The organism is Roseateles sp. 22389 (assembly GCF_052044995.1).
Classification (GTDB): domain Bacteria; phylum Pseudomonadota; class Gammaproteobacteria; order Burkholderiales; family Burkholderiaceae_C; genus Roseateles.
In genome coordinates this window covers 605,834-695,300 of sequence record NZ_JBQEOF010000001.1, presented here as the reverse complement: position 1 = coordinate 695,300, position 89,467 = coordinate 605,834, and the positions used below count along the sequence as shown (strand labels likewise).

Annotated in this window: 79 protein-coding genes and 1 riboswitch (1 of these 80 only partly in view); of the genes, 38 read left to right on the top strand and 41 right to left on the bottom strand. The window is 71.5% G+C overall.

Annotation, left to right across the window (positions count from 1 at the left end):
* The first annotated feature begins 197 nt into the window (after positions 1–197).
* A complete protein-coding gene (locus tag ACTJKJ_RS03070; protein ID WP_440819474.1) occupies positions 198–1,178 on the top strand; it encodes an IS110 family transposase in 981 nt (326 codons plus the stop codon).
* A gap of 131 nt (positions 1,179–1,309) precedes the next feature.
* On the opposite strand, the gene ACTJKJ_RS03065 is transcribed toward ACTJKJ_RS03070, so the two are convergent.
* The 3 genes from ACTJKJ_RS03065 to ACTJKJ_RS03055 are packed head-to-tail and all read right to left on the bottom strand — an operon-like array spanning position 1,310 to position 4,152.
* Positions 1,310–2,386 carry a homocysteine S-methyltransferase family protein gene (locus ACTJKJ_RS03065; protein WP_297380206.1) on the bottom strand — a complete coding sequence of 359 codons (1,077 nt, stop codon included), beginning with the start codon at positions 2,384–2,386 and terminating at the stop codon, positions 1,310–1,312.
* Positions 2,387–2,426: 40 nt separating this feature from the next.
* On the bottom strand, positions 2,427–3,104 hold the full coding sequence (locus ACTJKJ_RS03060) for a DUF4197 domain-containing protein (RefSeq protein WP_147243052.1): 678 nt from the start codon (positions 3,102–3,104) through the stop codon (positions 2,427–2,429).
* Entirely contained in the window at positions 3,085–4,152 is a 1,068-nt protein-coding gene (locus ACTJKJ_RS03055) for a fumarylacetoacetate hydrolase family protein (RefSeq protein ID WP_147243053.1), read from the bottom strand. Before ACTJKJ_RS03055 ends, ACTJKJ_RS03060 begins: the two co-directional genes overlap by 20 nt.
* Positions 4,153–4,441: 289 nt before the next feature.
* Here ACTJKJ_RS03055 and ACTJKJ_RS03050 point away from each other — a divergent pair, with 289 nt between their 5' ends.
* From ACTJKJ_RS03050 to ACTJKJ_RS02965, 18 genes are all read left to right on the top strand, one after another.
* Positions 4,442–5,140 carry a hypothetical protein gene (locus tag ACTJKJ_RS03050; protein ID WP_440819551.1) on the top strand — a complete coding sequence of 233 codons (699 nt, stop codon included), beginning with the start codon at positions 4,442–4,444 and terminating at the stop codon, positions 5,138–5,140.
* 219 nt (positions 5,141–5,359) lie between these two features.
* The gene (locus ACTJKJ_RS03045; RefSeq protein WP_091728741.1) at positions 5,360–5,665 is read left to right on the top strand and encodes a BTH_I0359 family protein; all 306 of its coding nucleotides are present in this window, start codon (positions 5,360–5,362) and stop codon (positions 5,663–5,665) included.
* Positions 5,666–5,791: 126 nt separating this feature from the next.
* Entirely contained in the window at positions 5,792–8,098 is a 2,307-nt protein-coding gene (locus tag ACTJKJ_RS03040; protein WP_440819550.1) for an ATP-binding protein, read from the top strand.
* 211 nt (positions 8,099–8,309) lie between these two features.
* Complete coding sequence (locus ACTJKJ_RS03035) at positions 8,310–9,416, top strand: TraB/GumN family protein (RefSeq protein WP_440819549.1); 1,107 nt, start codon at positions 8,310–8,312, stop codon at positions 9,414–9,416.
* A gap of 85 nt (positions 9,417–9,501) precedes the next feature.
* Positions 9,502–10,173 (top strand): MarC family protein, encoded by a 672-nt coding sequence (locus ACTJKJ_RS03030; RefSeq protein WP_254783480.1) that lies wholly within the window; start codon positions 9,502–9,504, stop codon positions 10,171–10,173.
* 105 nt (positions 10,174–10,278) lie between these two features.
* Positions 10,279–11,055, top strand: coding sequence for a PhaM family polyhydroxyalkanoate granule multifunctional regulatory protein (locus ACTJKJ_RS03025; protein WP_440819548.1), 777 nt, complete (start codon positions 10,279–10,281; stop codon positions 11,053–11,055).
* A gap of 29 nt (positions 11,056–11,084) precedes the next feature.
* A complete protein-coding gene (locus ACTJKJ_RS03020; protein ID WP_183483272.1) occupies positions 11,085–12,224 on the top strand; it encodes an FIST signal transduction protein in 1,140 nt (379 codons plus the stop codon).
* Positions 12,224–13,168 carry a substrate-binding periplasmic protein gene (locus tag ACTJKJ_RS03015; RefSeq protein ID WP_440819547.1) on the top strand — a complete coding sequence of 315 codons (945 nt, stop codon included), beginning with the start codon at positions 12,224–12,226 and terminating at the stop codon, positions 13,166–13,168. The genes ACTJKJ_RS03020 and ACTJKJ_RS03015 overlap by 1 nt, the downstream gene beginning before the upstream one ends.
* A gap of 88 nt (positions 13,169–13,256) precedes the next feature.
* Positions 13,257–14,783 (top strand): FAD-linked oxidase C-terminal domain-containing protein, encoded by a 1,527-nt coding sequence (locus tag ACTJKJ_RS03010; protein WP_183493134.1) that lies wholly within the window; start codon positions 13,257–13,259, stop codon positions 14,781–14,783.
* Positions 14,783–15,961: a glycolate oxidase subunit GlcE gene (glcE, locus tag ACTJKJ_RS03005; RefSeq protein ID WP_440819546.1), complete on the top strand. Its 1,179-nt coding sequence runs from the start codon at positions 14,783–14,785 to the stop codon at positions 15,959–15,961. The genes ACTJKJ_RS03010 and glcE overlap by 1 nt, the downstream gene beginning before the upstream one ends.
* 44 nt (positions 15,962–16,005) lie before the next feature.
* Positions 16,006–17,256, top strand: coding sequence for a glycolate oxidase subunit GlcF (gene glcF / locus ACTJKJ_RS03000; RefSeq protein ID WP_440819545.1), 1,251 nt, complete (start codon positions 16,006–16,008; stop codon positions 17,254–17,256).
* A 423-nt stretch (positions 17,257–17,679) separates the two neighbouring features.
* Positions 17,680–19,380 carry an alkaline phosphatase family protein gene (locus tag ACTJKJ_RS02995; RefSeq protein ID WP_440819544.1) on the top strand — a complete coding sequence of 567 codons (1,701 nt, stop codon included), beginning with the start codon at positions 17,680–17,682 and terminating at the stop codon, positions 19,378–19,380.
* 128 nt (positions 19,381–19,508) lie between these two features.
* Entirely contained in the window at positions 19,509–21,437 is a 1,929-nt protein-coding gene (locus ACTJKJ_RS02990; protein ID WP_440819543.1) for an ABC transporter ATP-binding protein, read from the top strand.
* Positions 21,438–21,743: 306 nt separating this feature from the next.
* Positions 21,744–22,418, top strand: a complete 675-nt coding sequence (locus tag ACTJKJ_RS02985; RefSeq protein ID WP_440819542.1) for a hypothetical protein — start codon at positions 21,744–21,746, stop codon at positions 22,416–22,418.
* Positions 22,418–22,735 (top strand): HPr-rel-A system PqqD family peptide chaperone, encoded by a 318-nt coding sequence (locus ACTJKJ_RS02980; protein ID WP_440819541.1) that lies wholly within the window; start codon positions 22,418–22,420, stop codon positions 22,733–22,735. Before ACTJKJ_RS02985 ends, ACTJKJ_RS02980 begins: the two co-directional genes overlap by 1 nt.
* Positions 22,732–23,646, top strand: coding sequence for an HprK-related kinase A (locus ACTJKJ_RS02975; protein WP_440819540.1), 915 nt, complete (start codon positions 22,732–22,734; stop codon positions 23,644–23,646). Before ACTJKJ_RS02980 ends, ACTJKJ_RS02975 begins: the two co-directional genes overlap by 4 nt.
* A complete protein-coding gene (locus tag ACTJKJ_RS02970; RefSeq protein ID WP_440819539.1) occupies positions 23,643–24,764 on the top strand; it encodes a nucleotidyltransferase domain-containing protein in 1,122 nt (373 codons plus the stop codon). The genes ACTJKJ_RS02975 and ACTJKJ_RS02970 overlap by 4 nt, the downstream gene beginning before the upstream one ends.
* A gap of 122 nt (positions 24,765–24,886) precedes the next feature.
* Positions 24,887–25,504 carry a CDP-alcohol phosphatidyltransferase family protein gene (locus ACTJKJ_RS02965; protein ID WP_091728796.1) on the top strand — a complete coding sequence of 206 codons (618 nt, stop codon included), beginning with the start codon at positions 24,887–24,889 and terminating at the stop codon, positions 25,502–25,504.
* 195 nt (positions 25,505–25,699) lie between these two features.
* Here the strand turns inward: ACTJKJ_RS02965 and ACTJKJ_RS02960 are convergent, their stop codons facing one another.
* Both ACTJKJ_RS02960 and ACTJKJ_RS02955 read right to left on the bottom strand, forming a co-directional pair.
* Positions 25,700–27,346, bottom strand: coding sequence for a S41 family peptidase (locus ACTJKJ_RS02960; RefSeq protein ID WP_440819538.1), 1,647 nt, complete (start codon positions 27,344–27,346; stop codon positions 25,700–25,702).
* A gap of 119 nt (positions 27,347–27,465) precedes the next feature.
* Positions 27,466–27,789: a DUF2917 domain-containing protein gene (locus ACTJKJ_RS02955; RefSeq protein WP_183483290.1), complete on the bottom strand. Its 324-nt coding sequence runs from the start codon at positions 27,787–27,789 to the stop codon at positions 27,466–27,468.
* Positions 27,790–27,941: 152 nt separating this feature from the next.
* Between ACTJKJ_RS02955 and ACTJKJ_RS02950 the strand changes: the two genes are divergently transcribed.
* A complete protein-coding gene (locus ACTJKJ_RS02950) occupies positions 27,942–29,393 on the top strand; it encodes an aminotransferase-like domain-containing protein (RefSeq protein WP_297380130.1) in 1,452 nt (483 codons plus the stop codon).
* Positions 29,394–29,420: 27 nt separating this feature from the next.
* Here ACTJKJ_RS02950 and ACTJKJ_RS02945 read toward each other — a convergent pair whose 3' ends face one another.
* The 5 genes from ACTJKJ_RS02945 to ACTJKJ_RS02925 all read right to left on the bottom strand — a co-directional run bounded on the left by ACTJKJ_RS02945 (position 29,421) and on the right by ACTJKJ_RS02925 (position 34,516).
* Positions 29,421–30,620 carry an alpha/beta hydrolase family protein gene (locus tag ACTJKJ_RS02945; protein WP_440819537.1) on the bottom strand — a complete coding sequence of 400 codons (1,200 nt, stop codon included), beginning with the start codon at positions 30,618–30,620 and terminating at the stop codon, positions 29,421–29,423.
* Positions 30,621–30,696: 76 nt separating this feature from the next.
* Positions 30,697–31,680, bottom strand: coding sequence for a DMT family transporter (locus ACTJKJ_RS02940; protein WP_440819536.1), 984 nt, complete (start codon positions 31,678–31,680; stop codon positions 30,697–30,699).
* A 21-nt stretch (positions 31,681–31,701) separates the two neighbouring features.
* A complete protein-coding gene (locus tag ACTJKJ_RS02935; RefSeq protein ID WP_440819535.1) occupies positions 31,702–32,529 on the bottom strand; it encodes an AraC family ligand binding domain-containing protein in 828 nt (275 codons plus the stop codon).
* Between the two features lie 29 nt (positions 32,530–32,558).
* Entirely contained in the window at positions 32,559–33,623 is a 1,065-nt protein-coding gene (locus ACTJKJ_RS02930; protein ID WP_440819534.1) for an AraC family transcriptional regulator ligand-binding domain-containing protein, read from the bottom strand.
* The gene (locus ACTJKJ_RS02925) at positions 33,620–34,516 is read right to left on the bottom strand and encodes a GGDEF domain-containing protein (protein ID WP_440819533.1); all 897 of its coding nucleotides are present in this window, start codon (positions 34,514–34,516) and stop codon (positions 33,620–33,622) included. The genes ACTJKJ_RS02930 and ACTJKJ_RS02925 overlap by 4 nt, the downstream gene beginning before the upstream one ends.
* A 188-nt stretch (positions 34,517–34,704) precedes the next feature.
* Between ACTJKJ_RS02925 and ACTJKJ_RS02920 the strand changes: the two genes are divergently transcribed.
* The 3 genes from ACTJKJ_RS02920 to ACTJKJ_RS02910 are packed head-to-tail and all read left to right on the top strand — an operon-like array spanning position 34,705 to position 39,630.
* Complete coding sequence (locus ACTJKJ_RS02920) at positions 34,705–37,311, top strand: TonB-dependent receptor (RefSeq protein ID WP_440819532.1); 2,607 nt, start codon at positions 34,705–34,707, stop codon at positions 37,309–37,311.
* 14 nt (positions 37,312–37,325) lie between these two features.
* Positions 37,326–39,122 carry a phytase gene (locus tag ACTJKJ_RS02915; protein ID WP_440819531.1) on the top strand — a complete coding sequence of 599 codons (1,797 nt, stop codon included), beginning with the start codon at positions 37,326–37,328 and terminating at the stop codon, positions 39,120–39,122.
* Between the two features lie 46 nt (positions 39,123–39,168).
* Positions 39,169–39,630 (top strand): N-acetyltransferase family protein, encoded by a 462-nt coding sequence (locus ACTJKJ_RS02910; protein WP_440819530.1) that lies wholly within the window; start codon positions 39,169–39,171, stop codon positions 39,628–39,630.
* Positions 39,631–39,710: 80 nt separating this feature from the next.
* On the opposite strand, the gene ACTJKJ_RS02905 is transcribed toward ACTJKJ_RS02910, so the two are convergent.
* Complete coding sequence (locus ACTJKJ_RS02905) at positions 39,711–40,316, bottom strand: diguanylate cyclase domain-containing protein (protein WP_440819529.1); 606 nt, start codon at positions 40,314–40,316, stop codon at positions 39,711–39,713.
* A 309-nt stretch (positions 40,317–40,625) separates the two neighbouring features.
* Between ACTJKJ_RS02905 and ACTJKJ_RS02900 the strand changes: the two genes are divergently transcribed.
* The 3 genes from ACTJKJ_RS02900 to ACTJKJ_RS02890 all read left to right on the top strand — a co-directional run bounded on the left by ACTJKJ_RS02900 (position 40,626) and on the right by ACTJKJ_RS02890 (position 44,406).
* On the top strand, positions 40,626–41,180 hold the full coding sequence (locus ACTJKJ_RS02900) for an ECF-type sigma factor (RefSeq protein ID WP_091728837.1): 555 nt from the start codon (positions 40,626–40,628) through the stop codon (positions 41,178–41,180).
* A gap of 78 nt (positions 41,181–41,258) precedes the next feature.
* On the top strand, positions 41,259–43,982 hold the full coding sequence (locus ACTJKJ_RS02895; RefSeq protein WP_440819528.1) for a serine/threonine protein kinase: 2,724 nt from the start codon (positions 41,259–41,261) through the stop codon (positions 43,980–43,982).
* Between the two features lie 31 nt (positions 43,983–44,013).
* Complete coding sequence (locus tag ACTJKJ_RS02890) at positions 44,014–44,406, top strand: hypothetical protein (protein WP_297380093.1); 393 nt, start codon at positions 44,014–44,016, stop codon at positions 44,404–44,406.
* 48 nt (positions 44,407–44,454) lie between these two features.
* On the opposite strand, the gene ACTJKJ_RS02885 is transcribed toward ACTJKJ_RS02890, so the two are convergent.
* Complete coding sequence (locus tag ACTJKJ_RS02885) at positions 44,455–45,063, bottom strand: hypothetical protein (protein WP_440819527.1); 609 nt, start codon at positions 45,061–45,063, stop codon at positions 44,455–44,457.
* Positions 45,064–45,126: 63 nt separating this feature from the next.
* Here ACTJKJ_RS02885 and ACTJKJ_RS02880 point away from each other — a divergent pair, with 63 nt between their 5' ends.
* Both ACTJKJ_RS02880 and ACTJKJ_RS02875 read left to right on the top strand, forming a co-directional pair.
* Positions 45,127–45,651, top strand: a complete 525-nt coding sequence (locus ACTJKJ_RS02880; RefSeq protein WP_440819526.1) for a hypothetical protein — start codon at positions 45,127–45,129, stop codon at positions 45,649–45,651.
* A 147-nt stretch (positions 45,652–45,798) separates the two neighbouring features.
* Positions 45,799–47,775, top strand: a complete 1,977-nt coding sequence (locus ACTJKJ_RS02875) for an RDD family protein (protein WP_440819525.1) — start codon at positions 45,799–45,801, stop codon at positions 47,773–47,775.
* A 126-nt stretch (positions 47,776–47,901) separates the two neighbouring features.
* Here the strand turns inward: ACTJKJ_RS02875 and ACTJKJ_RS02870 are convergent, their stop codons facing one another.
* The 10 genes from ACTJKJ_RS02870 to glpD all read right to left on the bottom strand — a co-directional run bounded on the left by ACTJKJ_RS02870 (position 47,902) and on the right by glpD (position 58,273).
* Complete coding sequence (locus ACTJKJ_RS02870; protein ID WP_440819524.1) at positions 47,902–48,378, bottom strand: TerB family tellurite resistance protein; 477 nt, start codon at positions 48,376–48,378, stop codon at positions 47,902–47,904.
* 58 nt (positions 48,379–48,436) lie between these two features.
* Entirely contained in the window at positions 48,437–49,042 is a 606-nt protein-coding gene (locus tag ACTJKJ_RS02865) for a DUF4276 family protein (RefSeq protein WP_183483330.1), read from the bottom strand.
* Complete coding sequence (locus tag ACTJKJ_RS02860; RefSeq protein ID WP_440819523.1) at positions 49,039–50,244, bottom strand: AAA family ATPase; 1,206 nt, start codon at positions 50,242–50,244, stop codon at positions 49,039–49,041. The genes ACTJKJ_RS02865 and ACTJKJ_RS02860 overlap by 4 nt, the downstream gene beginning before the upstream one ends.
* A gap of 144 nt (positions 50,245–50,388) precedes the next feature.
* Positions 50,389–52,125, bottom strand: coding sequence for an ABC transporter substrate-binding protein (locus ACTJKJ_RS02855; protein ID WP_091728865.1), 1,737 nt, complete (start codon positions 52,123–52,125; stop codon positions 50,389–50,391).
* Between the two features lie 96 nt (positions 52,126–52,221).
* Positions 52,222–52,530, bottom strand: a complete 309-nt coding sequence (locus ACTJKJ_RS02850; RefSeq protein ID WP_147242130.1) for a DUF2160 domain-containing protein — start codon at positions 52,528–52,530, stop codon at positions 52,222–52,224.
* A gap of 12 nt (positions 52,531–52,542) precedes the next feature.
* Complete coding sequence (locus ACTJKJ_RS02845) at positions 52,543–53,355, bottom strand: carbohydrate ABC transporter permease (RefSeq protein WP_091728872.1); 813 nt, start codon at positions 53,353–53,355, stop codon at positions 52,543–52,545.
* A complete protein-coding gene (locus tag ACTJKJ_RS02840) occupies positions 53,348–54,232 on the bottom strand; it encodes a carbohydrate ABC transporter permease (protein WP_091728875.1) in 885 nt (294 codons plus the stop codon). Before ACTJKJ_RS02840 ends, ACTJKJ_RS02845 begins: the two co-directional genes overlap by 8 nt.
* Entirely contained in the window at positions 54,229–55,380 is a 1,152-nt protein-coding gene (locus tag ACTJKJ_RS02835; protein ID WP_147242131.1) for an ABC transporter ATP-binding protein, read from the bottom strand. The genes ACTJKJ_RS02840 and ACTJKJ_RS02835 overlap by 4 nt, the downstream gene beginning before the upstream one ends.
* Complete coding sequence (locus tag ACTJKJ_RS02830; RefSeq protein ID WP_297380066.1) at positions 55,380–56,459, bottom strand: ABC transporter ATP-binding protein; 1,080 nt, start codon at positions 56,457–56,459, stop codon at positions 55,380–55,382. Before ACTJKJ_RS02830 ends, ACTJKJ_RS02835 begins: the two co-directional genes overlap by 1 nt.
* Before the next feature lie 179 nt (positions 56,460–56,638).
* Positions 56,639–58,273, bottom strand: coding sequence for a glycerol-3-phosphate dehydrogenase (gene glpD, locus ACTJKJ_RS02825; RefSeq protein ID WP_297380587.1), 1,635 nt, complete (start codon positions 58,271–58,273; stop codon positions 56,639–56,641).
* A 174-nt stretch (positions 58,274–58,447) separates the two neighbouring features.
* Between glpD and ACTJKJ_RS02820 the strand changes: the two genes are divergently transcribed.
* The 4 genes from ACTJKJ_RS02820 (at position 58,448) to ACTJKJ_RS02805 (ending at position 61,687) form a co-directional block, all read left to right on the top strand.
* The gene (locus tag ACTJKJ_RS02820; protein ID WP_091728890.1) at positions 58,448–59,212 is read left to right on the top strand and encodes a DeoR/GlpR family DNA-binding transcription regulator; all 765 of its coding nucleotides are present in this window, start codon (positions 58,448–58,450) and stop codon (positions 59,210–59,212) included.
* 57 nt (positions 59,213–59,269) lie between these two features.
* Entirely contained in the window at positions 59,270–60,763 is a 1,494-nt protein-coding gene (glpK, locus tag ACTJKJ_RS02815; protein ID WP_297380061.1) for a glycerol kinase GlpK, read from the top strand.
* Positions 60,764–60,905: 142 nt separating this feature from the next.
* Entirely contained in the window at positions 60,906–61,205 is a 300-nt protein-coding gene (locus ACTJKJ_RS02810) for an AbrB/MazE/SpoVT family DNA-binding domain-containing protein (protein ID WP_091728898.1), read from the top strand.
* Positions 61,205–61,687 carry a PIN domain-containing protein gene (locus ACTJKJ_RS02805; RefSeq protein ID WP_440819522.1) on the top strand — a complete coding sequence of 161 codons (483 nt, stop codon included), beginning with the start codon at positions 61,205–61,207 and terminating at the stop codon, positions 61,685–61,687. Before ACTJKJ_RS02810 ends, ACTJKJ_RS02805 begins: the two co-directional genes overlap by 1 nt.
* Here the strand turns inward: ACTJKJ_RS02805 and ACTJKJ_RS02800 are convergent.
* The 3 genes from ACTJKJ_RS02800 to ACTJKJ_RS02790 form a co-directional block, all read right to left on the bottom strand.
* A complete protein-coding gene (locus ACTJKJ_RS02800) occupies positions 61,609–62,187 on the bottom strand; it encodes a TMEM165/GDT1 family protein (RefSeq protein ID WP_440819521.1) in 579 nt (192 codons plus the stop codon). The two genes, ACTJKJ_RS02805 and ACTJKJ_RS02800, sit on opposite strands and share 79 nt — an antisense overlap.
* Positions 62,188–62,264: 77 nt before the next feature.
* Positions 62,265–62,398, bottom strand: a riboswitch (yybP-ykoY riboswitch).
* Positions 62,378–63,787 (bottom strand): M16 family metallopeptidase, encoded by a 1,410-nt coding sequence (locus ACTJKJ_RS02795; RefSeq protein WP_297380048.1) that lies wholly within the window; start codon positions 63,785–63,787, stop codon positions 62,378–62,380. It overlaps the preceding riboswitch by 21 nt.
* The gene (locus ACTJKJ_RS02790; protein ID WP_297380045.1) at positions 63,784–65,199 is read right to left on the bottom strand and encodes a M16 family metallopeptidase; all 1,416 of its coding nucleotides are present in this window, start codon (positions 65,197–65,199) and stop codon (positions 63,784–63,786) included. Before ACTJKJ_RS02790 ends, ACTJKJ_RS02795 begins: the two co-directional genes overlap by 4 nt.
* A gap of 196 nt (positions 65,200–65,395) precedes the next feature.
* Between ACTJKJ_RS02790 and ACTJKJ_RS02785 the strand changes: the two genes are divergently transcribed.
* Complete coding sequence (locus ACTJKJ_RS02785; RefSeq protein ID WP_091731721.1) at positions 65,396–65,779, top strand: VOC family protein; 384 nt, start codon at positions 65,396–65,398, stop codon at positions 65,777–65,779.
* A gap of 7 nt (positions 65,780–65,786) precedes the next feature.
* Here ACTJKJ_RS02785 and ACTJKJ_RS02780 read toward each other — a convergent pair whose 3' ends face one another.
* Positions 65,787–67,094 (bottom strand): NAD(P)/FAD-dependent oxidoreductase, encoded by a 1,308-nt coding sequence (locus tag ACTJKJ_RS02780; RefSeq protein WP_297380042.1) that lies wholly within the window; start codon positions 67,092–67,094, stop codon positions 65,787–65,789.
* A 62-nt stretch (positions 67,095–67,156) separates the two neighbouring features.
* Between ACTJKJ_RS02780 and ACTJKJ_RS02775 the strand changes: the two genes are divergently transcribed.
* On the top strand, positions 67,157–67,849 hold the full coding sequence (locus tag ACTJKJ_RS02775) for a helix-turn-helix transcriptional regulator (protein ID WP_091728927.1): 693 nt from the start codon (positions 67,157–67,159) through the stop codon (positions 67,847–67,849).
* Between the two features lie 40 nt (positions 67,850–67,889).
* Here ACTJKJ_RS02775 and ACTJKJ_RS02770 read toward each other — a convergent pair whose 3' ends face one another.
* Positions 67,890–68,984: an acyltransferase family protein gene (locus ACTJKJ_RS02770; protein ID WP_297380037.1), complete on the bottom strand. Its 1,095-nt coding sequence runs from the start codon at positions 68,982–68,984 to the stop codon at positions 67,890–67,892.
* Positions 68,985–69,233: 249 nt separating this feature from the next.
* On the bottom strand, positions 69,234–69,803 hold the full coding sequence (locus ACTJKJ_RS02765) for a CoxG family protein (protein ID WP_440819520.1): 570 nt from the start codon (positions 69,801–69,803) through the stop codon (positions 69,234–69,236).
* 66 nt (positions 69,804–69,869) lie between these two features.
* Here ACTJKJ_RS02765 and ACTJKJ_RS02760 point away from each other — a divergent pair, with 66 nt between their 5' ends.
* Entirely contained in the window at positions 69,870–70,877 is a 1,008-nt protein-coding gene (locus ACTJKJ_RS02760) for an XdhC family protein (RefSeq protein WP_091728939.1), read from the top strand.
* Positions 70,878–70,910: 33 nt separating this feature from the next.
* Here the strand turns inward: ACTJKJ_RS02760 and ACTJKJ_RS02755 are convergent, their stop codons facing one another.
* Entirely contained in the window at positions 70,911–71,525 is a 615-nt protein-coding gene (locus ACTJKJ_RS02755) for a DUF6515 family protein (protein ID WP_297380026.1), read from the bottom strand.
* Positions 71,526–71,855: 330 nt separating this feature from the next.
* On the opposite strand from ACTJKJ_RS02755, the gene ACTJKJ_RS02750 reads away from it, so the two are divergent.
* A complete protein-coding gene (locus ACTJKJ_RS02750) occupies positions 71,856–72,512 on the top strand; it encodes a glutathione S-transferase family protein (protein WP_297380022.1) in 657 nt (218 codons plus the stop codon).
* Positions 72,513–72,520: 8 nt separating this feature from the next.
* On the opposite strand, the gene ACTJKJ_RS02745 is transcribed toward ACTJKJ_RS02750, so the two are convergent.
* The 8 genes from ACTJKJ_RS02745 to ACTJKJ_RS02710 all read right to left on the bottom strand — a co-directional run bounded on the left by ACTJKJ_RS02745 (position 72,521) and on the right by ACTJKJ_RS02710 (position 81,718).
* Positions 72,521–73,417: a hypothetical protein gene (locus tag ACTJKJ_RS02745; protein ID WP_440819519.1), complete on the bottom strand. Its 897-nt coding sequence runs from the start codon at positions 73,415–73,417 to the stop codon at positions 72,521–72,523.
* Positions 73,414–75,825, bottom strand: a complete 2,412-nt coding sequence (locus tag ACTJKJ_RS02740; protein WP_440819518.1) for a penicillin acylase family protein — start codon at positions 75,823–75,825, stop codon at positions 73,414–73,416. The genes ACTJKJ_RS02745 and ACTJKJ_RS02740 overlap by 4 nt, the downstream gene beginning before the upstream one ends.
* A complete protein-coding gene (locus ACTJKJ_RS02735) occupies positions 75,822–76,433 on the bottom strand; it encodes a response regulator (protein WP_297380014.1) in 612 nt (203 codons plus the stop codon). The genes ACTJKJ_RS02740 and ACTJKJ_RS02735 overlap by 4 nt, the downstream gene beginning before the upstream one ends.
* Before the next feature lie 188 nt (positions 76,434–76,621).
* Positions 76,622–78,133, bottom strand: a complete 1,512-nt coding sequence (locus tag ACTJKJ_RS02730) for an ABC transporter substrate-binding protein (RefSeq protein WP_297380011.1) — start codon at positions 78,131–78,133, stop codon at positions 76,622–76,624.
* 9 nt (positions 78,134–78,142) lie between these two features.
* A complete protein-coding gene (locus ACTJKJ_RS02725) occupies positions 78,143–78,931 on the bottom strand; it encodes an ABC transporter ATP-binding protein (protein WP_297380009.1) in 789 nt (262 codons plus the stop codon).
* Positions 78,928–79,881, bottom strand: coding sequence for an ABC transporter ATP-binding protein (locus ACTJKJ_RS02720; RefSeq protein WP_297380007.1), 954 nt, complete (start codon positions 79,879–79,881; stop codon positions 78,928–78,930). Before ACTJKJ_RS02720 ends, ACTJKJ_RS02725 begins: the two co-directional genes overlap by 4 nt.
* Positions 79,878–80,735: an ABC transporter permease gene (locus ACTJKJ_RS02715; protein ID WP_440819517.1), complete on the bottom strand. Its 858-nt coding sequence runs from the start codon at positions 80,733–80,735 to the stop codon at positions 79,878–79,880. Before ACTJKJ_RS02715 ends, ACTJKJ_RS02720 begins: the two co-directional genes overlap by 4 nt.
* Entirely contained in the window at positions 80,732–81,718 is a 987-nt protein-coding gene (locus ACTJKJ_RS02710) for an ABC transporter permease (RefSeq protein ID WP_321170155.1), read from the bottom strand. The genes ACTJKJ_RS02715 and ACTJKJ_RS02710 overlap by 4 nt, the downstream gene beginning before the upstream one ends.
* A gap of 231 nt (positions 81,719–81,949) precedes the next feature.
* Between ACTJKJ_RS02710 and ACTJKJ_RS02705 the strand changes: the two genes are divergently transcribed.
* Entirely contained in the window at positions 81,950–82,666 is a 717-nt protein-coding gene (locus ACTJKJ_RS02705; RefSeq protein ID WP_440819516.1) for a cistern family PEP-CTERM protein, read from the top strand.
* 173 nt (positions 82,667–82,839) lie between these two features.
* On the opposite strand, the gene ACTJKJ_RS02700 is transcribed toward ACTJKJ_RS02705, so the two are convergent.
* From ACTJKJ_RS02700 to ACTJKJ_RS02685, 4 genes are all read right to left on the bottom strand, one after another.
* On the bottom strand, positions 82,840–85,011 hold the full coding sequence (locus ACTJKJ_RS02700; RefSeq protein WP_440819515.1) for a S8 family serine peptidase: 2,172 nt from the start codon (positions 85,009–85,011) through the stop codon (positions 82,840–82,842).
* A gap of 267 nt (positions 85,012–85,278) precedes the next feature.
* Entirely contained in the window at positions 85,279–86,640 is a 1,362-nt protein-coding gene (locus ACTJKJ_RS02695) for an MATE family efflux transporter (RefSeq protein ID WP_440819514.1), read from the bottom strand.
* A 203-nt stretch (positions 86,641–86,843) separates the two neighbouring features.
* Positions 86,844–87,107, bottom strand: a complete 264-nt coding sequence (locus ACTJKJ_RS02690) for a hypothetical protein (RefSeq protein ID WP_183483374.1) — start codon at positions 87,105–87,107, stop codon at positions 86,844–86,846.
* Between the two features lie 154 nt (positions 87,108–87,261).
* Positions 87,262–88,458 carry a phospholipase A gene (locus ACTJKJ_RS02685; protein ID WP_183483376.1) on the bottom strand — a complete coding sequence of 399 codons (1,197 nt, stop codon included), beginning with the start codon at positions 88,456–88,458 and terminating at the stop codon, positions 87,262–87,264.
* A 110-nt stretch (positions 88,459–88,568) separates the two neighbouring features.
* On the opposite strand from ACTJKJ_RS02685, the gene ACTJKJ_RS02680 reads away from it, so the two are divergent.
* On the top strand, positions 88,569–89,467 hold the 5' portion of the coding sequence (locus ACTJKJ_RS02680; protein ID WP_440819513.1) for a hypothetical protein. 556 nt of this gene lie beyond the right edge of the window; only the first 899 of its 1,455 coding nucleotides appear in the window; it begins with the start codon at positions 88,569–88,571; its stop codon lies off the right edge, out of view.

The window sequence follows — 89,467 nt, the reverse complement described above, 5'->3', positions numbered from 1 at the left end:
CCCTTGTATCTTTCGTTTTGAGAGTACACACAGGTTTGTTTTGGCAGTTGTCCACAGCCCGTCTGCCCTCTGGGATACCTAGCCCGTGGGAGAGCATTTGGCGTGGACGACTGGCCGTCTGTTGAGCAAGCCCGAACAGTTGCTGGACGGCCGACATGCACTGGCGTGCTCGGACCTCGAATTTGCAAGGATGGGAAATGGCAGGCGCACCTGAACTGATTTTTGTTGGTATCGATGTTTCCAAAGCCACGCTTGAGGTGGCCTTGAATGACAGGGACAAGACGCAGACCTTCAGCAACGATGAGCCCGGTTTGAAGTCGCTGTTGGCGATGCTCACTGAGATGCGCGAGCGCGTGGGAGTCGTTCTGCTGGAAGCCACCGGTGGGCTGGAGCAGCCGGCGGCGGCGATGCTGTGCGCGCATGGTTTGGCCGTCATGGTGATCAATCCGCGCCAGGCGCATGACTTCGCCAAAGCGATGGGCTACCTGGCCAAGACGGACCGCACGGACGCGAAGATGCTGTCGCAGTTTGCGCGCACGCTGCATGCCAGCGACCGGCGCGAGCGACTGCTCTACAAACTGCCCACGGACGCGCAGGAGACACTGCTAGCCATGGTGACGCGGCGCAGTCAGCTCGTGGCCATGCGGGTGGCTGAGCACAACCGATTGGCGAGCATGCACGCGTCGCAGCGCAAGAGCATTCGCACCATTCTGAAGATGCTGGACCACCAAATCGGAAAGATCGATGACGATGCGGGCGGCTTCCTGAAGGAGCACTTCAAGGACAAGCTGGAGTTGCTCAAAGGGCTCAAGGGAGTGGGGCCAGGCACACAAGCGATGCTGATGGCTGCGCTGCCCGAACTCGGCCAACTCAAGCGACGCGAGATCGCCAAACTCGTGGGTGTGGCGCCGTTGAACAACGACAGCGGCACATTCAAGGGTCGGCGCTCCACCTGGGGTGGACGGGCCAATGTCCGTTCGGCGCTGTACATGGCTTCGCTCAGCGCTGTGCGTTATGACCCTGTCCTCAGGAGCTTCTACGAACGACTGGTGCAAGCGGGCAAGCCTAAGAAGGTGGCGCTGACCGCCTGCATGCACAAGCTGCTCACCATCATCAACGCCGTCATCAAGTCCGGCACCGCTTGGCAGCCCTCTTATCCACAGCCCGCGCTAGCCTGATTAGCGCTTGACTTGGAACACAGTTGCTCTCCCGCTTGCGGGAGAGGGAGGGGTGAGGGCCAGCGGCGGTGGCAGTGCGGGAGCGCTGGACACGGTTGCCCTCCCGCAAGCGGGCGAGGGAGTGGGAAGGATCAGACGTCTTCCGTGATCAGGCCGCTGAACAGCTTGCTGCCCCACGGCCGCGGCCGGTAGGCGGCGACCTTCTGCGCGATCGCGCGGATGTGGTCGGGCGTCGTGCCGCAGCAGCCGCCGGCGATGTTCAGGAAGCCTGCCGCGGCGAACTCGCCCACCAGCCGGCCGGTGACGTCCGGCGTCTCGTCGAAGCCGGTGTCGCTCATCGGGTTGGGCAGGCCGGCATTCGGGTAGCAGGAGATCGGCGTGTCGCCGGCCGCCTTGGACAGCTCCTCGATGTAGGGCCGCATCAGCGCCGCGCCGAGCGCGCAGTTCAGGCCGATCGCCAGCGGCCGCGCGTGGCGCACCGAGTGCCAGAACGCCGTCACCGTCTGCCCCGACAGGATGCGGCCCGACGCGTCGGTCACCGTGCCGGAGATGATCACCGGCAGGCGCTCGCCGGTGTCCTCCATCAGCTCGTCCACCGCGAAGATCGCGGCCTTGGCATTGAGCGTGTCGAAGATGGTCTCGATCAGGAACAGGTCGACGCCGCCCTCGAGCAAGCCCTTGGCCTGCTCGTAGTAGGCGGCGCGCAGCGTGTCGAAGTCGACGTTGCGGGCGCCCGGGTCGTTCACGTCGGGACTGATGGACGCCGTGCGCGGCGTCGGGCCGAGCGCGCCCGCCGCGAAGCGCGGCTTGTCCGGCGTGCTGAACGCGTCGCAGGCCTCGCGCGCCAGGCGCGCCGCGGCGACGTTCATCTCGTAGGCGAAGGCCTCCAGCCCGTAGTCCTCCTGCGCGACGGTGGTCGTGCCGAAGGTGTTGGTCTCGATGATGTCGGCGCCGGCGTCCAGGTACTGGCGGTGGATCTCGCTGATGACCTCGGGCTTGGTCAGCACCAGCAGGTCGTTGTTGCCCTTGAGGTCCTTGGGATGGTCCGCGAAGCGCGCGCCGCGGAAGTCCGCCTCGGTCAGCTTGTAGCGCTGGATCATCGTGCCCATCGCGCCATCCAGGACGGCGATGCGCTGCGCCAGGAGGGCGGGCAAGGCGGCGCCGCGGGTGTAGGCGGCGGTGGGACGGGCGGCGGTCGGGGCGTTCATGGGGCGCGATTGTAAAAAACCGCGCCCGGCCCCAGCCTTCTCATCCGCCAAAGACCTTCTTCAGGATGGCGCTGCCGGTGCCCACCGGGTCCTGGCGGATCTTCTTCTCCTCCTGGCCGATCATGAAATACAGCCCGTCCAGCGCCTTGTCGGTGACGTAGGACTGCAGGTTGGCGTCCTCCTTGCGGATCAGGCCGAAGCCCAGGGCCTTGCCGGCGACGGCGTTGTACTTCTCGCTCAGCGACTGGCGCTCGGTCGCCTTCGTCACGATCGGCAGGAAGCGGTCGGTCAGCGGCGAGCGCGTCTTGTCCTCGAAGAAGCGCGTCACCGCGTTGTCGCCGCCGCGCACGATCCGCACCGCGTCCTCGACGCTGATATTGCGCACGGTGCTGACCAGCAGCTGGCGCGCCTCGGGCATCGCCTGCTCGGCGGCGCGGTTCATCGAGGTCACCAGCTCATCGATGCGCCGGCCCTGGCCGGTGGTGCGCAGCAGCCGGGCCGCGTCCTTGAGCGCGCCCGGCAGCTCGATGCGCACCTGCGGATTGCCCAGGAAGCCGTCCGTGCGGCCCAGGTTCGCGATCGCCGCCTGCGCGCCGCGCTCCAGGGCCGCGCGCACGCCGGAGGCGGCGTCGCCCTCGCTCAGGTTCAAGGCCATCGCCCAGGGCGAGGCGCAGCCCGCGCCCAGCAGCGCGATCAGGTCACGGCGAAGCAGGTTCATCGATGTCTCCTTCGGGGGTATCGGCCGCCGTGGTGGCGGCGGGCTCGGCGGGGTCGTCGCCCTCGGCCGGCGGCGTCGCGTCGGCATCGGCATCCGCGGCATCGATATCGGCGTCGGCATCGGCATCGGCCGCCAGGGACGAAGCCTGCTCCGATTCCGCGAGGTCCATGTCGATGGCGCCGAACGGGCCGGGTCCGTCACCGAGCTTGAACTCGATGCGCAGGCTGTCGCCGGCCTCGAGCACGACCGGCTTGCCCAGCACCGGCATGCCGGCGCCGACCAGCGTGCCGGCGCGCAGCGGCCGGTTGCGGGTGGCCTCGGCGAGCAGGTCGCCGAAGGACCACTGCATGCCGGCCTTCGCGTCGACGACGGCCTGCTTGCGCCCGTTGCGCATGATCTGCAGCTGCAGCGCCGCGCGACCGAGGTACCAGGCGCCGGGCAGTTCATCGGGCGTGAGGGCGACCGGCGCGAACTGCAGCGCCGGGCGGCTGTGCAGCGCCGGCCAGCCGTTGGCCAGTTCCTCCTGCTGGGCCGGCCGCAGCACCCAGTCGCTGACCAGCATCAGCAGCCGGACCGATTCCAGCGCCTGCGACGGCACCGCGCCCTGCGCCAGATCGCCGGTGAGGACCGCGAGTTGCGCCTCGGGCTCCAGGCCCGGCGCGCGCAGGTCCAGCGGATCGGCGGGCCCGAGCAGCGCCTCGGCGCCGCCGGCGCGCAGCAGCGGTGCGCTCAAGCGCTCCGGCCAGGCCAGGCCGCGCTCGCGCAGTGCCTGGCCCTGTCCGGGATAGGCCTCGCCGGCGATCCAGCCGGCCAGGCGCGGCAGCGGCGCCATGCACTGCCGGGGATCGAAGGCGAACGCATGCCGCGCGCGCCCCTGGTTCAGCGACAGCGACAGCGTCTCCAGCTGCGGCGCCATGAAGTTCCAGTCGTCGAGCACCTGCTGCAGGCGCGTGGCGATGCCGTTGGCATAGCATGCCTGGCTCAGGTCGCGCGACACGACCACCAGTTGGCCGTCGCGAGATCCATCGCGGTAGGTTGCGAGTTTCATTGTTGTGGTCGGACAGTCATTCGTCGGGCGAGCGTTGGCGGCATTTTCACCTCAGGATCGGAAGGCGCTCGGCGTCGCGCTCGCGGCTGCCGTGTTGCTGCATGCGGCCGTGATGAATGCGCTGTCGCGACGGCCCGCGCCCCGCGCGGTCGACGCGAGCGCGATGGCGACCCGCCTCATCGACGCGCCCCCGCGGCCCGAGTCCTTGGCGGCGCCCATCGCGCCGTCCGTCACACCGCCGGTTGCGTCGACCGTTACGTCGCCTGCTGCGCCACTCATCGCGCCGCCCGTGACCACGCCGGAGCTCGCGCCCGGCGCGGTGCCCGCCATCGCGGCCACGGCCCCGCGGCTCGCCGACGCCCGTCCCGCCCCCGCGCTGCTCGCCCTGCCGCTGCGCGGTGAAGGATCGCTCGCCTATGCCTTCGTCATCGACGGCCAGCCCGGTGAGGCTTCGCTGAATTTCCGGATCGAGGACGGACGCTACGACATGACCCTGGAGCGCCGCGCCGGCGACCGCGAACTGCCGCTCTGGCGCAGCGAAGGGCGCGTCGGTCCGCAAGGTTTGCAGCCGGAACGTCATCGCGTGCGCCGTCAAGGCCGCGAGCGCGAGCTGCTTGTCTTCGACCAGGATGCCGTCCCGCCGCGTCTGCTTGTCGGCGCACGCGCCTACATGCTGTCGGCGGGCACGCAGGACCGCCTGTCGTGGTGGCTGCAGCTGGCGGCGCTGATGGCGGCCGAGCCCGCGCCGCATGTCGGCCTGCGTCTGCGCGTGCCGGTGGCCGGCGCGACCGGCGTGCACGACTGGGACTTCGAGGTGGTCGCGCGCGACGGCGACCGCTGGTTGCTGCAGCGCGCGCTGCGACGCGGCCCCGGCCGGCCCGCGCTGCAATGGTCGGCCTGGCTGGACGGACAGCGCGGTTTCCTGCCCGTGGACCTGCGTTTCAGCCTCGACGACGACGAGCAGTGGGCGCTCCGATTGCTGGATTGACCCTGCCGGTGTCGCGCGTGCCGGCACGACGGCCATGGCACGCGAACACGTTACGTTCCGTGAATCCGTGAAACCCTGTGCGGTTGGCACCACAAATGCTTGGGACCGGATGAATCCGTGCCGGCAAGTTCTGCCACCATGGGGTCATGGCCTGGTTGGGAGCGATGGGGCTTGAATCCATCGCGTCAGGCCATAACTCCTGTCACAAAGGAGTCCTTCATGCACATGCTCTACGACTCGCCGAGCTACATCGTCGTGCAGTTCGATGTCCCGGTCGACCCGTCCCCCGGTGACGCGGCGCATGCCGCGCAGGCGGACCACACCCACCTGCCCTCGCTGCAGCGCGATGGTTTCGAGATCGTCGACAAGTTCACCCGCAAGGAAATCTTCATCGAGGGCGCCCTGGCCCAGACCTTCCAGGAAGGCGTGGAGGCGCTGATCGAGCAAGGCCCGGACGTCGACGACCTCGACGCCTTCATCGCCACCTACGCCAACCTGGGCCAGCAGCCCGTCGTCATGCATTGACCCCCGGCCGGCCCCGGCGCCCTCCACCTGCGGGGGAGCGGGGCTTGTCGCGCGGCACCCGCTGCGCCAAGATCGTGCGGCCATGCACCGCCCCAGGCGGTGAGGCCCTCCCCCTCCGCACGAATCATGGGCAAGCGCGCGCAGCCTCCGCTGGTGTCCCCGGGCCTGTCCGAGAGCCCGGTCCTGGATCGCATGTGCTCGCACTTCGTGCTGACGCTCACGGTCCGCCACGCCAACCGCTTCAACCCTCGCCGCGACCTCAGCGGCCTGCTCGCGCTGACCGCGCGGCACCTGGTCTGGCCCTCGCCGGTGCTGGCCCGCGTGCGGGGCTACCTCGCGCGCCGCTGCCAGGGGCATTCGCTCTGGGCCGGCCATGAGCGGCTGGGCGACGCCGCCTTCCTCGCGCGCCACGGCGTCTGGCGCGGCCCGTTCGCCGAGGCGACGCTGTTCTTCTACCTCGACGAATACATCAAGGACGCGCCCAAGGACCTGCTCGCGCTGCTGTCCTGCACCTGCGACGCGCTCGACGCGCAGCTGCGCAGCCAGTCCACGCTGGTGGAGCAGAACATCGACGTGCTGGGTCGCCTGCTGCAGCTCAACGCGGCCGAGCGCGCCCTGCTGCTCTACGGCACCCTCGCCCGCTACCAGCGCGAGCTGCGCGGCGCGCTGGTCGAGTTCAAGGTCAACACCGCGCAGGAGGCCTTCGCCGCGATCGCGGAGGTGGCGGGCGTCGATCCGCACGAGGTCGCGGAGGCCTTGCGCGCCGGCTCGCGGCTGGAGCGGGTCGGCATGATCGAGAACCTGATCGCCGAGCACAACATCACCGACCTCTCCGACCTGATGAAGGTCAGCGAGCAGCTGCCGCCGGTGCTGATGCGCGCCTACGACGGCCCGCAGGACCTGATGGCGGTGTTCACGCGCCCGGTCGCGCCCAGTCCGCTGCAGCGCGCCGACTTCGACTTCATCGCCGAGGACGTGGGCATCCTCGCCACCCTGCTGCGCCATGCGGTGACGCAGGGCCAGCCCGGCGTGAACGTGCTGATCTACGGCCCGCCGGGCACGGGCAAGACGGAGCTGGCCAAGGTCGCCGCGCGCGAGGCCGGGCTGACGCTCTACGAGGTCGAGTACGCCGACCGCGACGGCAATGCGCTGACCGGCCGCGACCGCTACCGCTCGCTGCAGATCAGCCAGGTCTTCCTGAAGGCCAGCCGCGAGGTGGCCCTGCTGTTCGACGAGGTCGAGGACGTGTTCCCGCACCTGAGCGGCGACGCGGCCCACCTGATGGCGCGGCTGGACGCGGCGCTGGAGGTGCCGGCGCCGATGGCCGTCAACGGCAAGGCCTGGGTCAACCAGATCCTGGAGAGCAACCCGGTCCCGGTGCTCTGGATCACCAACCGCATCGAGCACATCGACCCCGCCTTCCGGCGCCGCTTCCAGTACCACCTGGAGCTGACCTCGCCGCCGCCGGGCGCGCGACTGGGCCTGGTGCGCAAGGCACTGGAGGAACTGCCGGTGCCCGACGGTTTCGCCGAGCGCCTCGCCGAGCGCCGCGGGCTGACGCCGGCGCAGGTGCGCACCGCGGTGCGCTTCGCCCGCCTGGCCGGGGGCGAGGCGGCCGCGGACGCCGTCGCCAACGAGCGGCTGGTCAGCCGGCAGCTGCTGCATGCCGACAAGGCGCTCGGCCTGGTCGACGTCTCGCCGCAGGCGCGGCCGGCGACGACGCGTTATTCGCTCGACCTGATCCACTGCGAATGCCGCTTCGCGCTGCCGCGCCTGATCGAGGCGCTGCGCCGTCGCGGCCTGGGCACGCTGTGCTTCCACGGACCACCGGGCAGCGGCAAGACCGCGCTGGCCGAGCACATCGCCGCGGAACTGCAGCGGCCGCTGATGGTGCGGCTGGCCAGCGACCTGATGTCCAAATACGTCGGCGAGACCGAGCAGAACATGGCCCGCATGTTCGAGGCCGCCGCCGCCGAGGGCGCGGTGCTGCTGCTCGACGAGGCCGACAGCTTCCTGCGCAGCCGCCGCATGGCCGAGCGGCATTACGAGGTCAGCGAGGTCAACGAGATGCTGGCGGGCATGGAGCGCCACGCCGGCCTCTTCATCTGCACCACCAATGCCTTCGACGACCTCGACGAGGCGGCGCTGCGCCGCTTCAGCTTCAAGATCCGCTTCAAGCCGCTGCGGCCGGACCAGCGGCTGACGATGTTCGAGCGCGAACTGGGCCTGCCGCCCGACGAGTCGCAGGCAGACCGGCTGCGGGCGCTGGACGCGCTGACGCTGGGCGACTTCGCCGCGGTGCGGCAGCAGGCCGAGATCCTGGGCGAGGCGCTGTCGCCGGATGAATTCCTGACGCTGCTCGAGTCCGAGCACCGCGTGAAGCCGGACGTCCGCCAGCGCCGCCCGATGGGTTTCCGCCGGGGCGAGGCCTGACCCCGTCCCATCCCCTCCCAGGGGCGAAAGCGTTCATTCCCGCAGCGCTCCCCCTTCTTGCCCCCTCTCCCCAGCGGGGAGAGGGAGGGGTGAGGGGGCTCGTGCCACAGCGCTGCTGCCCTTCGAAGCACCCCCTCACCCCTGCCCTCTCCCCCCTCGCGGGGGGAGAGGGAGTTCTTGCCGGCAACGGTGAAAGTGGGCCGTCTCCTTCTTGCCCCTCGCCCACGCCATGTTCTATGGCATCGTGCCGGGCATGCTGCTCTCGTTCCTCTTCCGCTGCCTCGCGCGACCGGTGTTCCGCTGCCTCGCGCGACTGGGACTGGGCCAGGTAGCGCGCCGGGCGCTGCTCCCGCCGCTGACGCTCGTGCTGCTGCTCGGCACCGCCGCGCAAGCCGCACAAGCCGCTCCTGCCGCGCAAGCCGCGCCAGCTGCTTCCGCCCCGCCGCCCAAGGCCAACTGCCCCGCCGAACCCGCGCCGCTGCCCGCCGCGCGTCTGGCCGCGCTGGCCAAGGATCGCGGCGTGATGTGGACGCTGAGCCGCGACGGCCGCACCTCCTACCTCTATGCCAGCCTGCATGTCGGCCGTCCCGCCTGGGCCGCGCCCGGACCGCGCCTGCTCGCCGCCCTGGCGCAGGTCGACGCGGTGGCGCTCGAACTCGATCCGCTGGACCGCGATGCCTGGCAGATGCCGCCGATGCCCGAGCTGCCGCTGGACGCCTCGCTGCGCCGCCGGCTGGACGCCCAGGCCGCCGCGGTCTGCCTGCCGCCGGGCGCGCTCGCGGCGATGCATCCGCTGCTGCAGACCAGCACCTACATGCTGCTGCGCGCCCGCGCGCTGGGGCTGGACGTGCGGTACGGCCAGGAGATGCTGCTGAGCCAGTGGGCCCGCGAGCGCGGCCTGCCGGTGCTGGCGCTGGAGACGCTGCAGGGCCAGCTCGAGGCGCTGCTGCCCGCCGACGTCGACGCCGCCCGGCACGAGCTGCGCGCCAACCTGCGCCAGCTGGAGCGGCCGGCCGCGCTGCTGCGCACGCTGGACACGATGGTCGCCGTCTACGACCGCGGCGACCTGGCGCGGCTGAACCGCTACGCCGAGTGGTGCGATTGCGTCACCGACGCCGCGGACCGCACGGCGCTGAGACGCATCAACGACGGTCGCAACCCGGCGCTCGCCGAGCGGATCGCCGAGCTGCACCAGCGCGGCCAGTCGCTGCTGGTGGCCGTCGGCGCGATGCACATGACCGGCCCGCGGGCGCTGCCGGCGCTGCTGCGGGAGCACGGCTTCGAGGTAACCCTGATGCCGCCCTCCGGATCGCGATGACCGAGTTGCGGCACACTGGGCCGCCTTCGCGCCCGGCCCCGCCGCGGCGCCTTCCGCCTGACCCTTCCCTTCGGAGTCCCGCATCTTGGACCCCCTGCCGTCCTTCCTCCAATCGCTGTTCCTGGTGCCGCTGACGCTGCTGCCCATCATCAATCCGGTGGGCGTGGCCCCGATCGTCATCGGCGCGGCCGGCGGCGACGACAAGGTCCTCAAGCGGCTGTCGCGTCAGGTCGCGATCAACGGCTGGGTGGTGATCATGGTGTCGCTGCTGGTGGGCACCTACGTGCTGGACCTGTTCGGCATCTCGCTGCCGGTGGTGCGCGTCGGCGGCGGCCTGCTGGTGGCCTACAGCGCCTGGGTGATGCTGACCCGCAACGAGACCGACGACGTCCAGACCGCCGTGGTGCATTCGTCGCCCGGCGACATCAGCGAGGCCGAGATCGTGCGGCGCAGCTTCTTCCCGATCACCTTCCCGCTGACCACCGGCCCGGGCAGCATCGCCGCGGCGATCGCGCTGGGCGCGCAGATCCCGCGCTCGCCCATCCCCTACGTGATGCAGGCCGGCATCGCCGCGATCGGCGCGGCCATCACGGCGGCCGTCGTCTACCTGGTCTACCGCAACGGCGGCCGGCTGCTGATGCGCATGGGCGAGGTCGGCACCCTGGTCATGATGCGGCTGATGGCCTTCGTGCTGCTGTGCATCGGCATCCAGATCCTGTGGTCCGGCTGGGCCGACCTGAACCACATCCCGACCTGAGGCGACCCTCGCCCCTCCTGCGCGGAGGCCTCCCGCCGCGGCGTAGGATCGACGCTCACGGCCGCGCCCAGGCAGGCGTCGCCGCAAGCCCACCGAGGAGACAGCATGGCGGACACCGACTTCAGCAAATTCGTTCCTGGCTTCGACTTCCTGCAGGGGCTGATGAAGAACGCCGGCGCCGCGATCCCCGGCTTCAACCAGTGGGTGGCCCCCACGCTGGACCCGCAGGAGCTGGACAAGCGCATCGACGAGCTGCGCACCGTGCAGTTCTGGCTCGAGAACAACGCCCGCATGCTGACCGCGACCATCCAGGCGCTCGAGGTGCAGCGGATGACGCTGTCCACGCTGCACGCGATGAACGTGCCGATGGCCGACCTCAAGGACGCGCTGAAGACCCCCGTGCCAACGCCCTTCTCGGGAGCGCCTTCCGCTCCGTCGCCGTCGTCCGCGCCGGCCCCGGCCTCGAAGGCCGCGACGGCCGCGCCGTCCTCATCGCCTGCCGCCGAGCCCGCATCGAAGGCCGAGCCGGCCGAGGACGCCGCCGAGCCGGCCAAGGCGCCCGCGGCGCCCGGCGCCAAACCTGCCGGCGCCGACCCGATGCAGTGGTGGAACGCCCTCACCCAGCAATTCACGCAGGTCGCGGCCAACGCGATGAAGAGCGCGCAGACCGCGGCCTCGGTCGCCACGGCGGCGTCCACGGCCGCCGCCTCGCCGGCCACGCCGTCGGGTCGGCCCGCGGCGACGCGCCCCTCCGCCGCGAAGGGCACGGCCAAGGCATCGACGAATCGCGCGCCCAGAGCGGCGGCCAAGTCGGCGGCCAAGCCGGCCGCCAAGGCCGCGCCGGCCCGCAAGACGACCGCTTCCAAACGCAAGACTCCCTGAGCCTCCCGCAGTTCCCCCGAGGGCCGTCCATGCCTCGCTTCCTCCAGGCTCACGCCACCCATCCCGACCCCCACATGGCGCTGGCCCTGGCCGGCGCGCAGCTGGAGGGCCAGCGCGCCGGCATGACGCCGACGCTGGGCTTCCTCTACCTGACCCACCCCTACGTGCCGCAGGCCCAGGCGCTGCTGGACGAGGTCCGCCAGCGCTGGCCCGGCTGCGGCTGGGTCGGCGCGTCGGCGCTGGCGGTGAGCGCCAGCGGCGTCGAGTATTTCGACGAGCCGGCGCTGGTCGTCATGCTCTGCGACCTGCCGCCGGACCAGTGGCGCATCTTTTCCGGCCGCCAGCCGCTACCGCCCGAGGGCGAGGCGCGCAGCCTGCTGCTGCACGCCGACGGCGGCACGCCCGACCTGCAGGAGCTGATCGGCGAGCTGGCCCAGCGCTGCAGCAGCGGCTACCTGTTCGGCGGCCTGGTGAGCGGCGGCGACGACGCGGTGCAGATCGCCGACGGTGTCTTCGCGGGCGGCCTGTCGGGCCTGGCGCTCGGACCGGAGGTGCGCTGGATCTCGCGCGTCAGCCAGGGCTGCCAGCCGCTGGGTCGCGAGCGCCGCGTCACCGCCTGCGACGGCCCGCTGGTCACGGAGCTCGACGGCCTGCCCGCGCTCGACGCCCTGCTCGAGGACCTGAAGCTGCCCGCGTACACCGGCGAGTCCGGCTCGCTGCGCCAGGCGATGCCGCTGTTCCGGCGCACGCTGGTGGGATTGAACGACGAGCCCGGCGCCCGCCGCGAATACGGCCCCGAGGTCCGCGTCCGCCACCTGGTCGGCCTGGATCCGGGCCGCCGCGGCATCGCCGTCGCCGAGCAGCTGCGAACCGGCGAGCTGCTGAGTTTCTGCGAACGCCATCCCGACGCGGCGCGCCGCGACCTGGTGCGCATCTGCACCGAGATCCGCGCCGAGGCCGAGGAGCGCGGCGCCCACATGGCCGGCGCCCTCTACGTCAGTTGCACCGGTCGCGGCGGACCGCACTTCGGGGCGCCCTCGGCCGAACTGCAGTGGGTGCAGCACGCGCTCGGCGAGGTGCCGCTGGCCGGCTTCTTCGCCAACGGTGAGATCGCCCACGCGCGGCTGCATGGCTACACCGGCGTGCTGACCGTCTTCCTGGATCGCTGATGCCGGCACGTCGCCACCTGCTCCAGGTCGCCGCGGCCTCGGCGCTGGGCACCGCGCTGCCGCTGCGGGCCGCCCGCGACATCGCCGCCCGACCCGGCGCGACGCCGCCCGATCCGCAGGCGTCCGGCGCCCCGGCGGCTGAGCCCGCCACCGTTGTTTATCCGCGCCACCTCCCCCAGCAGGATCGGCAGGTCGACTACTTCATCAGCCTGCTGCATGCCGCGCTGCAGCGCAGCGGCGCGCGCTACACGCTGATCCCGACGCAGTCGGAGATGGTCCAGAGCCGCGCGTTGCTGGAGATGGCCAGCGACGATCCCGGCATCGACGTCTTCTGGACCATGACCGACCCGCAGCGCGAGCAGACGCTGCTGCCCGTGCGCATCCCGCTGGACCGCGGCCTGATCGGCTGGCGCCTGTGCCTGACCCGCGCCGACGACCGCGACCGCCTGCGCCAGGTCCGGGACCTGCGCGACCTGGCGCGCCTGACCGCCGGACAGATGCACGACTGGCCCGACACCGCGGTGCTGCGCGCCAACGGCCTGCCGGTGCAGGTGAGCACGCATTACCAGGGGCTGTTCCAGATGCTGTCGCAGGGGCGCTTCGACTACTTCCCGCGCTCGATCTTCGAGATCGACGCGGAACTGGCCAGCTTCCCCGAACAGCGCCTGGCCATCGACAGCGCGCTGCTGCTGCACTACCCGGCGGCGCTCTACATGTTCGTGCGGCCGGGCCGGCCACGGTTGGCGGCGGACCTGACGCGCGGCATGGAGGCGCTGGTCGCCGACGGCAGCTTCGAGCGGCTGTCACGACAGCTGTTCGGCGAGCTCGTGCGGCGCCACCGCGTCGACCAGCGCCGCGTGCTGCGCCTGCGCAATCCGCTGCTGCCGCCGCGCACGCCGCTGGACCGCCGGGCGCTGTGGTGGCCGCTGCCCGGCGGGCGCTGAATCTCCCCCCGATGAGCGGTCGCGCTGCCCCCATCGCCGGCGCGCCGGTTCAGGCCCGGGTCAGCGCGCGCGGCTACAGTTCGACGCCATGACCGCCGTCCTCCCCTCGACCCACGAGCCGCCCGGCCAGCAGGCCGCGGCGCTGGCCGCGTTCCGCGCCGGGCGACGCGCGGCGCTGGTCCAGGCCCTGGGCGCGGTGGTGCCGCCGCACGCGCTGCTGTGGCAGGACGAGCAGACCCGCCCCTATGAATGCGACGGCCTGACCGCCTACCGGGAGCGCCCGCTGGCGGTCGCGCTGCCGGAGACCGAAGCGCAGGTCGCCGGCGTGCTCAAGGCCTGCCACGCGCTGGGCGTGCCGGTGGTCGCGCGCGGCGCCGGCACCGGGCTGTCCGGCGGCGCGATGCCGCATGCCGAGGGCCTGACGCTGGCGCTGGCCAAGTTCAACCGCATCCTCGGGATCGACCCGCTGGCGCGGACCGCGCGCGTGCAATGCGGCGTGCGCAACCTGGCGATCTCCGAGGCCGCGGCGGCGCATGGCCTCTACTACGCGCCGGACCCGAGCAGCCAGATCGCCTGCACCATCGGCGGCAACGTCGCGGAGAACTCCGGCGGCGTGCATTGCCTCAAGTACGGCCTGACGTTGCACAACGTGCTGAAGGTGCGTGGCTTCACCGTGGAGGGCGAGCCGGTCGAGTTCGGCTCCGAGGCGCTGGACGCCGCCGGGCTGGACCTGCTCAGCGTGGTCGTCGGCAGCGAAGGCATGCTGGCGGTGGTGACCGAGGTCGTCGTCAAGCTGACGCCCAAGCCGCAGCGCGCGCGCTGCATCATGGCCAGCTTCGGCGACCTGCGCCGGGCGGGCGACGCGGTGGCCGCGATCATCGCGGCCGGCATCATCCCGGCCGGCCTGGAGATGATGGACAAGCCGATGACCGCCGCGGTCGAGGACTTCGTCCACGCCGGCTACGACCTCGACGCCGAGGCCATCCTGCTGTGCGAGAGCGACGGCACGCCGGAGGAGGTCGAGGAGGAGATCGGCCGCATGAGCGAGGTGCTGCGCGCCAGCGGCGCGACGCGGCTGGAGGTCAGCGCGGACGAGGCGCAGCGGCTGCGCTTCTGGAGCGGCCGCAAGAACGCGTTCCCGGCCTCGGGGCGGATCAGCCCGGACTACATGTGCATGGACTCGACCATCCCGCGCAAGCGCCTGGCCGACATCCTGCTGGCGATCCAGGAGATGGAGCGCAAGTACGGGCTGCGCTGCGCCAACGTCTTCCACGCCGGCGACGGCAACCTGCATCCGCTGATCCTGTTCGACGCCAACGATGCCGACCAGCTGCACCGCTGCGAGCGCTTCGGCGCCGAGATCCTGGAGACCAGCGTCGCGATGGGCGGCACGGTGACCGGCGAGCATGGCGTCGGCGTGGAGAAGCTCAACAGCATGTGCGTCCAGTTCTCGCCGCAGGAGCGCGAACGGATGCTGGCCCTGAAGCGGGCCTTCGACCCGCAAGGGCTGCTCAACCCCGGCAAGGTGATCCCGACGCTGCAGCGCTGCGCCGAGTACGGCCGCATGCACGTCAAGCGCGGCGCGCTCGCCTTCCCCGACCTGGAGCGATTCTGATGACGGTGCAAGCAGAGGATTTCGAGCGCGGGCCGGCGCCCGTCGCGACGCCGCCCGAGCCGGCGGAGTTCGTCCGCGCGACGCAGCTGATCGACGCGCTGGAGGCGATGGCCGAGCGTTTCCGCGAGGGTCGCCCGGTGCGCTTCACCGGCCACGGCAGCAAGGATTTCTACGGCGCCCCGCTCGGCGATGCGGCGCCGCTGTCGACGCAGGCGCTCAACGGCGTGATGGCCTATGAGCCGAGCGAGCTGTACGTGACCGCCGCCGCCGGCACGCCGGTGGCCGAGGTCGAGGCGCTGCTGGCGCGCCACGGCCAGCACCTGGCCTTCGAGCCGCCGCGCTTCGTCGGCGCGGCCTCGGGCGGCACCGGCACCGTCGGCGGCATGGTCGCGACCGGCCTGTCGGGCCCGGCGCGCGCCAGCGCCGGCGCGGTGCGCGATCACGTGCTCGGGCTGACGCTGCTCGATGCCAAGGGCGAGCTACTGCACTTCGGCGGCACGGTGATGAAAAACGTCGCCGGTTATGACGTCTCGCGCCTGATGGCCGGCTCGATGGGCGTGCTGGGGCTGATCGCGCAGGTCACGCTGAAGGTGCTGCCGATGCCGGTGGCCACGGTGACGCTGCGCTTCGAGTTCGGCCAGGAGGAGGCGCTGCTGCAGATGAACCGCTGGGGCGCGCAGCCGCTGCCGCTGTCCGCCACGGCCTGGTGGGACGGCGCGCTGGTGGCGCGGCTGTCCGGCGCCGAAGCCGCCGTCGCCGCGGCGGTGCGCAAGCTGGGCGGCGACGTCATCCCGGAGGCGATGGCCGCGCCGTTCTGGCAGGGCCTGCGCGACCAGAGCGACGAGTTCTTCCTCGGCGCGCGCCGGGCCGTCCAGGGCGGCGCGACGCTGTGGCGGATCGCGGTGCCGTCGACGACGCTGGCGATGCCGCTGCACGGCGAGCAGCTGATCGAATGGGGCGGCGCGCAGCGCTGGGTGGTCACGCCGATGGCGCCGGCGCAGCTGCGCGAACTGGTCGCCGCGGCCGGCGGCCACGCGACGATGTTCTATGCGAACGACAAGTCGGCGGGCACCTTCTCGCCACTCGGGCCGCAGCTGACGCGCATCCACAAGGAGCTGAAGCGGCAGTTCGATCCGGCGGGGATCTTCAATCCCGGCCGGCTCTATCCGGACCTCTGACCGCCGTTCGCCACGCCCCGAGCCCGCCGACCGCAAGCCCACCGATGCAGACCCACCTGGCCCCCGAGTTCCAAGGCACCCCGGAAGGCAGCGCGGCCGAGGCCATCCTGCGGCGCTGCGTGCACTGCGGCTTCTGCACGGCGACCTGCCCGACCTACCAGCTGCTCGGCGACGAGCTGGACGGACCGCGCGGCCGCATCTACCTGATCAAGCAGGTGCTGGAGGGCGAAACGCCGACGGCGGCCACGCAGCAGCACCTGGACCGCTGCCTGACCTGCCGCAACTGCGAGAGCACCTGCCCGTCCGGCGTCCAGTACGGCCAGCTCGTGGAAATCGGCCGGCAGGTCGTCGAGGCCAAGGTCGAGCGCCCGCGCGAGGAGCGCCTCAAGCGCTGGCTGCTCAAGGAAGGGCTGACCTCGCCGCTGTTCAAGCCGGCGCTGCGGCTCGGCCAGGCGCTGCGGCCGCTGGTGCCGGGCGCGCTGAAGGACAAGGTGCCGCCGGCGGCCGGGCCGCGAGCGCACCAGTGGCCGCGGCGTGCGCATCCCCGCAAGGTGCTGATGCTGATGGGCTGCGTGCAGCCGGCCATGATGCCCAACATCAACGCGGCGACGGCCCGCGTGCTGGACGCCGCCGGCGTGCAAACCCTGGTGGCCGACGAGGCCGGCTGCTGCGGGGCGATCCGGGCTCATCTGAACGACCACCCTGGCGGCCTGGACGACGCGCGCCGCAACATCGACGCCTGGTGGCCGATGGTCGACGGCCACGGCGGCGAGGTCGAGGCGATCGTCATGAACGCCTCCGGCTGCGGCGTCCAGGTCAAGGACTACGGCCGCCTGCTGGCGCATGACCCGCACTACGCCGCGAAGGCCGCGCGCGTATCGGCGCTGACGCGCGACCTCAGCGAGTACCTGCCCGCGCTGGTCCCGGCGTTGCGCTCGCGGCTGGGGCAGGACCGCCCGATCGCCCGCCCGCGCCTGGCCTACCACCCGCCCTGCACGCTGCAGCACGGCCAGCAGCTGCGCGGCGGTGTCGAGGGACTGATGCGGGAACTCGGCTTCGAGATCGCGACCGCGCCCTCGGAGAGCCATCTGTGCTGCGGTTCGGCCGGCACGTATTCCGTGCTGCAACCGGTGCTGTCCAAGCAGCTGCGCGAGCGCAAGCTCGCCGCGCTGGCACCGCTGGCCGCCGATGCGATCGTCTCCGCCAACATCGGCTGCATCCAGCACCTGCAGTCGGGCACCGGCACGCCGGTGCGCCATTGGATCGAAGTCCTGGACGACGCGCTGTCCGCCTGAGCCGGGTCATCTCGTCACCGTCTTATCACCGCGATCGCGCGTCGCGCTGCGGATGGACCTGCGGAACGTCGCATCGGCGCATCACTCGCCGCGCAAACCCCGCCCACTTGAGGAGGAGTTCTCACATCTGAGGCCCAGCCCCGGGCAAACCCGGGCATGCGCATTGCCTGCGGCCCGCAGAATCGCCTCCCATAACAGGAGGGGAGCGCGTCAAGCGATCCAACCAGAAAGTGAAGAAGGCCGGTCACCATGTGGGGACCGGCCTTTTTTCCGTCCAGGCTTCGGTGCGAGGCGCCCAGGTTCAGGGTTTTCCCGTTGCGCAGGATGAGCACGGAAGCTGTCAGACGCCCGCCATGTGGCGGCTGGACGCGGATACTCCGCAGTCCTCCCTGCTTCAGCGGCTCCGCGGAGCCCCGACCCGCCATGACCCTGACCCGTCGCACCTGGCTGCTGGTGCCCGTCCTGGCCGCGCTGACCGCCTGCGCCAACGCGCCATCCCCCTCCGCCAACAGCCCGGTCGCGGCAAGCCCTGACCCCGCCACCTCCCCCTTCACGGCGAAGAAGCCGCCCCGGCTGGTGGTCTTCATGGTGATTGACGGCCTGCCCATCCGGCAGGTGCTGGGCTACCGCGACCAATTGCAGCCCGACGGCTTCAAGCGCTTCCTGGACCGCGGCGCCTGGTTCGCCAACGCGTATTACGGCCATGGCTACACGGTCACCGCGGCCGGTCACTCGATCATGCTCAGCGGCGCCTATCCGCAGCGCAGCGGCATCATCGGCAACGAGTGGCGCGATCCGATGACCGGCACGCCGCAGTACAACACCGCCGATCCGCGCTACCAGTACATCGGCAACAACACCGAGCCACTGGCCGGCACCAGCCCGGAGAACTACAAGGTCGAGACCGTCGGCGACGTGCTGCGCACGCTGCAGCCCGCCGCCAAGGTAATTGGCATCTCCGGCAAGGACCGCGGCGCCATCCTGCCCGCCGGCCACAAGGGCACGGCCTACATGTACATGGGCGGCACCGGCCAATTCGCGTCGTCCACCTATTACATGGACCGGCATCCGGCCTGGGTCGACGCCTTCAACGCCGCCAAGCCGGCCGACCAGTTCTTCGGCAAGACCTGGGCGCCGATGCTGCCCGAGGCCGCCTACGCGCGCAGCGTGCCGGACGGCCAGCCCTGGCAGGCCAACAGCGGCAACGGCAACCGGCTGCCCGCCGTCCTGGGCGCCGGCATGGACGGCCCCGGTCCGCGCTTCTACGGCAACATCCTGCCCTCCCCGTTCGGCGACGAACTGACGCTGGCCTTCGCCCGTGCCGCCGTCGAGGGCGAGCGGCTCGGCGCCGACGACCAGACCGACCTCCTGTCGGTGAGCCTGTCCAGCCACGACTACATCAACCACGCCTTCGGCCCCGAGTCGCGGCTGTCGCACGACCACTTCCTCCATCTGGATGCCCACCTGCAGTCGTGGTTCCATTACCTGGACGCGAAGGTCGGCCGCGACAACTACGTCGCCGTGCTGACCGCCGACCACGGCTTCACCGACACACCCGAATGGGCGAAGTCGCAAGGTCGCGACGCCGGCCGGATCAACCCGGCACAGGCCGTGGGTTTCGTCAACGCGGGACTGGCGAAACAGTTCGGCGAAGGCCGCTGGGTGGTCGGCCTGTCCGGCACCGGCCTGATCTTCGACGAGGCCGCCATCCAGGCGAAGGGCCTGAAGCAGGACGAGGTCTATGCGGCGGCGCAGGCGCTGGTGCAGCAGGTCGAGGGCGTGCAGGTCGCGTTCACGCGGGCGCAGCTCGCCGGCACCGACACCGCGACGCCCTACCTCGAGCAGATGCGCCGGTCCTGGTATCCGGGCATCGCGGCGCCGCTGCAGGTGGTGCCCAAGCCGGGCTGGATCTTCGGTTCGCGCCTGATGGGCACGACCCACGGCAGCCCCTACGAGGACGACACGCACGTGCCGCTGCTGACCTGGGGCCCGGCCTGGGTCGGGCAGGGCCGCATCGAGCAGCGCGTGGAGATCGTCGACCTCGCACCGACGCTGTCGGCCCTGCTCCACATTCCCGCGCCGCGGCAGGCGCAAGGCCGCTTGCTGCCCCTGCCGGCGCGCTGATCGCCCCCGCCGGGCCGGCGAATCCCCCCATTCGCCGCACCCACCCGCCACCGAAGCGGGGGTGGGATGCGTCCGCCACGCGGCTCCTGTAGGCTGCTCGGTCTCGCAGAAGTGACAGGGAGACCGCCGTGTTTGGCTGGTTCGAAAAACTCGTCGATCCGTTTCCGCAGACCCCGGCGCCGCAACCGCCCAAGGGGTTCTTCGCCTTCGTCTGGGCGGGCTCGCACGGGATGCGCCGGCTGATCCTGGTGCTGACCGCCCTGACCGCCGCCATCGGCGCCTTCGAGGCGCTGCTGTTCTCGATGCTGGGCTCGGTCGTCGACTGGCTCAGCGAGGTCCCGCCCGCGCAGTGGTGGTCGACCCAGCAGGACAAGCTGCTGCTGCTGGGCGGCATCCTGCTGGCCAGCCCGCTGCTGATCGCGCTGCAGGCGCTGAGCAAGTACCAGGGGCTGTCCAGCAACTTCCCGATGCGGCTGCGCTGGAACTTCCACCGCCACCTGCTCGCCCAGAGCATGAGCTTCTACCAGGACGAGTTCGCCGGTCGCGTCTCGGCCAAGCTGATGCAGACGGCGCTGGCGGTGCGCGAGTGCTGGCTGATCGTCACCGACATCCTGGTCTTCATCACGATCTACTTCGTGACGATGCTGGGCGTGGTCGGCAGCTTCGACGCCACGCTGCTGCTGCCCTTCCTGGGCTGGCTGGCCTGCTACATCGTGGCGCTGACCTACTTCGTGCCCCGGCTGGGCAAGGCCGCCTCCGCGCAGGCCGACGCGCGCAGCCTGATGACCGGCCGCATCACCGACGCCTACACCAACATCAGCACCGTCAAGCTGTTCTCCCATTCCAACCGCGAGGCCGGCTTCGCCCGCGGCGCGATGCAGGACTTCCTGGGCACCGCCTACCGGCAGATGCGGCTGATCAGCGGCTTCGAGATCGTCAACCATGCGCTGTCGATGGGCCTGATCGCCTCCACCGCCGGCATGACGGTCTGGCTGTGGACGCAGGGCCAGGTGGGCATCGGCGCGGTCGCGGCGGCCACGGCGATGGCGCTGCGGCTGAACGGCATCTCGCACTGGATCATGTGGGAGATGGCCAGCCTGTTCGAGCACATCGGCACCGTGCAGGACGGCATCACCACGCTGTCGCGCCCGGTCGCGATCCAGGACGCCGCCGGCGCGACCACGCTCGCGGTGACCCGGGGCGAGGTCCGCTTCGACCACGTCGACTTCAGCTACGGCGGCCGCAAGACCGTGCTGCACGACCTGACGCTGACGATCCGCCCGGGCGAGAAGATCGGCGTGGTCGGCCGCTCGGGCGCCGGCAAGTCGACCCTGGTCAACTTGCTGCTGCGCTTCTACGACGTGGACAAGGGCCGGGTGCTGATCGACGGCCAGGACATCGCCACGGTCACGCAGGACAGTCTCAGACGCCAGGTCGGCATGGTGACCCAGGACACCAGCCTGCTGCACCGCTCGGTGCGCGACAACCTGATGTACGGCCGGCCGGACGCGACCGAGGACGAGATGCGCGCCGCCGCCGAACGCGCCGAGGCGGTGGACTTCATCGACGGACTGACCGACCCCAAGGGTCGCCAGGGCTACGACGCGCATGTCGGCGAACGCGGGGTGAAGCTGTCCGGCGGCCAGCGCCAGCGGATCGCGATCGCGCGGGTGATGCTGAAGGACGCGCCGATCCTGCTGCTCGACGAGGCGACCAGCGCGCTGGACTCGGAGGTCGAATCGGCGATCCAGCGCAGCCTGTACCGGCTGATGGAAGGCAAGACGGTGGTGGCGATCGCGCACCGGCTGTCGACCATCGCGGCCATGGACCGGCTGATCGTGATGGACCAGGGCCGCATCGTCGAGCAGGGCGACCATGCCTCGCTGCTGGCCCAGGGCGGCCTGTACGCCAAGCTGTGGGCGCATCAGAGCGGCGGCTTCCTCGTCGAGGACGGCCTGGACGAGGACGGCCAGGGCGACGCGAAGCGCCGGCCCGCTGGCGGCCAGGCGCGCGAGGACGCCGACGACCGCGACGTCGTGCATGACGAGGCGGAATGACGACGGGCGCCGGCAGCGGGCGCTGTCGCTCGAACAGGGCGGGCGGCATGGCGCGTTCGGCTCAAGGCGCGCAGGCGCTTGCGCACCACGCCGGCGATGAGTCGTTTGGCCTCAAAGGATTCGCCGAAAGCCTGCGCTAACTTATCCATCGTCGGAGGGACGCCGCACGCCACCCGTTCAAGGGGTTGGTCGGGGTTTCCGGTCGATGCCTTGTATGAAACACTGCGGTCGCAGGTCGGACGGGAGCGCCGATCCGCTTGAGCGTCCGCCCCTTCCTGGGGCCCGTGCACCACGAAAGCTGAGCTTATGGACAACAGCAGCGACACCCACCAGCAGCCCTCGGCCACCCCGGCACCCGCCGCGGACACCGTCGTCTCGCAGCGCCGCCGTCGTTTCATCCAGGCGGGCGTGGTGCCAGTGGGCCTGACGCTGGCCAGCCGGCCGGCGATGGCCTGGCACTGCAACACCACCTCGGCCTGGGGCTCGGCGATCCTGCGCAACGGCGGCGCCAGCGTGCAGGCCCGCGCCGATGCCGCGGTGATCAACAACACCGAGTGCTGGTACATCGCCAACTGGAAGGACAACACCGGCCGGTCCCTGGTGCGCGGCGGCAACGCCCCCTGGAACTACGTGATCGCCCAGTGGTATTCCGGCAAGTCACTCACCTACGCGCGCAACAACCTGACCGTGTCCAAGCTGTTCCCGGCCGGGTTGAAGAACGTCAGCGGCACCGCCAATGTCTACACCCTGCTGAAGAACGACACGGCGGGCTACGGCACGATGATGATCGTCGCGCGTCTGAACACCCTGTTCGCCGGCAACAAGGTCAACCAGTGCGTGCTCTCGGCCACCGGCCAGGACATGCTGCTGCAGATGGCCGCGCAAGGCCCGAACATCTTCAAGCCGGCCAACTCCACCGGCGCGGCCTGGACGCAGGCCGACTTCAAGAACTACCTGTACAGCAACTGGCTCGTGGCCTGATGGCCGGAGCCGCCTGGCACTGCAGGCCCTCGCTCAACGACGTGCTGCTCGCCTGGGAGGGCGAACAGCACGCGGTCTATTTCGACCCTGACACCGGGGACACCCACCTGATCGCCGCGCTCGGCGCGCAGCTGGCCGAATGGTTGGCCGCCGGGCCGCTGGACCGCGACCAGCTGCTGCAACGCCTGGCCCGCGAGATCGACTGGGACGAGCCGCCCATGCCCGAGGCGCTGGCCGAGCTGCTGGACCTGCACCTGCGCCGGCTGGCCGAGATCCACCTGCTGGCCGAAGGCCCGGTGGAGGAGCCGGCCGCTTGAGACTGCAGGACGTCGGCACCGCCGGGCTGCGGGCCCGGATGCGCGACGGCGGCGTGACGCTGCGGCTGTCGCCGTTCACCGTGCGCGTGCGCTCCGACATCCCGCACCTGGCCGCCGACGTGGCGACCATGTACCGCGACTTCGAAGTCGCCGGCGATGACGAATTCGTCGACTTCCACGTCGCCGTGCTGCGCAGTCCCCACTGGCTAAGTCGGCTGCAGGGGCGGGCCGAGTTCTGGTTCGACGGCCAGCGCTCCTTCACGCCGCTGCCCGCCGCGCAGGCGCTGGCGATGCTGGAGTGGGGCATCAACTGGTGCATCGCCGCCCATGCCCACCAGTACCTGCTGATCCATGCGGCGGTGCTGGAGCGCGGCGGCCGCGCGCTGCTGATGCCGGCGCCACCGGGTTCCGGCAAGAGCACCCTGTGCGCGGCGCTGGCGCATCGCGGCTGGCGGCTGCTGTCGGACGAACTGGGGCTGCTGGACATGAGCACCGGCCTGGTCCACGGCATGGCGCGGCCGATCAACCTGAAGAACGCCTCGATCCCGCTGATCCGCGCCTTCGCGCCGGAGGCGGTGTTCAGCGCCTCCATGCCCAACACCGCCAAGGGCACGGTCGCGCTGGTGCGGGCGCCGCAGGACGCGATCGACGCGCGGCTCGCGCCGGCCCGCCCGGCCTGGGTCGTGCTGCCCGCGTGGCGCGCCGACGCGGCCGCGCAGCTCGTCCCGGTGGAGCGCGCCCGCGCCTTCATGGACCTGGCGGAGCAGTCCTTCAACTACGACGTCCACGGCCTGGCCGGCTTCCAGGCGCTGGGGCGGCTGGTCGACCGCTGCGGCTGCCATCGCTTCGAGTACAGCCGGCTCGACGAGGCCCTGGCCTGCTTCGACGCGCTCGAGGAGTCCGCGCCATGAGCGCCCGGCGCGACGATCGCCGCCGCCCGCTGCTCATCCGCGTGCTGCTGCAGCCCGCGGTCGCGGCCGGCTTGAGCCTGACCGAGTGGGACCTGCTGCTGCGACAGGCGCGGCGGTCCAACCTGGCCGGCCGGCTGGCCGAGCAGATGGAAACCGGCGGCTGGCTGGACACGCTGCCGCCGCCCGTGCAGCCTCACCTGCGCTCGGCGCTGCTGCTGTCGCGGCGCCAGGTGCAGATGCTGCGGCGCGAGGTCGAGCTGCTGCGGCAGACGCTGGCCGAGCTGCCTGGCCCGCTGATCCTGCTCAAGGGCGCCGCCTATGCGCTGGGCGGGCATGCGCCGGCACCGGGCCGGCTGTTCAGCGACATCGACCTGCTGATCCCGCCCGAGCAGCTGCCGCGCTGCGAGACGACGCTGCTGGTGCACGGCTGGGATTTCGACGACGGCCTGGACGCCTACGACCAGCGCTACTACCGCGAGTGGATGCACGAGCTGCCGCCGCTGCACCACAAGCGCCGCGGCACCTCGCTGGACGTGCACCACACGCTGCTGCCGCCGACCGCGCGCACGCCGCTGGACAGCCGCGCGCTGTTCGACGCGCCGCGCCCGCTGCCCGGCCTCGCGGGCGTCTTCGTGCTGCCGCCCGAGGACATGCTGCTGCACAGCGCCGCGCACCTGTTCCACGAGGGCGAACTGCCCAACGGGCTGCGCGACCTGTTCGACCTCGACGCGCTGCTGCGCGAGTTCGGCGCGATCGAGGGTTTCTGGCCGCGGCTGGCGTCGCGCGCGCGGCGCATCGGCCTGACGCGGCCGCTGTGGCTGGCGCTGCGCTACACGCGGCAGCTGCTGGACACGCCTTACCCGGACACGCTGCTGGATGAACTGGAGCCGCCGCCGGGACCGATGGCGCTGCGGTTGCTGGATGCCTGTTACCGGCGCCTGCTGCGGCCGGGCCATGACAGCTGCCGCCTGCCGGGCCATGCGATGGCGGAGGTCGCGTTGTATGTGCGCTCGCACTGGCTGCGCATGCCGGCCGGGCTGTTGGCGCGGCATCTGGCGCGCAAGGCATGGTCGCGGATGACAACTGCCCCCGAAGTGCCCAAGGTCGAGACGCCTTAGGCCTTCGAAGAGCCCCCTCACCCCTCCCTCTCCCCCTGAAGGGGGCGAGGGGGAACATGCCGCCCGAGGGCGGGCGCGGCCTTTGCCGCGAGGCCAAGGGCCTTCGCTTATGCTCGCTCCCCATGAACCGACCCAAGCCTTTCTCCATGATCCGCGAGTTCCATCTGGCGGACTGGTTCACCCTGGGCAACGCCTTCTGCGGCGTGGGCGCCCTGTTCTCGGTGATGACCTTCCTGCAGACCGGGCTGACGCAGCACCTGTACTACGCCTGCGCATTGATTCCGGCCGCGCTGGTCTTCGACGTGCTGGACGGCCGCATCGCGCGCTGGCGCCAGAAGAGCTCCGCGATGGGGCGTGAACTGGACTCGCTGGCCGACGTGATCTCCTTCGGCGTCGCCCCGGCCGTGATCGCCTATGGCTGCGGCATGCAGGGCCTGTGGGACCGCATCGTGCTGGGCTTCTTCGTGGCCAGCGGCGTGTCGCGCCTGGCGCGCTACAACATCACCGCCGAAAGCCTGTCCGCGGGCAGCGACAAGGTCGCCTACTTCGAGGGCACGCCCATCCCCACGTCGTTGCTGCTGGTGATCGTGCTGTGGATTGCCGCCTGGCAGGGCGCGATCGGCGACGCGTTGTGGTTCGGCGCCATCAAGCTGGGCGGCTTCACCCTGCATCCGCTGGTGCTGCTGTTCGCGGTCTCCGGCTCGCTGATGATCAGCCGCATCCGCATCCCGAAGCTGTGAGCTGACGCTGAGCGCCGACGCGCTTGGACGTGTGTCCAGCGCTGTGCCCGATGACGACAAAGGCCGCCCGAGGGCGGCCTTTGTCATAGCGCTCGCGCGTGGGGCATCGACGGCGGGTCAGGACGGGCCCGGCGGCACGCCGAATCGGAATGGGCACCCCTGCGCGGCGCCCCAACGCGCCGCCTCAGGGCCTCCTCAGGGCCGCCCGCCCAGGATGCGGTTGCTGCGCGCGGCCAGCTTCTTGAACTGCAGCGCCACGGCATCGTCGCCGCCGGCGCGCGTCGCCGTCGCACGTGCCAGGCCCGTGCCGGAGGCGCTCGCCGCCGGGCAGCTGCCGTTGGCGCGGTATTGCAGCGCCGCGGCCAGCATCGCCTCGCTGGCGTCACCCAGCGCGTGCTCGAAATCGTCCGCCACCGCGCAGCCCTTCACGCCCGTGGCGCCGCTGCCCGCGGGCACGAAGCCGTCCGCGTAGTCGCCGAAGCCCTTGTTGTTGACGCCGACGAATTCGATCGGGAAGTAGCTGTAGCCGCAGTTGTCCTTGGCCGTGAAGCCATAGGGCTTGCCGCAGGTGGTGCCGCCCACCAGCACCACCTCCACGTCGACGCCGCGCAGGCTGTTGATCAGCGCCTCGCTGGCCGAGCAGGTGCCCGACTGCGCCAGCACGAACACGCGCCGCAGGTTCAGCGCCGGCAGCGGCTGCCGCGAGCTGCAACGGCCGTCCGCCGTCATCAGGCAGGACTGGTCGTAGAACGGCGTCTTCGAACCCTCGCTGTTGGTCTCCGCGCTGCGGCGGCTGTTGTAGCGCAGGTGCTCGAAGGTCTTGCCGGAGGTCGCCGCGCTGCCCGCGATCATGTAGGCCAGCTCGCTGGCGATGAACAGGTAGCCGCCGCCGTTGTAGCGGAGGTCGACGATCAGGTCGGACACCCCCTGGCCGCGGAAGTCCTGCATCGCGGCGATCAGCTGCGCTTCCGCCGGAAGGATGTGGTCGTTGAAGACCAGGTAGCCGACCTTGCCGCCATCGGTCGCGGTCAGCACCTGCCGGGTCGGCACCGGCGTCTTGGTGACGTTGCCGGCGACCAGCGTGAGGTCGCGGCTCGCGCCGGAATTGGCGGTCAGCACGAAGCGGTGGCTCGCGCCGGCGGTGTCGGGGAACAGCGCGCCGTTGAGGGTCTTGACGCCCGCCGCGTCGTTGACATCGGCCGCCGCGCCGTCGGCGCTCACCAGCGTGTCGCCGCGGCGCACGCCGGCGCGGTCGGCGGCGCTGCCCGGTTCGACAAACGCGACGCGCAGGCCGCGCGGTGGCGTCGCGGACTTCATCCGCCATTCGATCCCGTAGCCGAGCTCGACGCCGCCCTGCGACAGCGCGTTCCACTCGCGGGTGCTCATCATGAAGCTGAACTGGTCCTTGCGTTTGCCGCTGGCGGTGGTCGCCGGCGAGCGCAGGTCGTCGAAGTAGTTGTCCAGCGCGGTCTCGACATCGCTGCCGCTGTAGCGCGGGGCCGAGGCATCAATCGACGGCACGTCCTCGCGCCACAGGTAGGCCTCGTCGAAGTAGGCGCGGATCCAGTTCTTTTCGGTCGCCAGCGAGCCGCTGCGCTGGCTGGCCTCCGGGTTGCCCGGCGCGCATTGCTGGGCATAGCTGGCGCTGGGCTGGAGCACCGCGCCGGTGTTGCCGCCGTTGCCCGTGCCGCCGCCACCGACCGTGCCGCCACCGGTCTCGCCGCTGCCCACCACCGGCGTGCCGCTGCTTCCCCCTCCGCCGCCGCATGCGCTCAGCAGCATCGCCCCGACGGCGCCAGCCACGGCCAGGCGCGTCACCCGCCACATCGCGGATCGATTCATGTCAACTCCCTCGCGGGACGGTGTCCCGTTGTTGTCGGTATCGCGGGCGCCCCCTTTTGGAAGGCGTCCGCCAGCGTCGAGGGCGGAGTTATAGCGGGAAACCGGCGGCGTACAGCCGCTCAAATGGGCGGTTCTGCTCTCAAAGTGACCAAAGACGCACCCTCGCCACTGGCGAAGATCCGCCACCCGAACCAAGTCGGCGGCGCAGGCAGCTCGAAGACCTGGCCGGGCTCGAGCCAGTGGTCGTCGGCGCAGCCGGCGCGGGTGATCCAGGCGCGGCCGCCGAAGACCCGCAGGCGCACCGGCCGGCGCAGGCGCAGCGTGACGGGCCGGCCGTCGGTCGGCAGCACGATCGCCTCCAGGCCGGGCGCGGGTGGAACAAAGGCCGGCGCGGGCGAGAGCCGGGGCCGGAACAGCGGAGGGAGGAGGCGCAGCGGTTGCATGGCCCAACGATAGGAAGCGGCTGTGCGGCGCTCCATCCACAGCGGTCGACCGATGCGGCGCATACAGCGCGCGCACGGCCGTGACCTGTGCTGGCCGGCTTGCCGCTGATCTGTATTGGTCATTGCCAACCCGGAACACACAGAATCGACGCATGGACGCGCCGCTGCTACCGCTGTATATGCAACTCGCCGACCGCATGGCCCGGTCGATCCGGGCGGGCACGCTGAAACGCGGCGAGCGGCTGCCCTCGGTGCGGGAGCTGGCCGGCCAGCACGGCGTGTCGCTGTCGACGGCGGTGCAGGCCTATCGCTGGCTCGAGGATGCCCGGCTGATCGAGGCCCGGCCGCGCTCCGGCTACTTCGTCGCCGCGCGGCCGCCGCGCCTGCCGGAGCCGCGGGTCTCCCGGCCCGACACCGCCTCGCGCATGGTGCAGCTGGACCAGCTCGGCGCGCAGGTGATGGCGCTGTCGCAGGATCCGGCCTTCATCTCCTTCGGCGCCGCCTGCCCGGGTCCGGAACTCTTCGACCAGGACCGCGTGCGCCGCGCGATGGCCCGCGCCGTGATGCGCCATCGCGAGCTGCTGTGCACCTACCCGATCGGCCCCGGCATGGAGGAGGCCCGACGCGCGGTCGCCCGCCATGCGCTCGGGCTGGGCTGCGTGCTGGACCCGGACGAGGTGGTCATCACCAACAGCTGCATCGAGGCGATCAGCCTGTGCCTGCGCGCCGTCTGCAAGCCCGGCGACGTGGTGGCGCTGGAATCGCCGACCTATTACGGCTTCCTGGAGATCCTGCAGAGCCTGCACCTGCGCGCGCTGGAGATCCCGACGCATCCGCGTCACGGCATGTCGCTGGACGCGCTGCAGCTGGCCTTCGAGACGCAGCAGGTCAAGGCCGTGCTGACGGTGCCGACGCTGTCCAACCCGCTGGGCGCCTGCCTGCCGGTGCCCGAGCGGCGGCGCCTGGCCGCGATGCTGGCGCGGCACGACGTCGCGCTGATCGAGGACGTGCTCTACAACGACCTGTCCGAGCAGGAGGACAAGCGCCGCGCGGTGAAGTCCTTCGACACGACCGGGCACGTGATGATCTGCGGCTCCTTCTCGAAGACGATCGCGCCGGGGCTGCGGCTGGGCTGGGTCGAGGCCGGCCGCTGGGGCCGGGTGTTGCGGCAGACCAAGGCGGTGCAGTCGGGCGCGCAGACCAGCGTGCTGGAGCTGGCGCTGGCCGACCTGCTGACGCAGGCCGGCAGCGGCGCGGCGCTGCGGCATCTGCGCGCGACCATCGCCGCGCGCGTCGACGAGGCGCGCCAGCTGATCGCCGAGAGCTTCCCCAAGGGCACGCGGGTGTCGGATCCCGCGGGCGGCTTCATCCTGTGGGTGGAACTGCCGGAGGCGCTCGACTCGGCGCAGCTCTATGAAGCGTGCCTGGCCGAGCACATCGTCATCGCGCCGGGGATGATGTTCTCGGCGAGCCCGCGCTTCCGGAACTGCGTGCGGCTGGGCGTCGGCGGCAAGTGGGGCCCCGAGCATCCGCGCGCGCTGCGCCGCATCGGCGCGCTGGCCAAGCAGCTGCTGATGAGCCCGCCGGGCGAGCTGGCCGCGTAGGCCGCGCACCGACGGCGCTCCGCGCGCTCAGCCCTGCAGCCACTCGTCGTCCGCGTCCAGGCCCTTGGGCGCCTTGAGCCGCGTCATCGCGGCCTCGTCGTCGAGCAGGCGCCAGCGCCACCAGTCGGTGCTGATCGACTTGACCAGCGCCGCGTGATGCGCGGCCAGCCGCTCCGGCGCGCGTTCACGCGGGCGTCCGAGCAGCCGCTGCCCGAAGCCGGCGCCGCGCTCGCCGGCGCCGCCCAGGCTCATGTGATCGGCGCCCTCCAGCCACAGCTGGGCCTTGGCGCCGGCCGGCAGCGCGTCGTAGACGGCGCGGCGGTAGCGACCGTCGCGCTCCGGGCCAAGCGGGTTGCCGTCGAGGCTGCCGGTCAGGCACAGCATCGGGCGGGTGATGCCCTTGATGCCGCCGGCACCGTGCCCCACCGAGGGGCTGAACGCCGCGAAGGCCTTGAAGTGCGATTCCGACAGGTCCGGCGCGCCGCGCACCTGGTAGTCGCGACCGGCGACCGCCAGCGTGGTCTGCGCGCCGAAGGAATGCCCGGCCATGCCCAGCGCCTCCGGCCGCACCCGCGACCAGGGGCCGTTGCGGTCCTGCCGCAGCTTGAGCAGCTGCTCGACGGCGAACTGCACGTCATGGGCACGCTCGACCAGCTGCTCGGCGCTGGCGGCGGCCTTGACCGCGGGTAGCCCGCCGCGCCAGATCGCGCGGTCGCTGCCGGCATGCTGCAGATGCAGCGTCGCGACGCCGGCCTCGGCCCAGGCCTGCGCCCACTCGGTACCGCCGTCGAGGCTGCCGCCCAGTCCGTGCGAGAACACCACCAGCGCGACCGCACCGTCGCCCTCGGGCAGGCGCAGGCGCCAGGGAATGTCGCGCAGGCGGGACCGGTCGTGCCAGCGGCCTTCGGTCACGGCGGCCTCGGCTTCCGCCTTCGCCTCGCCCTCGGATGCGGCCCGGGCCGGCCAGGCGCCGAGCGCCGCGGAGGTCGCGCCCAGGGTCAGCGCCGAAGCGCGCCGCAGCAGCGCGCGCCGGGTCGGATCGGCATCAGGAAGGGAATGGGGGGACGGCCAGGTCAGCAACCGCGCCAGCGGCTGGGTGAACGTCTCGTCGCGCGACCGGGTGAGCGTGTCGTCGGGCGGCTGGATGTCCAGTTCGTTGAGCGGCTCGTTGAGCGGCTCGTTGAGCGATTGGACCTGACAGCGGGCGTGAGATGGGGCGATGGGCATCCGTCGATTCTGCAGAGGCCGGCGCCGATGGCACCGACTTTTACCGGCCTCGGGGACGACGGCACGGGAGCCGCCGTCATGCGGACGAGGCGGGCAGATGCCGTTCCCGGGCCGGTGGCACCGGCTTGAGGCGCAGCGCCCAGCAGACGCCGCCGACCAGCAGCACCACGCCGGCGACGCCCATCAGCGGCGGCCACGCGCCGCGGTGCACCTGGGCGTAGACCAGCGCGGCCAGCGTCTCGAAGACGATGAGCTGGCCCACCAGCGTCGTGGGCAGGCGCTGGCTGGCCTCGTTCCAGCACAGCGTGCCGAGCCAGGACGCGAACAGCCCGACCGCCATCATCAGTCCGACATAGGGCCACAGGCGCGGCCCGCCGGGGAAGTCGAAGCCGGCCGGCAGCAGCGGCAGTCCGGCGCCGTCGGCGACCGCTAGCACCAGAAAGGCCAGCGCCGCCATCGGCAGCGTCACCAACCCCTGGGCGGTGGCCCAGGCGCGGGGGCTGCGGTCAGCATGGGCGCGCAGCCAGTCGGCATTGCGGATCGGGTACCAGGTCCAGCAGGCCAGCGCGATCAGCGCCAGCCCGGCGCCCTGCAGGTAGCGGCCCAGCGCCTGCGGGGCCAGCGCCGCCTGCTCGACCTGGTTGACGCAGCCGATGCCCAGCGCGATCAGCAGCAGCGCCGGCGCCAGGTCGCGCCAGCGGTAATGGCCGTCGCGCGCCGCGTTGCGGTGGTTGGAGCAGACCGCGATCACCACCGGCAGCGTGCCGATGATCATCGTGGGCAGCGGCCCGCCGGCGCGCTGAATCGCGGCGGCCAGCGTCAGGTAGTAGAGGAAGTTGCCGATCGCGCTGAGCTTGACCGCGTCCGTCCAGTCGGCCCGCGTCAGCCGGCGCAGCTCGCGCCAGTCGATCAAGGCCAGCGGCAGCGCCAGCAGGCCGAAGGCCAGGTAGCGGCCGGCCATCAGCATGGCGGCGGGGTAGTCGGGCAGCAACAGCGGCGTGACGAAGACCAGGCCCCACATGAGGCCGGCGGCGAGCGCGAACAGGAATCCGGACAGCATGCGGCGCAGTGTCGCGCCGCGTCAGGCCCGGCGTCTTGTACCGAGTTGCTGCTGGTAGCGCGCCGGGGTGACGCCGTAACGGCGCGCGAAGCTGCGCGTCAGGTGCGCCTGGTCGGTCAGCCCGACGGCGGCCGCGATCTGCGCCGGCGCATGGCCGGCGGCGAGCTGGCGTTTGGCTTCGTTGAGCCGCAGCGCCATCAGCGCCTGCTGCGGCGTCGCATGGTGCTGCGCCTTGAAGCTGCGCAGGAAATGGAAGGGGCTGAGCCCGGCGACGGCGGCCAGCCGGGCGGTGTCCAGCGACTCGTCCAGGTGGGCCCGCATGTGCTCGATCACCGGCGCGAACCGCGGCGCGGCGCCCTCGGGCCGCACCGGCGCGCGATGGGCGTGGCGGCTCAGGCCCTGGACCAGCTCGAGCAGCGCGCTGTCGAAGGCCAGCGGCTCGCGGGCGCGCCACAGCGCGGCGATCAGCGCCGCAGCCTGCGTCGCGGCCGCCGCGTCGTGCGCCACCGCGGCGTCGAAGCGCCAGGCGGGACCGCCGTACAGCTCGGAGAGCAGCTGCTCGTCGAGGTAGACCATGCGGTAGCCCCAGGCATCGGCGGTGGCGGCCTCGCCGGTGTGGATGTCCTCGGGATTCATCAGCATCAGCGTGGCGCGCGGCGCGAGGTGCTCGCCGCCGCGCCAGCGGAAGCGGCCCACGCCGTCCGTGATCGCGCCCAGGCCGTAGGCCTCGTGCGTGTGCGGCTCGAAGCTGTGCCGCAGGATGTGGGCGTGGTACAGCTCCACGCCCGCGCGGTGCGCGGGGCGACGGTACTGGGCCTGATCCTCGGGATGCTCGAACGCCGTGGGCATGGGCGGGAGTCTATGCCCGGCCCGCCGGTTCAGAGCAACCCGGGCGTCATGCCGGTCCAGCGCTTGAACGAGCGCCGGAAGTTGCTCTTGTCGTGGAAGCCCAGCGTGCGCGCCACCGCCTCGCCGCGCTGACCGCGCAGCAGCATCAGGTAGAGCGCCGCGTGCGCGCGGACCTGGTCGAGTTGCGCCTGGTGATGGGTGCCGAGCTGGGCCAGTTGCCGCTTCAGCGTGGCGGGGCTGACGCCGAAGCGCTGCGCGCTGCGCTCCAGCGACGGATCGCCGCCGACCTCGCCCAGCAGGTGGTCGTAGAGCACGGCGAGCTGCCCGCGCCAGGCGGCCTGCGGATCGGCGCCCTGCCCCAGCGCGCCGAGCGCCATCGCCGCGCGGCCGGCCGTCGCCGCCGACCAGGGCTCGACGGCCGCCGACAGTGGCAGCCGCATCGCGTCGACCTGGCAGCCGAAGTGCAGCGCCGGGCCGAGGTAGGCCGCGTGCCGCGACAGCTCGCGCGGCCGCGTGCGATTGAAGCTGAAGCGCCAGGGCAGCGCCCGGCCGCCGCCCAGCCACTGCGCCATCGCGACGACCGCGCTCATCTGCATGTCCACCAGCAGCGGCTGCAGGCTGGGCGGCGCGCCGCAGGCCTCGGTCCAGACCAGCAGCAACTCGTCGGCACTCTCCACCAGCCGCGGCGTCAGCAGCGGCGACAGCCGCGCGGGCCAGGCGCACAGCACGCGCAGCGCCTGGCGCAGGTCGCCGGCCTGCTGCAGCGCCTGGCTGGCCAGGCCGTAATGGCCCGGGAGGCTCAACTGGCCGACGACGAAACCCACGTCGCCCGCCAGCGGCTGCAAGGCCGCCAGCATCGACAGCAGCTGGCGCGCGGACAGCGCCTGGCCCGGCATCACGCCGCAGCGGCCCAGCCATTCGGCCGGATCGATGCCGCGGCTGCGGGCGAACTCGGCCAGTAGCGCGCCCTGATAGGCCCAGGGGATGAAGGCGTGGTCGGCGCCATAGGCGGTCGCCGCGCCCGCCGGCAGCGCCTGGCGCAGCGCGGAAAGCGCGTCGTCGGGCTCGGGCGCCGCGCGGGTGGGCGCGCTCACCGCAGCCGCTCCAGCAGGCGCAGCAGTTGCGCCTCGCCGTCCTCGTCGGGATCCAGCGTCGCGCTGGCCATGCGGGCGCCCAGCCGCGCCCGGGTGCGCCCGTCCGCGCAGGGATGCACATGCGCGGACAGCGCCGCCAGCAGGTCGCCCGGCAGCGCCGAGTCCGCATTCGGCAGCAGCGCGACGAAACGGTCCGCCGCGTAACGGCACAGCAGGTCGCCCTCGCGCAGTTGCAGCAGCAGCAAGGGCCCGGTGGCCTGCAGCAGCCGCTCCGACTCCGCCAGCCCATGCTGGCGCGCCAGCGCGGGCAGGTCCTGCCAGCCCAGCATCACCAGCGTCGTCGGCGCGGCGGGCGCGCGCCGCAGGCGCTCGATCTGCGCGAGCAGGTAGGCGCCGTCGCCCAGCTGCGTCAGCCCGTCGATCTGCGCGTGTTCCCGGTAGCCGCGCTCGCGGCCGGCACGCAGCGCGTTCAGCGCCAGCTGTTCCTGCCGCCACAGGTGCAAGCCGAAGGTCAGCCCGGTCATGCCGACGACGTGGCAGGTGGATTCCATCCCCATCAGCAGCGTGAACGCGCGCGGGAACTTCCAGAACTCGTCCATCAGGTCCGCCCAGCCACCCAGCAGCATCCCCGCCAGCCCCAGGCACAGCCAGGTGGTGACGCGGCCGGCGGGCCGGCTCGCGCGCAGCTGCACCAGCCAGAGCGCCAGCATCGCCACGATCAGCGATTCGCTGAGGATGTCGACCCAGCGCCACTGCGCCAGCGGCTTGGCGACGGCCCAGTAGCCGAAGGACCAGGTGACGGCAGCCATCGCCAGCAGCAGCCCATGGCCGAAATGGCGCGAGCCCGCGACCGGCGCGAGCACCAGCGGCGGACGCGGCAGCACGACTTTCATGGCGCGCGATGCTAGGCAGCGTTTGTGACAGTCGCCGTCACACGCGGCGCCGGGGGTCGGATCGGCTCACGCGCCGGGCCTGGCGGAGCCGTCCGGGCCGCGACGCGTCGAGAATCCCACGCTGTCACGGACCCGCCATCCCGGCTTCCTAACGTGCGCCGCCATCCGTGACTCACCCACCTCCTCCCATGCGCACGCCGCCCCGCCCGACGCTCCTCGCCCTGTGCCTGTCCAGCCTCTTCGCCGCCGCGCCCGGTTGGGCGCAGCAGGCTGCCGACACCCGTCCCGATACGCGTCCTGACACGCGCCCTGAGGCCGCCGCCGACCTCCGCAAGGACGCCCGCGCGGACGCGCCCGCCGCCAAGGACGCGAAGGCCGACGCCCGCAAGCTCGACACCGTCGTGACGGTGGGCCAGGCGGCGGCGCTGCGCTCCGCGCTGGACAAGCAGTCCGCGGCGCCCGGCATCGTCAACATCGTGCATGCCGACGGCATCGGCCAGCTGCCCGACAACAACGCCGCCGAAGCGCTGGCCCGCATGCCGGGCGTGTCGGTGGAGCGCGACCAGGGCGAAGGCCGCTTCATCCGGGTCCGCGGCCTGGGGCCGGACTACAACGCGGTCAACATCAACGGCGCGCTCACGCCCGCCTCCGAGTCCGACCGCCGCGCCCCCGGCCTGGACCTGGTGCCCGCGGGCCTGATCCGCTCGCTGGAGGTGCAGAAGACGCTGACGCCGGACCAGGACGCCAACTCGCTGGGCGGCACGGTGACGGTGCGCACGCTCAGCGCCTTCGACCAGCCGGGCCGGCTGTTCACGATGGAACTCGGCGCCAACCACGACGCCAATGCCGGCAGGACCCGGCCGCGCGGCTCGGTCGCCTTCGCCGACCGCTTCGCCGGCGGCACGCTGGGCGTGGCGCTGGCGCTGTCGGCCGACCAGCGCCGCTTCGCCAGCGACAACGTCGAGACCGGCGGCGACTGGGACGGCGACAAGCTGGCCAGCTTCGAGCTGCGCCGCTACACCATCACCCGCGAGCGCGTCGGCGCGGCGCTGAACCTGGACTTCAAGCCGGACGAGGCCTCGCTGGTCTACCTGCGCAGCTTCAGCAGCCGCTTCACCGACCAGGAGCAGCGCCAGTCGATCGCGATCGAGTTCGACGAGCCGCTGGCGCCCGGCGAGACCGGCGACGGCACCGTCAGCCGCGGCCTGAAGGCGCGGCGCGAGATCAACAAGTCCAGCGCCGTGGTGCTGGGCAGCGAGCTCAGCCGCGGCGACTGGAAGTTCTGGGCCGAGGCCGGTGCCGGCCGCGCCAGCGAGGACAAGCCCGACACGCTGGCCTCGTCCTCCTTCACCGCGGACTTCTCCGGCCTGGGCTACACCGACACCGTCCGGCCGATGCCCACGGCGGTGGCCGGGCTGGGCGACGCCTCGCGATACGCCTTCAACAAGGCCAAGGTGGAGCAGAGCAGCGCCACCGACCGGGTGCGCCACCTGAAGGCCGACGTGCAGCGCGAGTTCGACCTGGGCGGCTGGGACCTCGACCTCAAGACCGGCCTGAAGGCGATGCGCCGCGACAAGGACAACGCGCAGGAGACCTACGCGCCCAGCGCCAAGGTGCTGAAGAAGGCGCCGTACAACGTCCCCTCGGCGCAGCTGGGGCTGGGCCAGTTCGTCGGCGGCGGCGAGGTCGACTACCCGTGGACCGCGTTCGGGCCCGGCATCGACGCCGGCAAGCTGCGCGGCCTGTACGGCGCCTATGACCTGAACGCGTTCCGCGACGCGGTCGACTCGTCGGTCAACGACTACACGATGAAGGAGCGCACCGACGCCGGTTACCTGCAGGCGACGCTGGAGTGCGGCGGCACGCAGTGGCTGGTCGGCGTGCGCCACGAGCGCGTGCGCTTCACCGCCGACGGCACCGCCTGGAAGGACGGCGTGCTGAGCGCGGTGCACCAGGACACGCGCTCGCGCCACTGGCTGCCGGCGGTGCTGCTGCGCCAGAAGCTCAATGAAGGCCTGGTGCTGCGCGCGGCGCTGACGCACGCGGTGGTGCGGCCGGCCTTTGGCCAACTGAGCCCGGGCGTGACCGTCGACGGCGACGAGGCCACCATCGGCAACCCGCTGCTCAAGCCGCTGCGCGCGCGCAACCTGGACCTCGGCCTGGAGCAGAGACTGGGACGGGACGGGGTGCTGTCGGCCGCGCTGTTCCACAAGAAGATCCGCGACTTCGCCTTCCAGACCGACCTGGCCGGCACGCCGGGCTGGGAGGACTTCAGCCATGTCGAGTCCTTCGCCAACGGCGGCGACGCGACGGTGCGTGGGCTGGAGCTCTCCTGGAGCCAGGCGCTGAGCACGCTGCCGGCGCCGTGGAACGGCTTGGTCGTCGGGGCCAACGGCAGCTTCGTGAAGTCGCGCGCGACCATCGGCGGCTATGACGAGGGCCGCTTCGTCAGCCGGCGCATCGCGCTGCCGAGCCAGTCCGACCGCAGCATCAACCTCAGCCTGGGCTGGGAGTCGCCGGCCTTCGGCGCGCGCATCGCGCTGAACCACAAGTCGCCCTACCTGCTCGAGGTCGGCGACGTGCTGGACGCGGCGCAGGACCGCAAGGTCGACACGCAGAACCAGATCGACGCGTCGATGCGCATCCAGCTCACGAAGCAGCTGCAACTGCAGTTCGAGGCGCTCAACTTGAGCAACGAACGCTATTACGTCTACCAGGGCAGCAAGGCCTTCAACACCCAGTACGAGCAGTACGGGCGGGCCTACAAGCTCAGCCTGAAGCTGGCGATGTTCTGAAGGAGCGGCAGGTCATGACGATGAAGACGATGAGGACTCCCCGCGCCGCTGGGGTGACGATCCGGGCGCTCCTGGCGACGGCTGTTGCGGCTGCGGGCGCGTTCGTCCCGATCGCTCAGGCGGCTTCTGGACCGGGAACGACAACGGGCACGGCAGCAACGTCGACCGCGCCGGTGCTCGAGCTGGGCAAGAACGGCCTGCGACTGCTCGACGCCGTGGGCCAGCCGGTGGACGAGTTCAGCGTCCGCGCGAAGCGCTGGGATCGACGCCGGCTCGCCGACGGCACGACCGTCGCGCTGCTGCAGGACGCCGACACCGGCGTCCTTCGCCTGATCGAGGTGCGGGGCCAGCGCCTGCGCGAGCGCGGCCAGTGGGCGGCGCCGGCCATCGACGTCGAGGCGATCTGTCTCTACCTCGAGCCGCGCCAGCAGACGCTCCAGGCCTTCCTGCTCGGCAGCGATGGCTTGTCGGAGCAATGGCTGCTGACCCCGCCGCCCGTCGACCCGGCCAAGCGTCGCTCGAGCAGCACGAGCAGCACGAGCGGCTCGACGGGCACGAGCGGTCGCCTGGTCGCGCGCTCGCCGATGCCGGCCCAGGTGCTGCGCCAGCTGGCGACGATCCCGGACGCCAAGGGCTGCGCGGTGCGCGACGACGAGGCGACGCTGTACATCGCCGAGGCCGACGTGGGCCTGTGGGCCTTCGAGGCCGACGCCGAGCGCTCGGGCCGCGCGCTGGTCGCGCCGGGGCTGGCGCCCAAGGACCTGGCGCTCTGGCTCGAGGCCCGCGCGGCGCGTCCCCGCCCGGTGATCCCGGTCGCGGTCCCCTCGGCGCAGACCGAGCCGGTGCGGGGCGGCGGCGACGCCGCGGACGATCCCGCCATCTGGGTCCATCCGACGCAGCCCACGCGCAGCCGCATCCTGGGCACCGACAAGAAGCGCGGCCTGGCGGTCTACGACCTGCAGGGGCGCGAGAGGCAGTTCCTGCCGGTCGGCCGCGTCAACAACGTCGACCTGCGGCAGCGCCTGCGCCACGACGGCCGCGACTGGGACCTGGCCGTCGCCACGCAGCGCGACCGTCACAGCGTGCTGCTGTTCGGCATCGACGGCGGCGGCCGCGTGAGCACCCTGGCCGAGTTGCCGACCGGGCTGGACGAGGTCTACGGCGTCTGCGCCGGACGCAACCCCGCGGGCGGTCTCGACGTGTTCGTCAACGACAAGGACGGGCGCCTGCTGCAGCTGCGGGTGGCGCGCAGCGCCGGCGCCTGGTCGGCCACGACGGTCGCCACGATGCGGCTGGCCTCGCAGCCGGAAGGCTGCGTGGTCGACGAGCCGGGCCGGCAGCTCTTCGTCGGCGAGGAGAAGCGCGGGCTGTGGCGCGTCGCGCTGGACGCGGATGGCCGGCTGGGCGACGCCGCGCTGATCCTGCCGGTCGGGGAGACGCTGCATGCCGATGTCGAGGGCATGGCGGTGCATCGCAGCGCCCAGGGCGCGTGGCTGGTCGTGTCCTCCCAGGGCGACGACAGCTATGTGCTGCTCGACGCGGACGCGCCCCATGCGGTCCGGGGACGCTTCCGCGTCGGCCTGAACCCGGCCCGCGGCATCGACGCGGCATCGGAGACCGACGGACTGGACGTCAGCGCGGCCGCGCTCGGCGGCGAGTACGGCCAGGGACTGCTCGTCGTCCAGGACGGCCACAAGCGCTGGCCGATGGGACGGCAGAACTTCAAGCTGGTGCCGTGGCAGGCGGTGATGCGCGCGGTTGAGCCCCCGGCGTCATGCGATGGTTGCCCGGCCTCGCGCGAAGCCCGATGATCGCGACCCTTTCAATCGGGCCCCGGCCCACGCCTCGACCTCGCGCATGTCCTCTGAAATCGTCGTCCGCCCGATCGCCCCGTCCGACCTCGCCGCCTGGCGTCCGCTCTGGGACGGCTACAACGCCTTCTATGGCCGCGCCGGCGAGACCGCCCTGCCCGAGGCGGTGACGGCCTCGACCTGGGCACGCTTCTTCGAAGAACGCGAGCCGGTACACGCCTTCGTCGCCGAGCTCGACGGGCGGCTGGTCGGCCTGACGCATTACCTCTTCCACCGCAGCACGACCCGCATCGAGGACACCTGCTACCTGCAGGACCTGTTCACCGCCGAGGATGTCCGCGGCCGCGGCGTCGGCCGCGCGCTGATCGCGGCGGTCACCGCGGCGGTGCAGGCGCGCGGCGGGCATCGCCTCTACTGGCAGACGCACACGACCAACGCGGCCGGGCGCGCGCTGTACGACCGCGTCGCGGAGCACAAGGGCTTCCTGATCTACGGCCAGGATTTCTGAGCGGGGCTTCAGAGCGGGGCTTCTGAACGAGCCCGATGGCGGGCAGCGGCCCGCCGGACGGGTCGAGAGCAGGCGCGCGCTCAGCAGCGGCGCCGGCGCAGGTCCTGGCGGGCGCTCTCGGCCAGGTCGGCGCCGCGCAGGCCGCCCTCCGGGAAGGAGGCCGTGCCCATCTGCAGGCGCACCTGCAGCAACCGCGTGTCCACGCCGTACGGGCTGTTCAGCGCCGGGGCCAGGCGCTGCTGCACCAGGTGGGCCTCGCGCAGGCCGGCGTCCAGCAGCAGCACGGCGAAACTGGTCTCGCCCACCTGCAGGACCATGTCGGTCCCGCGCACCCGGCTGCGCAGGCGGCGACCCACCGCCGTCATCAGCTGCGACCGGGCCTCGAGCGCCGCGACACGTTCCGCGCCGGCCTCGCCCTCATCGGCAGCTGGCGGCTCGCCCGACGCCGGGGGGGCCAGGGTCGCGTCGTCCTCGGCATCGGCCGGCGCCGCCTCCAGCCAGAGCACCGACAGGTGACCGCCATAGCGGCGGCACTGCGTCAGCTGGCGCGAGATCATGAGGCCGAACTCGGCCAGCGAATCGACGCGGGGCAGCCACAGCGCCGGCGTCTGTCGCGCCGGCTTGGCAGGCACCGCCTGGCCCTCCTCCATGGCGGCGGACGCGACGATGGCGGTGGACAGGCTCATGCGCGACAGCTCCAGGTCGAGGACGGATCCACGCCCGCGTGCGGCACCAGGCCGACCCGCGGGGAACGAATGAATGGGGTTGAGGACACGACCTGCTGAAGCAGCCCGATCCATGCCGGCCTCCCTTGCCACACTGACCAGCCGTGCCCTCACCTATCTAAAACGGATTCCTCACCGCCGTCCCGACATCCGCTCACAAAAATCTGCTGGGTAGAAACCCTTAAATTGATGTCGAGACCCACCGGTTTGCGTCATCCGTCGCCCAGTCTCCTGTAACAAGGTCATACGCCCCCGCTAGAGTTCCGCCTCATGAAGGACATCACCCAACTGCTGCACGAGGCCGGCCAAGGCGACCGGTCCGCCGCCGACCAAGTGGTGGCGCAGCTGTACGGCGACCTTCAGCGCCTGGCGCGGCAACGCATCCGGCAGGCCGGCGAGATGACGCTGCTGGACACCACCGCGCTGGTGCACGAGGCCTGGCTGCGCCTGGCGGGCGCGCAGGGCCAGACCTTCCCCGACCGGCGCCACTTCCTGGCCTACGCGGCGCGGACCATGCGGCACGTCGTCATCGACCTGGTGCGGGCGCGCCAGGCCGAGCGCCGCGGCGGCGATCAGCCCGACCTGACGCTCAACACGGCGGTGGTGGAGGGCGCGCCGCAATCCGACGACCACATCCTGCGCGTGCACGAGGCGCTGGAGGAGCTCGCGACCATCGACGCGCGGCTGGCGCAGGTGGTGGAGATGCGGTATTTCGGCGGCTTGCTGGAGCAGGAGATCGCGGAGGCGCTGGGCGTCACCGAACGGACCATCCAGCGCGACTGGCAGAAGGCGAGAATCCTGCTCTCGATGAGCCTCAAGGACTGACCCCCGGGTCGGCACCGCGCGGTCCGTCGATACCGCCCAAGATGCCCACGACGCCCAAGAATCCCAAGACGCCCGACGATGGACGCACTCGATAAACAGCGCTGGATCGCGCTGAGTCCGCTGCTCGACGAACTGCTCGACCTGGAGGAGCCCGCCCGGGGCCGCCGCCTCGCGGAGATCCGCGCCGGCGACGTCGCGATGGCCGAGCACCTGGAGGCGCTGCTGGCGCGCGATGCCGCGCTCGACGACGACCGCTTCCTCGAGCAGCCGGCCGCCGAGGTGCTGCAGGGGCCGGTGCCGTCGGCGGTGCCGCCGCTGGACTTCCGCGGCGAGACGCTCGGGCCCTATGAGCTCGAGCGCGAGCTCGGCCAGGGCGGCATGGGCGCGGTCTGGCTGGCGAGCCGGGCCGACGGCCGCTTCGAGGGCCAGGTGGCGGTCAAGTTCCTGAAGTCGGGGCTGTTCGGCAAGGGCGACAGCGGCCGCTTCGAGCGCGAGGGGCAGATCCTGGCGCGGCTGTCGCATCCGAACATCGCGCGGCTGCTGGACGCGGGCGTGCATCACGGGCACCAGCCCTACCTGGTGCTGGAGTATGTGGACGGCCTGCCGATCGACCGCCACTGCCAGGTCAACGGGCTGGACGTGGAGTCGCGGATCAAGCTGTTCCTGGACGTGCTGGCGGCGGTGGCGCATGCGCACCAGCGGCTGATCCTGCATCGCGACCTCAAGCCCAGCAACATCCTGGTCACGCATGACGGGCAGGTGAAGCTGCTGGACTTCGGCATCGCCAAGCTGCTGGACGACGCGACGCACTCGGGCGTGGCCACCGAGCTGACGCAGCGGGCCGGCAGCGCGTTCACGCCGCAGTACGCGGCGCCGGAGCAGGTGCAGCAGGCCGACGTCACGACGGCCACCGACGTGTACGCGCTGGGCGTGCTGCTGTACCAGATGCTGGGCGGCCGCCATCCGACGGCGGACGACACGCAGACTCACCTGGACCGGCTGCGGGCGGTGGTGGAGCTGGTGCCCAAGCGGCTGTCGGACGTGGCGAGCGACCAGCTCGACCCGGTGATCGCGCGGCAGGCCAAGCTGCTGCGGGGCGACCTGGACACGATCGTCGGCAAGGCGCTGAAGAAGAAGCCGTCGGAGCGGTATGCCAACGCGGAGTCGATGGCGGTGGACCTGCGGCACTGGCTGGCGCACGAGCCGATCACGGCGCGGCCGGACACGCGGCTGTACGTGCTGGGCCGCTTCGTACGGCGGCACCGCTGGAGCGTCGCGGCGAGCAGCGTGGCGGTGCTGGCGCTGGTGTCGCTGACGGGGCTGAGCGTGCTGCAGGCGCGGCGGGCGGAACGGGCGGAGCACCAGGCGCAGGAGCGACGGCAGCAGGCGGAGGACCTGCTGAGCTACATGCTGGGGGAGTTCGCCGACAAGCTGCGGCCGGTGGGGCGGCTGGAGTTGCTCGACAGCGTGGGGAGCAAGGCGCTGACGTATCTGGCGCAGGATCAGAACGCCACGCCGATGGAGCGGCTGCAACGCGCCAAGGCCTTGACGGTGATCGGTGAGGTCCGTGTCTCCAAGCGGAATCTGAAGGAGGCGCTGGAGCCGCTGCAGGCGGCACGCAAGCTGCTCGAGGGCGCCCCGCCCTCGCCCGACCTGACGGGCGAATGGCGCAAGGCGCAGGGCGCGGCGGCGTTCTGGGTCGGCCATGTCCATTACTACGCGCGCGAGCTCGACCGGGCGACTGAGGCCTGGCTCGCCTACCGGGACGCGGAACAGGCCTGGCTGGACGCGCAGCCTCGCAACCGCGAGGCGCTGATCGAGCTCTCCTACGCCTACAACAGCCTGGGCACCGCCAAGCTGGAGTTGGCGGACCTGCGCTCGGCGACGGCCTTCTTCCGCAAGTCCATCGAGCTCAAGAAACAGGGGCTGCAGGCACCCGCGGACGCCGGCAATGCCGCTGCGCGGATGGACCTGGCGGACAGCTTGAGCTGGCTCGGGACGACGCTGCTCTGGCAGGGGCTGGACCAGGCCGCCGCCCACACCTTCGCGGAAGGCGCGTCGCTGATCGTCGAAGTCCGACGCGACGCGCCGCAGGACGGCTGGGCCTATCGCGAGGCGATCATGCGTCGCTGGAAAGCGGAGGCGCTGGTCAACACCGGCCAGCGCGGCGCCGCCATCCAGGACGCCTCCACCGCCCGGAGCATCCTCGAGACGCTGGCCGCCAAAGATCCGTCCAATGTCCAATGGCAGATCAACCGGATCCGGATGCAGCTGCTGGACGTGGACGTCCACGGCAGCCTGATGCCGCCGCAGGAGCGCAAGGCCCGCCTCCAGACCGTCCGGCAGGCCCTGGACCTGCTCACGAAGGACGCCGAGCGCATCGACGGCCGGGTGCTCGACGCCTGGATGGTCTGGTCCACCCAGCAGGCACGGTCGCTCAGCCAGGACGGCGACATTGCCGCCGCACAAGCGGTGCTCGCGAACGCGGTGCAGCTGGTGCAGCCGACCCTCGACAAGCGGCCCCGCGAGGTGCGGATCCTGAGCGGGCTGCTACTCGTCCGGCAGCTGCAGATCGAATTGCTGAAGGGACGCACCAGCCCGGAGCAGGCACGCGAGCGACAGGCGGTATGCCAGGACGTTGTCGACAGGATCGAGAAGATGGCCGGCCTGATTCGGGTTCATCAGCAGATCACTCGCGCATGGGTTGATGCCCAATCCTGCTTGGGACAGGGAGGACGCGGAGACGTCAGGCAATCTGCCGAGTGGCTCGCGCGGGATCGATCAGGCATCGCTCCGACCTGACCATTACCAAAACTGCTCAAGGAGTGATTCGATGACCAACACGTTCTATGTCGCTGCCCAGGTCAGCGCCGATGGCAACTTCGCGGACTGCACGTACTACGCCGACCAGGCGGGCACCGAGCCCATCGAAGGTTCCACGCTCCACATTCCCCGCGACGCGGGCTCCTGCAACTTCGCTCAGGCCGACAACACCAGCCTGCTGCTGATCGGCGCCACCTTCAAGACGATCGGCTCCACGCCTGGCATGAACGGCAGCAATTTCTCGCCGGCCGATGACGAGAACGTCGTCACCTTCCCGATGCCGACGAACGGCTCGATCATCACCAAGGGCGTCATCCTGCTCTTCTCCACGCCGGGCCAGGTCGAGAACCTCTACCCGAGCAGCGATCCCCAGGTCCTGAACGACGGCCCGCTGACCTGCTGATCCCGTCGTCCGCGTCGATACGCAAAGGGCCGCATCGCGGCCCTTTGCTCATTCACGGGGCCCGACCAGCGCGGCCGCGGCCTCCTCCCCCATCACCCGTCCCAACCGGGACGGGTTCACCCGATCCATCACCCGCGCATCGAGCGTGAATTCCTTCTGCTGCGTATAGGCCACCGCGCCGATCCTCGGCTGGCTGCCGGCCGCCTGCGGGCCCAGCAGTCCCAGCACCGGGTACACCCGCAGCCGCGCGATCAGCAGCCCTTGCGCGACGTCGGCGAACAGCGCCGTCTCCAGCACCCGCGTGCAGCCGCGGCGCTGCACCTCGGCGAGCAGCCCTTGCAGGTTGCGCGGCAGGTCGGTCGCCGAAACCGGCAGCACCAGGTTGATCACCGGCAGCCCCGCCGCCGCCACCGGCTCGCGCACGGCGAGGTTGAAGGCGCCGTTGGCCTCGTCCCAGCGGCGATTGGCCGCCGGCTGCTCGGGATCGAAGTTGCGCCCCTGGCCGAACAGCAGCACGCACGGCGCGCCCGGCGCGGCGCTCGACGCGGACCCCGCGCCGGCCACGGCGGGCGCTTGCGCCATCGCGGGCGCGCCCGTCAGGAGCAGGACGGTCAGGGCGGCGATCTGAAACGCCTGTCGGAAGTGCGGTCTCGGCATGGGGCGGATTGTGCGTCGCCGGGCTCGCCGCACAATGGCCGCTTCGTCTGGCAGGAGAGAACGATGCGCGAGTGGACGAGCCTGGGCCCGCTGGGCACGGCAGCGGTGGCGGTAGTCGCGACAGTGGCGCTGGGCGGCTGCACGACGCTGCTCAAGGACCAGCGCCTGCAGCCCGGCGTCACGACCGGCGCCCAGGTGCAGCAGCTCTACGGCCCGCCGAGCCAGGTCTGGCCCGAGGCCGACGGCGGCCACACGCTGGAGTACGCCACCCAGCCCTTCGGCCGCACCTGCTACATGGTGCGGCTCGATGCGCAGGACCGCTTCGTGAGCGCGGTCGACGGCCTCTCGCCGGCGAGCCGCAACCGCATCGTGCCGGGCATGACGCCCGAGCAGGTGAACCGCATCCTCGGCCGCGAGCGCACCCGCGTGTTCTTCAAGCTCAGCGGCGAGGACGTCTGGGACTGGAACATCGAGCCCGAGATGAACGGCTACCTGCTGCGCTTCAACGTGCACTTCAAGAACGGCGTGGTGTTCCGCACCTCGCAGAGCGTGGTCTATCCGGACCGGCGGTTCTTCTGGGACGACTGAGCCGTCGGCGCTCGCGGTCTCCTCCCAAAGAGGGAACTCCACCCCGTCGCCTGTGACGGATTCAATACAGCCCCGGTCCAGCCACAGAACTGACAAGCGCCGCGGCGCACCCGCTCACTACACTCCCCGCCCTGGAGGGAGAGAAGGATGTCGAACCAATCCGTCGGCTTGGCGCCTCGCGCGCTGGCCATGGTCATCGACGGCGCGCTGATGCTCGCCGCGAGCACGCTGCTGATGTGGGCCGTCTATGGCGACCCGGTGTCCAAGTGGACCGACCTGCGTCCCGGCACGCTCGCCATCAACTGGCTGCTGCCGCTGATCGTCTGCGTGGTGTTCTGGAGCTGGCAGGGCGCCACGCCCGGCAAGCTGGTCGCCGGCATCAAGGTCGTCGACGCCCGCAGCGGCAAGCATCCCTCACCGCAGCAGGCCGCCCTGCGCTGGGTCGGTTATCTCGTGTCCGCGATCCCGCTGTTCGCCGGCTTCCTGTGGGCCCGCGTCGACGCCGAGGGCCGCACCTGGCACGACCGCCTCTCCCGCACCGCCGTCGAGCGCAGCCGCGAGGCGCCCGCCGACGGCGAAGGCCTGCTCATCGGCTACATCGCTAGCCACTGGCGCGGCGAGCAGAGCCTGGCCCAGAGCTTCTGGATCAACCACGTCCTGCTGACCTGGCCGGTCGCCGCCGGCGTGCAGGGCCTGGTCGCCTGGCTCGCGACCAAGAGCGAGGGCCTGCAGGGCGTCGCGATCGCGCTGCTGATCGCCTGGCCGCTGCTGATCGTCATCGAGGTCTGGAGCGCCGTCGGCACCTGGCGCTCGGTGCGCGGCTACGTCGACGCGGGCGGTTCCTACCTGATCTCCGGCCTGGCGCGGCTGTCGCTGCTGGGCTCGTTCCTGCAGATCGCCTTCTCGCTCGCGCTGGGCGTGTTCTCCGAATTCCCGGAGCTGTGGAAGCTCGCCCGCGGCATCGATCCGATCGGCAACGTGCGCCTGTCCGTCAGCGCCGACGGCCGCACCATGCAGTTCAACGGTCCGATCGGCGCCGGCGACGCGCATCGCCTGGGCACGCTGCTGGCGGCCTCGCCGGCGGTGCGGCTGCTCGAGGTCGCCTCGCCCGGCGGCCGCGTCACCGAGGCCGAACGCATGGTCGAGTTGATCCGCCAACGCGGCGTCGGCACCCGTGCGATCGGCAACTGCGAAAGCGCCTGCACGCTGGTCTTCCTGGCCGGCAACAAGCGCCAGCTCATGCCCGGCGCGCAGCTGGGCTTCCATCGCGCCAGCAGCGGCACCTTCAATCCGGCCTTCGACGAGATCGCCAATCAGGAACTCGCCCGCACCTACCGCCGCATGGAGCTGCCGGAGGACTTCATCGAGAAGACGCTCAGCACGCCGTCCAGACGCATGTGGTACCCCGCCGCCGAGGACCTGGTGCGCCATTCCCTGATCCTGCCGCCGCCGCGCACGCTGGACGTGGCGCTGCCGGAAGGCGACAAGCCCGGCCACTACGCGCCGCTGGTCGACTACGTCAACGCGCTGCGGGCGAGCGACGCGTGGTTCCAGCTCGACCAGCGTTTCCCCGGCCTGATCGACGACGCCGCTGGCCGCATGCGCAACGCCCACATGGCGCTGGCCGGATCGGAACACGCCGTCGCCGGCGCGCAGATCGCGGCCCAGGCGGCGCTCGCACCCAACGTGCGGGAGATGCTGCTGAACGGCTCGCGCGACCTGCGCCGGCGCTACCTGCAGGTGCTGCGCGCGCAGCTGACCGCGGCGCAGGCGCTGGGGGCGGACACCTGCCAGTCCTGGCTGTCGGGCTCGCCGGTGCCGCGCCGCCTGCTGCCGGAGGAAGCCATGGCCCTTGAGGCGCGTTGGCTGACCGAGTCCGCCGCCGAGACCGCGCCGCTACGCGCGCGTGCGCCGCAGGCGACGGCGCTGGAACTCGAGGTCGTGGCCCGGACCGTCGGCACCGCTGCCGCCGGCGCCTTCTCCAAGCTGTGGACCGACGGCGATGCCGGTCCCGCGCCCATCAGCTGCGAGCGCGCCAGCCTGGTGCTCAACCAGCTGCAGCGCAGCACGGCGGTCGCGCCGCGCGAACTGGCGGAACGCGTGGTGTTCCAGAACGTGCGCTGACCTACCGGGCGAGGCGGTCGGGGCGAGCCTCGCCATCACCGAGCTCTCACCAACAAGAAGGCCCTCCTGCGGAGGGCCTTTCCATTTCGGGCAGGCGGCGCGACCGGCGCCTCGGAGGAGGCGGATTCAGTCTTCGTCGCCGATCCCGGCGGCCGCCTTCGCCCGCATGCGCGCGTGGACGTAGGCGCCTTGCGGGACGTGCAGCAGGTCGGCGATGCGCCACATCGTGTGGCGCTCGATGTCGCCGAGTCGGCCGTCGGCATAGGCCACGCCCCACATCAGCTCGAGCAGGCGCAGCTTCTGCGGCATCTCCCAGCGCTCGTCGATCGGCGAGGTGAAGGCGAACAGGTCGGAGGCCGTGCGCGCGGTGCGCTCGGCTTGCGCGGTCAGCGCGTCGGCCTCGTCGTCGGAGATGGCGAACAGGGCGGTGAGGGCGCGATGGACCGCGGCGCGCTCGACACTGGAGAAATCAGCGTCCGCGCGCATGACTTCGACCAGCAGCACCGCCGCCGCGAGCGGCAGCGACGGCGTGCCGCCCCGCGAGCGCCCGAACGCGTCATCCGGCGCCAGCGTGTCGAAGAGGTCGATCAGCGACTTGAACATGGGCCGATGGTGGCATGCCGGTGGTTTCCGGCCTTATGCGCGCCTTAAGCGCCCCTCCTCACGTCGTCTCCAGCAGTTCAATCTGGAAGTTCTTCTTCCATTCGCTGCACATCTTTCGGAACGAACGACTGTTGGCGGCGGCAAGGTCCAAGTCGAACTTCGCGGAAAACGCGGGCTGGTCGGTCGTCTCGCCATAGCTGCGGGAGGCCATTCGTTCCTTGATCCAGCCTTTGGCATTCCGGGGCGATTCCGCGTCGATCTCATCGTTCGACGTCCACGCAAAACCTCGCACGCCATGCAGCGACTCCGCTGCGGCGATGAACCAGGCTTCGAACTCCCGATTGGGAATGACCACGGCGAAAGCGCGGTGGGGAATGACGGTCTCGGCCCTTGCCCTGATGTCTGCAGCCAGGTTGATCGGACAGGCGTCGTCGGCATCAAGCACGATCAGCACCCAGCCCTCCTCGCCGCACTTTGCCGCCGCCAGCAGGAGATGACGGCGGAACTCCTCCTCGCGATTCAGGAAGCGGTCTTTGTGGACCCGAATTGGCGTCAGCACGTTCACGAAATCCGCAGGGCCGAACCGCTCGTGCAGACGCCGCAAGACGATGGGCATCGCAGCGACCTCACCATCTCCTTCGACGATCGCGCACACCGACCTCATGAGCGGGATTCTCCAAAGAGTTCACCCTGGGAGAGGCTTTGGCGCTTGATCTCCGATGGATCGGGCATCAATTGATTCAGCCGCAGCAGCTCACCAGCGGAGAACAGGCGCTCTCGCAGCGCGGTGCGCGCGCCTTCGTCGATTGGCGCGATATGGGTCTCCCCGCCATCGGACGCGACGGCCAGCAGCGCCTCCGCGCCGATGCCTTCATCGTGCAGAAGATCCGGGCTGTGGCTGGTGACGATGATCTGCGTGTTTTCGGACGCACGCTGCAACGCCTCGCGGAGCGCCGCGCTCGCCGCCGGATGAAGCGCCGTCTCCGGCTCCTCGATGCCAACGAGTGTCGGCGCGTAATCCCGATTGCCCTGATAGAGCGCAGTCAGAACGCCCAATGCTCTCAAGGTGCCGTCCGACATGTTCTGCGCCATGAAGCGCCAAGGATGCTCGGAGCCCTTTGTCTCCTGGCTGAACTCCAAGGTCTCCATGTGACCGATCTGCTTGCGATGAATGCCGTGCACCATCGGCACCACGGTCCGGAGATATTCCTGGATGCGCTCCAATCCTTCGGGAGACACGCGCTCCAGATGGCCGATGACGCTGACAATGTTCTCGCCCACCGGCTTGAGCAGCTTTCCCTCCTGGGGCTTCTGCAACTCGCGCATGACCTTCGGGTTCAAGTTGTAGAACCCCATGGAGGTGAGTGCGTCATAGGCCGGACGGAAAGCAGCGACGCCTGACAGCGCCACCAGCGCGAGCCGATCCGGCGTCAAGGCAGGAAAGGTCGATTCGCTCGACGCCTTCACGATGCCCCTCTCGATGCGATAGGAGGGACCACTTCCCCGCTTTCCGATCAAGCACTCTTCGGCATGAACCAGATAGCTGCCGCCTGCCTGGGAGCTGACGCTGAATGCGTAATGCCCTTCTTGCCCCGAAGGCAGGATGAATTCGAGCCTCACGCCAAAGGTCATCGGATGGCCCGTCGACCGACGACGGACTTCGGCGAGCCCGCCCCGCTCGTTCAACGCGTTGTCCAGCGATCCACCCAGCGCGTCCCGAACGAGGTGCAGCGCATCGAGAAAATTGCTCTTGCCGGACCCGTTCGCCCCAACCAGATAGGTGAGCGGACGCAGCCGGACATCGCAGAAGCCGATGCTCTTGTAGTTGCGCAGCACGACGCGGGTCAGGAAGGGCACTTGCGTCATCTTGGAGCCTTGGTGATTCGCAGCAGCGGCGGAAACGAAAGGCAGATGCTACCCGCTCGGTCGCGCGCCCAAAAAGAATGCCGCCGAGGCAAGCCCCGGCGGCATTGGCATCACGCAGATCGCCGCTTCGCGGCGGCGGCAGGCTCAGCGCACCTTGCCTTCCTTCCAAGCCCCCAGCAGCTTCTCATAGGCGATCGTCTCGCCCTTGGGCTTCTCGTTGGCCAGCTTGGCCCACGGCGCGCCCTTGTCGGAGAGCCACTTCTTCGGGTCTTCCTTCTTGTTGAGCTTGGGCGCGCACTTGGCCATGCCGGCGCGCTCCAGCCGCGCCATCACCGCGTCCATCTCGTCCGCCAGCGTGTCCATCGCGGCCTGCGGCGTCTTCTCGCCGGTCACCGCCTGCGCCACGTTCTTCCACCACAGCTGCGCCAGCTTCGGATAGTCCGGCACGTTCGTGCCCGTGGGCGTCCACGCCACCCGCGCCGGCGAGCGGTAGAACTCGATCAGGCCGCCGTACTTGTTGGCGTTCTTGGTGAAGTAGTCGCTGCGGATGTCGCTGTCGCGGATGAAGGTCAGGCCCTGGATGCTCTTCTTCAGGCTCACCGTCTTGGCCGTCACGAACTGCGCATACAGCCAGGCCGCCGCCGTCCGGTTGGCGTCATGGCCGCTGAAGAAGGTCCAGCTGCCCACGTCCTGGTAACCGTTCTGCATGCCGGCCTTCCAGTACGGACCGTTCGGGCCGGGCGCCATGCGCCACTTTGGCGTGCCGTCGGCATTCACCACCGGCAGGCCCGGCTTGGTCATGTCCGCGGTGAAGGCCGTGTACCAGAAGATCTGCTGCGCGATCTGGCCCTGGGCCGGCACCGGGCCGGCCTCGCCGAAGGTCATGCCCGTCGCCTCCTTGGGCGCGTACTTCTTCATCCAGTCGACGTACTTCGTCAGCGCGTACACCGCCGCCGGCGAGTTGGTCGCGCCGCCGCGCGCCACCGACGCGCCCACCGGCGTGCACTTGTCGTCGGCCACGCGGATGCCCCATTCGTCCACCGGCATGCCGTTGGGAATGCCCTTGTCGGCCGAACCCGCCATCGACAGCCACGCATCAGTGAAGCGCCAGCCCAGCGACGGGTCCTTCTTGCCGTAGTCCATGTGGCCGTAGATCGGCTTGCCGTCGATGGTCTTCACGTCGTTGGTGAAGAACTCGGCGATGTCCTCGTAGGCGCTCCAGTTCAGCGGCACGCCCAGCTCGTAGCCGTACTTGGCCTTGAACTTGTCCTGCAAGTCCTTGCGCGCGAACAGGTCGGCCCGGAACCAGTACAGGTTGGCGAACTGCTGGTCGGGCAGCTGGTACAGCTTGCCGTCCGGCGCGGTCGTGAAGCTGGTGCCGATGAAGTCCTTCAGGTCCAGACCCGGATTCGTCCACTCCTTGCCCGCACCGCCCATGTAGTCGGTGAGGTTCATGATCTTGCCGTAGCGGAAATGCGTGCCGATCAGGTCGGAGTCCGAGATCCAGCCGTCATAGATGCTCTTGCCCGACTGCATCGAGGTCTGCAGCTTCTCGACGACGTCGCCTTCCTGGATCAGGTCATGCTTGACCGTGATGCCGGTGATCTCGCTGAAGGCCTTGGCCAGCACCTTGGACTCGTACTCGTGCGTGGTGATGGTCTCGGACACCACCGAGATCTCCTTCACGCCCTTGGCCTGCAGCTTCTTGGCCGCCTCGATGAACCACTTCATCTCGGCGGTCTGCTTGTCCTTGGACAGCGTCGACGGCTGGAACTCGCTGTCGATCCACTTCTTCGCCTCGGCCTCGCCGGCCCAGGCGGCGTTCGCTCCCAACGCCAGCAATGCGGCCACGGCCAGCGCGGAATACTTGCTCTTGTTCACGCTTGTCTCCTGTGTCTGTCGAATCTCCCCCTCTTGAGGACGAATCGCGGCTCCGGGGGAAGAGGAAGCCGAATTCCTTGAAGCTTCAATGAACTGTCAGCCCTTGCGCAGGATCAGGCCCAGCACCAGCATCGACAGGACGAAGCTGATCCACACGCTGGGCTCGGCCTCGAGCTTGAACCACTCGGCCATCTTCGCGCCCAGGCCGACGAAGGCCAGGTTGATGTACGCCGCCGCCAGCAGGCCGATGAACAGCCGGTCCCCGCGCGTCGTGCGCATCGGCAGCCAGCCCTTGCGCAGCGTCGTCGGCGACTTGATCTCCCACACCGTCATCCCGATCAGCATCAGCACCACGCAGCTGAAGAAGATCGCGACCGGCGTCGTCCACACCATCCAATCAAACATCGCGGACCTCCCTTACACCCGGCCCATCGCGAAACCCTTCGCGATGTAGTGGCGGACGAACCAGATGACGATGGCGCCCGGCACGATGGTCAGCGTGCCCGCGGCCGCGAGCGTCGACCAGTCCATGCCGGAAGCGCTCACCGTGCGCGTCATCGTCGCGACGATGGGCTTGGCGTCGACGCTGGTCAGCGTGCGCGCCAGCAGCAGCTCCACCCACGAGAACATGAAGCAGAAGAACGCCGCCACGCCCACGCCCGCCTTGATCAGCGGCAGGAACACCGTCAGGAAGAAGCGCGGGAAGCTGTAGCCGTCGATGTAGGCGGTCTCGTCGATCTCGCGCGGGATGCCGCTCATGAAGCCTTCCAGGATCCACACCGCCAGCGGCACGTTGAACAGCAGGTGCGCCAGCGCTACCGCCAGGTGCGTGTCCATCAGGCCCAGCGTCGTGTAGAGCTGGAAGAACGGCAGCAGGAACACCGCCGGCGGCGTCATCCGGTTGGTCAGCAGCCAGAAGAAGACATGCTTGTCGCCGAGGAAGGAGTAGCGGCTGAACGCGTAGGCCGCCGGCAGCGCCACGCTGATCGAGATCACCGTGTTGATCGCCACGTAGATCAGGCTGTTGATGTAGCCGCTGTACCAGGACGGATCGGTGAAGATCGTCCGGTAGCTGGCCAGCGAGAAGTGCTGCGGCCACAGGCTGAAGCTGGAGAGGATCTCCTCGTTCGTCTTGAAGCTCATGTTGACCATCCAGTAGATGGGCAACAGCGCGAAGAGCAGGTAGGCGATCAGGAAGATCGTGCGCTTGCGGAATCGGCGTTCATCCATGGGCCACCTCGCTCTTGTCTTGGGTGCCGAGCGCCTGCATCCAGTTGTAGAGGATGAAGCACAGCAGCAGGATGATCAGGAAGTAGATCAGCGAGAACGCCGCCGCCGGGCCGAGGTCGAACTGGCCGACCGCCTTCTGCGTCAGGTACTGGCTGAGGAAGGTCGTGGCGTTGCCGGGACCGCCGCCGGTGAGGACGAAGGGCTCGGTGTAGATCATGAAGCTGTCCATGAAGCGCAGCAGCACCGCGATCATCAGCACGCCCCGCATCTTGGGCAGCTGGATGTAGCGGAACACCGCGAACTTGCTGGCGCCGTCGATGCGCGCGGCCTGGTAGTAGGCGTCGGGGATGGAGCGCAGCCCGGCGAAGCACAGCAGCGCCACCAGCGGCGTCCAGTGCCAGACGTCCATGATCAGCACCGTGACCCAGGCGTCGGTGGCATCGCCGGTGTAGTTGTAGTCGACGCCCAGCGCCTGCAGCGACGCGCCCAGCAGCCCGATGTCGGCGCGGCCGTAGATCTGCCAGATCGTGCCGACGACGTTCCACGGAATCAGCAGCGACAGCGCGACGATCACCAGCACCGCCGAGGCCTTCCAGCCCTGCGCCGGCATCGACAGCGCCAGGCAGATGCCCAGCGGGATCTCGACCAGCAGCACCGCCAGCGAGAAGCCCAGCTGGCGCAGCAGCGCGCCGTGGAGCTCCTCGTCGCGCATGACCGCCGCGAACCACTCGGTGCCGACGAAGACGCGCCGCTCGGGCGAGATGATGTCCTGCACCGAGTAGTTCACCACCGTCATCAAGGGCAGGATGGCCGAGAAGGCCACGCACAGCAGCACGGGCAGGACCAGGAACCAGGCTTTCTGGTTGATGGGTTTCATGCGAGATCCTCCTGGCGCGCGCCGGCGGTCGCCGCGCTGGCGGCGATCAGCCGCTCGTCCGCGCCATAGAAGCAGGTGTGGGGATTGAGCACGCGCAGCGCGACCGTCGCGCCCGCGGGCGGTGGCGAGGCCTGCGCCGGCAGCCGCGCCTTCAGCGTGTGCGCGCCGGTGCGGGCCGTCAGCAGCCAGTAGGTGCCGATGTCCTGCACCTGCGCCACCACGCCGGTGATGCTGCCGGGCAGCGGCGGGACGCCGTCGCCGACCGCGTCGACCGCCACGTATTCCGGCCGGATGCCCAGCGAGAACGGCGTGCCGCGCGGCAACGCCGCGTCCAGCGCGACGCCACCGGTCGCCACCAGCTGGTCGGCGACGCGCAGCGCGCCGTGCTCGTCCAGCATCGCGGGCAGGAAGTTCATGCCCGGCGAGCCGATGAAGTGGCCGACGAAACGGTGGCTCGGCCGCTCGAAGAGCTCGCCCGCCGTGCCGACCTGCACCGCCCGTCCGCGCGTCATGACGACGACGCGATCGGCGAAGGTCAGCGCCTCGACCTGGTCGTGGGTCACGTAGACCAGCGTGAGCTTGAGCTCATGGTGGATCTGCTTGAGCTTGCGGCGCAGCTGCCACTTCAGATGCGGATCGATGACGGTCAGCGGCTCGTCGAAGAGCACCGCCGACACGTCTTCGCGCACCAGCCCGCGGCCCAGCGAGATCTTCTGCTTGGCGTCCGCCGACAGGCCCGACGCGCGCTGGTCCAGCTGGCCGTTGAGCTCCAGCATCTCGGCGATGCGGCCCACGCGCGCCTTGATGCGATCCGCCGGCACGCCGCGGTTGCGCAGCGGGAAGGCCAGGTTCTCGGCCACGGTCATCGTGTCGTAGATGACCGGGAACTGGAACACCTGCGCGATGTTGCGCTGCTGCGGCGTCAGCGTGGTCACGTCGCGGCCGTCGAATTTCACCGTGCCGTGCGAGGGCCGCAGCAGCCCGGAGACGATGTTCAGCATCGTCGTCTTGCCACAGCCCGACGGGCCCAGCAGCGCATACGCGCCGCCGTCCTCGAAGCTCATCTGCAGCGGCAGCAGCGCGTAGTCGCTGTCCTCCTTCGGATCGGGCCGGTAGGCGTGGGCCAGGTCCAGGTCGATGCGGGCCATCAGCGGCCTCCCCGGCGCTCGGGCGCCCGTGTCAGCAGGCCGGCCGCGTCGAAGACGTGGACATGGGCCGCGTTGAGGTACAGCGTCAGCGGTGCGCCGAGCTCGAAGTCGTGCACGCCGGTCAGCTGGGCGACGAGCTCGCCGATCTCGGTGCGCGCATGGACGAAGGTGTCGGAGCCGGAGATCTCGGCGAGTTCGACCTCGCCGCGGATCGCCAGGTCACCGGGCTGCGCGGTGACGCGCAGCGCATTGGCGCGCACGCCGACGGTGACGCCGCCCTGTCCCGGCAGCGCGAGTTCGACGCCCGGCCGCAGCTGCAGCCGGTCGCCCAGACCCTGCGCGATCACCAGGTTCATCGGCGGATCGCTGAAGGCGCGCGCGACGCGCAGCGACGCGGGACGGTGGAAGACCTCGGCGGTCGGGCCGTACTGCAGCAGCTCGCCGGCGTCCATCACCGCGGTGTAGCCGCCGAGCTGGAGCGCCTCGGCCGGCTCGGTGGTCGCGTAGACCACCGTCGACTCGCCGGCGGCGAAGAGCTGGCCGAGCTCCTCGCGGAGTTCCTCGCGCAGCTTGTAGTCCAGGTTCACCAGCGGCTCGTCCAGCAGCATCAGCGGCGCCTGCTTGGCCAGCGCCCGCGCCAGCGCGACGCGCTGCTGCTGGCCGCCGGAGAGCTGCGCGGGCAGCTTGTCCAGATGCATCTCGATGTGCAGCTTGGTGGCGAGCTCGTCCACGCGGCGGCGGATCGCGTCGCGGTCGAGCTGGCCGCGCGAGGGGCGCAATCGCAGCGGCGACGCGATGTTGTCGCGCACCGTCATCGACGGATAGTTGATGAACTGCTGGTAGACCATCGCCACGTCGCGCTGGCGCACCGGCCAGCCGGTGACGTCGGTGCCATCGACCATGACGGTGCCCTCGCTGGGCCGGTCCAGGCCCGCCATCAGCCGCATCAGCGTGGTCTTGCCGGCCTGCGTCGCGCCCAGCAGCACGGTGACCGCGTTCGGCACCAGCCGCAGGTCCATTGGATACAGGTGCTGCTGCGCGCCGACCTTGTGGCTCACGCCCTGCAGGCTCAGCTCCATGAGCTCGGCTCCATCGTTGTCTCTCTGTGCATGTCGTTGTCGTTTCGTCGCGCCTCGCGGCGTTTCCCAGCGCTGGCGGGCGCCGGTCGGCGCGCCGTTGCGCTTTATGGCGCGGGTGGCTCCCGTTGTCGCTCCCCGCGAACCCGCAGTCCCGACGGGCCACGGGGCGCAGGGTCAGGTCATGCGGCGGCGGCCGGCGGCTTGGCCCAGAGGTGCTCGCGCTCGGCGAACCACTGGACCACCGCCATCCGCTGCGCCTCGGTGTAATGCAGTCCCAGCTTGGAACGCCGCCACAGCACGTCGTCCGCCGCGCGCGCCCATTCCTCGCGGACCAGGTATTCGAGTTCCGCCTGGTGCAGGCCCGGGGCAATCTCCGGGCCGAGGTCCTCCAGTCGCTCCGCGCCGCCGAGCACCCGGCCGACGCGCGCGCCGTAGGCCCGCGCCAGGCGCCGCGCCAGCGACGGCGGCAGCCACGGGTGGCGCTGGCCGATCGCGGCGAGCAGGCGCTGGAAATCGGTGTCGGGCCGCTGCGGCGCGCCGATCCAGTCGCGCAGGTCGCCGCCGGGCAGGTGCGCATGTTCGGTCCAGGCGCGGCGCCGGTCGCCCAGCAGCGCGCCGATCAGGTCGGCCGCATCCTCGGCCAGCTTGCGGAAGGTGGTGATCTTGCCGCCCCACACGCTCAGCAGCGGCGCGCCGCCGTCGGCGTGGGTCTCCAGCAGGTAGTCGCGCGTGACCGCCGACGGGTCGCCGGACGCGTCGTCCAGCAGCGGCCGCACGCCGGCGTAGGTCCAGACCACGTCCGCGGCGCTGACCGGCTCGCGGAAGTAGCGGCTGGCCTGCTCGCAGAGGTAGGCGATCTCGCGCTCCTCGATGCGCGCCTTGCCGAAACCCGCCAGCGCATCGGGCGCGAGCTCCACGTCGGTCGTGCCGATCAGGGTGAAGTCGTCCTCGTAGGGGATGGCGAAGATGATGCGCTTGTCCGGGTTCTGGAAGATGTAGGCGTGGTCGTGGGTGAAGCGCTTGCGCACGATGATGTGGCTGCCCTTGACCAGGCGCAGGCTCTTGGTGGCCAGCGCCTCGCCGCGCGCCGGCGTGGCGACCTCGCGCAGGAAGCCCTCCGCCCACGGCCCGGCCGCGTTGACCAGCGCGCGGGCGCGCACCGTGCGTTCGCCGTCGGCGCAGCGCAGGGTCACGATCCAGTGGTCGGCGTGCCGCCGCGCCGCGGTGACCGTCGTGCGGGTATGCAGCACCGCGCCATGCTCGCGCGCGTCCAGCGCGTTCAGCAGCACCAGGCGGGCGTCGTCGACCCAGCCGTCGGAATAGACGAAGCCCTTCGTGTACGTGGCCTTGAGCGGCTCGCCGTAGGGCGAGTGGCGCAGGTCGACACCGGTGGAACCGGGCAGCACCTCGCGGCGCGCCAGGTGGTCGTACAGGAACAGGCCGATGCGGATCATCCAGGCCGGCCGCATCGCGGCGTCGTGCGGCATCACGAAGCGCAGCGGCCACATGATGTGCGGCGCGCTGCGCAGCAGCACCTCGCGCTCCTGCAGCGCCTTGCGCACCAGCGAGAACTCGTAGTACTCGAGGTAGCGCAGGCCGCCGTGGATCAGCTTGGTCGACGACGAGGAGGTGTGGGCCGCGAAGTCCGAGGCCTCCGCCAGCACGACCTTCCAGCCCCGGCCGGCCAGGTCCCGCGCGATGCCCGCGCCATTGATGCCGCCGCCGACGACGAACACGTCGCAGACGTTCGACGCGCTCGGCGCGCCCGGCGCGGCGGTGGCTGCGGGTTCGGTCGTCGTGGGGCTGGCGGTCATCGGGGCGGGATTCAAGCGGGTCTCCTGGGGAACGAATCGACGCGACGGCGGTTCGAAGGCCGTTGCGAAGTTCGCAATTCTGTTCTTCTTTTTTCTTTTTAGCGCGAATATGCGCGTTTCAGGCAAGGGTTTACCCGATCATTTGTTCGTTTTGGTTCCTTTAGCCTGCGCGCCATGAATCCCAACCCGCGTCAGAACGACCTGCTGCAAGAGGTGCGCGCCAATGGATCGGTGAGCGTCGAGGCGCTGGCCGAGAAATTCGGCGTCACCCTGCAGACCGTGCGCCGCGACGTGCAGCGCCTGGCCGAGGCCGGCCTGGTGCAGCGCTTCCACGGCGGCGTGCGCGTGCCCTCGTCGACCACCGAGAACATCGCCTACCGCCAGCGCCAGGCAATGCAGGCCGATGGCAAGGCCCGCATCGCGCGCGCCATCGCGGCGCGCATCCCGGCCGGCTGTTCGCTGATCCTGAACCTGGGCACGACGACCGAGGCGGTGGCGCATGCGCTGCTGCGCCACAAGGGCCTGCGGGTCATCACGAACAACCTCAACGTGGCGATGATCCTGAGCGACAACCCGGACTGCGAGCTCGTCATGGTGGGCGGCTCGGTGCGGCATCGCGACCGCGGCATCGTCGGCGAGGCGGCGGTCGACTTCATCCGCCAGTTCAAGGTGGACATCGGGCTGATCGGCATCTCGGGCATCGAGTCCGACGGCAGCCTGCGCGACTTCGACTACCGCGAGGTGATGGTGGCGCGGACCATCGTCGAGCATTCGCGCGAGGTGTGGGTGGCGGCCGACGCGACGAAATTCAACCGCCCGGCGATGGCCGAGGTGGCGCGGCTGCCGCAGATCGACGCGCTCTTCACCGACGAGCCGCCGCCCGAGCCCTTCCCGGCGCTGATGAGCGACGCCGGCGTGGAACTGGTGGTCGCGCCGTAGCATCGCGGCGGGCGTCCGCCACCGCGCCGTTCAAGCACACGACCAGCGAGACAAGTCATGACCTACCTGCTGGCCCTGGACCAGGGCACCTCCAGTTCGCGCGCGATCGTTTTCGATGCGCAAGGGCGCATCGTCGCGATGGCGCAGCGCGAGTTCCGCCAGATCTATCCGCAGCCCGGCTGGGTCGAGCACGACGCCGACGAGATCTGGGACACGCAGCTCGCCGTCGCGCGCGAGGTGCTGTCCAAGGCCTCGCTGAAGGCCGCCGACCTGAAGGCGCTGGGCATCACCAACCAGCGCGAGACCACGCTGGTGTGGAACCGCCGCACCGGCCGGCCCATCCACCATGCGATCGTCTGGCAGGACCGGCGCGCCGAGCCGCGCTGCGCCGAACTGCGCGAGCAGGGGCACGGCGCGCGGATCCAGGAGAAGACGGGGCTGGTCGTCGACGCCTACTTCTCCGGCACGAAGCTGCAGTGGATCCTCGACCACGTCAGCGGCGCGCGCGAGCAGGCCGAGCGCGGCGAGCTGGCCTTCGGCACGATCGACAGCTGGCTGATCTGGAAGCTGACCAACGGCGAGGTGCATGTCACCGACGTGAGCAATGCCTCGCGCACGATGCTGTTCAACGTGCGCGAGAACCGCTGGGACGAGGAGCTGCTGGCGCTGCTGGGCATCCCCGCGTCCCTGCTGCCGGAGGTGAAGCCGTCGGCGCATGAATTCGGCAAGGCGGCGCCGGAGCACCTGGGCGGCGCCCTCACCATCGGCGGCATCGGGGGCGACCAGCAGAGCGCGCTGTTCGGCCAGGCCTGCTTCGAGGCCGGCATGGCCAAGAACACCTACGGCACCGGCTGCTTCATGCTGATGCACACGGGAACGCGCTTCCAGACCAGCGCGAACGGGCTGATCACCACCAGCGCCGCGCAGATCGACGCGACGCCGCGCTACGCGCTGGAGGGCAGCGTCTTCATCGGCGGCGCGGTGGTGCAGTGGCTGCGCGACGGACTGAACGCGATCAAGGCGAGCGGCGAGGTGCAAGGGCTCGCGGAGAGCGTGCCGGACGCGGGCGGCGTGATGTTCGTGCCGGCCTTCACCGGGCTGGGCGCGCCCTACTGGGACGCGGAGGCGCGCGGCGCGATCGTGGGCCTGACACGGGGCTCGACGGTGGCGCACATCGCGCGCGCGGCGCTGGAGAGCATCGCGTTCCAGAGCGCGGCGCTGCTGCAGGCGATGAGCCGGGACGCGGTCGCGGCGGGCGGCGCGCCGGTGAGCGAGCTGCGGGTGGACGGCGGCGCCTGCGTGAACGACCTGCTGATGCAGTTCCAGGCGGACCTGCTGGGCATCCCGGTCGTGCGGCCCAAGGTGATCGAGACGACGGCGCTGGGCGCGGCCTACCTGGCCGGACTGACGGTCGGCGTCTACCGCAACCTCGACGACATCGGCCGCAACTGGCAGGCCGAGCGCGTGTTCCGCCCGACCCTGTCGCGCGACCGCGCCCAGGCGCTGATGGCGCAGTGGGAGCGCGCGGTGCGGCAGGCGTCGGCGCGATAGACCGTCGCGGGGTGCCCCTTTCGCGGGCCCCCGTCCGAGGGGCCGGCGCTCCCTCCTCAATGACTGATTTGAGGAAGTGCGGCTCGGGATCGGCATGCCTAGAGTGGCGGGCTTCTTTCGTTGAAACGACAAGGAGTCATCCATGGCCTCTCATTGCGTACGGAGCATCGGACCGGTCGCCACGATCGGCGAAGGCCTCCAGATCACCCTTCCGCAAGGCGTGCTGGACGCCCTTCGCATCGGCCCGGGCGACCAGGTGGAGTTTTTCCACGTCGCTCCGGACGAATTCCTTTTCTACGTGGCCACGCGGCCCTTGCCGATCGCAGGCATCGTTCCCACGCGCGTGCGCCGGCCCGTGACGATCGACGAGATGAATCACACCTTCGCCTCCATGGAGCGCCAGCGCCGTAAAAGCGCCAAGCGCAAGGAGAAGCGCAAGTGATGGTCGGCATCGATACCAACATCCTGGTCCGTTTCGTCACACGAGACGAACCCGTGCAGTACCGCGCGGCCAAATCGCTGCTCTCCAGCTTCACGCCGCAGGCGCCCGGCTACATCACCGTCCCGACGCTGGTGGAGCTGGTGTGGGTGCTGAACAAGAGCTGCAAGGTGAAACGCGACGAGGTCGCCCGCGCGTTGATCGAACTGCTGCGGGAGGGCGGACTGGTCTTCGAGCAGGTCGAGGACGTCATCGACGCCGTCGCGCGATTCCATGTGGGCCGAGCCGACTTCGCGGACTACCTGATCGAGCGACTGGGCCGGACTGCCGGCTGCGGATGCACCATGACCTTCGACCGCGATGCCGCCTCATGCGCGGGCATGAGGCTGCTGTCGGAGGACCGGGATCACAACCCCAACGACTCACCTGCCCCCAGAAGCGTGAGCACGCCCAGCACCGCGAAGATCGCCGCCGCGATGGCGTGAACCAGCCGCACCGGCAGCTTGTGCGCGAGCTTGCCACCCACCAGCACCGCCGGCACGTTGGCGATCATCATCCCCAGCGTCGTGCCCGCCACCACCATCCACAGGTCATTGAAGCGCGCCGCCAGCGCCACCGTCGCGATCTGCGTCTTGTCCCCCATCTCGGCCAGGAAGAACGCCACGACCGTCGTGCCCAGCACGCCCAGCCGGAACCTGCCGCCGGTTTCCTCTTCCTCGATCTTGTCGGGAATCAGCGTCCACACCGCCATCGCGATGAAGCCCAGGCCCAGCACCCAGCGCAAGGTCTGCGCGGAGACCTGCGTCGTGATCCAGCTGCCGACGGCGCCCGCGCAGGCGTGATTGACCAGCGTCGCGATCAGGATGCCGAGCACGATCGGCCCCGGTTTTCGAAAACGCGCCGCCAGGATGAAGGCCAGCAGTTGGGTCTTGTCGCCGATCTCGGCGAGGGCCACGAGGCCGGTGGAGATGAGGAAGGCTTCCATGAAGGACTCAGCGGCCGGAACGAACCCATGACCATGCCGCCGCCGGCCGCAGGTCCGGGGGCATGGTCAAAGGTCTCGCCAGGCTGGGAACCCGCGGGTTCCTGGCTACCTCGCGCCATGAGCCGAAGCTCAAGTCTGTTGACGCGGGTCTGCTGAATCGGCCCGTCGGGCGACGGGCGGGGTGCAGCGGCTACTCCCCAATGACAGCGCGCATTGTAGTCAGCGCCAGCCCGGGCCAGGCGCGCTGCGCCGGCGCCGGTGGGCCCGCATCGCCCAGAAGCAGCAATTGCGTGCGGTTGTCGCGCCAGCTGGCGGCCATCAGCAGCTGCAGCACCGGCGCGCTGATCGCTCTCACCCGCTGGGGCCATTGCAGGACCGCCTCCAGCTCCCCCGCCGCCATCGCCTGCGCCAGCAGCGCATCCGGCGCCTCCGCCAGCTGCGCCTGCCAGTCCCCCAGCGCGAGGGCCTGGGCCAACGCGAGATCCTCCGGCGTCACCGGCTCGTCCGCCAGCAGCGGCAGCTGCTCCCGCAAGCGTGCGAGTTGCTCCGGCACCGCCGCCACCGGCAGCGTCACGCCCATCCGCCAGCACAGCGCGCCGCCAAGCGATTCGATCTCGCTGTCCCAGGGCCAGGGGAGACGCGCGGCGATCCGTTGATGCATCAGCGTGCGCGCGAGTTCGCGCAGGCCCGGCGGCGTGCCGCGCGGCACTGGCGTCTGGACGATCAGCCGGCATCCCTGCCCTTGCGGCAATTGCAGGAACTGGGCGACGGCGGCGGCGGGCGTCGCAGTCGCCAGCGCGGGTGCTGGCGCCGGTCCGGCCGGCGCCTTGGGCACCCGCCAGTCGCCCATGAAGTCCTCGGCCAGACCGCGCGCGGCCTGCAGGCTCAGGTCGCCGGCGAACAGCAGCACCGCGCGTTCGGGCCGCCAGTACTGGCGATGGAAGCCCAGCACGTCCTCGCGCCGCAGGCGCTTCAGGCTGGCCGTCGTCTGCACCGGCTGCGCGCGGCCCCAGCACTGCCGCCGTGCCGCCCAGGGCGCGAGCAGCAGCGCGTCGGCGCGCCGCAGCACCAGCGCGTCGAGCGCCCGGCTGCGGATGTGCTCGAGCGCCTCGAAGGCCAGCAAGGGCCGCTGCGTCAGGTCGGCCATCAGGTTGACCGCGTCGTCGCATTGGTCCGGCAGCGCTTCCAGTGCGAGCTCGCAGGTGGACGGCGTCAGCGCCAGCCGCAGCGGCAGGCCGAGCAGGTCGCCCGCGTAGGCGATGTCGGCCGATTCCATCTCGTCGCCATCGCGCTTCGCGCCCTGCGCGAGCATCGAGAGCGCCACCTCCGCCAGGCCTTCCTTGCCGGCCGGATCGCGCAGCCAGCCGCCCTCGCCGATCAGGCGGATCGCGGTGCGCGGCGCCCCCGGCATCGGCAGCACGATGACGCGCAGTCCGTTCGGCAGCCTGGCTTGCTCGATCGCCAGCGGCGGCAGCGCGGTCGCGGGCGGCGCTTCCGGCGGGCGGTCGAAGCCGTCCTGCGCCAGCGCCGGCCAGGCCGTCGAGCCGGATGCGATCGCGGCGCCCACCATCAGTCCACGGCGATGCAGGTCGACCGTCATGCCGCGACTCCCGCGGCGGCGCCGACATCCGCCAGCAGCGTCAGCACCGGCGCCTGAACGACCTGGCGGCGCCAGAACTGCTGCACGTCGGCACCGCCGAGCTTGATCCACACCGCCATGTCCTTCGCCGCCGCGCCGGCATCGCCGCGCACCGCCCAGGCGGTGCCGAGCGCCCGGGCGAGCCGGTCGGCGGTCCACTCGGCCGACAGCGTCTCGCGCCGCAGCAGGGCCTTGGCCTTGCCGAGTTCCTCGTCGGTGATCGCCTCGTCGGCCAGCCGCAGCACTTCCTGCTGCAGGGCCTGCGCCAGCGGCGCCGCGGTCTGTCCGTGCGCCGCCAGCGCCTGCGCGACCAGCAGCCCCGCGTCGCGGTGTGAATCCAATCTCAGGCTGAGCTGATGCGCCAGCGCCTTCTCGTCGACCAGCGTGTCGGTGAGGCGGCCCGACCGCCCCAGCCCCAGCAGCGCCTGCGCGAGCTGCCAGGTCGGCAGCGACGGATCGTCGGCGCGCGGCACCTGCCACACCAGCGCGGCCGCCGGCAGCGGCGCTTGCGCCAGCGACAGCTTGAGCGTCTGGCTCTGGGGACGACGGGATTCGCGCAGCTCGCGCGGCTCGGCCACCGATGCCACGGGCGACGCGGGCGACGCAGCGGCGGGCGGCGTGACCGGCACGGCGGCGGGCCCGGAGGAGGACGAGGCCGGCAGCCCTGACGCCGGCGTTGCCGAGGCGGTCGGCGACACCGCCGGCGCGGCTGTCACGGCGGACGGCGGCATCGGCGGACGGATCGAGCCGAAGTAGTGCATCACCCAGCGCGCGAGCGCGCCCTCGTCGAACGCGCCAGTCACCACCAGCAGCGCGCGGTCGCAGCCGAACCGCGCGGCATGGAAGGCGCGCACGGCGTCGATGTCCAGGTCCTTGAGCTGCTCCGGATCGCCGAGCGCGCCGCGCTGGTACGGGTGCGTCAGGTAGCCGTGGCGCTGCACCGCGAGGTCCAGCCGCGCATAGGGGTTGAGCAGCGGCTCCTGCACCGCCTGGCGCAGTTGCTGCCGCGCGCTGGCCAGCGTCTCGGGATCCAGGCGGGGATTGCTCATCCGCTCGGCCTCGGCCCACAGCACGCGCTCGAGCTGCGGCGCGGGCACCACCGTCTGCAGCGCGGCGAAGTCCTCGTCGATCTCGATGCGGGTGCGCCCGCCCGCGCTGGCGATCAGGCGGTGGAACTGGCCCGGCTCCAGGTAGCGGCTGGCGCCGGCGATCAGCCGCAGCACCAGGTGCGACAGCCCGCTGCGGCCGGTGGGGTCGTCGCGGCCGCCGCAGCGATAGACGACGCGCACCGCGACCTGCGTGCCCGGGACCGGGCGCGCCAGCCAGAGCAGACCGTTGGGCAGCCGTTGCGGCTCGAGGGGCGGGGCACTCATGGCCGGCATCCTAGCTGCCAATCCGCTGTCAGCAGCCGGTCCGCATCATCGGCGCGACATCGTCCTGCCAGGCGGCCCACCCGAATCGGGGGCGCCCGGCCGGCGATCCGGGGCATGGGCCGCGCCGCTGCCCCGCCCAACGGGGACAAGCGCCCCGCTTTCATCGTCACTCCACGGAGGGCTTGCCATGAGCGCCATCAACTTCGCCTACACGATCGTCTACGTCGAGGACGTGGGCGCATCGCTGGACTTCTTCGAACGGGCATTCGGCCTGACGCGCCGTTTCCTGCACGAGTCCGGCGCCTATGGCGAGCTCGAGACCGGCGCCACCACCCTGTCCTTCGCGCGCCATGACATCGCGCGCGGCAACCTCGGCCAGGACTACCGCAAGGCCGCGGACGGCGCGCCGCTGGGGATGGAGATCGGGCTGTCCACGCCGGACGTGCCCGCCGCCTACGCGCGCGCCCTGGCCGCCGGCGCGCAAGGCCTGACCCCGCCGATGACCAAGCCCTGGGGCCAGGTAGTCGCCTACCTGCGCTGCCCCGACGGCACCCTGGTCGAGATCTGCACCCCGATCTGACCGGCGCCTAGGCGTCGTCCCGCGCGCCGGGCCGGGGCTCCACGACGATGCGCGCATGGCGCTGGAAGGTGAAGTACGCCCAGGCCCAGTCCGCGAAGACGCGGACCCGGTTGCGGAAACCGATCAGGAAATAGACGTGCACGAACAGCCAGAACAGCCACGCGGAGAACCCGCTGAACTGGATCGTCCCCAGGTCGGCGACCGCCGCCTTGCGGCCGATGGTCGCGAGGTTGCCGTAGTCGCGGTAGCGGAACGGCGGCTCCGAGCGCCCCTGCAGCCGGGCGAGGATCTGCCGCGCCGCATGCCGGCCGGCCTGCTTCGCGCCGGGGCTGACGCCCGGCACCGGCTTGCGGCTGCCGTCCTTCTCCAGGCTGGTCGCGGCGGCCATGTCGCCGACGACGTAGACCTCGGGATGGCCGGGGATGTTCATCTGCTCGTCGACGATCACCCGTCCCGCGCGGTCCAGCGGCACGCCCAGCGTGCGCGCCAGCGGCGAGGCGGCGACGCCGGCGGCCCACACCTTGGTGCGGGAAGCGATCCGTTCGCGGGTGCCGTCGGCGGTCTGGAGGTCCACGCCCTCCTCGTCGATGCCGACGACGCGGCAGCCGGTGCGCACCACCACGCCGATGCGCTCGAGCTGCGCCTGGGCCTGCGCCGACTGCGCCGGCTTGAAGGCGGCCAGCACCCGGTCCGAACCCTCCACCAGCAGCACCTGCGCGCGGCCCGGGTCGATGCGGCGGAACTCGTCACGCAGCGTGTGGCGGGCGATCTCGGCCAGCGTGCCGGCCATCTCCACGCCGGTGGGCCCGCCGCCGATGACGACGAAGTTGAGCCAGGGCGCGCGATCGGCGGGATCGGGCAGGGTCTCGGCGCGCTCGAAGGCGCTCAGCAATCGCGCGCGCAGCTGGAAGGCGTCGGCCAGCGTCTTGAGGCCCGGCGCATGCGCCTGCCACTGGTCGTTGCCGAAGTAGCTGTGCGTCGCGCCGGCGGCGGCGATCAGGTGGTCGTAGCGCAGGCGCTGGCCGTCACCGAGCACGACCTCGCGGGCCTGGACATCGATGGTTTCGACCTCGGCCATCAGCACCGTGAGGTTGCGCTGGTGGCGTCGCATGTGCCGGATCGGCGACGCGATCGACGGCGCGGTCAGGCCGGCCGTCGCGACCTGGTACAGCAGCGGCTGGAACAGGTGGTGGTTGCTGCGGTCGATCAAGGTGATGCGGACCGGGGCACCGTCGAGAACCTTGGTGGCCTCCAGGCCACCGAACCCGCAACCGATGATCACGACATGGGGAAGCGCAACATGTGGGTCAGCCATGCGGCACATCGTAGCGGGGATGACGACTCGGATAGGTGGGGCCCATCGCTGACAATGGTGGGATGCGCCGCGCCGACCGCCTGTTCCAGATCGTCCAACTCATCCGTGGGCGCCGTCTCACGACGGCCGAGTTCCTGTCCCAGCGGCTGGAGGTCTCGATCCGCACCGTCTATCGCGACGTGGCCGCGCTGCAGCAGCAGGGCGTGCCTATCGATGGCGAGGCGGGCGTCGGTTATCGGATGCGGGTCGGCTTCGAGCTGCCGCCGCTGATGTTCAGCGCCGAGGAAGCCCAATCGCTGGTCGCCGCGGTGCGGCTGGCCCAGCCGCAGCTCGATGCCGTGCTCGGCCAGCGCGCCGAGGAGGCGCTCGGCAAGATCTTCGCGGTGCTGCCCGGTTCGGCGCGCGCCGCCGCGGAGAGCCTGACCGTCTACGCGCCGCAGCGCGGCCTGGACAACGCCACCCGCGAACGCCTGACGCAGCTGCGCCTGGCCACCGAGTCCCGCACCAAGCTGCGGCTGCACTACCTCGACCTGAGCGAGCAGACCAGTTCCCGCGTCGTGCGGCCGCTGGCCTGCTTCTTCTGGGGACCGGTGTGGACCTTCTCGGCCTGGTGCGAGCTGCGCGAGGACTTCCGCAGCTTCCGCGTCGACCGGGTGCAGCAGCTGGAACTGCTGGAGGAACGTTTCCGCGACGAACCCGGCAAGACGCTCGCCGACCTGCAACGGCGCGAGAACGCGCGCGAGAACTGGGCCTAGCGGACGCCGGGCCTGCCGGGCCCCGGACGCGATGAGCGCCTCAGCGCAGCGCGACGCTCTGCGGCAGCGCCGCGGCGCGCGGCCGCCAGCGCAGCAGCGGCGCCTCGATCCAGCGATGGAAGGGCACCGCCGCCATGTTGCTCAGCAGCCAGGCCGCCAGCAGCGCCAGCGGCGCGAACCCGTCCAGCGTCTGGGCCGGGCTTTCGGCGCCGTGCTCGTAGATCGCGTTCACCAGCAGGCAGACCGGGAAGTGCACCAGGAAGAGCGCGTAGGCATGGCGCGCCAGCGTCTGCACCGGTGCCTGGCCGTGCCGCTGGAACCACGCCGGCAGCGTGCCGCGGTGCCACAGCGCGATGACCGCCGCGGTCAGCGCGGCCACGACCAGGCGCTCGCGGAACTCCAGCGCCAGCGCGACGACCATCAAGCCGCCCAGCGCCAGCAGCCCGGCGCGGCGCATGCGGGGCGTCCAGCCCTGGCACCAGCAGAGCAGCACGCCCAGGCCGTAGGCGCCGAAGAAGTAGACGGCACAGGCGTCCAGCTCGGCCATCCGGTTGAACTGGAGCAGCGACGCCGCGCACAGGGCGCCGACCAGCGCCAGCGCGAGGCCCTGGCGTCTGGCGCCAGGCAGCGGCAGGCAGCGCAGGCCCCACATCACCAGCAGCAGCAGCGCGAAGAGCTGGAAGTCGATCGCCACGTACCAGGCGCCGACGGTGAGCGCCTCGACCGGCAGCAGGTCCTGCAGCAGCAGCGCATGGGCCAGGATCTGCGCCAGTTCCACCTGTTCCGGCACCAGGTCCGGCAGCAGGGGCGCCACCACCCAGGAACTCAGCAGCGTCAGCCCGACGGCGGTCATGAACGGCGGCACCAGGCGCCAGTAGCGCTGGGCCAGCAGCGCCGGCGCCGAGCGGCGCAGCTGCGGCTCCTGCGCCGCGAGCGCCCGCGCGCTCAGGTAGCCGCCCAGCACCAGGAAGACCTGCACCGCCATGCGCCCGTAGTCGTAGAGCCAGCCGGTCAGCAACGGGAACAGCCGGTGCATGGCTTCGGCGATCGGTCCGTAGACCGACAGGTGATGCAACACGATCAGTTGCGCGGCGGTGGCGCGCAGCGCGTCCAGCGGGAACAGGCGAGAGGCCATCGGGAATCGGCGGAAAGCAGTCGCCGACGAGCCTGGGTCTCGCTCGGCGCAAAAACGAATCGGCCACCGCAAGGTGGCCGTTGAGGCGCCAATTCTATAAGCAAATCAACGAGTTACATCGAGTTCGTTTGCATCACGCCAGGTGCACCGCCGCATGACAGCGGACTCACATCAGGCCAACGCCACGCTCACGACATGTTCACATTCCGCTCACGACGACCGCCACGTCGCCATGAGGAAGCCGAGCGCTCACCGCTTGGCGCGCGAGCCGCGCGCACGGGGCTTGGGCGGCGGGAACAAGGTGCCGTTGAACATCGCGGCGAACCAGCCCAGGTACCAGTCGACGAGGCGCTGCGGCCAGGGCTTGGGCGGCGCCTTCACCGGCCGGGGGCGGTCGGACGGATGGCGGCGCTCGACGGCGGCGGCGATGCCGGCGAGCCGCTCGCGCAGCGCCATCAGGCCGGCGACCTTGGTGGGGGTCTCGCGCTCGGCCTGGATCACGAGCGCCACATGCAGCAGCGCGCGGTCCTCGCCCAGCGAGGCCAGCCGCAGCTGCGCCTGGCCTTCGACCTTGCCGGTGCGAGGGCCGCGGCCGTCGATGCGCAGGCGCAGGCGGCTGGGGACCTCGAGGTCGAGGACGGTCACGACGCCCTCGAAGCCGGGCAGCGCCAGCACGTAGGACCGCGGCGCGTCGCCGGTCGCTAGACGGGCGCCGTCGGGCAGGCTGTCGGCGAGCAGGGCCAGGTCATGCAGCGCGCGCCAGGCCAGGGCCTGGGACACGGGCAGGACCAGGTCGTCGTTGAGGGCGAGCGTGGGCATGCGCCGGATTGTGGCCCGCCGACCCCGGCCGAGGCAGGCCGCAACGAATTTCGCTATGGTGCGGGGATGGACAACATGGACCTGCAGGTGCTGCGCCAGGTGCAGCAGTGGCTCGACGCCGATCAGCGCGTCGTGCTGGGCACGATCACCCGGACCTGGGGCTCGGCGCCACGGCCGGTCGGGTCGATCGTCGCGGTGCGCGCGGACGGATTGATCGCCGGCTCGGTCTCGGGCGGCTGCATCGAGGACGACCTGGTCGCGAAGATCCGCGAAGGCGCGCTCAGCCTGCGCACGCCGGAGCTGATCCGCTATGGGGTCGGCGCGGAGGCGGCGCAGCGTTTCGGCCTGCCCTGCGGCGGCACGCTGGAGTTGATGCTGGAGCCGGTGGGATCGCAATCGGCGATCGGCCCGCTGCTGGAGCGGCTCTCGCGCGGCGAGCGGGTGCTGCGCACGCTGGAGCTGGCCACCGGCGCGGTGACGCTGGCGGAGCCGCCGGCGCATTCGCGCGACGGCGCCGACCGGCTGGTGCTGAGCGACACGCGGCTGGTGACCCATCACGGGCCGCAGTGGCGGCTGCTGATCATCGGCGCGGGCCAGATGAGCCAGTACTTGGCGCAGATGGCGCTGGCGCTCGATTACCAGGTGCAGGTCTGCGATCCGCGCGACGACTACCCGTGGACGCTGATCGCGGCGCCCCTGACGCGCGAGATGCCGGACGACGTCGTCCAGCGGCTGCGGCCGGACGGGCACACGGCGGTGGTCGCGCTGACGCACGATCCGAAGCTGGACGACCTCGCGCTGATGGAGGCGCTGCGCAGCCCCGCGTTCTACGTCGGCGCGATCGGCTCGCGCGTGAACCAGGCCAAGCGCCGCGCGCGGCTGAAGGAGCACTTCGACCTGAGCGATGCCCAGCTCGACCGCCTGCACGGCCCGGTGGGCCTGCACATCGGCGCCCGCACGCCGCCCGAGATCGCGCTGGCCATCCTGGCCCACATGACCGCGGAACGCTACGGCGTGCAGGTCGTCAGCAGCGCCTTGCCGGAGGATCGCGGCGAGGCGGGATGCGTGGTCTAGCGGCGCACCCCGCGCGCCCCGCGCTGAGCGCGCTCAGCGCATGCTGTAGCCGCGCCCGTCCATGCAGGCCTCCACCGCGCGGTTGAACACGCCCGCGTCATTCATCGCGGTGGGCTGCGAGGTCGCCCAGCGGTTGCAGTCCTGGCGGTCGGCCTCGGTCTGCGCGGCCGACTGCCCGTGACGCGGATAGATGATCGGGTCCGGCCGCGGCGGCGCCACCGGGGCCGGCGTCGCGGTGTCGGCGCCGGGCGGCGGCGCGACCACGACGTAGCCCGGCTCGCCGGCGGCCACCGTGTAATACGCGCCGTTGGCGTAGTAGTAGGGCAGCCCGCCGATGCGCAGCGTCACGTAGGCGCTGGGCAGGACCGGCACCACGAAGCCGATCGGCGGGGCGATGACGCGGAAGCTCGGTCCCCAGGGCTGGTACCAGACGCCGCCGTGGTACCAGTAGCGGTTGCCGACGAACACCGCGCCGCCGGGCAGGCCGCGGGCCACGTAGCCGGGCGCGGGGTAGTAGTGGTCGTGGTGGTAGCGGCTGTCGAAGCGCAGGCCGATGTCGACCCGCGCGCCGCCGCCGTGGTGCTGCGCCGAGGCCACGCCGGCGCTCAGCGCCAGCGCGACGGGAATCAACCAACGAAGCTTGCTCATGATCTGCTCGCGCCGCCGTGCGGCGCCCAGGAAGTCCGGAGGCCTATTGAACGCCGCGCCCTTCGGCCACGTCTACGGAAGGGCGTTTCGCAGGGGTAAAGATCCATTGCCCGTGTCGGTCCGTGCACGGTCAGCGCACGAGCCGCGCATGGGACGGAAGCGGGCCGCGCGCGGTGGCGCAACGGTCGCGCGCGATGATCGGCGATGATGCGCGCCGCCGGGCGTCCGCGACGTCACGACGCGATGACACGGCCCTCACACCCTCCCCACGCGCCGCCGGGCGCACGTCTCTCCCGCGACCGCAGGTCGCCCCACCTCGACCCCGCCGCCATGATCGAGCTCTACTACTTCCCCAGCAACGCCAGCTTCGCCCCGCACGTGCTCCTGCAGGAGCTGGGCGTGCCGTTCCAGCTCCGCCTCGTCGATCGCGACCGCGACGAGCACAAGTCCCCGGAGTTCCTGAAGCTCAACCCCAACGGCCTGCTGCCCGCGCTGCGCGACACGCGCCAGGGCGAGCTGGTGCTGTTCGAGACCGCCGCGATCCTGCTGCACCTGGCCGACACCCATCCCGAGGCCGGCCTGATGCCGCCGCTGGGCAGCGTCGAGCGCGCCCATGCCTACAAGTGGCTGATGTGGCTGACCAACACGCTGCAGCCGACCGTCATCGCCTACTACTACCCGGACCGCTTCGTCGCCCCGGGCAACGCCGCCGGCAGCGCTGAGGTCAAGGCCCAGGCGCAGGTGCGCGCCGCGGCGCAGCTGGACCTGCTCGCCGCCGAGTTCGAACGCCATGGCGGTCCGTTCCTGCTCGGCGAGCGCTATTCGGTGCTGGACCCCTTCGCCTTCATGCTGTGCCGCTGGACGCGCAACTTCAGCCATCCCGCGCGCAACCGCCCCGCCCTCGCCGCCTTCCTCGAGCGCATGGCGCAGCGCCCGGCGCTGCTGCGCGCGATCGAGACGGAGCAGCTGCCCAAGCCCTGGTTCTGACCGCGCGCTCAGCGAGGCGGCAGCGCGCGCAGGTAGTCGTAGAGCCGCTGCGCGATGGCGGCCCGCTCGTCGGCGGACATGCCCTCGGCGAGCGCCGGCATCGTCGTGCCCGGCCGCACCGCGGCCGGCGCCAGCAGCCAGCGCTGCCACGCGGCGGCGTCGTAGCCGCGGACGACGACGTCCAGGTCCAGCGGCATCTTGTCGCCGCCGTAGCCGCGGATGCGGTGGCAGCTCAGGCAGTGGGTGCGGGCGAGGTCCGCCGCGTCGGCGTACCGGGCAGCCAGGCCATCCGGCAGCAGCGCGCGCGTCGAGGACGGCCCCACGCTCACCGACGCCACCTGGTAGGGCCAGAGCGCGCCGCCCTCGGCCTGCAGCGCCTTCGAGGCGCGGTTGTCCCACACGAGGTAATACGGCCCGAGCGGCACCTGCCGCTCGCCTTGCAGATGGTTGTCGACCTGGAACGGCCGGCCATCGGCGCGCGCGTGCACCAGCCAAGCGCGATGCTGCGCGAAGCGCTCCACCGGAATGCGCGAGACGAAACCGTCTAGCGCGCGGAATTCCAGTTCCTGCCCCGGCGCGCGCCAACCCGGGCCGAGCACCGCCGTCAACGCCGCGTCGGCGGGCACGCCGAGGTAGCGGACCTCGGGCATGCGTCCGTCGCGCATCAAGTGGGGCTCAAGCACGGTGACGGTGACGGTGACGGTGACGGTGACGGTGACGGTGGCCGTCGCCGGGCCGGACGCGCCGGTCGCTGGCCCTGCGGCCAGCCGCCGCGCGAGCTCCGCCGGTGCCGGCAGGTCCACCGCCAGCGCGGGCATCGCGATGCAGGTCGCGGCGAGCATCGCCAGCGCCAGCACGACGGCTCGCGCGCCACGTGCCCCGCGTGCGCTCAACAGGGCCCTCATGGCTTGAGCACCAGCAGGCCGTTCGAATGCGCGCGCACATCGGCCTCGTCCAGCCACTCGCGGCGATAGCGGCCCTGGGCCAGCAGCGCGGCCTGGTCGGCGTAATGCGCGTCCGGCCAGACGCCGCTCTGCCCGACCGGATTGACGCCGAGCGCCTCCTGCGGCCGCGCGAAGTCGATCAACCGGCGCGTCGACGGTCCGTAGACCACCGGCCACGGCCCACTGCCGTTGCGCTGCGCGAAGTTGTTGGGCACCTCATGCCCGCCGGGCACCGGGAACGGACCGACGTTGAAGATCCGGTCCAGCGGCTTCTGTCGGCCCAGCGGATGCTCGTGCGTCAGCGTGTGCACCGCGTCCCAGCGCCAGGTCCCGCTGTCGGGGCCGAGCGTCGCCTGCAGGTGCGCGACCGTCGCCTTCCAGGCGCGGCGCACGATGTCGGTCTGCGTCTCGCGCTGCGGCGTCGAGCGGTCGTCCCACCAGGGCGAGTCCGCGTCCGCCATCAGTCGCGGCAAGGCGTGATCGAGCGCGCGGGTGCGGCGCAGGTTCTCGAACTGCGCCTCGCCGAGTTCGTCCTTGAGCGCCGCCCGCAGCAGCTCGGCGGTGAACTGCTGGAACAGCACCGGCGCCACCGCGTCCGCCTTGTAGGCGCCGTTCCAGCGCACCAGCGCCTCCACCAGCGGCTGCTCCTCGACCGAGGCCGATCCGCGCAGCAGCGGAATGATCGGCCGCAGCACGCGCGGGCCGTAGTCGGTCTGCACGTCCAGCTGCAGCGCCTGGCTGTTGTGGATGTCCCAGCGCTTGCCCTGGCTCAGCAGCCCGTCCAGGCGCCGGCCGCGCTCGGCCAGGTTGTAGTAGCCCGGCACCGGCGTGTCCCCGGTCGGCTGGAAATTGGCCGACACGATGTAGCCGCGCGCCGGGTTCTCTTCGTGCGGGTTGGCCGAGAACGGCAGGAAGCCCGGCTTGTCGGCCTCGCCGGTCGCGCCGTCCAGCACGAAGGCCGGATTCACGCCCGGTGGACGCTGCGGCAGCTTCGCGGCCGCCCACCAGGCGATGTCGCCACTGGCGTTGGCCCACACGATGTTCAGCCCCGGCGCGTGCACCAGGCTCGCCGCGTCGCGCGCGCGGTCCAGCGTGTCGGCGCGGCCCAGCCGGTAGAAGCCGTCGAGCACCGGGTTCTCGGTTTCCAGGAAGGCCCACCACATCGCGACCGGGCGCTCGCCGCGGTCGCCCGGCAGCGCGTCGTTGACGATGGGTCCGTGCGGCGAGCGGCGCAGCGTCAGCACCTGGTCGGGCTGGCCCTTGACCTTGAGCGTCTCCTGCCGCGCGGTCATCGCGACCCAGCGGCCCTGGTACCAGACCTCGTTGGCGTTGGCCGGGTTGACCTTCTCGGCGATCAGGTCGACGTCGTCGTTCTGGAACATCGTCAGGCTCCAGCCGAAGCGCCGGTTGTGTCCCAGCAGCGCCATCGGGTTGAGCGCGAGGTGATGCCCGTAGAGCTCGAACTGCGGCGTGCGCAGGTGCGCCTCCCACCACACGGCCGGCGCCGAGTACGCGATGTGCGGATCGCCCGCCAGCAGCGGCTTGCCGCTGACGGTGCGGCTGCCCGACACGACCCAGGCGTTGCTGCCCTCGAACTGCGGCAGCCCGGCCAGCGCCGCCGCCTGGTCGCCGACCGCGGCCAGCCGCGCCAGCATCGGCGCCACGTCGGGGAAGCGCCCGCGCGGCGCGTCCAGCGCCTGCGGCTCCAGCACACCGGAGGGATGCCAGTCCAGGTCGAAGATGCGCAGGTAGTCGGGACCGAGCTGGTCCCGCACCGCGGTCAATGCCGGCTCGGTGCGGAAGGCCGCGGCGAAGCTGTAGGCCAGGTAGCCGGCGATGCTGTAGGTGTCCGCGGCGGTGAACGGGCGCTTGGGGATGCCCAGGACCTCGAACTCCAGCGGCGCGGGCCGCGTCGCCTGGTACTGGTTGACGCCGTCCAGGTAGGCATACAGCGCTCGGGTCGCTCCCGGCTGGGCGGTGATGGCCGCGCTCGCCGCGGCGAGCTCGTCGGCGCGCTGGCGGATGCCGAGCGCGCGGAACAGGCGGTCGGTGTCGACCAGCTTGGGCCCGAGCACCTCCGCCAGCTCGCCGCGCGCCAGCCGGCGCAGCATCTCCATCTGGAACAGCCGGTCCTGCGCGTGCAGGTAGCCGAGCGCGCGGTAGAGGTCGTCCTCGTTGCGCGCGTCGATGTGGGGCACGCCCCACTCGTCGTAGCGGACGGTGACCGGCGCGCTCAGGCCGGACAGCTGCAGCTCGCCGTCGCGCTGCGGCAGCTTCTGGTGGACATGCCAGGCCGCGGCCGCGGCGCCCAGCGCCGCCAGCACGGCGACCGTGAGCGCGCCGCGCTTCAGCCAGCGACCCACGCTCATGAACGGACCGGTTGCCGCAGGTGGGACAGCGCCTCGACGCGCTTGATCAGCTCGCGGTCGTTCCAGGGCTTGTGGAACATGCCGTACAGGCCCTGCACCTGGTGCAGCCGGGCATGCAGCTCCTCATGGCCGCTGATGGCGATGATGGGCAGGTCCTCGGTCGCCATCGCGCCCTGCACCGCCTTGATCAGCTCGAAGCCGTCCATGTTGGGCATCTCCAGGTCGGTGATCAGCACGCCGAAGCGGGTCTGGCCGAGCAGCTCCATCGCCTCCACGCCGTCGCGCGCGGCGACCACCTCGTGGCCGGCTTCGCTGAACAGCTTCAGCAGCTTGGCGCGCACGACCGCCGAGTCGTCGACCACCAGCAGCGGCAGACGCTCGGGCGAGGCGGTGGTCGCGGGGGACGTGGCGGCGGGCGCCGCGGCGGGGGCCGAGCTGGCGCGGGCGGCCGGGCCGGGCGGCAGGGGACGGGGCGATGGCGGCGGCGCGCCCACGTCGCGATAGTCGCCACGGCGCACCGTGATGATGATGATCACGATGGCCAGCGGGACCACGATCAGCAGCGGCAACAGGAACGGCTGCAGGGTCTCAGGCAATTCAAACGGCATGCGGCTCTCCGACTCCTCCCCAAACCGCGCACGCTACACCGGCCGCAAGACGGCCTGTAGAGGAAAAGCCCTCTCGGTGGACGGCCGGCGCGCGGGGTCCGACGAGCCGCCGTCGCGCCCCGCCGGCTGACGCGGCCACGCGACAGCGCGCCGCCGCCGCGTCCCTGCATCAGGGGGCTTGCACGGCTTCATGCCCAGCTCAGCGCGGACAGGTCGTTGGCGAACAGCGGGGTGCGGCTCCACAGGCCCTTCAGGCCGGCCCGCGCCACCGTGATCCATTGGGGCTGGTAGAGGAAGGCGGCGACCGCGTCCTCGGCGACCTGGCGCTGCGCCTGGCCGAAGAGCCGCGCCCGCTCGGCCGGATCGGCGCTGCCCTGCATGCGCTCGTACAGCGCGTTGAAGGCGGGGCTGCGGTAGCCCCAGTAGTAGTCCGCCCGGGCGAAGTTGCCGAAGTCGTAGGGCTCCACATGCGCGATGACGGTCAGGTCGTAGGCCTTGCTGCCGTAGACGCTGGACAGCCACTGGGCCCACTCGATCTGCTCGATCCGGGCGGTGATGCCGACCGCCGCCAGCTGCGCCGCGATCAGCTCGCCGCCCTGGCGCGCGTACGGCACCGGCGGCAGCTTCAACGACAGGGACAGCCCGGTCGCCTTGGCCTGGGCCAGCAGCGCCTTCGCGGCGGCCGGGTCGTAGGCGTTGATCGCGGTGCAGTCGACGTAGCCCGGCGCGTCCGGTGTGACGAAGCTGCCGATCGGCACGCCGTAGCCGTCGGCGCTGGCCTGGATGACGGCCTTGCGGTCGATCGCCATGGCGATGGCGCGGCGCACGCGGACGTCGCCCAGCGGCGGCCGCTGGTGGTTGATGGCCAGGATGGTCTTGGCGCGCGACGAGGCGGTGATCACCTGGAAGCGCCGCGGCTGCGCCTTGAACTGGCTCAGCGCCCGGGCCGCGGCCACGCGCGGGAAGGCGTCGACGTCGCCGGCCAGCAGCGCGGCGACCTGCGCGGCCGGTTCGCCGATGAAGCGGAACTGCACCCGCGGGATCCGGATCGAGGCCGCATCGCGGAAGCCGGGCCAGGCGGCGACGGTGAGGCTGGCGCCGCGCTGCCACTGGGCGACGTGGTAGGGCCCGGTGCCCACCGGGTTCTGCGCGTTGCCGGCGGCGCTGCCGGGCTCGACGATCACCGCCGTCGCCTGCGCCAGCAGCGCCGGCAGGTCGGGCTCCGGATGCCTGAGCGTCAGCACCGCGGTCAGCGGATCGGGCGTCGCGATCGCGGCGATGTTCTCGAAGACGCGGCGGTCCTTGTTGAGGCTGTTCGGCGCGGCCGCGCGCTCGAAGCTGAACTTCACCGCCGTGGCGTCAAAGGGCGCGCCGTTGTGGAAGCGCACGCCCGAACGCAGCGTGAAGGTCCAGGTCTTCTGGTCCGCCGAGGCGCTCCAGCGCAGCGCCAGCAGCGGCCGGGCCGAGCCGTCCTCGGCCACCTTGGTCAGCGGCTCCAGCACGTTGTAGAGCACGATCTCGCCGATGGCGGCGGCGGCGCCGGCGGTCGGGTCCAGGCCCGGCGGCTCGAGGGTCATGCCCAGCACCAGCGGCCGCCCGCCGGGCGCCTGCGCGAGGGCCGGCAGCGCGGCGCCGAGGCTGGCGCCGACGGCGCCGATCGAGAGCCGGTGGAAACGGCGGCGGTCCAGGGAGGTGTCCATGGCCGCGGATCATGCCAAAGCGGCCAGCAGGTCCCGGGTGTAGGGATGCCGGGGATCGCCCAGCACGCGCGCGGCCGGGCCCTGCTCGACCGCTTCGCCGCCGCGTAGCACCAGCGCGTGGTCGCACAGCACCTCGACCGCCGCGAGGTCGTGGCTGACGATGACCAGGCTGATGCCGTCGCGCCGCTGCAGCTCGCGCAGCAGCGCCAGGATCTGCGCCTGCACCGAGACGTCCAGCGCGGACAGCGGCTCGTCCGCCACGATCAGCCGGGGGCGCGTCGCCAGCGCCCGCGCGATCGCCAGGCGCTGGCGCTGGCCGCCGGAGAACTGGTGCGGGAAGCGCAGCGCCGCGTCGGGCTCCAGGCCGACCTCGGCGAGCACCTCCAGCAACCGCGCCTGGCGCTGGGCGTCGGTCATCGGCAGCGCGGCGAGCGGCTCCACCACGCTGCGGCCGACGCGCCAGCGCGGATCGAGCGAGCCGTAGGGATCCTGGAACACCATCTGCACGCCCGGCCGCAGCGCGCGCCGCGCGGCGGCGGGCATCGCGTTCACGTCCTGGCCGGACCAGCGGACCCGGCCGTGGCGCGGCCGTTCCAGCGCCATGACCAGGCGCGCCAGCGTGCTCTTGCCCGCGCCCGACTCGCCGATGATGCCGAGCGACTCGCCCGCCGGCAGCGTGAACGAGATGTCCTTGAGCACCGTGCGGCCGCCGTAGCGCTGGCCCAGTCCTTCGACCTCGAGCAGCGGGGCCGCTGGCGAGGACGACGGCGCCGGAGTCCGGCCGATGATCCCGCTCATGTCGACACCTCCCAGCAGGCAAGCCGGCCGTCGAAACGAGGCGGCTCCGCGGCGCAGCGGGCGGTCGCCAGCGGGCAGCGCGGCGCGAACGGGCAGCCGTCGCCGAGCTGCGTCAGCGCCGGCACGTTGCCCTTGAGCGGATGCAGCGGCTGGTCGCGGCCAGCGCCCAGCCTCGGCCGCGCCGCCCACAGCGCCTGCGTGTAGGGATGGCGCGGCTGCGCCAGCAGATCCGCCGCGGCGCCCTGCTCCATCACTCGCCCACCGTAGAGGATCAGCAGGCGATCGACGCGGCGCGCCGTCAGCGCGAGGTCGTGCGAGATCAGCAGCAGCCCCATGCCGCGCTCGGCGACCAGCTCGCGCAGCAGTTCCAGGACCTGCACGCGCAGCCGCGCATCCAGGGCCGTGGTCGGCTCGTCGGCGATCAGCAGTTCGGGCTCGGCGGCGAGCGCCATCGCGATCAGCGCCCGCTGGCGCTGGCCGCCGGAGAGCTGGTGCGGATAGGCGCAGGCCTGCCGCTCCTCCAGGCCGACGCGCGCCAGCAGCGCCAGCGCGCGCTGGCGGGCGCTCGCGCGGTCCGGCGCGAGGCGGTGCAGGCGGATCGGCTCCATCACCTGCGCCAGCACGCGCTGCAGCGGGTTCAGCGCCGTCAGCGGCTCCTGGAACACCATCGCGACACGGCGGCCGCGCAGGCCGCACCAGTCGTCCTCGTCGAGCGCGAGCAGCTCGCGGCCGTCCAGGGCGATGCGGCCGGTGGCCCGCGCGCCGTCCGGCAGCAGGCCCATCACGGCCAGCGCCGTCAGCGTCTTGCCGCTGCCGGACTCGCCGATCAGCGCCAGGCACTCGCCGCGGTCCAGCCTCAGGTCGATACCGCGCAGCGCATGCAGCGACGCGCCGCCCCGCCCGGCGAGCCACACCTGCAGGTCGCGCACCTCGAGCAGCGGCGCGCTCATCGCGGCAGCTCCTTGGGATCGAGCCGGTCGCGCAGGCCGTCGCCCAGCAGGTTCAGGCCCAGCACCGCCAGCGTGATCGCGAGGCCCGGCGCGAGCGCCAGCTGCGGCGCCTCGAACATCAGCGTCTGGGCCTCCGCGAGCAGCCGTCCCCAGCTGGCCTGCGGCGGCTGGGTGCCCAGGCCGAGATAGGACAGGCCGGCCTCGGCCAGGATGGCCAGCGCGAAGCTGGTCGTGCCCTGCACGATCAGCAGCGGCAGCAGCTGCGGCAGCACATGGCGCAGCGTGATCGACCAGCGGCCCTGCCCCGCGACGCGGGCGGCCAGCACGAAGTCGCGCGCCCACCAGCTCTTGGCGCTGCCATTGACCAGCCGCGCGAAGGACGGCACCGCATGCAGGCCGATCGCCGCCATCGCCACCGTCATGCCGGGCCCCAGCGCCGCCGCCAGCAGGATCGCCAGCAGCAGCGCGGGAAAGGCGTAGCCGAGGTCGGCGCCGCGCAGGATCAGCGCCTCCACCGCGCCTCGCCGCGCGGCCGCGACCAGCCCGAGCGCGGTGCCGGCCAGCAGCCCGATGCCGACCGCCACCAGGCCCACCAGCCAGGCACTGCGCGCCCCGGCCATCAGGCGGCTGAGGACGTCGCGGCCGAGCTGGTCGCAGCCCAGCCAGTGCGCCGGGCTGGGCGCGGCCAGGCGGCGGGCCATGTCGATCTGCTCGGGCGGCCAGGGGGTCCAGACCAGCGACAGCAGCGCCGCCAGCAGCAGCGCGGCGGTCAGCACGGCGCCCGCGACGAAGCCGGCGCGCCTCATGCCCGATTTCAGGCCGGACCTCATGCCGGAGCTCATGCTGTCCTTCATGCCGCGCCCTCCGCCTCGACGTCGGCCTCGGCCCGCGTGCGCAGCCGGGGATCGATCCAGCCGTGCAGCAGGTCGATCGTGAAATTCAGCAGCAGCACCAGCGCCGCCAGCCCCATGACGCCGTTGCGCACGACGATCAGGTCGCGGTTGGCGATCGCCTGCGCCATCAGGCGGCCCAGGCCGGGCAAGGTGAAGACGTTCTCGATGACGATGGTGCCGGCCAGCAGGTTGGCGAACTGCAGCCCGCCCAGCGTCAGCAGCGGAATCGCGGCATGGCGCAGGCCGTGCCGCCACAGCGCCGCGCGGCGCGACAGGCCCTTGGCGCGGGCGCTGCGCATGAAGTCCTCGCGGGCGATGTCCAGCAGCGCGGAGCGTGCGATTCGCGCCAGGATCGCCGCCTGCACCACCGCCAGCGCCGCCGCCGGCAGCAGCAGCGCGCGCAGGCCCGGCCAGAAGCCGCCGCCGAGGTCCTCGGACCAGCCGGGGAAACCGCCGGCGTCGACCCACTGCAGCTTCACCGCGAACAGCAGCACCAGCAGCATGCCCAGCCAGAAGCTCGGCACCGCCAGGCCCAGTTGCGTGAGCCCCATCACCAGGTGGTCGCCCGCACGGCCGTGCTGGCTGGCGGCCCACCAGCCGGCGCCCAGCGCCAGCACCACCGTCATCGACATCGCCAGCAGCGCCAGCGGCAGGGTCAGGGCCAGGCGCTCGAGGATCAGATCGGCGACCGGCGCGCCGTAGGCATAGGACAGGCCGAGGTCGCCGCGCACCAGGCCGGCCAGCCAGGCGAGGTATCGGGACCACGCCGGCTGGTCCAGTCCCAGCTGGCGGGCCAGCGCCGCGACCGCTTCGGGCGGGGCCTCGGGTCCCATGATCAGTTGGGCGGCATTGCCGGGCAGCCATTCCAGCGCGCCGAAGATCAGCGCCGAAGCGGCCAGCAGCGTCAGCAACAGCACCGCCAGGCGCTTGAGCAGGTAAATCATCGCGGGCGGGATCATAGGCGCCGCGCCCCGCGACGGCGTTGCCACGCACCGGGCGGGCGACAGCAACCGGCGTGCCCGCAGCGTCGTCCTTTTTTACAGTTCCGTGTGCGGATTTATCAGATCAATGGAAATTTGACGGCGGATCAACGGCTTGGCGAAGTGGCCCGGCTTATGCATAGGGGAAGCAGGGGAGAACAACAGCCACGTGCATCGTCCGGGAAGGGATCGATCATGAAGCCAACAATGATCCATGGGCTCGCCGCCGCCGCGGCTCTCCTCTTCTGCAGCCAGGCGCAGGCCACCGCGGTGGTGTTCGGCGGCCTCAACGACACCACGACGCTGATCTACACCAGCACGCTCGACGGCGCCACGCTGTCGGCCACGGTGAAGTTCACGCTGACCAGCTGGTCCGCGACCAGCGCCACCTTCGCGACCATCGTCACGAACAACTCCTTCGGGCCGGGGCAGAACGCGCTGCTGTCGTTCGGCATCGACGTCGTCACGCCGGCGCTCCAGGGCGCCACCGCCGGTTCCGGATGGTCCGCGTCGATCGACGACAACTTCCCGAGCTTCAAGAAGGTCGACCTGTGCGTCTGGGCCGGCAACAACTGCTCCGGCGGACCGATCGGCGACGGGCTGGGCGAGGGAATGATGTCGTCCTTCAACCTCGTCCTCACGGCCGAGGCCGGCGGTGATTTCACGCAGGGCATCACCTTCACCAGCCCCTACTCCGCGAAGTTCCAGAGCGTCGGCACGAACGAGGTGTCTGTGGAGTTCGCCGGTTGCGTCGCCAGCCAGCCGGGCTGCGGCGAAGGCGGTGGCGGCGGCTCGGGCGGCGGCGGCGGCAACGTGCCGGAACCCGACGCGCTGGCGCTGATCGCCATCGCGGCACTCGCCGCCGGGCTGTCGCGCCGGGTGCTGACACGCCCGCTGCGCCGCGCGTCCTGAGACCTGGCCACGCGAAAGCAGGCCTCGACGGAAAGCCCGCTTCGGCGGGCTTTCTTGCGTTCCGGCGAGCACTCGCGCGGCTTGGGCGTCGTCGTAGGCCCCGATGCTGTCGCTGCTCTCGAGCGGCGGGGNCCGGGTCAGCGCAAGGCGAAGCCCCGCGCCGGTCCGCGCGCCTACTTCGTGAAGGACGTCGTCGCCACCGCGGTGTTGCCGGCGGCATCCTTCGCGACGGCCTGGATCGTGTGCGTGCCGGCCGAGGCCTTCTTGAGGTTCCAAGTGAAGCTCAGGGTGGCGCCGGTGCCGCTCGCCACCTGCGCGCCGTCGACGTAGAGGGTCTGGCGGATGCCGGCGTCGCCGGCGTTGTCGCTGGCGCGGGTCGAGATCGTCAGCGTATTGCCGGCCAGCTTGGCATTGGCCGCGGGCGTCGCGATCGCGATCACCGGCGCCTGGGTGTCGACCAGCGCCGCATTGGCCACCGTCAGCGTCACCGCCGCGCTGGTGCCGGCATTGCCGGCCGCGTCGACCGCGGTGGCGGTGAGCGTCACCGCGCCGTTGGCGACCCGGGTCGAGTCCCAGCTGAAGCCGTAGGGCGCCGAGGTGTCCGAGGCCACGACGCTGCCGTTGACCCGCAGGTCCACGCGGGCGATGCCCTGGTTGTCGGAGGCGCCGACATCGACCGCGACCAGCCCGTTGACCGTCGCGCCGTTGAGCGGCGCGCTGACCGAGACGGCGGGCGGCTGGGTATCGGGCGCGGGCGCGGCCAGCACCGCATGCATCGCCGCGCCCGCATTGATGCGGCCCCAGCCGAAATACGGATCGCGCCCGGCGGTGCCGAGATCGACGGCGGTGGTGAACAGCGCGTTCTGGATCGCGCTGCCGCTGAGCGTCGGCCGGGCCGACATCAGCAGCGCGACGGTGCCGGCCACGACCGGGCTGGCCAGCGAGGTCCCCCACCAGGCGCCATAGCTGCCGCCGCGCTGGGTGGTCCAGATGTTCTGCCCGGGCGCTGCCAGCGCGACGAAGTTGCCGTAGCTGGACCAGCTGGTCCTGGCATCGGTCTCGTTGGTGGCGGAGACCGGGATCATGCTGGCCGTGGGCGTGATGCCTTCGTCGATGCCGTTGTTGCCCGCCGCGACCACGACCAACCCGCCCTTGCTGCGCAGGTAGTCGGCCGAGCTCTGCACCGAGACGCTGCCCGCCACGCCGCTGTAGCTGATGTTGGCCACGCGGGCGCCCTGGTCCGCCGCCCAGCTCAGGCCTTGCGCGACGGTGCTCCAGTAGGCATAGGCATTGGGATCGGCGATGCGCACCGGCATCAGCTGCGCCTGGCCGGCGACGGCCGCGACGCCGATGCCGTTGTTCACGGCCGCCGCCGCCGCGCCGGCCACCGCCGTGCCGTGGCCGTGGACGTCGCTGGTGTCGGCGTTGCCGTCATAGAAATTCCAGCCCGGGACCATGCGGCCGGCCAGGTCGGGATGGCTGGCGTCGATGCCGGTGTCCAGGATCGCGATCTTGATGCCGGCGCCCTGGGCGGTGTCCCAGGCCTGCGGCGCATTGATGCGCACCAGGTGCCACTCGCTGCCCATGTAGGGATCGTTGGGCGTCATCGCGGGCGACACCCGCATGTCCAGCTCGGCCGTCTTGAGCTGCGGATGCCGTGCCAGCACCATCGCCACCGCGGTCTCCGAGGCATTGGGCGGCAGGTCGACGATGGCGACCTGCGTGCGGCCGATGCGACGCGCCTTGCCGCCGTGCGGGCCGAGGATCCTGGCCAGTGCCTTGTCGTCCAGGCCCGCCCGCGTCTGCACCAGCAGCCGCTGGCGCGCCCAGCCGTTGGCCGTGCCGGCCGCGGGCGGCGGCAGCTCGAGCTCCGTCTGCGGGCCGCCGGGCCGGATGCGCAGCGCCTGCGCGAGCGCATCGAAGGCATCAGGCTTGCGCCGGCTCAGGCGCGTCAGCACGCGGCCGTCGACGGTCAGGGCGACGCAGGCGTCGCCTTCGCAGAACACCAGGGCGCTGGCCTCGTCGGTCGCCTTCCACGACGACAGGTCGAGCCGGTCGCAGAGCAGGTTGCCGATCAGCGCGTGGCGGATCTCGTCGTCGTAGCGGTACTGGCCGTTGACGCCGGCGCGGCTGAGCATCACCAGGTCGTCGATGCGCAACTGGTCGATGCGGCGGGCGAGCGCCTCGCGCACGGCGGGGCTCAGGTCGGTATAGCGCTCCAGGCCCTGCGATGGCGACAGTTCATTGCGCAGTTGCTCCGGACGCGCGGGCGCGCAAGGCGGCGTCGAAGCCGGCGTGGCCGCGGCGGCGGCGGCGGCAAGGACGAAGGATGCAAGCACGGACATGGCGGTCTCCTCCGCCCCGAGCGGCGGTCCCCGGCCTGCGGAGCCGTCCCTGCGGAGCTCGTTGTCGTCCCCCTGACGGCGGCCGGCGCGTCTGCGCGCGCACGGTCGGTCTCTCGCAGCAAGGCCCGGGCCAGCACGGCAAGTGGCGACGGCGATTGAGGTTTTTCCGTCGGCCCCGGCGGGACGGCGCGCGAGTGTCAAATCCGTCGACAGCGCCGCGGCTTCACGGCTTCACAGCCTCGTGGCCTCACGGCCTCGCCGCCCGCGTCAGTGCGCCTGCGCGGCCAGGCGCAGCCGGCGGTGCACCGCGCGGGCCTGCGGGACCCAGCCCAGTCGCGCCCAGCGGCGCCACATCAGCAATCCGCGGATCCATTCGTCCGCGGCATAGGCGATCCACAGGCCGACCAGGCCCAGCCCGAACACCTCGCCCAGCAGCCAGCTGCCGCCGGCCAGCACCAGCAGCATCGAGCCCGCGCCGACCATCACCGGATACTTCGCGTCGCCGGCGGCGCGCAGGGCGTTGATGACCACGAGGTTGAAGGTCCGCCCCGGCTCCAGGATCACCGTGATCCACATCAGCACGGCCGCGCTGGCGAGGATGGCCTCGTCGTGGGTGAACAGCGTCAGCAGCCACGGCGCCGCCGCCGCCGCCGCGCCCGCGACCACCACGCTGATCGCCAGCCCGCGCGCCAGCGCGCGGCGCACCAGCCGGTGCGCCTCGTGCAGCTGGCCGGCGCCGATCAGGTGGCCGACGACGATCTCCGCCGCGAAGCCGGTCGCCAGGCCGGGCAGCAGCACGAAGTACATCAGCTGCGAGGTGTAGCTGTGCGCCGCCAGCGCCGACGCGCCCAGGTGCCCGGCCACGGCGATGCTCACCATGTAGGCCAGGCGGTAGGCGATGTTCTCGGCCGCGCCGGGCAGGCCGATGTGCAGCACCGCGGCGAGCTCCGCGCGCGGCAGACGCCACCAGTCCGAGGCGCGCGGGCGCAGGTCCAGGCGCGCGCGCCACAGCCAGACATGCAAGCCCAGGCCGAAGGCGCGGCTCAGCGCCAGCGCCAGGGCGAAGCCCGGCAGCCCCAGGCGCGGCATCAGCAGCACCGACAGCAGCAGCTGCGCCGCCTGCATCGCCACCAGCACCAGCAGCGTGTCGCGGCTGCGCAGGTGGGCGCGCATGACGCTGGCCATCGAGGCATTCCAGGCGTCCAGCATCAGCGCCGGCGCCAGCGCCATCAGGAAGGGCTGCGCCAGCGGCAGCACTTCCGCCGGCGCATTCATCAGGCGCAGCAGCGGGCCGGCGAACAGCAGCGCCATCACCGCGGTGGAGCCGCCCAGCCAGCTGCTGGCGCCGAGCGCGGCGCGCGCGGTCGCGTCCGCCACCGCGCGGCGGCCGCTGCCCAGCGCCTGCGTGATGACCACGCTGATGCCGGCGCCGATGATGCGGAAGAGGATGAACAGCGTGGCCGCCAGCTGGTTGGCCAGCGCGAAGGCGGCCCCGGCGGGATCGGAGATCCGGGCCGCCATCATGGTGCCGATCACGCCGACGGCGATGCCCAGGCAGAGCTCGAGGAACAGGGGCCAGGCCAGCGAGAACAGGCGGGGCGACGGCGGCGTGTGCGAGGGGGACGACATGGTGCGGCGGCGGGAGGCGGACGCGCGCCGCCGCTGACAGCGGTGGACACGAGCGCGGGATTCTCTCGTGGCGTCGCCGCGCCCGGGGGCCGTAACCGCGATGAAACCGACCGGGCCGTCGACGTTGTCGTTTCGCCGCCACCGGACGGTGGCGAAGCCGGGCCGTATCGGCCGTGTGGGGGCTGCGTGCGCCGGGGCGCCGCTCAGGCGGCCGAGGGTCCGGCCGGCGCGGCCACCGGGCACATCGGCAGGCCGCCGGCGAGGAAGGCACCGCGTTCGGCGTCCAGGGCCGGGCGCAGCGAGACCAGCGTCGCGCGCTCGCCATAGAGCTCGTCGAGCTCCTCCAGCAGCAGCGCGCGCACCGCCGCCTCCGCCGAGGGCGGCAGGGCGCGGACCCATTGGCGGTCGCGGCCGTCCAGGCGGTAGAGCACCACCCAGATGACGCAGGTGTCGATGAAAGCGGACATGCGCGCAGCCTAGTCGAGCCGCCGCGCGAAGGCGATGGGGGCGGGCCGCGCGGGGTGCGCCATATTCATCACAAACGGGCCCGGTGACGCGCCGGCGGCGACCGGTCGTGACGGAAGTCCGGGCGGCGTCGGCCGGCCGAGTGCGCGGTCGCGCCTAGCGCCATTCGATGACGGACACGCCCAGCCCCACCCGCGATTCGCGGAAGTTGTAGTCGATCAGGCTCTCGCCGTAGCCGCTGAACAGCTGCAGGTAGCCATGCAGGCCGCCGCCGATCGGGAAGGCCCATTCCAACTGCGCGGAGCCGCGCGAGCGGTCGCCGAAACGCAGGCTGTGCCGCGCCGTCAGCGCCAGCACGTGGCGCCCCAGCTTCTGCGTCACCAGCACCTCGCCGCGGCCGACGTAGTCCTGGATGCGCGGGTTGTCGTCGCTGCCGCCGTTCAGGATCCGCCACCAGGGCCGCAGGCTGACGGTGGTCTCGCCGTGTTCCAGGCTCAGGTCGCCGATCAGCCGGTTCCAGCTGCGCGACAGCGGCGCCGCCCGGCCGTTGGACTGGTGGTTCAGGCTCAGGCCCACCATGCTGGCCTTCCAGCCGAAGGGCAGCGCCACGTCGGCGCCGTGGGTCACGATCAGCTCCGGCTCGTAGTTGGTCTCGCGGAACGGCCGCGACACGCGCCCGTTGTAGACCTGCCAGCGCGAGCTCTGGGTGTAGGCGCCCCAGACGGACAGGCTGCCGTGGTCGTCGAGCGACCAGATCTTGGACTTCAGGCTGATCTGGAACTTGGCTTCGTTCTTGTCCAGGTCCAGCGCCTGCACCACGCCGTTGTCCGGCGTTTCGGACGACGGCGCCGGGGAGCGGTTGGAGCGCGAGGTCCAGGACACCGGCAGCAGGTAGACCGGCTTGTAGGGCCGCGGCAGGAAGCGCGGGAGCTGGTCACGGCAGGACAGCTCCCAGCGCTCGGACAGCGTCGAGCCCAGGTAGTTGCGGGCGCTGCCCGAGGCCTCCGGCAGGCGCGAGCACGGATCGTCCACCCGCGGCACGCTGGCCGCGGCCGCCACCGGCAGCGCGGCGGGCACCGGCACCGGCGCCGCCTGCGCGACCGCCGATGGCGGCGCCGCGTCGGGCGCGCGGCCATGCAGGCGGTCGTAGCAGGCCAGCCGGGCGTCGTTGTCCGCGATGGCGGCGCACTCGGACGGCGTCTTCGCCGCCGCGGCGGCGTTCAAGGCCGGGGTCTGCGCCGGCAGCGCCGCGACCTGCGCCGACGCCTCGTCCGACCAGGCGGCGATCAGTGCCGCCAGCACCGCCGCCGCCCACGTCATCGCCTTCGCGAGGCGCAGGCGCCACGTCCTCATCGACACCATCGTGCATCCGTCCTAGTCCAGTCGAAGCGGGCGGGATGCAAACGGCGTTCCCGGCCCGGGCGGCAGAACTTGCCGAGGCACGCTCCCTAGAATCGGCCGCCATGCAGCCGTCCACCGCCCCCGTTTCCTTGTCGACCGCTCCGGCGCCGGGCAAGTCCTGGCCCCGATGGCACCACCGGCCCCGCTGGCCTGCATGGGCCGCCCTGGCCGCGCCACTGCTGCTGAGCGCCTGCGCCCAGTGGTCGCGCGCGCCCCAGGCCCCGGCCTCCACGCCCCAGGCCGTGCCCGGCGGGCCCTTCGCCCCCGCCGCGCTGCAGGCCCTGCGGCCGGAGCAGTTCCGCTCCACCGTCGGCAGCGGCGCCGACGCGCAGGCGCGCTGGATCAACGACCGCACCCGCATCCGCACCGCCGCCGCGCAGGCAATGGCCGCGCCGCAGGACGGCGCCGCCTTGCGCGAACTGGCGCAGGCGCTGCGACTGGTCGCCCATTACCGGGCCGAGATCGACACCGCCCGTCCGGCGCTGCTGGCCGCGCTGCCCGCGCTGGACAACCAGCCGGCGGAGGTCCAGCGCCCGCTGCTGACGGCCGCCTTCACGCTCTACGCCTTCGACGCGGCGCCGCTGCTGCGTCCGCTGCTGCCGCGCCTGGCCGCGCCGCGCGAATTCGCGATCGCCGCCTATGCGCTGATGCAGACCCGCCAGCCGGCGGACCTGGCGCTGATCCAGTCGCAACTGGCGCAGCGCGACCGCGACGAGCCGCGCCTGCAGGCGCTGGCCCAGGCCCTGGCGACGGCGCAGGGCGTTCCGCAGCCGGCGCGTCCGCCACTCGCCGACCTGCTGGCGATCCGCCCCGGCTACCCGGTGGTGTTCAGCTTCCAGCGACCGGGCCGGCAGCAGATGGGCCTGGCGCTGGTGCGGCAGGCCGACGGCCGTTTCGTGCGACGCGCCGATGGCGGTCTCTTCAACATCGAGCAACTGGCGCTCTCCAGCAGCGGCCTGCC

Coding starts and splice junctions, on each gene's coding strand:
- ACTJKJ_RS02915 (WP_440819531.1), top strand. CDS start 37,326: ATGACGATGAAGACGATGAGGACTCCCCGCGCCGCTGGGGTGACGATC.
- ACTJKJ_RS02890 (WP_297380093.1), top strand. CDS start 44,014: ATGACCAACACGTTCTATGTCGCTGCCCAGGTCAGCGCCGATGGCAAC.
- ACTJKJ_RS02905 (WP_440819529.1), bottom strand. CDS start 40,316: ATGAGCCTGTCCACCGCCATCGTCGCGTCCGCCGCCATGGAGGAGGGC.
- glcF (WP_440819545.1), top strand. CDS start 16,006: ATGCAGACCCACCTGGCCCCCGAGTTCCAAGGCACCCCGGAAGGCAGC.
- ACTJKJ_RS02735 (WP_297380014.1), bottom strand. CDS start 76,433: ATGCCGTTTGAATTGCCTGAGACCCTGCAGCCGTTCCTGTTGCCGCTG.
- ACTJKJ_RS02980 (WP_440819541.1), top strand. CDS start 22,418: ATGGCCGGAGCCGCCTGGCACTGCAGGCCCTCGCTCAACGACGTGCTG.
- ACTJKJ_RS02685 (WP_183483376.1), bottom strand. CDS start 88,458: ATGAGGACGTGGCGCCTGCGCCTCGCGAAGGCGATGACGTGGGCGGCG.
- ACTJKJ_RS02780 (WP_297380042.1), bottom strand. CDS start 67,094: ATGGCTGACCCACATGTTGCGCTTCCCCATGTCGTGATCATCGGTTGC.
- ACTJKJ_RS02895 (WP_440819528.1), top strand. CDS start 41,259: ATGGACGCACTCGATAAACAGCGCTGGATCGCGCTGAGTCCGCTGCTC.
- ACTJKJ_RS02885 (WP_440819527.1), bottom strand. CDS start 45,063: ATGCCGAGACCGCACTTCCGACAGGCGTTTCAGATCGCCGCCCTGACC.
- ACTJKJ_RS02870 (WP_440819524.1), bottom strand. CDS start 48,378: ATGTTCAAGTCGCTGATCGACCTCTTCGACACGCTGGCGCCGGATGAC.
- ACTJKJ_RS02830 (WP_297380066.1), bottom strand. CDS start 56,459: ATGGAGCTGAGCCTGCAGGGCGTGAGCCACAAGGTCGGCGCGCAGCAG.
- ACTJKJ_RS02835 (WP_147242131.1), bottom strand. CDS start 55,380: ATGGCCCGCATCGACCTGGACCTGGCCCACGCCTACCGGCCCGATCCG.
- ACTJKJ_RS02695 (WP_440819514.1), bottom strand. CDS start 86,640: ATGTCGTCCCCCTCGCACACGCCGCCGTCGCCCCGCCTGTTCTCGCTG.
- ACTJKJ_RS02960 (WP_440819538.1), bottom strand. CDS start 27,346: ATGAATCGATCCGCGATGTGGCGGGTGACGCGCCTGGCCGTGGCTGGC.
- ACTJKJ_RS02730 (WP_297380011.1), bottom strand. CDS start 78,133: ATGGACACCTCCCTGGACCGCCGCCGTTTCCACCGGCTCTCGATCGGC.
- ACTJKJ_RS02970 (WP_440819539.1), top strand. CDS start 23,643: ATGAGCGCCCGGCGCGACGATCGCCGCCGCCCGCTGCTCATCCGCGTG.
- ACTJKJ_RS03020 (WP_183483272.1), top strand. CDS start 11,085: ATGCCTCGCTTCCTCCAGGCTCACGCCACCCATCCCGACCCCCACATG.
- ACTJKJ_RS02840 (WP_091728875.1), bottom strand. CDS start 54,232: ATGAAACCCATCAACCAGAAAGCCTGGTTCCTGGTCCTGCCCGTGCTG.
- ACTJKJ_RS02690 (WP_183483374.1), bottom strand. CDS start 87,107: ATGTCCGCTTTCATCGACACCTGCGTCATCTGGGTGGTGCTCTACCGC.
- ACTJKJ_RS02900 (WP_091728837.1), top strand. CDS start 40,626: ATGAAGGACATCACCCAACTGCTGCACGAGGCCGGCCAAGGCGACCGG.
- ACTJKJ_RS02805 (WP_440819522.1), top strand. CDS start 61,205: ATGGTCGGCATCGATACCAACATCCTGGTCCGTTTCGTCACACGAGAC.
- ACTJKJ_RS02845 (WP_091728872.1), bottom strand. CDS start 53,355: ATGGATGAACGCCGATTCCGCAAGCGCACGATCTTCCTGATCGCCTAC.
- ACTJKJ_RS02820 (WP_091728890.1), top strand. CDS start 58,448: ATGAATCCCAACCCGCGTCAGAACGACCTGCTGCAAGAGGTGCGCGCC.
- ACTJKJ_RS03010 (WP_183493134.1), top strand. CDS start 13,257: ATGACCGCCGTCCTCCCCTCGACCCACGAGCCGCCCGGCCAGCAGGCC.
- ACTJKJ_RS02810 (WP_091728898.1), top strand. CDS start 60,906: ATGGCCTCTCATTGCGTACGGAGCATCGGACCGGTCGCCACGATCGGC.
- ACTJKJ_RS03065 (WP_297380206.1), bottom strand. CDS start 2,386: ATGAACGCCCCGACCGCCGCCCGTCCCACCGCCGCCTACACCCGCGGC.
- ACTJKJ_RS02755 (WP_297380026.1), bottom strand. CDS start 71,525: ATGAGCAAGCTTCGTTGGTTGATTCCCGTCGCGCTGGCGCTGAGCGCC.
- ACTJKJ_RS02940 (WP_440819536.1), bottom strand. CDS start 31,680: ATGCTGTCCGGATTCCTGTTCGCGCTCGCCGCCGGCCTCATGTGGGGC.
- glpD (WP_297380587.1), bottom strand. CDS start 58,273: ATGACCGCCAGCCCCACGACGACCGAACCCGCAGCCACCGCCGCGCCG.
- ACTJKJ_RS02985 (WP_440819542.1), top strand. CDS start 21,744: ATGGACAACAGCAGCGACACCCACCAGCAGCCCTCGGCCACCCCGGCA.
- ACTJKJ_RS02740 (WP_440819518.1), bottom strand. CDS start 75,825: ATGAGCGTGGGTCGCTGGCTGAAGCGCGGCGCGCTCACGGTCGCCGTG.
- ACTJKJ_RS03070 (WP_440819474.1), top strand. CDS start 198: ATGGCAGGCGCACCTGAACTGATTTTTGTTGGTATCGATGTTTCCAAA.
- ACTJKJ_RS02705 (WP_440819516.1), top strand. CDS start 81,950: ATGAAGCCAACAATGATCCATGGGCTCGCCGCCGCCGCGGCTCTCCTC.
- ACTJKJ_RS02995 (WP_440819544.1), top strand. CDS start 17,680: ATGACCCTGACCCGTCGCACCTGGCTGCTGGTGCCCGTCCTGGCCGCG.
- ACTJKJ_RS02935 (WP_440819535.1), bottom strand. CDS start 32,529: ATGCCCACGGCGTTCGAGCATCCCGAGGATCAGGCCCAGTACCGTCGC.
- glcE (WP_440819546.1), top strand. CDS start 14,783: ATGACGGTGCAAGCAGAGGATTTCGAGCGCGGGCCGGCGCCCGTCGCG.
- ACTJKJ_RS02955 (WP_183483290.1), bottom strand. CDS start 27,789: ATGCAACCGCTGCGCCTCCTCCCTCCGCTGTTCCGGCCCCGGCTCTCG.
- ACTJKJ_RS02725 (WP_297380009.1), bottom strand. CDS start 78,931: ATGAGCGGGATCATCGGCCGGACTCCGGCGCCGTCGTCCTCGCCAGCG.
- ACTJKJ_RS02920 (WP_440819532.1), top strand. CDS start 34,705: ATGCGCACGCCGCCCCGCCCGACGCTCCTCGCCCTGTGCCTGTCCAGC.
- ACTJKJ_RS02865 (WP_183483330.1), bottom strand. CDS start 49,042: ATGAGGTCGGTGTGCGCGATCGTCGAAGGAGATGGTGAGGTCGCTGCG.
- ACTJKJ_RS03060 (WP_147243052.1), bottom strand. CDS start 3,104: ATGAACCTGCTTCGCCGTGACCTGATCGCGCTGCTGGGCGCGGGCTGC.
- ACTJKJ_RS02700 (WP_440819515.1), bottom strand. CDS start 85,011: ATGTCCGTGCTTGCATCCTTCGTCCTTGCCGCCGCCGCCGCCGCGGCC.
- glpK (WP_297380061.1), top strand. CDS start 59,270: ATGACCTACCTGCTGGCCCTGGACCAGGGCACCTCCAGTTCGCGCGCG.
- ACTJKJ_RS02950 (WP_297380130.1), top strand. CDS start 27,942: ATGGACGCGCCGCTGCTACCGCTGTATATGCAACTCGCCGACCGCATG.
- ACTJKJ_RS02945 (WP_440819537.1), bottom strand. CDS start 30,620: ATGCCCATCGCCCCATCTCACGCCCGCTGTCAGGTCCAATCGCTCAAC.
- ACTJKJ_RS02765 (WP_440819520.1), bottom strand. CDS start 69,803: ATGCCCACGCTCGCCCTCAACGACGACCTGGTCCTGCCCGTGTCCCAG.
- ACTJKJ_RS02775 (WP_091728927.1), top strand. CDS start 67,157: ATGCGCCGCGCCGACCGCCTGTTCCAGATCGTCCAACTCATCCGTGGG.
- ACTJKJ_RS02720 (WP_297380007.1), bottom strand. CDS start 79,881: ATGAGCGCGCCGCTGCTCGAGGTGCGCGACCTGCAGGTGTGGCTCGCC.
- ACTJKJ_RS02760 (WP_091728939.1), top strand. CDS start 69,870: ATGGACAACATGGACCTGCAGGTGCTGCGCCAGGTGCAGCAGTGGCTC.
- ACTJKJ_RS02715 (WP_440819517.1), bottom strand. CDS start 80,735: ATGAAGGACAGCATGAGCTCCGGCATGAGGTCCGGCCTGAAATCGGGC.
- ACTJKJ_RS03055 (WP_147243053.1), bottom strand. CDS start 4,152: ATGAAACTCGCAACCTACCGCGATGGATCTCGCGACGGCCAACTGGTG.
- ACTJKJ_RS02750 (WP_297380022.1), top strand. CDS start 71,856: ATGATCGAGCTCTACTACTTCCCCAGCAACGCCAGCTTCGCCCCGCAC.
- ACTJKJ_RS02795 (WP_297380048.1), bottom strand. CDS start 63,787: ATGACGGTCGACCTGCATCGCCGTGGACTGATGGTGGGCGCCGCGATC.
- ACTJKJ_RS02880 (WP_440819526.1), top strand. CDS start 45,127: ATGCGCGAGTGGACGAGCCTGGGCCCGCTGGGCACGGCAGCGGTGGCG.
- ACTJKJ_RS03025 (WP_440819548.1), top strand. CDS start 10,279: ATGGCGGACACCGACTTCAGCAAATTCGTTCCTGGCTTCGACTTCCTG.
- ACTJKJ_RS03045 (WP_091728741.1), top strand. CDS start 5,360: ATGCACATGCTCTACGACTCGCCGAGCTACATCGTCGTGCAGTTCGAT.
- ACTJKJ_RS02850 (WP_147242130.1), bottom strand. CDS start 52,530: ATGTTTGATTGGATGGTGTGGACGACGCCGGTCGCGATCTTCTTCAGC.
- ACTJKJ_RS02790 (WP_297380045.1), bottom strand. CDS start 65,199: ATGAGTGCCCCGCCCCTCGAGCCGCAACGGCTGCCCAACGGTCTGCTC.
- ACTJKJ_RS02860 (WP_440819523.1), bottom strand. CDS start 50,244: ATGACGCAAGTGCCCTTCCTGACCCGCGTCGTGCTGCGCAACTACAAG.
- ACTJKJ_RS03015 (WP_440819547.1), top strand. CDS start 12,224: ATGCCGGCACGTCGCCACCTGCTCCAGGTCGCCGCGGCCTCGGCGCTG.
- ACTJKJ_RS02925 (WP_440819533.1), bottom strand. CDS start 34,516: ATGAAAGTCGTGCTGCCGCGTCCGCCGCTGGTGCTCGCGCCGGTCGCG.
- ACTJKJ_RS02710 (WP_321170155.1), bottom strand. CDS start 81,718: ATGATTTACCTGCTCAAGCGCCTGGCGGTGCTGTTGCTGACGCTGCTG.
- ACTJKJ_RS02875 (WP_440819525.1), top strand. CDS start 45,799: ATGTCGAACCAATCCGTCGGCTTGGCGCCTCGCGCGCTGGCCATGGTC.
- ACTJKJ_RS02800 (WP_440819521.1), bottom strand. CDS start 62,187: ATGGAAGCCTTCCTCATCTCCACCGGCCTCGTGGCCCTCGCCGAGATC.
- ACTJKJ_RS03040 (WP_440819550.1), top strand. CDS start 5,792: ATGGGCAAGCGCGCGCAGCCTCCGCTGGTGTCCCCGGGCCTGTCCGAG.
- ACTJKJ_RS02770 (WP_297380037.1), bottom strand. CDS start 68,984: ATGGCCTCTCGCCTGTTCCCGCTGGACGCGCTGCGCGCCACCGCCGCG.
- ACTJKJ_RS02745 (WP_440819519.1), bottom strand. CDS start 73,417: ATGAGGGCCCTGTTGAGCGCACGCGGGGCACGTGGCGCGCGAGCCGTC.
- ACTJKJ_RS02910 (WP_440819530.1), top strand. CDS start 39,169: ATGTCCTCTGAAATCGTCGTCCGCCCGATCGCCCCGTCCGACCTCGCC.
- ACTJKJ_RS02965 (WP_091728796.1), top strand. CDS start 24,887: ATGAACCGACCCAAGCCTTTCTCCATGATCCGCGAGTTCCATCTGGCG.